We start from the raw sequence: 115,343 nt of genomic DNA, 5'->3' as shown, positions 1-115,343 counted from the left end.
TTTGTGGAGATAGGCGCTGTTCTTTTTCTGGGTGCTCTTTCCTTATATGCACTATTCGGAGTTCCTATTTTGTACAGCGTATTCGGACTGGCGGTACTGACCGGAGTGTATACCATTCTGGGCGGGTTGCGAGCTGTGATCTGGACTGAAATGGTACAGTTGGTTGTGCTGGTAGCCGGAGGGATTATATTGACCTTCGCAACAGTTAAAGAAGCAGGAGGGATGCAGGCGGTATGGGATTCGAGCCGGGACTGGAAAATGTTCTATCCGGCTAATGATCCGGATTTTCCATGGACCATGTATCTGGGCGGGCTCTTATGTATCAGTGTTTTCTACTGTGCTACGAACCAGTTTATTGTACAGCGCGTATTGGCGGCCAAAAATGAATGGCATGGCCGTATGGGCGTAATTTTTGGTAATTACCTCAAATTTCTGGTTCCCTTAATTATCACTGTACCGGCTTTAGTAGCACCCGTTTTTCTGCCTCATCTCGACAAGCCGGATCTGTTATTTGCCACACTGGTAGAAAAACTACTCCCTACAGGTTTGATCGGGTTAGTGATGGCAGGACTTATTTCTGCTATTATGTCGCATATTTCAGGAGCCATAAATTCTTGTACAACCATTATGACGGTAGATATTTATCTGGAATACTTTAATAAAAATGCTACGGACAAGCAGGCTGTTACTTTTGGCCGGAGATCCGGAGTAGTCATTATTCTCGTCGGTATATTGAGTTCGATCTTATTAATAAGCTATTCGGATAAGCCTGTATTTCTTTACCTGATGAATTTGTATGGTTTGTTTACCCCGGGTATTGCTACCATGTTTTTAATGGGGATTTTCTGGAAAAGAACGACTTCTGCAGGAGCTTTGACAGCAGGATTACTCACTATTCCGCTTTCCCTGATTCTGGAGTTTTTATTGCCGGCTATGCCGTTTTTCAACAGAACGGGAATAGTATTCTGGACCTGCATGATTGCTTGTGTGGTGGTGAGTCTGCTGACCAAACCTCTGCCGGAAGAAGCTCTAAAAGGGTTAATTTGGAATAAAGACAGTCTTCAACTGCCTGAATCGGAAAGACTCCGAAATAAGGGGATTCGAAATCCTTTTTATTGGTGGTTGCTGATTACTGCAATTGTCCTCTATTTTTATATCCGATATCATTAACAAAATTCTTACATCAAGTATAAGACTATCCCGGACCTATGTATTCTTCCTCAGTGTCCGGGTTTTTTATAATATTTCAATTCATATAGACTGTTTTTTGTCCTATTCTCATTATATTGGATAAAAGAAGGGCAAAGTTTCGTTCGAAGCATGAATGGATTTTGATGCTGGATATTAAAAAAGAACAGGAAATGAATAAGTTTTTACGTTTTATCAATTTGCATAACGGAGAAGAGGCTAAGGAAAAGGTATTGGAAAATGTAACCTCCAATATTTCTTTCAGAGGGTCTAATCTTTGGATATTAGCCTGTGCTATTGTTATTGCCTCTGTCGGATTGAATGTGAATTCTACTGCAGTTATCATTGGAGCGATGTTGATCTCTCCTCTGATGGGGCCAATTGTAGGTGCCGGATTTGCATTGGGAACGTACGATTTTGCGTTGCTGAAAAAATCACTTAAAAACTTACTGATAGCAACATTGGTAAGTCTTTCTGTATCCTTTATTTATTTTTTGCTGAGTCCGTTTAAAGATGCACAATCCGAATTACTGGCTCGTACTTCACCAAATATTTATGATGTGCTCATCGCTTTCTTTGGCGGTCTGGTGGGAGTCATTGCCATTACAAGAGTGGAAAAGGGGAATCCTATTCCGGGTGTGGCAATCGCTACGGCATTGATGCCTCCGCTTTGTACAGCTGGATATGGTCTGGCAATAGGTAATCTTTCTTATTTTGCCGGAGCATTATACCTCTATTCTATAAATTGTTTTTTTATCTGTATCTCGACATTTTTTATTGTTAAGTATCTGAAATATCCTAAAGTGAAATTTGTAGATAAGGACAGGGAGAAAAGGATTACACGAACGATCACTTTATTGATAATGGTAATGATAATACCTAGTTTCTATCTGGCTTATGTACTTTTACAGCAGAAAAAGTACACACAATTAGTTGATCATTTTATCAATACCGAGTTAGTTCAAAAAGGATATACTGTAGTGTATGAAAAGACATCTTTTAACAGCAATCCAAAAAAAATAGAACTGGCTTTTCTGTCCCGGAAATTCACCCCTGAAGAAATAAAGAAACTGAATCTGAGTTTATCAGGCTATGGCATCTTCAATACACAATTAATTATTCGTCAGGATAGTACTGATCTCAAAAAGGATATTTTAGAAGAGATCAACAAGCGCTCTGAAAATCTGTCACAAAAAGATATTGCTATTCGTAACCTTACAAATGAACTGGCACTGTATAAATTTGATGATCAGAAACTGATCAACGAAATTGATATTTTGTTTCCTGAAATAAAAGTTTATTCAGTAGGTAAGCAACTTCATATGATTCGTCAGGATAGTGCAGTTGTCAATACAGTTGTGTTGTATGATGCAGAATTACCTCTGTCTGATGAAAATAAAACCAAACTGCAGACCTGGTTGGGTAACAGGATTAATGATCCAAATATTGAGATCTTAAAACGTTAAAAATAAATGGCCTTCATTATCAAAAATGAAGGCTATTTGTATATTATATTTAAGTAAAAGTCATTAATTCACTGCATTCTTCCTGCTCGCTGAAGAAAGTACAAGATACCCTAATAATCCGGATATTAGTGAACCGATAAGAACGGCAAATTTAGCCTCATCAATTAAGAGCTGATCATCAAAGGAAAGAATAGAAATAAAAATGGACATGGTAAATCCAATACCAGCTAATAGTCCTGTTCCGGTGATATGCATCCAGTTTGCATTTTCCGGCAGGCTGCTTATTTTTAGTTTGGTTGAAATGTAGCAGGTTGTCAGGATACCTACAGTCTTACCGACAATCAATCCTGCAATAATACCTACACCTAATGCAGAGGTGAGACCTGCAATCATTTCCTGATGAATGGTAATATTCGTATTGGCTAATGCAAACAGCGGGATAATAATAAAGTTGACAGGATTTGTAAGGGCATGCTCCAGTTTTTCAAGAGGGGATGCCTGTGCATCCGGTGTGGTAGGTAAAGTCATCGCTACCAAAACTCCTGCAATAGTCGCGTGAATACCTGAATGGTGAATGAAATACCATATAAAGATACCCGGAATAAGGTAAGCCCAGATGTTTTTTACCCCGAATCTGTTGAATCCCAATAATACAATAAATATACCTAAAGCATATAACAGATAGGTGAAATGAAGATCTCCGGAATAAAAAACAGCAATAACAAGAATCGCCAACAGGTCATCTACAATAGCCAGAGCAGCCAGAAAAATCTTTAAACTTGCAGGTACTTTTTTACCGAGCATGGTCACTACGGCCAAGGCAAATGCAATATCTGTCGCCATTGGGATACCCCATCCATGTTGTGTGACCTCACCAAGATTGATTACTGTATATATGGCTGCGGGAAGTAATGCGCCTCCAATGGCAGCAAGAATAGGCAGCATTGCTTTTTTCGGAGAAGATAACTCGCCTTCCACCAATTCTCTTTTAATCTCCAGACCAACCAGTAAAAAGAAAATGGCCATCAGTCCGTCATTGATCCACAGCAGTATAGAGTAATTGAGTTGTACCGTTTCACTCTCATAACCGATATGATAGTTGAGAATATCCGATAGCGTATCAGCTAAAGGTGAATTGGCTATAATCAGAGAGATTATAACACAGGCAAAAAGTATAATTCCTCCAGCTGTACTGGACTTCAAAAATTGCTTGAAAATATTCAGATTAATAAGTTTCATACTCCAAATCTACAATTTTCAAATGTAAAACAGGGCGAAAAACGGCTAATAATACCGTTTTCGCAAGTGTGTTTAGCCAGATGTGGACTCCCGGATAATCAATTGTGTATCTAATTCAATACGCTCGATATTGATAGCATAGTTCTTTCTTTTCTTATCCAGCATTTCGATGATTTTGCGTGCTCCGAGTCTACCCATTTCTGCTGCAGGTTGATAGATACAGGACAAAGAGGGGTAAAATGAACTGGAATAGGTGGAATTGGAAAAGCCTATCAAAGCTACATCTTCAGGTATCCTGAGCCCCATATCTTTTAAGATACCACTCATCTTATTGGTCAGAAGATCGGTAGCGGTGAATACAGCATTGGGTTTTGTTTTAGTAGCAAACAAAGCTGATAATTTGGTTTTGATCTCTTCTTCCAGTTTGCTTCTGTCCTGCAGATCAAAATCCAGTATATAACCGGATCTGACAGGAATCTTGTTCTTACGCAGACAGTCTTTGAAGCCATTCAACCTTTCGCGGATAACTCCTGCATTTCTGCCGGTGACATGCACGATCCTTTTATGTCCCAGATCCACCAAATGTTGCGTAGCATCATATGAACCTTCAAAATTCTTAACGCCGATTTTGCATGATTTAAGTCTGTTGTTGATGCGGTCTACCACTACAATCGGAAAACTGCTATCATGAAGTCTCTGTAAATGGTCGATATTAGGTGTGTTTGCAATAGGAGATATAATAATACCATCTACTCCTCTTGAATTGAGAATATCTATACACTTGCGTTCCCGCTGTACATTTTCTTTGCTCTGCATAATCACTAAGGTGAAATCTGTCTCTACGATTACTTCATCAATTCCTTCCAGTAATTGGGAGAAAAAAGAATTTCCTATAGTAGAAACGATAACACCAATGATATTACTTCTTCCGGTTCTCAGACTTCGCGCTGATGAATTGGATTGGAAGTTGTTTTTTTCTGCGTACTCGCGGATCATTCGTTTTGTGTCTTTATTGACCTCATGACTGTCCGATAATGCTTTAGAAACAGTGGAAATAGATTTATTGACGGCCAGAGCAATATCCTGGATAGTGATTTTTTTCATCTGTATGTGAATTGTTTTTAAACAGAACTGAAACTGTCATATTTTTTACCTGAATTCTATGGTTTTTGTGTTTAACAATAAAAACTCATGTTTCCAATGGATGAAAAGGTTTTAAAAATATGATGGTTTCAGTAGAAATAAAACAAACTGACCTTAAATCTATGCATTTTGTGACGAATTTTCAAGATAATCACATTTTATTCTGTTATATAAAAGACTTATTTCTATATATGGAGCAGGGTGAAAATATCCTGTGCAGGAAAATTTTGAAATGTATTGTTTGAATTGTGTAAATTAGGCAATGAATAAGAGTGAGAGCATATCCGAATTTTATGCCCGTGTTCCGCAGGTCAGCAGGGAGCTGCTGCCGGAAGAACAGTCCGCCGGTGTCGGACATTTTAATGTTTTTGCCCGTGATGCATGTTCATTTCTGGCGCCTTACAGCAGACGCGATTTTTTTAAGGTCTCTTACATTATAGGCAAAGGGAGACTCTATTTTGCGGACCAATGGATCTACATAGATAAACCTGCATTACTTCTTTCTAATCCTAAAGTACCTTATGCATGGGAAGCCGAATCCAAGGATCAGAAGGGCTGGTTTTGTCTTTTTACAGATAGCTTTCTGAATCATGATGAAAAGTTTAAGTTCTTTCAGCAGACACCTTTATTTCAGACGCATATACATCCTGTTTTTTTTCCGGACGAAGCTCAGCAACAGGAAATTTCAGCGATTTTCAAGCGCATGTTAGCAGAGATAAATTCCGATTATCTTCATAAATACGATGTTTTGAGAAGTTATCTGCATGTGCTGGTTCATGAAGCTTTAAAGATTCAACCCCCTGAAACATTTGTAAAACACAAAGATGCATCTGCCCGTATTACTCAACTATTTCTGGAACTATTGGAAAGGCAGTTCCCTATAGATACTCCTGAATTCAGATTGCAACTCCATACACCAAAAGAATTTGCTACCTGTCTTTCCGTTCATATCAATCACCTGAATCGCTCGGTCAAAAAGGAAACGGGAAAGACAACCGGTGAACTTATTGCAGCTCGTATTCTGGGAGAAGGAAAAGCATTGTTACAGCATTCCAACTGGTCTGTTTCAGAAATAGCGTATAGTCTTGGTTTCGAATCTCCGGCATACTTTACCAATTTCTTTAAAAAAAATCAACAACAATCGCCTTTGGAGTATAGAAAGAATTTTGTTTGATTTCTATAAGACGCTTGTTTTTCAATTCAAGACTGTTTTATGTATGAATCAACTGAGAATTAGTATAAAGAATTATATCAGAGATTTTTATGTAGTTTTATTAGAGGTGAACAGTATTATTTTCTGGTTATTAGGGAATGTATATTACAGATTAAAAGATGAAAAATTTATTCAAGGCTATAAGAAATAAAAACATAGACGAAGTCTTCGGAATAATAGATAAGAATCCGACTTTATTAAATGTTGTCGCAAAAGGAGTGTCCCAAAAGGACGATGGAGAAATTCCGCTGCAGACCGCAATAAAGACAGATAATTATGAAATTGCGCGATTACTTATTGAGCGTGGGGCAAACATAAAATTTGGGGAAACAGAAAATGAAGATAATGAATGGAGAAAACCGGTCTTACATTTTGCAATTTCAGCTGTTGTCAACAATTCCAGGTTCGCCATTTATATTCCTAAATACAGCACTCAGAATACATCAGGATTTTTAGGTTTATTTAAAAAGAATCAATGGAAAATTCACTCTGAACCAACTCAAAACTACCGGAAAGCAATTGAACTTTTGAAATTGATGATCACGCAAGGGGTCAATATTAACGTAACTGATAGCAATGGTATTAGCACTGTTGAAGTATTGTGTAGTGAAATTGAGAATGTTCAGGTAGATCGTTCAAAACCATTGAGCCGGGAAAGTATCGATGACTTGTATCCGGTTTTTGAATTAATAAAAGCAACAGAAATCAGTGATTTTATGGGAGCAAGTAAAAGAGGGAATACTATTTATGATAATTATAAGAGTACTATTGATCAGATTATACTGAACAAAGATTAGATTCTTTAAAAAAGACTTCAAATTATTATTTTACTATCTTTTCTTAAAATTTATCAATAGCCAAATGAAAATCTTTGAATTGGTTTTACTGTTGTTATTATGTAATAGTCAGGTTTTTGGGCAAAAAACTCAGGAAACATTACTAATAGAATCTTTTCTTGACACCGGTGATGATGCTAAAGAGGGTTTTACAGATCAGCTTAGGTCTACACTCGAAAACTACGATATTAAAACATTCAATAATTTTAGACGAGTTTTGGATAGTTTAAATTCATATTTTACAATAAAGAATTCTGAAAAAGGTGATTATGAGTTGTTTACGCTGACAAATGAAGAGGGTCACTGGAGCTATGTTCTTAGAGATAAGGTAATTATAAATCGATCCGAAAAGACTTTTAATTATTTTTATGACATTCACAATCTGCCCAATAAGGAATATCTGCTCATAAAAAGAAGTGATGAAATGTCTTTTTCCTGTTCTGAGGCCTTTATTTATAATGGAAATATAAAATATGACTATTCTGATATCTTTACTAATGGATCGGATGGAAAGAAAGTATTGTCAGTTTACAGCTGGACAAATGTTGATGAGAGCTATCCGGGTAAAATTGATACAGAAACAGGGCGTGAAATTGTCGAAGGCGGATTAAAAAGCTATAAACCCATAGAAATTGAATTTGATCCGGAAAAACAGCTTATTTTTTACTCTTTTCACCGAATGAAAGACGGACGAAAAATAACAAGAAAGGCAAAATACAGGAATTCTGATTTTAAAATCAAAAGTTACGATGCGAGATCATTCGAAGAATAAACGGGTTTTAAAACAGATGTTTGCAGATTTCTCTTTATACTCCAGTGATGAAATTGGAAAATACTCAATATGAAAGACAATAAAAAATACATATTTACATCTGAGCGGCTTGGATTTAGAAACTGGGATCAGGAGGATATAGATAAATTGTACCTCATAAATACGGATAAAAAAGTAATGGAATTTTTTCCTGATGTTTCTACAAAACAACAGACGACAGAATTTGTTCATAGAATGAAAAGTCAGTTTGAGGACAAAGGATTTTGTTATTTCGCAGTTGACAGGCTGGATAACCGGGAATTTATCGGCTTCATAGGACTTTCTGAACAAACATATGTAGCAGACTTTACGCCTTGTATCGACATTGGCTGGAGAATCAATAGTGGAGAATGGAATAAGGGTTATGCGACAGAAGGAGCAAAGAGATGTCTGGATTATGCCCGGAATATCTTAATGCTAAAAGATATTTATGCAGTGGCACCAAAAATAAACCTGAAATCTGAGCATATTATGAAAAAGATAGGACTCGAAAAGCAATATGAATTTGAACATACTTTGCTGGTAAATAATGACCGTCTCCGAACTTGTGTATTATATAAAATAAAAGGGCATCGGTAACAATGAAACTGGAAATCAATCCGTATGACGGACAACACTGCGAGACGACTGCAACGGGAACTTTGTTGAAACAGCTTGGTATTGATCTGTCAGAACCACTTCTTTTTGGTTTAGGTGAGGGGTTGGGATTTATATTCTGGAATATGAAATCCATGACTTTCCCCTTTATTGGAGGGCGTATTAAAACCGATCTTATAACTCAACATATTGCAAAAAATCTGGATATTGAATTAACGGTCAGGGAAACAACTTCAGTTCAAAAGGCCTGGAAGGATGTCAAAGAATGTTTGGACAGCGGAAAGGTTGTTGGCTTAAAATTGGACTGCTTTCATTTACAGTATTTCTCACGCCCCTTTCATTTTGCAGGGCACTATGCCGCTATTTACGGTTATGATGATAAAAATGCTTATCTGATTGATACGCGGCAGCAAGGCGGGCGCGTAAAAACGAGCTTAAAAAGTCTGGAATTAGCAAGGGCTGAGAAAGGTCCCATGTCTTCCAAAAATCTGTATTATACGCTACAGAAGACAAGTAACCAATTTGACCTGAAAAATGCAATTACAACTGCCATCAGGAATAATGCTGCTGATTATCTGAATCCGCCTATTACAAATATCGGGTATAAAGGAATTTTAAAGACAAGCACGGAAATCGTCAAATGGTTTAAAGCCAGCAGAGACATTCAAAATGAATTTAAGACATCTGCTATGATGATGGAGAAAGCAGGGACAGGAGGGGCTTTATTCAGAAATTTGTACCGGGATTTTTTAAAGGAAAGTTACGACCTGCTAAAGATTGAAAAACTAAATACAGGATACGAAGCTTTTATTGAGATTGCAGAACTATGGACTTCGATTTCACAATTGTTTGATAAAGTGAGCGTGACAGAAGACTTAAGCTATATACTGCAGGCATCAGAAATTTTGAAAACAATAGCAGATAAAGAAAAGAGGACTATGGAACTATTGCTGACCATATAACCGCTTAATAGTTTGGAACGGTATTAAAAGGCAAAAACTTTAGAATTCTAACAGGTTTTTATATGGTAGAATGAAAGAATGCTAGAAGTTTCCGGATGAAGTGGTGGAAATATCTGAGCTTTTAACGGGGAAATTTATCAGAATCTAATCAATTAAACAATTCATATTATGAGCTTAAAAACATTAATAACACACAGCGTTGATTATAACGTCTGGGTAACAGAACAATTAGTAAACTGGTTACAAAGTTGTAATGAAGAATCACTGTATAAAGAATGTCCTTCCAGTTTTAGCAGTATAGCAAAAACACTTAAACATATCAGTGATACACAATTGTATTGGTCTGCAATGATACGGGGAACGGCAATTCCAAGTTTTGAGTATATGGCTACTGATGTGGATATTGCAACGGAAATGGAAAATCTGGTAAATGAAGCTAAACTCCTGGCTGCTTATGTAAAGGAAAATGATGAAGGAATGCGTGAGAACTATTTAATAGAATCAGAATGGTTTTCTTCAAATTTTCCAAAATATGAATACTTACAACATCTGATCATTCATACCACCTACCATCGCGGGCAAATTGTCACTATCGGACATCATGTCGGAGGTGCCAAAGCTCCGATGATGGACTATAACTTCTGGAATGTAATGCGTCAACAAACATCATAAGAAAGGTACATTGCTTCGGATTATTACATTTCTGGAATTTAGGTTGTTTGATTAATGTAAGTGATGGTTTGATCTTTGTAATTTCTTTACCCGTGGTATACCTAACTTTGAATATCAAAATATAAGAGGTTATGAAGTATAGAAAATTAGGAAAATCAAACGAAGACATTTCTGCCATAGGCTTAGGCTGTATGGGGATGAGTTTTGCTTACGGTGCTTCTGACGATCAGCAAAGTATAGCGACTTTGCATAAAGCGTTGGATCTGGGGATTAATTTTTGGGATACAGCCGATATGTATGGTAATGGTACCAATGAGGAGTTGCTCTCAAAAGTACTTGTGCCTAACCGGGATAAAGTCTTTATTGCTACTAAATTCGGATTTAGATTCCGGGATGGGGTTGCACGGGCGAGCAATGCGAATGAAACTTATTTTGACGGCTCTCCGGAATGGATCAAGGTCGCAGTAGAAAATAGTTTGAAGCGACTAAAAGTAGATGTCATCGATCTTTATTATGCTCATCGTGTAGATCCGAATGTCCCCGTCGAAGAGACTGTAGGTGCTATGTCTGAGTTAGTGAAACAAGGCAAAGTCCGTTATCTGGGACTTAGTGAGGCTTCTCCTGAATCACTTAAAAAAGCGAATGCTGTACATCCGATTATGGCTCTGCAGAGTGAATATTCCCTGCTTACACGAGATGTAGAGGCTGAAATATTACCACTTTTAAAGGAACTGGATATTGCGCTGGTACCTTACTCACCATTGGCAAGAGGATTGGTTACCAATACACTCGATGTAAATCAGCTGGAAGATCAGGACTTCCGAAAATTTCTACCACGCTATCAGGGTGAGAATCTGGAGAATAATACGAATCTGGCTGCGGCATTTGCTTCCTTTGCTAAAGATAAAGGCGTTTCACCTGCACAACTTGCGCTGGCATGGGTACTTGCTCAGGGAGAGCAGATTATTCCGATACCGGGAACACGCCGGACAGAGCGGTTGATCGAAAATGCGGGAGCTGTTGATGTCTCTCTTTCGCCTTCCGAGTTACAGGAAATTGAAAAAATACTAGCTCAATATCCGAATGTCGGAGCACGCTACAACGAGGGATCTATGAAACTGGTCAATCGCTGATCCGATAGATAAACAGATTATTTTTGAAATATAAAGGCTCAGGTTTCTGTCTTCACCAGACAAGATACCTGAGCCTTTTAGTTATATAAGCATTCTTAAAACATATAAATTCAAATAAATATAAGAAAATATTTAAGTTTCTTTTTTAATTTAAATATCTGTTATTCAGTTGTTTAATTTATTTTTCAGCTTTGCTGATACTCTTATTTATACGTGTAGAAGAAAAATAATCAGAAATTTTAAATCCAGATCTCATCCGTTATCGTAGATGAAAGAAACTACTGATTATAATTATAAACGTTAAATAGGATAACTATGAAAAATCTAACCACAAAAAATCCTACGTCGTCAATACAGGAAGAAATATTGACTGACGAAAGGTTGAGAAGAAGAGACTTCTTAAAATTTGCAGGAGCCAGTGCCGCAGGTTTGGCCATATTGGGGATGAGTAGTTGTAAGGACGATGATGATATGGTAGATATGGGCGGTAAAGAATATTACTTCGGTAGCGGAGATATTGCTATTCTTAACTATGCTTATGCACTTGAACAATTGGAGGCAGCATTTTACATTCAGGTAGCTGCATCTCCGTATTCGAATATTTCAGACTGGGAAAAAACCTTGTTTACCGATATTCGTGACCATGAAGTAGCACACAGAGAGTTTTTTAAAGCTGCTTTAGGTAAAAATGCAATTGCAAATCTGGAATTCAACTTTTCAGCGGTTAATTTTTCCAGCCGGGACAGTGTACTTGCAACAGCAAAAGCTTTTGAGGACCTGGGCGTATCGGCCTACAATGGTGCAGGTTGGTTGATAAAAGATGTCAATTATCTGCTTCTTGCCGGTAAGATTGTATCAGTTGAAGCCAGACACGCTGCTCTTGTACGTGACCTGATTGACAACGGTAGCTTTGCCAATTCGGAAGTAATAGACAGTAATGGACTGGATGTAGCCAAGAGCCCGACCGTAGTGTTGCAGACCGCTGCTCCATTTATTAAGTCCAAGATTAGTGTTCAAGATTTACCAACCTATTAATCCTCAGTATTATGAATTTATTTAATCTTTTTGATACGATTACGCAAGTTGATCCGGAGTTCAACGAACGCGTGAGTCCTCGTCGTGAGGCTATAAAAAATATGACATCTTTCGGCAAGAAAGTGACGCTTGCCGCTATGCCATTTGTTTTGAGTGAATTATTGAAAAAAGCGTACGGGCAGGTTCCGACAGATGTAAATGGTGTACTGAACTATGCCTTGACACTGGAATATCTGGAGGCCGAATTCTATACAAAAGGAGCTGCAGCAGCCAATCTGGTACCTGCCGGCAAACCTATGGGAGCGATTACGACCATCAGAGATCATGAAGTGGCGCATGTCAATTTCCTCAAGACTGTACTTGGCAATAACGCTGTCGCAAAGCCTACATTTGATTTTACGGCTGGTGGCACTTTTGGCAACGTATTTACAAATTATGATACGTTCTTAGCACTGGCACAGGCATTCGAAGATACCGGAGTACGTGCTTATAAAGGACAGGCTGGCATTCTGAAAGGCAACAGAGTCGTATTGACGGCTGCTTTACAGATTCATTCGGTAGAAGCAAGACATGCTTCACATATCCGTCAGATGAGAAGAGCAAGAGGCGGAGCTGCAGCAGATCAGAAACCGTGGATCACAGGAGCCAACGACAGTGGTATAGGTGCGGTAGTAGATCCGATATATGCAGGAGAAGATAATAAAGTACAAGGAGGTGTGGATATCACAACATTGAATGCTGTAAATGGTAAAGTATCTGCAAATGCAGCAACTCAATCTTTTGATGAACCGCTAACTGCTGAAGCTGTGTTGAATATTGCAAGCCTTTTTATCGTTAAATAATTAGTGAGTACCACCCATATTTTGATACCTTCTGCTTAGCATATATGGAAGGTTAGAAATGTATACGTGCACAACTATGAGCAGTCGCAGACTAATATGTTTGCGGCTGTTTTTTGTTTAAGTCGCATTTCAGATTTTATCTTAAGTAGTTGATGCTGAGTCTTCTCAAAAAAATATGGAATAAAAAATAGAAAGTTGAAGTAATAATTTATAGCAATACAGGCTTTTTAGGAATAGAGCCTAAATATTTCCCATAACATACATCTGGGACATAGTAGGGGTAGGGCTTCCACCTTGTTTTTCCAATGTAATTGCAAAAGCCTGAGCGCTTTGGATTGTGCTCATCATATTGACATCTAAAGTCTTATCTTGCGGGAAGACTCCGGCATCTACAGGTTTACCATCTACTATAGCCCACAGCTGATATTGCATACCTTCGGGTGCAGCAGGCATATTTTCCATGCTCAGATATACATTCTTGCTGTTTGAATCCCAGAATACCAGCGCTTTCAGACCAGGGTGATTTTCTACTCCGGCCAGTGTAATTGTCTTCATCTGCGGATCATGGATCATTTTCCATTTGTCCTGCAGATTAGCCAGTGCTTGTTGGTTTACATTATTTTCTGCTGCTACTTTTGCAAGCTGTGATTCGTTCTCTTTGGATTTATTGTGCAGATAAAGATTACCCAGTAAGCTACAAACAGAAATCAGTGAAGCTGCAACTGCAATTCGGCTCATTGTACGTGAGGGCTGTACATTATCCAGATTTTTAATCTTAGGATCATCTTCGCTTTTCTGCTCAACAGATAGCTTATTTTCTTCTGCCTGCGAAATAAAAGGGACTATATTTTCATTATCCGGATCTGTACTTTCCTGAGCGGATATTTTGTCCCAGATTGCTGTTTTCAGACCGGAAGGAGGAGGCATAGCATGGACCGTAGCGAAATCTTCCAGCGTTTGTTGCGCCTCCAGAATTGCTTGCTCCACTTCCGCATTATTTTTGCGTACGCATTCCAGGATACTTACTTCTTCTTCAGAAGCAAGCCCCATTACGTAAGCTTCGATAATGCCAGACGATATGTACTCTTTAATGTCCAATTTATTGATAATCTTTAAGTAATCTCCTTAGTTCGATGAGCGCACCTCTGGTCCTCGTTTTGACAGTACCTAAGGGGATATCGAGCTTTACTGCTATTTCATTTTGCGTATATCCTTCAAAATACGCCATTTCTATTAATTCCCGCCAATCGGCCTTCAGTTCATTTAATACATTTTTGAAACCGATATGGTCCACATTCTCTGCCACCGCAAAATTATTAATTTCTTTATCATCTACGATATTTGGAAGAGATTGGTTTTTTTGTTCGTTCTGAACACTTTTGGATTTGATGTAATCAATAGCTGTGTTTCTTGCAATATTGATCATCCAGGTATACAACCTGCCTTTGCCGGAATCAAATGAATGGATATTATTCCATATTTTCACAAATATATCCTGAATCACTTCGTCAGCATATTCTTTGGTGTTGACAATCCGGATTACAACTCCATACAACGCTCCTGCATAATTATCATACAGATAATTAAACGCCTTCTCGTCCTTGCTTTGCAAAGATGCGATAAGTTGTTCTTCAGAGGTATTATTTGCGTTATTCAATCAAACAGGCTTTGTACTCAAAGATATAAATATTTTGACGTTGTCCAAATAAAAAGAAATCTATAAATCAATAAGTTATTTATTACTGGTTTCAACCTTTACTTCAGGCAGTCGAAAGAAAAGAAAAGCAACTACTAACAATAATATAATACAGGCACCAATACTGTAATAATAGGCTGTCAGCATACTGTTTGTGGTAAGAGATATTCTACTGAAATGAAAGAAAACAGTTGTGAGCAGACCAACTCCAATTCCGACAGCCAGTTGCTGTAAGGTGAGGTACATGCCGGATGCTATTCCGACTTTTTTCTCCGGAATAGTTTTGAGTGCCATAGTCATCATAGAAGGCAGAACAGTTCCACATCCCAATCCGTACCAGAAAAGAGTCAATAGGATAATCGTATGCGAAACGTCAGACATACTAAATATCAGGAGATGCATACACAAGCCTATGGCCATGATGGATATCCCGCTGAGTAAAACCCTTTTGCCGTGAAGTACATTATATCGGATGGAGACAAGTGAGGCTATTACATAGCCGATACCCTGTGCAACAAAATAAAGACCAGTCTGTGTAGAACTGACGTCCAGTCCTCTTTGCAAATAAAGAGAGGTCAGTATGAAATAAGAATCCTGTACCATGTAGTAAAACAGAGCCGACCATAGTCCCAGCCTGAAATAGGTATTGCGAAATAAGCTGAAGTCTATTAAAGTCTCTAATCCCTTAATGTGATCTTTCTTTTGCAGATAAATAAAGCAAAGGGAACAGATGAAAGAACAGATCAGCAGGACGGTATACCACACAGACCAGGGATGTTCTGCAGCCTGTATGATAGGATAGATAAGTGTTATGATAGAGAGGGCAAGCAGAATAACTCCGCTGATATTAAACAGTCCTTCAACAGGCTGATGATGATTCGGGAGGTAACGGATTGCTAATAAGAGTGAAACCAATCCTATAGGAATATTAATCAGAAAAATAAGTCTCCATCCTTCAATAATCCATTGTATATCCGGTAAAATACCGCCCAGAAACTGCCCCAGTACAGAGGCCGCTCCGGCGATGCTGCCATAAATTCCCAGAGCTTTGATACGATCTTTTTCGTTATCAAAGATATCCGGAATAAACGCTATCCCCTGCGGGACCATAAAGGCAGAGCTAACTCCCTGTATAAGTCTGCCGACTAATAGTATTTCTGCATTTGCCGCTATACCACATAGTGCGGATGAAAGAATAAAGAAAAACATACTGACATTATATACCTTTTTCTTACCCCAATATGTGCCCGCTTTACTTCCGGTAACCAGTAAACTCGCATATCCGATAACATAGAGAATGACAATCCATTGTGCCTGGCTGTCTTTAGCATGTAAGCCAGTCTGAATAGAAGGCAGGGAGACGTTGATTATAAAAAGATCGATTACAAAAAGGAAAATTCCGGTAGACACCAGAAGCAGCTGCACATATCTATTCATTGCTTTTTCATATATTTACAGTTCAAAATTGGAGTATAATTATAGTATAATCAAGTAGTTGTAAAAAGAGGTGTAGGTATGGAAAATAATACTAATACTGAGAATGAGAGTATTGCGGAGTTAAAAAATAAGTTACTAAAGCAAAATAGTTGTGACCTGTCTGCTGTTTTCAAAATTATAGGAGGGAAGTGGAAGATCATGCTCATAAAATCTATTTTGCAGGGATGTCCCAAACGCTTTGGTGAATTAAGAAGGGAACTGGAGGATCTCGCACAGACTACTTTGACCACACAGCTGCGGGAGCTTGAACGAGACGGTATTATAAGCCGGAAAATTTATGCAGAAACACCTCCACGAGTAGAATATAAACTGACACCGTTAGGCCTGACCCTTATTCCGGTAGTTCAGTCCTTAGAAGACTGGTGGCATCAGTATAATGAACAGAGAGCAGATGTATAAATCTGCTCTCTGTACTATAAGACTATGGCTATGGTCTGTTAATTAAATTTGTATTACAACATCATTCCGCCGGATACTTCTATTCGTTGTGCATTTATCCAACGAGCTTCCTCCGTACAAAGGAAAGCCACTACACCGCCAATATCTTCAGGTAAACCTGCGCGGCCAAGAGCCGTCACAGAGGCAATAGTCTGATTCATATTTTCGTTGTCGCGTACAGCTCCGCCACCAAAGTCCGTTTCAATAGCACCTGGTGCAACAACATTGACCCGGATTCTTCTTTCTCCCAGTTCTTTTGCCAGATATTTGGTAAGTGTCTCTATAGCTCCTTTCATTGAAGCATAAGCCGCGTATCCCGGAAATGAAAAACGTGCAAGGCCGGTAGAGATATTGATTACAGAACCATCGTCATTCATAAGTGGAAGAGCCTTCTGTGTCAGAAAAAATACCCCTTTAAACTGAATATTAAGCAAGGTGTCAAAATCCTCTTCCGTTGTTTCTACAAAAGGCTTGTAAATACCTATGCCTGCATTATTAATAAGGTAATCGAAACGATCTGTTTCGAAAGTATCTTTTAAAACATGCTTTACCTTACCGAAAAAATCTTCAAAGCTTTCTGTATCCGCTACATTGAGCTGTATCGCAACGGCACGCTGTCCCAGCAAGTTTACCTGTTCCACTACTTCCTGTGCTTCATCATGCTTACTGTTGTAGGTCAGTATACAGTCTATACCTTTTTGAGCCAGGCGAAGTACCATTTCTTTTCCCAGTCCGCGGCTTCCGCCTGTTACTAATGCAATATTGTGTTGTTTCATCTTATTTCTTATTTTACAGATGCAAAGTTATAGAGGACATTTCTGAAAAAATGGTGAGTAGTTCAGTATTTTGTATGGGTATGGAATCAGGCTACGCTGCTCATGTTATTCGCCGTTTGTTCTTCCAAAATCTGATTCCGGTACTGTTTCGGCGTCAATTGTGTGAATCGCTTGAAAAATTTAGTGAAGTTGGAAGGATCATAGGTCAGCAGCACCGCTATTTCCTGAATACTTTTATTCGGTTGAGCAAGCAGAATTTTAGCTTGTTCAATGATTTTTTCCTCAAAGAAGGAGCAGGCAGATCGTCCTGTAGTGCGTTTGATCGTATTGCTGAGGTGACGCGGATGAATGTGCATCTGATCCGCAATATCTCTGATTTCATACATGTCCGATATCCTGCCATGTAACAAATCATCCAGATGCTTGTCCAGTTCATCCATAAAAATTGCAGTTAACTCCTGATGTCTGTGTGCTGTTTTTGTTGACGTATCCATACTTCTGGCTGCTAATACTTCCGAATATAGTTAAGATTTTAGAAAAAGCGGAATTTAATGTTATGAGTATTCATCTGGATTTTATGTTATTTAATTATGTTTCAAATATTTCACTCTTTGGTTTTCCATTTTGTAATTTGTTATTTATTTTTTTTATAATTCACTGGAATATTTTATCTTGGAATAATTTTTTGTGACCACTGTACATCATTATTTAGTGACTGGTCATGCTACCTTTCAGAGAGCATCTGAATTGAAAAACATACTTATGGAAGAAACTAATCTTATCCGATTGTTAATCGTCGGTATTGTGGTCAGCAAACTGATTGTTGCTGTTTTGTTTATCTTATTCTATCGGAAAAATAAACAACTCTCAAAAGAGCGGCAATCTCTCGTAGATGCCAATGCTGAAATTAACCGTCATGCAGGCCGGATTGAAGAGCAGAACAGAGCACTTATTGAGGCAGAACAATTTAAAGCTAAGATATTCTCTGTTGTCTCGCATGATCTTCGGGTACCCGTAAGTACATTTCAAACACTTCTATCTTTTTCCAGAGTGATAGAGATTCCTCCTGAAGAAATTCGGAAAACGCTTATTAAAATCGGCTCAGAGCTGGATGATTCATCCAAAATGCTGGATGAAGTACTGATCTGGGCTGCTGAACAAATGACAAATGAAAAAATAATCTTTACTCCATTATCAGCTTATGAACGTGTAGAAGAAGCATATAATTTGTTTTATGAACGCATCAACTTCAAACAACTGATATTTATTAATAAGATTCCTAAGGACTTTGTTCTTATGGGTAACAAAAAAATAGTAGATCTTATTATTCGTAATCTGATAAGTAATGCCGTGAAGTTCAGTCTCAGCGGACAGGAGATTGTAGTCGGTCTCTCATCTTCACCGGCTAATCATATATTGTATGTTCAGGATAATGGTGTTGGTATGAGTGAAGAGCAGGTGGCAGCTTTGCAAACTGCAACCATTAAATCCAGTTCGGAAGGAACTTTCAAAGAAAAGGGAGCTGGTATCGGCCTTGTTTTATGTTATGATTTTGCACATCGTCTGGGCTGGAATATAGATGTCAGCAGTAAAGAGGGAAGTGGAAGTGTTTTTCAAATCCAAATCCCCGTTAGTGCTTCTTAGCTGAATAGTCTGTGTTACTTATTTACTGATCTTTTGGCTTGGCATCAATTAAAATAGCCAGCTGAATACATGGAGTGTCTGATCTGTTGCTCCAGGCATGGTTAGTACCACATTGAATAACGATATCTCCCGGATGTAACAGCGTTTCTTCACTGTCGGTGATCAGATATATCTCCCCGGAAAGAATTACAATGTAATCCAGACTGGGCGTTTTGTGCATCAGCGGATGTGGCTGTCCGGCAGGAGCACTGATCCCCAATTCCTGATCCGGTGGAATCTGTACATATCTGAAATAAGTGCCATTTCTGATAGGATTCGGAATAGCAGTATTGAGTATAGGTGTTTCGGCAGATAAACTCGCCGGCATTTCGCTCGTCTGCCAGATGTCTGAGATAATGAGACCCGGGTAGTGTTCCGAAACATTTGTGACAGTCTCATCACTTTCAATATAGGATCGTCCATTCGCTTCAGCTGTAATAATTCTTCTGGGTATAGTGTTCATATGATCAGATTTGATTTTGCATAATTAGTTTTGATCCCGAGGTGCCATTATTTTGTAGTACATGTTGTGCATACTCTGCATTTTCAGCAGACAGTCCTCCGATTACCGTTATAGCGGGGGGTGTTACCTGAGTTTCATCGATATAACGGCGGATCTGTTCCAGCGACTGCCTGAAATAGGTATATCTTTTCTCTCTGGCATACACAAAGTTTGAAATGTGATGGATAGTCGCTCCGATATCAAAAAGCAGGGCTCTGCCTTCAGACGAGATTCTATTGGTGATGTCTGCATACACTGCATTTGCCTTCATGACCTCTGCCGATGTTTCAGATAGATATTCGCCTACGCAATCTACTACAATATCAAATTTGATTCCTCCGTTCCGTCTTATTAATTCACTACTTAAATCTGGACTATGATAGTCCACTATCTGCTCCTCCTGTACACCGATTTTTCTCAGTTGTTCTGTTCTGTCTTTATTTCCGGCTGTGACAGTCAGATACTTTATACCTTTCGCTAACAGTAACTTGATAAAGAAATTTCCGACACCTGAAGAAGCTCCTGTGACGAGGATACGTGTATCAGGTCTTATCGAAATGCGGTTGAGGACCTGTAATGCTGTTATGCCAACGACAGGTAAAGCTGCTGCCTGTTCAAAGGATATGGAACGAGGTTTGCGTACAGCGATTTCCTGAGGTACAAGGATATGTGTTGCATAACTTCCGTTAGACCCCATACTGCCGCAGGCACAGAATACTTCATCTCCGATACGGAAATCCGTAACAGCTGGGCCTGTTTTTTCTACTATACCCGAAAGTTCACGCCCGAGTATTGGTGAGAAAAGATATTTTCTTTCCTGCTCGCTTTCGCGCATCTGATAATCGATAGGATTGAAGGCTGAAGCCATGATGCGAATGAGAATTTCATTTTCAGAGATAGAACGGATTTGGACCTCCTGGTCTGTCAGTTCGTTCTTATCATTTAATACGATTGCTTTCATCTTTACCGTTTTGTTACAAAGTTACAGGGCAAATGGTATAACTTTAGTACCAGTTAACTATTGGTTACCGGTAACACTAATGAAATCAGGATATGAGCAATACTGCGAATAACGTAAAGGTGCGTGAGACGACCTGCAGTGAAGAACTGATGGCTATACGGGATAGTCTGGATATATTGGGGGGGAAATGGAAATTGATGATCCTGCGTTATCTCAGCAACCGTCAGGGACAGGATATACATTTTAAAAAAATGCAAAGAGAAATATCCGGAATTTCTGCGAAGATGCTAAGTAAAGAACTAAAAGACCTCGAACGCAATCTGCTGATTACACGTTCGGTACAGGATCAGCATTTGATAATGGTTTATTATGCCATTACGGAATACGGAATGAGCGTATTACCACTGACAGAAAATCTTGTTGAATGGGGACTTTATCATCGGCAGAAGATAAAAGCAGAAATGAAATAAGTTTGCTAACGGGATTGTAATTGGAGAGAATATCGTAGTAGGAGAAGGAGGCTGTGCGTACAGCCCCGCCTGACCATACGGTCTGACGAGGCTGTACCTTTTACGGAATTAAAAGCTATGCTTTTTACATTTTTTCTTGTTTTTGTTTTTCCTGCTTTTGCTCATAATAAGAAATCATTTGGACGAGTTCATTTAAATCAAGATCAGATTCGATGTCCAGAAAAACCAATTCTTCATCATCTGCGATTCCAAGCATTAGTCTTTTGATACGATCACCTTTCATTTTGCCATTGATAGATACTATCGAACCTTCACTATGAATACTGGCCATTTCTTCAAATTTATTCTTTGCCAGATATTTGTTGAAATCCTTCATAAGAAGACCTTTTTTATCATTTGATATCGTCATCACTTTAAGACTTTTGAGTTTCTTGAGCAGCATCGCGATCATCGGATCTTCTTCTTCCAGTTCTTTTATCGAACTTTTTAAGAACGGATTAAGTAATAAGCCAGGTACTTTTACGGATACAATTTCTGCACCTTTTGAGATACTGTTGTGCTGCACAAAATCCATATTCGGACGGCTCTTCACCATACAGCTTTGCAACAGAAAGCAACTGATCAGGATAAGGGTAGAGGTAATTAGAGTTTTCATAATTAGTTTACACTGTTGATTAGTTTACTGATATCATCGTATTTTACTCTACCATCCAATATCATAAAGATGGTCGAATCATCTGTAATAATACTGAGTAATAAGTTATTGATGTTTTCGGATTGTGTGTTTTCTGCCAGAAACTTAATTTTGTTTTCTTCCGAATTGATCACCATCAGTTCTTCATAGTTTAACTTACTGATCGCTTTAGATACATCAGACTGCAATTCAGGAGTATCTCCTTCTACAATCAGCATTTTAATTGAATTGATATTTGTCAGAAGCGGCCGGATACTTTCAAGATCGTTATCTGATAATTTCATTTTATTGAGCATCGAAAACATAGGTTTTCCGATCTTAATAGAAGTGACACCTTTGCCTTCTTTGTACTGATCAAAAATCTGATCGAGTTTTGACAGTTGTGCCTGAGAGATGCTAAAGCATAGCAGGCTCACGATAATTAATAAATGTTTCATTTTTTTTGGTTTTAAAGTTCTATAGTTAAATATTTAATATTCTGAGTTGCTTCCAATCCCTTTCTAATGTTATTCGATGCCAAAGTGAGTACTTCTTCTGTAATTTTTAATGCTTCTTCATTATATACCTTTACTCCGTTTACCTCTACATAAAGTTCGTTTTCAGGAGCAGAGACAGAAGTTCTTTCTGCTATTTCTCTTTTGGTAGTCTTCTTTTTTTGCGGGTGCCTGATCGCTGCTATTCTGACCGGAGTTTCTACTGCTGGTTGTATAGTATTTACTTCCGGGAGCTTTTGTGTTTCTTTCTTTACCGGTGAAGTGAGATCTGGTTTTGTATCAGTCGTTTTTACCAGATTGTTATTATCTTTTGGAGTTACATTGAAATACCATATTGCCCCTGAGATAAAAAGCAATGATGCAGCAACAGACAGGGTACGGTATATGCTTCGGATTTTACGCTTCTCATTCTGCTGATGTTCCGGCTCAACTGTATTCATGAAATCATCAAACTGCAGATTCATTTCTTCTTCAGTAGCTTTAAGTACAGAAAAGTAAGGATCTGCCTCTTCTGCCTCGCGGATCATGCGATCTTCTTCCAATGAAGATTCTCCCGCCCAGTATTTAGCTTTTAATCGCTCTAATTCTTCTTTCTTCATAATCAAAAATCATTGTTAATCCATTTTTTACGGTATTCCGTGCACGGGACAGATTCACTCTGGCCGCATTCTCATCTATTCCTGTTAACTCACATATGGTCTCAAATTCATACTCCTCTATGTCTCGTAGATACATCACCAATCTTTGCTTCTCAGGTAGCTTGTCAATCAGCTGGAGAATCAGGTCGCGGGTCAGCGCCGGATATTTCTCTTTCTGAACCTCCGGCATTTCATAACTTTCTGCCTTGTATTTTACAGCTTCCCGGTTTATCTTATTTAAAGCCAGGTTTTTTGTCATACGCATAGCATAAGCTTCAAGATTTGATACTTTGTCAAGCTCCATGCGAGATTCCCAAAGTTTAATAAGTACTTCCTGTACAATATCAAAAGCATCTTGCGGATCTATCAGGAAGCGATTAGCAAACCGGAATAATTTATCCTTATGGATAAAAACGACCGATTTAAATGTTTCCTGTGTCATATTTTAGTTGCTTTATATGGAGAAGACAATTGGGGAGGGGGAAATATTACATCTCATATTGAATTTATTTTCAGAAATCAATGTTTTTGATGTTATATGTTTGTAAATAAGATTATTATGTTTTTTTTATTTTGTTAATAATTAGGTTAAATTGGTCAGGTAGGGGGCGTATTTCCGAATTTTTTATCGAGAACCTGACGTCTGTATCGGAATATTTCATCTAATCTTGGTTTGACCATCCAATTGTGGGTTAACTCCCCGAACCATCCAAACGGCAATTCATAATCTACGGTATCTTTCATCAGTACACCTTTATCATTGGAAATAAATTCATGGTGATGATTCCATAACTTATATGGCCCTTTAGCCTGAAAATCTGTAAAACTCTTCTGATAGTCTACCTGCGTGATTTTAGTTTCCCAGTTCATGCTGATTCCGAATAGTGGTGAAACCCGATAGCGAATGAGCATTCCTTCATAAATTTCATCATTGGCAAAAGATGTCAATACGGTGAATTTCATTTCGGGAGGAGTAATTTTGGAAAGATTACCTGCTGCGGAAAAAAATGTCCATGCGGTCTGCAAATCGCAGTTGAGCTGTTGTTCCTGGTATAATCGGTGTATCATTGTTTTAATTAGAGGTAGAGAATTGAGTAAATAATATAGATTAAAGATAGTGATTCCTGAGGTTGCAAAGGGAGTAGGAAAGAGAAGTTTGTTCAAATTTCTTTATTTAATCTATAAATTATTTTAACTGTATTAACAGGGACTCTGAATATTCTCTTACCTTTACGGTTCAACAGATTTTGAAAAAGATGAAAGAAGGCTTTGAAATATTTTTAAAGAAATTTGAGAACAGAATACATGAGCTGTTCCACCACGAATCAGATATAAACGAATTAAGTATAAACCGTGGACTTCCTCAGGATGTCTGGGACAAAATAATGGAACTAAAGCCTCTTTCTGTCGCCATCCCAGAAAATTTTGGAGGAAGAGGAGCAAAGGTCAGTGAATGTCTGTCCATCCTTGCTGCAGCTTCTTATGAATCTTTACCCTTATCCCTGACTTTTGGCATTAATATCGCACTTTTTCTGGAGCCATTAGCAAAATATGGTCATCCAGAAATACAGCAACCGATATTTGATCGTTTCCTCCAGCATAAGGCGATGGGGGGTCTGATGATTACAGAACCCGACTTCGGGAGTGATGCACTAAATATGCGCACCCAATATGAAGAGTCGGAAACCGGCTATAAGCTTAAGGGACAGAAACACTGGCAGGGACTGACCGGAATGGCAGATTTTTGGATCATTGCTGCCCGTAAAGATGCGGGAAAAGGAGATCTGGCCAGAGATGTTGAATTTTTTGTAACGGATAACAGTCGTTCTGAGCAACAGATACAGGTAGAACATTATTTTAATAATCTTGGGCTTTATATGATTCCGTATGGTATGAATACCATCGATCTGGAAGTGCCGGCCAATCAGAAATTATTACAGAAAAGTACCGGTATCAAGATGATGCTTGATATTCTTCACCGCAGTCGCTTGCAGTTTCCGGGTATGGGAATGGGCTTTATCAAACGCATGCTGGATGAAGCACTGTCACATTGTACCAACCGCAAGGTAGGAGGGCAGCAGTTACTGGCTTTAGATTCTGTACAATATCAGATATCCCGTATTCAATCTTCGTACAGTCTTTGTTCAGGTATGTGCGCACGTAGTTCTTCTATGAGCGGGATCGATCAGGACCTGGCTACTGCCGGACTGGAAGCAAACAGTATGAAAGCGTTGGTAACTGATCTGATGCAGGAAGCTGCGCAGATCTGTGTGCAACTGTCGGGTTCGAGCGGTTATAAAATTGATCACGTAGCCGGACGCGGTATTGTAGACAGCAGACCGTTCCAGATTTTTGAAGGATCTAACGAAATGCTTTATACACAGATTGCAGAGATGGTTATCAAGCAGATGAAGAAATCCAAGGAAAGCAATTTTGGCCAGTATTTGCAAGGATTTGACCGTTGTGACCGTGTTGCAGTCCTGTTTAAGCGTGTGTTGGATTTTCAGATCTCTGAAAGCCTGGTACAGAGACAAATGGTTGTTCTTGGTAAAATTATCGCCCGCTTAGTATGTTTACAGTATGTCGGTGATATGACAGATAAAGGTTTCAGAACGGATCTGTATGACAACTGTGTCAAACATATGAAGATGGATGTCAAAAAATTATTGTCTGACTTCCTGAATTACAATGATGCAAAACCAATCGTTGAATATCAGGAACAGTCTAACTGGATAGATTTTATTTAATCATACATATACTGACTGATCAAAAAAGGGATTTTTACGAGCATAAAGATCCCTTTTTTTGCTATTGTGTGCATTGAGATATAAAAGAAGACCTTTTTAAGATACGGTATATGATATATCCTGACGGATGTAATATTTGTTTTTCATCTGTATTTTGCTTATATTTGTACACACGCCTTACACTTACTCCTCTCCCTTCGCTTTTTTCGAGAAAAGCCATTTGATCAGGAACACCAAGTTTTTCGCGCTTTACACCTCTTTTATTAATTAACACATTTTTAATGGCACAAACACAGCAAAAAAAAGAAAATCAAAAGAAAAAATTAGAAAAAAGAAAATCAAAAGAACAAAAAAAAGAGTATAAAAAAACTCACAACTCCAAGGGTAAATCATTGGAAGAAATGTTTGTCTACGTTGACGAATTTGGAAATCTATCTAATACTCCTCCTACCCAAAAGTACGAATTCAAACCTTCAGATCTGGAACGTCCTGTTGTCGAAGAAGAATTTTCATTCGGAAAAGTTTCTTTCTTCAATGAGCAGGGTCAGTATGGATTTATCCGTAACAATGAGACACGCGAAAGTGTATACTTTAATACCAATCTTGTTGGTTTCGTATTGTATATGGATCAAAAGGTTAAATTTAAATACCAATCTACCAAACAGGGGCTACAGGTTACATCCGTAGAAGTTATCAAATAAAAGATAGCGGAGCTGTAACTCCATCACTATATCCTTGCTTACCGGCAGAACTATTGAGAGGTTGTTTTTTCAAACAACACTTCCCTGACTCCGGTAGCAGATACTTTACAGCCTACGATTCTGGAATGCTGATCCCTGACAAATTCCACTTTGCGGAAATATCCTTCTTCTGTATTGAAGGTGTCAGGTATTGGCATCGGATTCATAGGAATGTTCCCATTCAGCAGATGCAAAGCCATAAGTTTTCCATTCATAACACTGAATTCATACTCAGTTTCCAATTCAGGACTGTAAAAACGGCCAGTATATAAGGCCAGATCTGTATCCTGATTTTTCAGGACTTTGCTATTAATCTTTTTTCCTTTATAACTGAAGTCGGACAGATGCCATCTGAAATCCGGTGTACCATTTTCATCTGTACTAAATACAAATCGACTATGTGGAAGAGCAGGAAACATGAACTCTTTGTCTGAAAGAGCGGGTAAAGGTAGTTTCTGCGCTGATCCGTTGATCTGCAGATAGAATTTATTGTTTTCAGCAGAAAACGTAAACAACAGACCTCTCATCACTTCATATTGACCAGCCCATTTGGTCAGCGTTGCTGTATCCTGAGCAATATAGGGTTCCACCGGATTGTCCGGTGTCTTATCAAAATAATAATCGATAATAGTATAGGCAATATCCAGTGGATTGAAGGTCTGAAAATTACCTGTCATAGCCATAGCGAAATTGTGTTCCGGAATACGAACCAGATAAGACCTGTACCCTGCATCTCCGCCTCCGTGAAAAATCAGATTTAGCCCTTTATATTGTTTTACTTCCTGGCCAAGAGCATAAGAGAGCCGTTCGCCGTTATTTAAAGTACTTTGTTGTTCCATTTTATGGAACAGGCTTGTGTCACCAATTGTGGCTGAATGAAAGTTTTCTGTCCACAGATTGAGATCACGTACAGTCGTATTCAGTCCTGTGGATCCTACCAGAGAAAAATGAAGGGGAACCTGTTGATACTGCCCGGCTCTGTAACTGTAGGAATAAGCTTTATTCCTGATGATTCTCTCCTCATTATCGAGGAATAAGGAATTTTTCATTTTTAACGGACGGAAGATTTCATTTTCCGTAAAATCTGAAAAAGACTTACCGGATACCTTTTCTACGATCTTTGCCAGTAATATAAACCCAGAATTGCAGTATTCGTATGCAGTGCCGGGATGGAAATTAAGATGCTTCTGCTGAGTCAACAGCCGGTAGGCCTGATCCATAGTCATATGACCACCTTCCCGTTGTCCTATCAGACTGCTGAGATCAAATATCTCCCGCAGTCCGCTGGTATGATTAGCCAGATTTTTTATGCTGATCTTGTTTCCGTAATCAGGCATTTCCGGTAAATATTGCCGTATATCATCTTCAAGAGATAATTTTTTCTGTTTTTCCAGCAGGAGAATAGAAAATACGGCAAACTGTTTAGATACGGATGCTATATGAAATATGGTAGAATCCGAGATCGGGATCTTGTTTTCCAAATTGGCTATCCCTGTATATTTTTCATAAATGGTCCTACCATCCTTTTGAATTGCAAGCGCTATACCAGGACTTGATTTACTTTGATAACGGGTGAGGAGTTCATCTGTTTTTTCATTCGGAAGAGTTGCTTTTTGTTTTATTCTCAGCGTTTGGATATCATATTTTCCGGATATAACCTGTTGCCCGGGAGCTGATATTTCAATTTTATATTTACCCTTATGATTGGCATGTATGGTGAAGTATTCCGGTCCGAATTTACCATTGGGACTATCATATTCATTCAGCTTATGATTCTTTTCATCATAAACGCTGACAACAATATCTATACCTCGCTGCATAACAGAAAAAGCTGCAAAATCATTCTTTTGGAGTCGCACTTCGTATATATGCTTGTCCCCTGTAGAAAACTCCGCACTGAAAGCCGAGGAGGGGTGAAGTTGGTTCTTCATAACCTGAGCCTCTGAAAAGGATAAGCTATTAAAAAACAAAACAAAAAAAATAATGTGTTTTATACGATCAGGCATAGGTAGCAATTGAAAGTAGAGACTTGTTATCAATAAGATCGGGTGCAAGATATTCAAAATATTTGATCTGCCATTCCTTTGTTTTTATAGCCTGTTTATTTTCAGGAATATCCCAGGGTGCATATATCCTGAAACCTCTTTTGCCCATAATGTTATCATGTGTGAGAATTTTCATTTCTCTCAGAATCGCTGTTGAGAATATAAATAGTCCATACTGATCCTGATTCTTTATGAATATGGTAACAAGGTCTACCTGATCTTTCGTCGTGTAAGGTTCCGTTTCACCGGACGTAATATTTCTTTTCCACAAGGTTACAAATTGTCCGATTTTCTTAGGTGTAATATTCGCCTTGCGAAACAGAATAACCTGCTCTTCTGTTACAAAAGAAGCCGCATGATAGCTGCTGCTTTCTTTATCAAATTGGAGTTGCTCCAGTTGTGACATTGGAGAATACAACTTTTCAATTAATGGGGTGATAATGTTTGTATGTATAGCAGCAGACATAGACAGGTGATGTTTCTTTATTTTACTAAAGTACATTTTTTGGAGCTTTTCCTGTAAATCACACCATTACAAAAAAGGCTATCCGGCCTGTTTATTAAACAAGCTTTATAAAAAAGAACAAAAAGTGATTTGTGGTGTTTTTAATAAAAGTATGTTTTGTGTACATTTTGGTTAAAATTTAATAATTTTATGAAACATTTCTGTTCATTACGTGTTTTTTATTCATATATTAATCCTTATGCTATGAAAATCATTATTCTTTTCCCCATATTCCTGCTTCTTATATTATCCGGCTGTCAGACATCATCCAAAAAGGAGATTGCGGATATAATCTATTTCGGCGGTCCTATTCTGACTATGGAAGATGATAATCCGGAAGTCGAAGCTCTTGCTGTAAAAGACGGAAAGATTCTGTTCACCGGAACAAAGGCTGCTGCTGAGCAATACACAGGAGAAAACACAACCTTACATGACCTTAATGGCAAAACGTTACTTCCCGGATTTATAGATGCTCACGGGCATCTGGCCTCCAGAGCAGGGATGATGCAAGCCATAGATTTGTCTCCAACTCCTTACGGAACGGTTAATTCTATTCCGGATCTTCAGAAAACCCTAAAAGAATATATAGAAAAAAACAACCTGACAGCGAGTCAGCCTATCATGGGCAATGGATATGACGATGCTATTATGTCTGAGCACAGACACCCAACCCGTGAAGAACTGGACGCAATAAGTATGACGAATCCTATTATAGTAATTCATACTTCAGGACATGCGAGTGTCGCCAATTCGGCTATGTTAAATCTGGTTGGTATTGAGGAAAATGCAAAAGATCCGGAAGGAGGACATTATGGTAGAGATCCCAAAACAAAGAAACTGAATGGAAAACTGGAAGAAAATGCCAGCTTTACAGCTCTGATTAAATTGACGACACTGTTGTCTAAAAATGCTAAATCAGGAGTTGATAAAACTCAACAGGAATTAGATAATCTTGTTAAGGCGCAGGATGAATGGTTGAGCTATGGACAGACAACCATATGTGAGGGCAGAACAATGGGCGAGAGTGTAGGACTACTGAAAGAAGCTGCTGCTAAGGGTTTATTTAAAGCTGATGTTATTTATTTTCCGGATTATGAATTTTTTAAAGCGCAACTGGATTCTTTCAAACCTGAATATATGGTTTATACAAATCACCTGAAGCTGGGAGGTTTTAAATTTTCGGATGACGGATCGCCACAAGGTAAAACAGCATGGCTGACACAGCCTTATCTGATCCCTCCGGAGGGACAGGGAGCAGATTACAAAGGATTTCCGATTTTTACGGATAGTGTACTTTATCAGGATCTGAAGACTCTTTTTGAAAATAACATTACCGCACAGCTGCATGTCAATGGGGATGCGGCTATAGATCAGGCCATGCGCGTAATAAAGAAACTGAAGGATGAAGGGATTTATAAGCCAGAGTTGAGAGCTACGCTCATACATGTACAAAACAGCCGTCCTGATCATATTGCCAGTATCAAGGAAATTGGAGTGATTCCTTCTTATTTTTCTACACATGCCTACTTATGGGGAGACTGGCATTATTCCAGTGTATTTGGTCCTGAGCGGGCAGCCTTTATCAGTCCTGCACATTCCGCCCTGAAAGCGGGAATTCTTTTCACTATTCATCATGATGCTCCCGTGACTCCTCCGGATCTGATTACAGCTGTGTATGCTGCAGTGAACAGAAAGACAAGATCAGGGAGAATACTGGGGCCAGACGAACGGATAAAGCCTGTAGAAGCACTGAAAGCGATAACCATCAATGCTGCATATCAATACCACGAAGAGGAATATAAAGGATCTCTTAAAGCAGGTAAACTGGCTGATCTGGTAATTCTGAATCAGAATCCGCTTACTATTGATCCGTTAAACATCAGGGATATATTAGTGACGGAAACCATTAAAGAAGGCAAGACAGTCTACAAAAAATAATGTCTGGAAAGAAATATTACTATGAGTGATGAAAAAGCCATTATTACTACTACTTATTATACTCTTCGGAGGTATTGCTCAGGGACAAGGTCATTATACAGGATCTTCCTTTAATCCCGGAGACTATTTTGCTCCCCATTCAGGCTGGATTATTCCGGTATGGTATGGGTATGCAAACATGAACTATTATAATGCAGCAGGTAATCGATCAGATCAATTGATCAATCCGGCTCCGGAAAATCCTACAGATTTGAAAATCAAGCAGAATGTAAAGACCAATTCTTTTATCCTGATGGCAATTTATGGAGGTAAAGGCAAAATTTTAGGAGCGAACTGGGGTATGATGGTAATTCCTACATTAAACAGTCCTACAGCAAATATAGCTTTAGACTATTATTCAAGTCAAACCGGTTCGGGTAATTATGTATTTACCAATAAAAGCCTGGGCTTCGGAGATATGTATCTTCAGCCTGTCTGGCTTTCCTGGACAAAGGGAAAGTACAGTTATGCCCTTAATTATGGGGTCTGGGCACCTACCGGTAGGTACAAACCTCATGATCTGGATAATGGAGGTCATGGCTATTGGTCGCATAATGTACGTGTGGCGGGAAGAATGAAACCAATTCCTCGGGTAAGTCTGAGCGTGGCAACAACTCTGGAAATGAATCAATGGCAGAAGGACACAGATTTTAAAGAAGGTAGTCACTTGACAGTAGACATGGGAGGCTCATATGTATTGGATAGCAGAGGGAATGAAATCGGATTATTTGGACACTATACCAGCCAGATCAGTGATGATAAAGGTACTAACGGAGGATTTGTATCTGACCGTATTGCTGGTATCGGAGGGTTTGGGTCTTATTGGATTAAACCCATGAAAGTCGGATTGATGGGAAGGATTACGCAAAATTTCAATGTTAAGAATAGATTTGGAGGTACAGCTGTACAGGTGGGTGTGAATTATCTGATCCCTGCAGCTCATTAACAGCGGACATTTTCATTTTCTTTGTGTATTTTGCAGATAGTAAATTTTTCCTTAAGATGAATATATTTATTAAGTTGCAATTTCTCCTTTTCTTTTTTTGTGGTTTTATTTCAATCGCCATAGCTCAGGATCTCCGGAAAACAGACAAGGGATATCCCGTTATTGTATATGCTGATACGCTCTTTCATGTTAAAAATAAATTAGGTGCGCTTTCTGCGTCCGAGCGTGCACAACGCACAACCGACAAGATCAAAGCACTGGATGATGATCTTTTTTTTATTGCAGACTCGTTGTTGACGGTACCAGATTCTATGGTATTTGATATTGTGTATAAAGGAAATATACTCTTAAGTATTTCCAAACCTGACGCCGATTCCATGCAGGTCGCCCCGGATGTGTTGGCAGCCACGTATCAACAGCTGATATTGCAGCATGTCAAAAAATATAAAAGCGAAACAGATTTTTCAGAGCTCTTAAAGCGCGGAGCAATGGGAAGCTTAATTTTGCTGATCCTTGTTTTATGTATTTACTACATCAATAAATATTTCAACAGGTTTACAGCCTGGATTCTGATCAAATTTAAGAAAAGAGCAGGAAGGATCAAGATCAAAGACTATGATCTGATTAATAAGGATACAGAAGTGATGCTGATCAAAAAAGCTTTGGGCATCTTTAAGTATTTTTTATTTTTTTTATTGATTTATCTCACGCTTCCAATAATTTTCAGATTATTTCCATGGACAAAACCCTGGGGCGATAATCTGATTAATTTTGTAGTCAATCCGCTGAAAAATATAATCAGTTCTGTAGTCGATTTTATTCCAAATCTGATTACGATAATAGTTATTTATATTGTATTTCACTATGTCAAGAAATTCATTCGTTTTCTTGCGAATGAAATAGAGGCTGACAAGCTGAAGATAAATGGTTTTTATGCGGATTGGGCAAAGCCTACGTATAATATTGTGCGCCTGGTACTGAATGCCTTTATGATCGTAGTGATCTGGCCGTTTATTCCGGGATCTAATTCAGATATTTTCAAAGGGGTATCTGTATTTCTGGGATTGATTATTTCATTCGGATCTTCTTCTGCGATCAGCAATGGGGTCGCCGGAATGGTGATTACTTACATGAGACCTTTTAAGATCGGCGATGTAGTCAAGATCGGTGAAATTCAAGGTACAGTTTTAGAAAAATCCTTGCTCGTCACACGGTTACAGACCACAAAAAATGAAATTATTACCATTCCGAATAGTGCCATTCTCAATGGAAATACCATCAATTACACCAGTCTTTGCCGGGATGACGGATTAATTATACATACTACTATTTCTATAGGTTATGATATTGGCTGGCAGAAGATTCACGAATTGTTGATTGCTGCTGCGCTAAAGACAGATGGGATATCCCCGGAAAGGACGCCATTTGTATTGCAGACCAGCCTTGACGACTGGTACGTTTCTTATCAGATCAATGCATATACCAACAGTCCTGAAAGAATGGCGCCGATTTATTCCGAACTTCATAAGAATATACATGAAGCCTTTGATGGGGCGGGCATAGAAATGATGTCCCCACATTATCAGGCCATACGTGACGGAAATGCAAGTACCATCAGAAATGAAAAATAGTAAGGTATTCAAGTAAAATTCGCAGAATAAACGCACAGTAGTTGCAATCCGGTTATCTTTGTAACCTACATAATAATAAAAGCAGACGTGGCATCTACAAAATATCTGAAGAAAATAAGGGACCTGGCGGAACGTAATCTGAAAGAGGGTATAGCCTTCTTAGAAGAAAATGCAAAACGGGATAATGTAATTGTAAAACCTTCCGGATTACAATACGAAATCTTAAAAGAGGGAAACGGAGAAATACCTACTTTAAAAGCAAAGGTATTGTGTCATTATAAAGGTACATTACTGGATGGTACCGTTTTTGACAGTTCTTACAAACGAAAGAAACCGGAAGCATTTTTTGTACGTGAGCTGATCAAGGGATGGCAGGAAGTATTGGTATTGATGCCCATAGGAAGTCATTGGAAAATATATATACCATGTCATCTGGCTTATGGATTTGAATCCCTGACGGAGAATAGCGGAGGCAACTGTACACTTATTTTTGAAATGGAACTAAAAGCTATTCTATAGCTCATCCAAGTGTCATTTTATTAAACTTAACATACGTTCAGCTTGTGTCTTTTTCAATTGAAAATGAGTGTTTTTGATTGGATTGGCAGGGGTACAGCCTGTGACTGTAGCGCATTTACGGAGAATTAAATCTATTCAAATAAGCTATATTCGCAGTATTACAATCTGTTTTTTTGATAAATATTAGTAAAACGATATGGAAAATCTACACAATAAAAAAGCTATTATCACAGGAGGGGGCAGGGGATTAGGAAAAGCAACAGCTCTTGCTTTGGCTGCTGAAGGGGTATCTGTTGGCATTACCGGCCGTAATGAAGAAAATCTAAAGCAAACTGTAAAGGAACTGGAAGCTTTTGGGATACAAGCGGTATATGCAGTGTTTGATGTGGCAGATGCAGGGCAGGTTAAATCTGAAGTTTCTAAACTGATCGAAACATTAGGCGGAGTTGATATACTGATTAATAATGCTGGTATTGCAGAGTTTGGTTCATTTTTGGATATGGACGCTCTTCGCTGGCAGGAAATCCTGATGACCAATGTCATGGGGATCTATCATGTTACAAAGGAGGTATTACCACATCTGGTCGCAAAAAATCAGGGAGATATTGTAAATGTAAGCTCTACTGCAGGATTGACGGGCAATGCTAATACTTCCGCATATTCGGCCTCCAAGTTTGCTGTGATCGGTATGTCTGAATCTTTAATGAAGGAAGTCCGCAAACATAATATACGGGTCTGTACACTTACTCCAAGTACCATTGCTTCGGATATGTCTGTTGATCTGGGACTTACTGATGGTAATCCGGACAGCGTGTTGCAGCCATCTGATTTTGCTGAGCTGATTATCGCTAATCTGAAATTACCGAGAAGAGCGCTGTTAAAATCTGCCTCTTTGTGGTCTACGAATCCTTAATAAAAATAATACTGTGTACTTCTGTTTTCCTTTCTGATAACGGTATCATTCCTGCTATTTTTTACCTACAGAGCTGCCTTCAATGGCGGCTCTGAATGGTTAATGTAGAAGTCTTCGCCGAAGAAGGGATATCGATAAATCCAAGATCTTCAAGTACTCTGCGGGTAATGTCTTTTCTGCTGCTGCCAAATCCCGAATTTTTAAGATTTCGATCCTGAAATAGTCTGGTGGCAAATAAATAAGTATTGTTTTGTTTTTCTATATAGCCTACCCACCATCCGATATTTAATCCGTCTATTCGTGTCCAGCCCGTTTTGGCATGGATAGCATAATCAGGATACTCTTCTGAGAGCATAACTCTTTTTACGGTTTGCATATGCCTTTTATCAAAAGAGAGTTGCTCCAGATATAATTTTCTTAAAAATTCTAGCTGGTTGTAGGGTGATATACCGAAATTACCAAAATTCCAAAAGTCAGGATCTGTTTCGTTCAGATCAGCGTTGCCATATCCGGCAAGAGAGAGATAATGCTGATAATTTTTCTTGCCTATTTTTTTAGCTAACTCTACGAAAACCCACCCTGCTGATTTTTCAAAAGCTTCTTTTACTGTCATGTCCCGGTATATATCTGGTCTGTATCCATATTTAACGGTATCTGTGTGACCTGTCCACTTGACGACCTGGTTTTCATCAGATATGACTTTTGTTTCCAGCGCAATCAGCAGATTGATGATTTTAAATGTTGATGCCGGCAACGACGGTACAAAAACAGACTTTGCATCGGAAGCAAACCATTTATTATTTTGTAAATCCAATACCATAATATCTCCTTTTGCATGTTTGTTTTCGAAGTATCTGTTAAATTCTTCCTGAACGCTAATAGAGTCACTGACGAATGAAGCCTTTACTTTTTTGGTTTGTTGTGCAGAAACATGAGGTTGGTTAGAAAGGATAAAAAGGATGTAGTAAGCAAGTAAGATAAAGCTATTTTTCATGCTTATAAATTTACAGTTATAATATTGATTATAAGAGATTTTATAACCGGTAGAATAGATTTTTCTACAGTATATAATAGTAGTTAAGACGCGAACAGTCTTCATTGTAATAAAAGTAGCATCTTAAACTGCTGAAGACTGATTCGCATATATTCGGGGAATTATCCCCATGGGTGGATGTGGTTGTAACAGAATATCTTATTCCTCATAAAGCCGTTGCGCTTCTATACCCGCAATGCCAAGTTCTTTAATGATGATATGATGATCAAGACATTGGCCTTCTATGACAAGTACCTTGTAAACAGATTCCAGATCGAGTTTCCATTTTTTGATTCCGTCGATCTGTTTAATTGCTCCATGTATATTGTGGAAGAGGCTGGAGCAGTGTACATTTGTTTCGAACATTAATTTTTCCATAGCATTTTAATTTTAGTAAAAATCTCTTGAAAGAAACTTTTAGAGTTTAACAATGTGGATTAAGATCAGTTGAGTAAGATCTCTCCATTAGAAAATAGCTATCGCAGTTTTGCAATAATACTGTATACCAAATTTAAATAAAAAAGAAACTTCATTGATAATCAGGTTGATAAAAATGTAATAAGTCACGAATAATTTGCAATTAAATTATGCTAAGAGCGCTGGGACTTTTTACAAACCATTTCAGACTCATATTGTTATTAAGAAGGAGATATGAATTACAAGGGTTTATATCGAATAACTATTGCTACAACAGTTACACTAATTTTATTTGCTGATGAAATCACATTTTGAACTAAAATATCCGTTGGGATTAGGGGGAGTTGCTATTGGAACGGGCTTTGATCCGTTATCTGATGAAGAATCTTATCATATTCTTGAAACAGCCTGGAATCAGGGTATCCGTTATTACGATACATCACCCTGGTACGGACTTACGAAAAGTGAACGAAGGTTTGGAGATTTTTTGCGTCAGAAATCCAGAAACGAATTTGTGTTTTCTACAAAGATCGGTCGGTTGTTTGAAGCCGTAGAAGAAGCTGCAGTTCCCCCTACGATGTGGAAAGCTCCATTAGCGTATGATTTCAGACATGACTACACTGCAGATGCGACAGCAAGATCTATTGAAGAAAGTCTTTCACGTACAGGATTAGATCATCTGGATATCGTTTTTGTACACGATCTGTCTGAAGATCAGGTAGGCGATCGTTATGATTATTATCTGCGGCAGGCAGAAAAGGGTGCATTCAGAATACTATCTGATTACCGGGATCAGGGAATTATCAAAGCATGGGGGATGGGAGTAAATAAGATTGAGCCTATTCTGGATTGCATAAAAGTAGCTGATCCGGATATCTGTCTTTCCGCGACACAATATTCAATTCTGGAGCATGAGGATGCTGTAGACCGTTTATTGCCCGTAGTCCGTGAACATGGTGTTAAATTGGTGTCCGGAGCCGGATTTAATTCCGGATATATAGGAGGCAGAGAGCGCTATAATTACAAAGATGTTATTCCTAAAGGGATGGCTGAAAAGCGGGCGCGTATAGCAGCTATTGCTCAGCAACACGGTACTGATCTGATCGCTGCAGCAATCCAGTTCGTATTAGCGGCTGACGAATTTGTATCTATAATCCCCGGAGCAAGCAGACCCGGACAGGTACTGGATAATTGCAGAGCTGTTCAATCTCCTGTTTCACCTGATTTCTGGAAGGAGCTGAAGCAGGAAGGGCTTATCTATTCAAAAGCTCAGATTCCCGGAGGATAATCCTGATTATTGAACCTGCAGGTAGGAATCCCACCATTCATTGGGTTTGGTATGCATGAGGTTGCAGGGATCTTGCATCCAATAGGTATTATCTACATAAATTTTGTATGCATATTTTCCGGGAGGGATATGAAGTGTGCAGATCCATTCTCCATCCTTTCTGATAAATGGATTGGCTTTTGGATCATAATTATTAAAGGTACCTGTCAAAGCAATGGATTCGGCTCCCTGCATACCTTTGATTCTGAACGTAATGATATTATGCTGCGGCCCGAATAGATTCAGATAGTAGTTTGAAGGATTTATTTTTCGGATCTGATTATACAATTTGTTTGCTTTTTCTGTTTTTCCGGATAGAAGATAAGCATTTGCAAGTGCTACCCGTGCATTTTCAGAATCCGGATAATAGCTGAGGTTGGTTTCAAACAGCTTTTCGGCATCTGCAATCCGGTTACTATCTATAAGCCTATATCCAAGTATTTCCAGATCTTTTTCAGTAAACTGATAAGATGTGTTTTTCGATTTTCTTTGCTGCTTGTACATGGAGATAGTGGCTGCTATTCCTTGTTGGTTATACGTTTGTTCTATTTTTTCGGATAATGTTTTAGGAAATAAATCTTTTATTTCAATATTCTGATATCCCTTTTTGAGAAGTTGAAGGACATCTATCTTGTGAACAACCGTATAATCGTGACGTTGGTAGAGATAAATAGTTTTGTTTTTGAGGTCGCACACCTGTGAATAAACTGTACTGTTATCTGTCTCCCGCTGTGCCGTTGCATCCAGTATGTGTCTGAAATTTTCTAATGTCAGCGGTTTTGTTTGGAGTAAATTGTAAGCCGTTTTTCTGCGCCAGCACTTGAAATCTGTATATTGGGGATCCTGGAGATTATAATTTGTAAGTACATAATTTTTACTGTCCGGGCGGATGATATAATTTGCATGGACAATAGCGTAATCACCTGTACGGTCAGCTATCATGATTTGGGCTTTTTGCTGCCATGTTAGATTGTACCGGGCAAAGAGTTTTAATGCTTCTTCTACTGTACCGCATTCCTGTAAAATTTTTTCCAGAATATAACCTTCGAAATCGGGCTTTGCGGGATCTTTAACGATTTCTACTTCCTTAGGGAGGGCTGCTGCATCATAGAAGAGCCCCTGTTCATTTATACCCCCTTCCGGAAATTTTTCTTCAAATCCCCAGAAAATGTAACCTTTCTTTTTTTGTTTTGAAGGCCTCACCCATATATAGGTCTTCTTCAAAGGTGAGTAGTCTTCATTATTTCCGACCAAAACCTGTTTTCCGTCTCTGGCTATAAAAATAGTGCAGGATAAAACAGGTATATGCTGTGAAAATAGTATCCCGATCAAAATAACGACAGCTCTTTTCATTTTTCTGGTTATAGGTTCATAGCTAAATATGCGTCATAAAGATAAAATATTCCTTTCAAAATAATATCTTATATGTTGATTTTTAGTATGTTGTGTGGATTGTTTATTGATGAGTGAATTAGTTTTTGTTAGTGATCAACTCAGCATCACGTATCTGAATCTCGGTATGTCCGTCTTTATCTGCGTTGAGATATACAATACCTGTAATACGGACCGGCAATTCACTAAATGTAACCTTATGTTTGTTTTTCATCATAATTTCTGCCATTGGTGGTATTCCGTTTTGCCCGCAAAACATGCATTGGGCTACCGGTAAGACAGACAATAGAAACCAATTATGTTTTCGCCCTGTATTGATAGGGACCATATACCCCTGCAAGGTGACACTTTTGTTATTCAGTTGCTGCAAAGCAGGTGGAAAATGTGGAATGTAAACAGTCTTATCTGCTTTTTTCTCCACCTTATACATAAGCTGATCAAATACCTCCCAGGTTTTGTTCATCAACGGTTTGTGATCAATAATATGTTGTTGCTGTACGTTTGTCTGTGCTCCGGAGGGATGTACGGATAAAATAATGAAAGCAATAATCAAAAGAGGAATAAAGAAGTGAAGAGACATGAGCATATATTTTTTAGTTTCTAAAGTAAAAATATCAGAAATATTTATTTAATGCAACTATGTTGCATTTATTAATTTTGGTTATTATCTTTGTTCGACAGAAACATGAATGGAAAGGATTATGGTACCTCAGGATTACGAAAGCTGGAAAGATTGTATTGAGAATAAATGCGGAATTACGCTTACGAGGGATTTTGTAGAGAAGCGCCTGGCTATCTATACTGACGTGTCTCATGAGGAGACACAACGGTTTGTGGGATTGTATGGAGAGCAGCACCGTCAACGAATAATAGAATGGTTGAAGTTATCAGTATCCTGGCAGTATCTATAGGCAAAGAATACGTAAATCTATTATAAAATGAAGAATAAAAAATTGCCTGTAACCGTGCTTAGCGGATTTTTGGGAGCAGGAAAGACTACATTACTCAACCACGTTCTTCACAATAAGGAGAATCTGAAGGTTGCAGTGATTGTCAATGATATGAGCGAGATCAATATCGACGCTTCATTGGTCAAAAAAGAAAACACGCTTTCTCGGACAGAGGAAAAGCTGGTGGAGATGAGTAACGGTTGTATCTGCTGTACCCTGCGTGAGGATCTGATGGTGGAAGTGGAGCGCCTGGCCAGAGAGAATAGGTTTGATTATTTACTTATCGAGAGTACAGGTATATCAGAGCCGCTTCCTGTTGCGCAGACGTTCAGTTTTGTAGATGAACAAAACGGGATTAATCTTCCTGATCTGAGTTATATAGACACGATGGTAACTGTAGTCGATTGTTTTAACTTTTTTAAAGATTTCGGATCGGCAGAAACATTGACAGATCGCAGATTGACGGATGATGATTATGATAGTCGCACTATTGTCAATCTGTTGACGGATCAGGTCGAATTTGCTAATGTAATTATTCTGAATAAGGTAGATCTTGTTGCAGAAGAAACAATTGGTGTATTAAAAGCTGCGATCAGAAAATTAAACCCCGGCGCACGAATTATCCAAAGTTCTTTCGGACAGATCGTGGTATCGGATATTATTGGTACAGGTCTTTACAATCAGTCTATTGCGGAGTCTTCTGATGCCTGGCAGAATGAGTTGGCACAGGAGCAGGTGCCGGAAACGGAGGAATATGGTATTTCTTCCTTTGTATTTACGAGTCAGCGACCTTTTCATCCGCAACGCTGGTATCAATATCTGAATGTTACATATCCGTATAATCTGATTCGTGCCAAAGGTCTGTTCTGGATGGCCTCCCGTCCTAATGAAGCTATCAGCTTCAGTCAGGCAGGAGGAAGTCTCCGGCTGGAAGGAGCAGGCGTCTGGTGGTGTTCCATTCCCGAAGGAGAGCGTCAGCGCTATCCTGATTTTAAAGAGTATGAAGCAGAAATGAGAAAAAGATGGCATCCTGAATGGGAAGACAGAAAAACAGAACTGGTATTTATCGGCCAGGATCTGGATAAAGAGGTTTGCATAAAACAGCTGGAAAAATGTCTGCTGACGGATGAAGAGGCTGAAAGCTGGAAGTACAATGACTGGGTAGACAACTTCCCTAAGCATATATAGTAAATTGTTTGTTTTGGCCGCTGTCTGTTGCTTTTTTAAGTGATGGCAGCGGTTTTTTATGAATAATCAGCCACCTTCATCATGCTGAAGATGGCTGCTATCCTGAATTGATCTTACACGCGCGGAAGTTTGTATCCGTTGTGATATTCTTTTTCCAGATATAGTTTATTGATCTTGTTGTCTGTAAAACTATTGCTATTCTTATCCCAAACGAGTTTCTGCCCGCTGCGGTAAGATATATTTCCCATCTGGGCTATCGTGGCTACGTGTGATCCGGCCTGTATAGAACATTTCAAATCTTCCATTTTCCGGCTTTTAATAACATCTATAAAATTTTGCATATGGTTTTGGAGACCTTTGTCGGATACAGCGATGAAAGGCTTCACCACTTTATTCTGACTTTTTTTCTCTTCTATCACTTCCCAGCCGGCACGGTTGAGGATCAATGTACCGTTATTGCCGATATAAGCTATCCCATGATCTCTGTTGTAGGGACCGTTTTCTACTCCCATTGCGGAATCCCAAACCACATTGAACTTGTCAAATTCGTACAGTGTAGTCAACGTGTCAGGCGTTTCTTCGTATAAATCAGGATAGGCAAAACGGCCTCCTAGTCCTACTATTGATTTAGGAAAGTCTGTTTTCATACCCAGTAAGGCATAATCCAGAAGATGTACCCCCCAGTCTGTCATCAGACCGCCTGCATAATCCCAGAACCACCGAAAATTGTAATGGAATCTACTGGCGTTAAAGGGAACGACAGGAGCGGGGCCCAACCATTGTTCATAATCCACACCGGCAGGTGCAGGACTGTTTGGCACTACAGCGCCTGGTTTTTTGCCTCCCTGATAGCACCAGGTCTTTACGGTCCGGATATTTCCTAATTGTCCGCTATGTATAAAGTCTACAGCATCTTTGAAATGCTTTTGACTACGTTGCCATTGTCCGGCCTGTACAACTTTATTATATCGTATCTGAGCGTCAACCATTCTATTGCATTCGACAATAGAATTTCCTACCGGTTTTTCTACATAGACATCTTTTCCTGCTTCACAGGCATGTATCATTTGCAGAGCATGCCAGTGATCAGGAGTTCCTATGATGACAGCATCAATATCTTTATTGTCCAGTAGCGCACGATAATCGCCATATCTTTTAATCTTATTTGTATCTACGCTCTGTTTACTCAGGTCTGCTAACCGGCTGTCAATTACATTTTTGTCTACATCGCATATACCAATGAGGTTGATACTCGGTATTTTCATAGCTGCGTTTACATTAGACCAGCCCATACCTTTCGCACCGATAACGGCAATATTCAGCTGCTCATTTGGCATAATGCCACTGTTGAAAATCGCATATGCCGAATTTGGCAGGTAAGAGGCTAATAATCCACTTCCAGCCATCAGGGAAGTCTTTTTGAGAAATTGTCTTCGGGTATCCATCTTTTAGGGTTACTTAATAATGCTGTTGGTTCTTTTCAGGATCGTAGTTTTACTTGCTGCTGCTATAAAGACGCTGCACAGTATGCTGATGTTGTTTTTTTTAAAATTAAAATATAAAACCAGTATACCTTATCAGGCGCTATATGATTTTTTCTTATACACGCGGAAGTTTATATCCGTTGTGATATTCTTTTTCAAGATATAGTTTATTGATCTTATTGTCTGTAAAACTATTACTATTCTTGTCCCAAACGAGTTTCTGTCCGCTGCGGTAGGATATATTTCCCATCTGGGCTACCGTGGCTACGTGTGATCCTGCCTGTATAGAACATTTCAAATCCTCCATTTTCCGGCTTTTAATAATATCTATAAAATTTTGCATATGGTTTTGGAGACCATTGTCGGATGCCGCGGTAAATGGTTTCACCACTTTATTCTGACTTTTTTTCTCTTCTATCACTTCCCAGCCACCACGGTTAAGGATCAATGTACCGTTATTGCCGATGTAGGCTATGCCATGATCCCTGTTGTATGAGCCATTGTCAATACCCATTGCAGAATCCCAAACCATATTAAACTTATCAAACTCGTACAGTGTAGTCAATGTATCCGGAGTTTCTTCGTATAGATCCGGATAAGCAAAACGACCTCCTAATCCCACTATGGATTTAGGTAATTCTGCTTTCATACCCAGTAAAGCATAATCCAGAAGATGTACCCCCCAGTCTGTCATCAGACCGCCTGCATAATCCCAAAACCAACGAAAATTAAAATGGAACCGACTGGAATTAAAGGGGACAAGAGGAGCAGGGCCTAACCATTGTTTGTAATCTACTCCTGTTGGTACGGCACTGTTAGGCACTACTGGCCCTGGTTTCATCCATCCCTGATAGCACCATACTTTTACGGTACGTATATTCCCGAGCTGTCCGGTACCGATGAAATCTACAGCATCTTTGAAATGCTTTTGGCTGCGTTGCCATTGCCCGGCCTGTACAACTTTATTGTATCGTGCCTGAGCAGCAACCATACGGTTACATTCGACAATAGAGTTTCCTACTGGTTTTTCTACATAGACATCTTTTCCTGCTTCACAGGCATGGATCATTTGTAAGGCATGCCAGTGGTCAGGAGTGCCTATAATGACAGCATCGACATCTTTGTTGTCCAGCAATGCACGATAATCGCCATATATTTTTATTTTATTTGTATCTATATTCTGTTTGCTAAGGTCTGCTAACCGGCTGTCAATTACATTTTTATCTACATCACATATACCAATGAGATTGACGCCCGGTATTTTCATAGCTGCGCTTACATTGGACCAGCCCATACCTTTGGCGCCGATCACAGCAATATTCACCTGGTCATTTGGCATAATGTCGCTATTGAACATCGCAAATACAGAATTTGGGACGGTAGAGGCGAGCAATCCAGTTCCTGCCAGTAAGGATGTTTTTTTAAGAAATTGTCTTCGGGTATTCATATTTTATGGTTTTTTATGTTGATTTTATTAAAAGTCAGTCCATTTCAGATCAGACTGTGCGGAGGCTATTACTGTTTCTATAAATCTCATTCCACGAACACCGTCGTCTGTAGTTGGAAAATCCAGTTCCGTCTCTGAAGCTTTTGTTCCGTTTAATGAAGCCAAAAGCGTTAATGCAAAGTTGTTGTAAATATTAGCGAATGCTTCAACATATCCTTCAGGATGGCCTGCTGGCAGTCGGGTATTGTGTTTTGTGACAGGATGCAGGTAGGATTGTCCTGTACGGAATATCTGCGCCGGAGCATCGAGCCATTTGAGCAGAAGTGTATTGGGTTCCTGCTGATTCCATTCCAGACCAGCCATTTCACCGTATACCCTGATTTTTAGCGCATTTTCTTCTCCTGCAGCGACCTGAGATGCAGACAGCACACCCGTAGCTCCATTATCAAAGCGTAACAATATGTTACCATCATCTTCCAGTCTTCTGCCTTCCACGAATGTGTGCAGATCAGCACATATTTTCTCTATTTTCAGTCCTGAGATGTATTCTGCCAAATGTGCTGCATGTGTACCTATATCTCCCATACAGCCACTTTTTCCACTTTTTTCGGGATCGGTACGCCATGCCGCAAGTGCTACATCCGTTTCGATCATTGTACTGAGCCAACCCTGAGGATATTCCACCATTATTTTTCGGATCTTTCCCAGTTTATTTTCTTTCACAAGTTGCCGTGCCTGTTTGACCATCGGATAAGCCGAATAGGTATGGGTAAGGCAGAGCAGAAGTCCTGTTGCGGTTATCTTTCGCTGAAGCTGTAAAGCCTGTTCCAGCGTGAGTGTCATAGGTTTTTCAAGAACAACATGAAAGCCATGATCGAGCGCCATCATAGCCGGTTCAAAATGGGCAAAGTTGGGCGTGACAATACTTACGAAATGCATCCGCTTATCTGCAGGCAGTTGACTTTCCCGCTCTATCATTTCCTGATAGCTTGTATAGATTCTTTCTTCGGGAAGGGATAAGAGTTCTCCGGATTCTCTTGCGGTAGAGGGATCTGCACTTAATGCACCGCAACAGAATTCGATATGACCATCCAGACTGGCGGCCATACGGTGGACAGCTCCGATAAAAGCATTTTTGCCACCGCCTATCATGCCCATTCTTATTTTTGTAAAGCTCATAGCACTCAATTTTTTGGAGGGTTATATCATTTACAGACCTAATAGTTTTTTATTAAGGTCGTTATTGGTTTCTACTGCTGCAAAATTATCAAATGCTTTGTCAGTGACCCTTATAATATAGTCTTTTATAAAAAGAGCTCCTTCTCTTGCTCCGTCTTCCGGGTTTTTAAAGGCGCATTCCCATTCCAGTACAGCCCATCCCTGAAAATTGTATTGTGTCAGTTTTGTAAAAACGGATTTAAAATCAACCTGTCCATCACCTACAGATCTGAATCGTCCGGCTCTTGATTGCCAGTTTTGATATCCTCCATATACACCCTGACGACCGGATGGTGTAAACTCAGCATCTTTTACATGAAACATTTTAATACGATCGTGGTAGAGGTCGATAAATTGCAGATAGTCCAGACACTGCAAAATAAAATGAGAAGGATCATATAGAATATTGGCTCGGTTGTGATAGTTTACTTTTTCAAGGAACATATCGAATGTAATACCATCATGCAGATCCTCACCCGGATGTAGTTCGTAGCAGATATGGACATCATAACGTTCGGCTTCATCGAGTATGGGTAACCATAAGGTGGCGAGTTCTGCAAATCCGGTCTCGATCAGATTTTCAGGACGCTGCGGCCAGGGATATACAAATGGCCATAACAAGGCTCCGCTGAAAGTTGCTAATGCCTTGAGTCCGAGATTATGAGAAGCTTTGATAGCATATTTAAGCTGTTGTATAGCCCATTGTTGTCTCGCCTTGGGATTGCCGTGCAATTCTTTTGGTGCAAAAGCATCAAAAAGATCATCAAAAGCGGGATTGACAGCAACCAGCTGACCCTGAAGATGCGTCGATAGCTCTGTAATTTCTAATCCGTATGATTTTATTTTAGCCTTCAGTTCCAGTGCATAATTTTTATCATTTGCTGCCTTTTCGAGATCAATGAAACGTGCATCTAAAGTAGGGAGCTGTATACCTTTGTATCCCAGATCTGACGCCCATTGGCAGATGCCTTCTAATGTATTAAATGGTGCTTCATCACCGATAAATTGCGCAAGAAAAATTGCAGGACCTTTAATTGTTATCATAGTATTTCATTTAGACAGATACGTTATGTTGTTCCTGACGAATAGTTGCGTATCCGGATAGGAAACAAAAGTTAAATCTGTTTTTTAATAATTTTATAATATGGTTATTCTTGTACGAGCTTGTGTTATACAATTTTACAAAAAAAAACAACCGGTTGCAATTAAATCAAAAAAAAATCATACACTTGTCTTATAAAACACAAACAGCATAAATAATAAGGCACTTGAAATATATTTTCCGGAATAGTCAAATTTTGGTTAACAATATAAAGATAAACGTATAGCTGCATATATTGATGGTTTAAAAAATCAAATTTAAATAGCGGTTTAACAACCAGGATACGCAAAATTATAGCCTAAAAAACTGACTAGAACGGTATTTTCTGAAGTGTACACTACTAATAACCAAATAAACTAATTAAGAGAGAAATGGCAAATAATGTTTATGATGCAATTGTCATCGGGTCCGGGATCACGGGTGGCTGGGCGGCAAAAGAACTCACAGAAAAGGGACTGAAGACCATTATGTTAGAGCGTGGACGCAATATCGAGCATGTGAAAGATTATCCGTCACCCAATAAAGATCCCTGGGATTTTCCGCACAGAGGTAAGGTGCCGCTGGATATTGCTAAAAAATATTTGCCTTTTGGAATTATGAATCAGTGGATAAGTGAAAGTAATGTTGATTTCTGGACCAATGAAGCAGAGAGTCCATATAAGGAAGTTAAACCCTTTAACTGGTTCAGAGGGTATCATGTCGGTGGGCGTTCTCTAATGTGGGGAAGGCAAAGCTATCGTCTGTCGGATCTGGATTTTGAAGCGAATGCTAAAGACGGACATGGCATAGACTGGCCTGTTCGTTATAAAGATATAGCACCATGGTACAGCTATGTTGAAAAGTTTGCAGGTATTTCCGGTAACAGAGATGGTATCTCGGTATTACCTGATGGAGATTTTATGCCTCCTATGGCTATGAATTTTGTCGAAAAAGAGATGGCCGAAAGGATTAAGCGTAAATATACAGGCAAAAGACATTTTATAATAGGAAGAGTGGCTAATATAACGGTTCCTCATCATGGCCGGGTCAATTGCCAGTATCAGAATAAATGTGGTCTGGGATGTAACTTCGGAGGATATTTCAGTACACAATCCTCAACACTTCCGGCAGCTTTGAAGACTGGAAATCTGACACTCAGACCCTTTTCTATTGTCAAGAATATTATTTATGATAAGGATACAAAAAAAGCTAAAGGTGTAGAAATACTGGATGCAGAGACCAATAAGACCTATGAGTATTTTGCAAAGATTGTTTTTGTGTGTGCTTCAGCACTCAATTCTACCTGGGTATTGATGAATTCGGCTACCGATATCTGGGAAGGAGGACTAGGGAGCAGTAGTGGTGAACTGGGACATAATCTGATGGATCATATGTTAAATAGCGGAGCAGGAGGTAGAGTAGAGGGGTATGAAGATAAGTATGTGTTCGGCAGACGTGCAAACGGCCTTTATGTTCCCCGGTTTGCAAATGTAGAAGGAGATACTAAAAAGAGGAACTACCTGCGTGGATTTGGTTATCAGGGAGGAGCGTCGCGTGGCCGCTGGTCCGGTGATGTAGATGATATGAGTGTAGGCGGGGCATGGAAAGATGCGATATCAGAAGCGGGATCATGGTATATGGGATTCGGGGCATTCGGGGAAATATTGCCTTATCATGAAAATAAAATTACACTGGATAAGTCGCAAAAAGATAAGTGGGGGCTTCCAGTATTGGCGATGGATGCTGAAATCAAAGAAAATGAGAAAAAAATACGGAAGGATGCCAGTGAAGAAATGAAGGAAATGCTGGAATCTATTGGTGTAAAAGATGTATCAACATTTGACGGAGGATTTAGCATGGGACAGGGTATACATGAAATGGGTACAGCGAGGATGGGGCATGATCCGCGTACATCGGTACTCAATAAACATAATCAGGTATGGGATGCAACGAATGTATTCGTGACAGACGGAGCTTTTATGACTTCGGCATCCTGTGTCAATCCATCACTTACTTATATGGCTTTTACAGCTCGGGCGGTAGATTTTGCAGTCAGTGAGTTAAAAAAAGGAAATCTTTAACATATTTATTTCATAACAATGAATAGAAGAGACGCAATACAACGGGTGGCCTTACTGATGGGGGGAACTATAGTCGGCGCAAATCTTTTTCTGGAAGGTTGCAAAAGACCGGCATCGCAGGATATTAAAAAGCTTTTTGAGGCTGAATCTATTGATTTTATAGGGGATCTGGCAGAAGCTATTTTGCCGAAGACAAAAACTCCCGGCGCAAAAGAAGCCGGTGTAGGGGAGGTGATCCCGGTGATAGTAAGAGATTGCTATACAGCTGATGAACAAAAGATTTTTATGGAAGGCCTTGCTGCGATAGATACAAGAGCTAAGAAAGAGTTTGGAAGCGAATTTCAGAAGTTAGAGAAAAAAGACCAGACGTTATTTGTCAATAAGCTGGATAAGGAATCCAAGGAGTATAATGGTAAAAGAAAAGAGCAGGATCCGCCTCATTTTTTCACTTTGTTTAAACAGCTGACTTTGCTCACTTTTTTTAGTTCAAAGTTAGGTGCTACAGAAGTACTTCGCTATGTAAAAATCCCGGGTAAATATGATGGTGATTATCCTTACCGGAAAGGTGACCGGGCATGGGCAACTTAACCTGAATAGTTTTTATAAGAGACTAAATGCACCCTAGAAGTGGTGCATTTTTATTTCTAATTAAATCTACATTTTCTTTATCTCTCTAAAATAGTTGTGTATTGAAGATAATAATTAAGCTGATCTGTTTTTTAGCTAGATTTTCAACGTATTTTTTTGGTGGCACAACTTGTATTATTAAATAATAAATGGTTATTTTAAGCCTTTAAAATTCAGATCGTCACTTCGCATCAAAAAATCGGTCTTTAAAACTATGAACAAGCACATGATTCTAATTGTTGATGACAAATCAGAAAATATTTATTCTTTAAAACGATTATTAGAATCCAAGGATTTTTTAGTAGACACAGCATTGTCCGGAGAAGAAGCACTAAAAAAGGTATTAAGAAATAATTACGCCCTTATCATTCTGGACGTTCAAATGCCGGGTATTGATGGCTTTGAAGTTGCAGAGACCCTTTCAGGCTTCAGCAAAACAAAGGAAATTCCCATTATTTTTCTTTCTGCGGTCAATACCGATAAGAAATTTATCACAAAAGGCTATGAATCAGGAGGGATAGATTATGTAACTAAACCTGTAGATCCCGATATTCTGCTGTTAAAGGTAAAGACATTCTATCGGTTGTACGAACAGACACTAGCTCTAAATGAAACGCAGCAAGCTCTTATTTCCGAAATCGAAACCAGAAAGAATGCAGAAGCAAAATTAAAAGAGAGGGTTTATCATTTGCATTCTACCTTAGAGTCTCTGCCTCAGATCGCATTCACCGCAAATGCAGAAGGTCATATTGAATTTGTTAATGAAAAGTGGTTTAAGTATTCACTTTCATCTGAAACATTTCCGAAAACACATCCGGAAGATAAAAATATCTGGGATGAGTGGTTGTTGGCTATGGCCAGTAGCAATTCGCTGGAACTTGAAGTCAGGATTAAAGAGATCGATTCGGATATATTCAGATTTCATTTATTGCGTATTATACCTATAAGAGAGCAGGAGGTCATTGTTAAATGGGTGGGGACTTTCACAGACATTGATGATCAGAAACAAATAGAGAAAAAGAAAGATGAATTTCTGAGTATCGCCAGCCATGAATTGAAAACTCCGCTCACCAGTATCAAGGCATACATACAACTGTTAGAACGAACCCTGAGTGCCGAAGAAAATACAGCTACAAGCAAATACCTGAATACTGTACAGCATCAAGTCTCTAAACTGAATAGTCTGATTGCAGATTTACTGGATATATCTAAAATAGATAACGGTAAACTAAAGATGAATAAAAGACTCTTCAACTTTGAAAATTTGCTGAGTAACGTTGTGGATACCATATACCACACACATGAAAACAGTAATATAAAGATTGAACGAGAGGGCGATCTTATTGATCAGCCTGTACTTGGTGATGAAATAAGGATCGAACAGGTATTAATAAATTACCTGACAAATGCTATTAAGTATTCGCCTGATTCAAAAAGAGTGATTATTAAAACAGAACAGGAAAATGCCCAAATCAAAGTAGATGTTACTGATTTCGGAATTGGAATTCCTGAGCATAAGCAAAAAAATATTTTCAATAAATTCTATCGTGTTGAAGAGTCCTCTCTCAAATTTCAGGGTCTGGGAATAGGCCTTTACATCTGTTCAGAAATCATCCGCCAACATAACGGAACATTTGGTATACAGAGTCAGACCGGACAAGGATCAACATTTTATTTCACTATACCTTTAAACTAGACAGCGCATGCCTGGCAAATTTATACGCAGCCTTCAGATAGGCTTTGGAGTTTCATTACTGATATTGTTGGCGAGTTCTACCGCTTCCTATCTCAGTATAAAGGAACAAATCAATAACCGAAAGAAGGTGGATCATACCCGTCAGGTGATCAGTGGCGTCAACAAGATTCTTGTCGATCTGCAAAATGCGGAAACAGGACAGCGTGGTTTTCAGCTTACAGGTAAAGAAAGTTTTCTGGAGCCTTATATCAATAGTACGCAATCTTTACCGGAGTCACTAAAAACTGTACGGGAGTTGACGATAGACAATCCGAACCAAACCCGTCGCTCAGACAGCCTTGAATCATTAGTCAATTCCAGAATAAATATTCTTCAGAATCTGGTGAAAATCAGAAAACAAGGTGGTGATATTACAGTAGAACAGTTAGAGGAAGGCAAACGTTATATGGATAGCTGCCGGAATATTATTGCTGGTTTTACAAATGAAGAGGAAATGCTTCTAAACAAGAGAACAATAGCCCTCGATGCTTCATCAAAATACACTTCTTTTTTTATTGTAATAGCGGCTATAGCTTCTTTGATTATTACTTCTGTATTCTACAAAAAAATAAGAGAAGATTATTATAAGAGAGAGCAGCTGCAGTCTTCTTTAAAGAAAAAGGATGAGGAGATAAGCCGCCGCTTGAATGTTATTCAAAAAATCGCGAATAATATTGCTCATGGAGACTACACTATACGAATCAATGATACAGAAGAAGATGATCTGGGAAGTCTGGCAGGATCTCTGAATGATATGACAGACGCTTTAAAATCTTCTTTTGATAAACTGAATAATAACGATTGGCGTCAGACAGGATTAGCGAAGCTGAATGAAATACTTGTAGGTAATAAAAGCCAGGAAGTATTGGCGGAAGATTCTCTGTCGCACCTGACGAATTACGGAGATTGTATAAACGGTGCATTTTATCTGCTGGAGAATGATCTGATCAGACTGCAAAGTGCCTATGCGCTGGAAGAAAGAATGACCAAAACACTTGAAATCGGTGAAGGAATGGTTGGTCAGGTTCTGAAAGATGGCAAGGAAAAACTGATTGAGGGGATTCAGGCTGAAGACTATATTGTTAGCTTTTCAAACGGTAAATTGGCAGTAGGTCATATTTTACTGTTACCCGTTATTCTTAACGGTATCTGTATAGGTGTTATCGAACTGGGATCGGCACATAAATTTGATAAGTTAAAGATTGGCTTTTTCAAGGAAGCTTCTGCCACTATAGCGCTGGCTCTTGCTGCAGCCAAAAGCAGAAAACAGGTACAAACCCTTTTGGAAGAAACCCAGGCACAGTCAGAAGAACTGCAGGCGCAGCATTCTGAACTGGAAAATCTGAACACAGAACTGGAGGCACAAACCCAAAAACTGCAGGCTTCGGAAGAAGAACTGCGCGTTCAGCAGGAAGAACTTTTACAATCTAATCAGGAACTGGAAGAGCGTTCCAAACTATTGGAAGAAAAGAATCATCTTATTGCGGAACGTAATCTGGAGATTCAGGAAAAAGCAGAAGAACTTGCCTTAAGTACAAAATATAAGTCAGAATTTCTGGCGAATATGTCTCATGAGTTAAGGACTCCTTTAAATTCGATTTTGCTTCTTTCAAGACTCATGTCAGAAAATACAGAAGAGAATCTGAATGAAGATCAAATCGAATCAGCGAAGGTTATACAAAGTTCGGGTACGAGCTTGTTGAGTCTTATTGATGAGATATTGGATCTTTCGAAGATCGAAGCCGGTAAGATGGAACTGGAGTACCAGGATGTTAAACTATCAGACGTAACACAGGAATTAAGCAGCCTGTTTGCACCTATAGTGAAGGAAAAATCACTGGATCTGAATATTGTTATCCAGCCGGACTTGCCTTCGACACTGGAGACAGATAGATTACGACTGGATCAGGTGCTGCGGAATCTGCTGTCAAATGCGATTAAGTTTACATCCAAAGGAAGTATTACACTGACCATAACAGAGGAAGAAAGTAACGGGAATAATATTGTATTTGCTGTAAAAGATACCGGAATTGGTATTGCTGAAGAGAAGCAGAAAATAGTATTTGAAGCTTTCCAGCAGGCCGATGGGTCTACCAGAAGAAAATTTGGCGGTACAGGGCTTGGGCTGTCTATAAGCCGCGAAATAGCCCGTCTTTTGGGAGGAGAAATCAGACTGGAGAGCAAAGAAAATGAGGGAAGTATATTCAGTCTTGTTATTCCAAAATCGAAACAGGTATCTGTCATCAGTCCGAAAGCGGATGAATTGGTTGCTATTATATCTTCTGATGTGGAAGAGGTGAATGCTTTGGTCGCTGAAGAAATCAGTCCGTACGTTATTCTGGATATACCTGCAGAGATCGAGGATGATAGAAATAATATTAAGGAGCATGACAAGGTTATCCTGATCGTGGAGGACGACACCAACTTTGCTAAGGCACTGCTGAAATATACACGACAGCAAAATTATAAAGGAATAGTAGCCGTAAGAGGAGATATTGCTGCAGAATTTGCTGAAAAATACAAACCTTTGGCCATTTTGCTGGATATACAGCTTCCTATAAAAGACGGATGGCAAGTTATGGATGAATTAAAAAGTAATCCGGCCACACGACCAATTCCTGTACATATGATGTCCTCTCTGAAAATGAAAAAGGAGAGTTTACTCAAAGGGGCGATAGATTTTATCAACAAACCTATTGCAATGGAACAGATCGGAGGCATGTTTAAGAAGATTGAAGATGCTTTGGCCCGTTATCCTAAAAAAGTACTGATTGTAGAAGAGAACCCTAAGCATGCAACTGCCTTATCGTATTTTCTGAGCAACTTTAATATTGCCTCTGAGATCAGAAGCAATGTGAAAGACAGTGTAGAAGCATTGACTTCAGATGCTGTTAATTGTGTCATTCTGGACATGGGTATTCCGGATAAGACAGGCTATGAGACACTGGAAGCAATCAAGAAAAATGAGGGTCTGGAGAATTTACCTATCATCATTTTCACAGGTAAAAATCTGTCCAAAGCCGAAGAAACGAAGATTAAGCAATATGCTGATTCTATTGTAATCAAAACGGCACATTCTTATCAGCGAATCTTAGATGAGGTCGGATTATTCCTGCATTTGGTAGAAGAAAAGAATGCTGACCAGGTGCAGAAGAAGGCTAATAAACTGGGTTCATTAAATGAAGTGCTGAGTAATAAGAAAGTATTGATTGCGGATGATGATGTGCGTAATATCTTTTCGCTGACTAAAGCGTTAGAAAAATATCAGATGAAGGTAATTTCCGCTATAGATGGAAAAGAAGCTATTCAGCAATTAAAAGATAATCCTGATATTTCAATTGTGCTTATGGATATGATGATGCCTGAAATGGACGGATATGAAACCATCCGGTTGATAAGACAGTCACCACAGTATGCAAAACTGCCTATAATGGCAGTAACAGCAAAAGCAATGACCGGTGACCGCGAAAAATGTATTATCGCAGGTGCATCAGACTATATATCAAAGCCGGTGGATGCAGATCAGTTGCTCTCTTTACTCAGAGTATGGTTATATGAAAATTAATATGGTCAAGATAAGATTATGGAAAAGGACAAGTTAATATTGATCATTGATGATGACAGCAGAAATATCTTTGCCTTGACCCTGACTTTAAAGTCGAAGGGATACCGTTCGGTATCCAGTCAGTCGGCAGCTGAAGGAATTGCACTGCTGGAAGAAAACAAAAATATAGGAGTGGTGCTGCTGGATATGATGATGCCTGAAATGGATGGATATGAAGCGATGAAAATCATCCGTGGTTTAGAACAATATAAGCATATCCCTGTTATTGCAGTCACCGCACAGGCGATGGACGGAGACAGGGAAAAGTGTATAGAAGCAGGAGCCTGGGATTATATCTCCAAACCTATAGATGTAGATAAGTTGTTGGCGGTTATAGGAAAAGTGAAATAAATGCTGGAGCCGAATATTATAAAAAATGATGAGCTCGAAATGCTACTTGCAGATGTATCTGCCCTATATGGTTATGATTTTACAGAATACAGCCGTGCATCTCTCAAACGAAGAATAAACCGGATTTGTCTGATTGATAAGTTTACCAGTTTTGCAGAACTACGGTATAAAGTGCTGAATCATCCGGAATATTTACAACGGTTTATCGAAGAGATAACGGTAAATGTTACAGAGATGTTTCGCGATCCGTCTTTTTATAAATCTCTACGAGAAAATGTATTTCCTCAGCTGGGAACTTATCCGTTTGTCCGCATCTGGCTGGCAGGATGTTCTACCGGAGAGGAAGTGTATTCGATGGCTATTATGCTGAAGGAAGCAAATTTATATCACAGATCGCTGTTGTATGCTACGGATATTAATCCGGGTGTACTGGAAAAGGCCAGAAAGGGAATTTTTCCGATAAGCCAGATGAAACAGTATTCCGAAAATTATATCTTATCCGGAGGGAAATCAGATTTTTCAACCTATTATACGGCCAATTATGACATGGTTAAATTCAATGAAGATCTGAAAGAAAAAATGATATTCTCAACACACAATCTGGTTTCGGACAGTTCTTTTAATGAATTTCAGCTGATTATGTGCCGGAATGTGCTGATTTATTTTGATAAAGAATTGCAAAATAAGGTATTCCGTCTGTTTGATGACAGCCTGGATAGTCTTGGTTTTCTTGCCCTGGGATCAAAGGAAACATTACGGTTTTCCGCTTTGGAAAGCCGGTACAAACAGCTGGATGCTGAAAAAATCTGGCGAAAAAGTAAGTAGAAGATGTTGAAAAAAGCAGAGATATTTCTTATTGGCGGATCTGCAGGAAGTCTGAAAGTAATATTGGAAACCCTGCCCGGACTACGGAAAGGTCTGTCCTTTCCAATTGTTATTATTCTTCATCGGAAACCGTATCCTGATTCTATACTTAATGCATTGCTTTCAAGTTATACGGATTTAGAAGTATTTGAAGTCGAAGATAAGATGTCTCTTGAAAACGGATGTATTTATGTGGTACCTCCGGACTATCATCTTCTTTTTGAAAATAAAAACCTGGTTTCTTTAGATTCTTCAGAAAAAATGAACTATTCCCGTCCTTCAATAGATGTCACATTCCAGTCTGCAGCTGAAGTGTTTGAAGAAAATACAGTAGCTTTACTGCTTTCGGGAGCAAATGCTGACGGAGTTGACGGATTATGCAGGATAAAGCATAATAATGGCATAATACTTGTGCAGGATCCTCAAACAGCAGAGGTGGATTATATGCCCAGACAGGCAGTATCGCGTGTTCAGGTTGATTATTTGCTGAAACCTGAAGAATTAGCCGTATTTATAAACCAATTAAGCGTTTAGTATCCAATACATCTACTGTACAAATTAACATATACCTCACAACATTACATACTTATGAACGACAAAACCGTATTGCTTTTTGATGATGATATCAATATATTGGAAGTGTGTTCCATTATACTTGCAGAAGCAGGTTATAAGGTGGAAATTTCTCAGACTTCACATGATATTATAGAGAAAGCTGCCGAAGTAAACCCTGATGTTATTTTGATGGACAACTGGATTCCGGATATCGGAGGTATTAAGGCAACACAACTCCTGAAGGCACATCCCGACTTTAATCATATTCCGGTTATTTATGTTTCCGCGAATAATGATATTCATGTTCTTGCAGAGACGGCTGGTGCAGATGCCTATCTGGCAAAACCATTCGATCTTTCTGATCTGGAAAATATTGTGGAACAAGTGCTGACTGAAGCAGGTAGTAAATCCTAACAACTTAAGCAACACTTTCTGATTATTCTAATTCTTAAAGTGAGTATAATAACTACAAAAGGCAGATTTTTCTGCCTTTTGTAGTTATTATGAGCTGTATTTTGCACCAAGTTTGTTACTAAAGCAGATCTTTCTCCGATTAGGTTTGTATTCCAATTTATAAAAATTACATTAGCGACTGATAAATCCGTTACCGGATAATAAGCTATGAAACCTAATCTAATTTTCTTATTACTCTTTACAGTTTGCCTTTATTTCCATGCTCAGGCGCAGACTGAAGATATCTATCAGACTATATTACAACGAGTTCATGATGAACAGGTCAGCGCTGTTAAAGATATCAGCGAGCTGGACAGGAAAGTGAAAAATAGCCTTTCTACGCTCAATCACGACAATGGCAAATGGGAAGAATTTGATTATACAGATCATAAACGGATTAACCCTGGTTGGATGCCTGTACTGGAGCGGATCCGAACTATGACTTTGGCATATTCACATCCACAGAGTAGCTATTACAGAAATAAGGATTTATGGTATGCTGTCCATAAAAGCTTAACATATTTTACCAATCATAAGCCGTTGCCGTATTGTGACAACTGGTATCAGCAAGGGATTACACGCCCTCAATCTTTGTCCCTGAGCCTTATCAATATGAAATTCGGTGCCAAACCTTTGGAGAAGTCTGTTGAAAAAAGTACGCTTGCGGCCATATGTAAAGATACATCCGTCACAAGCAATGGCCGTAATAACCCAATGCATAAATTTAATTTCGGCGCAAATAAAGCACAGATCGCCATGGGGTGGATATACATGGGCGCATTGTTGCGGAATAAGATTGTTCTGGAGACGGGGGTAAGGGAAACGTATGCGCCGATTGAATATACGGAAGGAGAAGGGATGCAATATGATCTTTCCTATGATATGCATTACGGATATTTGTATAACGGTGCTTACGGGACAGAATTTATGCATAGTGTTATTAAAGCAGCCAGTTACACAGCAGATACTGAATATGCATTGAAAGGAGAAAAATTAACATTATTCCGCGAATTTATTCTGGAATCTATATTTGGCGTCATCCGGGGCAAATGGATCGACTGGAATGTTCTGGGAAGAGGAATATCCCGGATTGGCGCTACTCAAAGGGATTATTCGTCTGACCTGTTCCGATTGGAAAAAATTGATCCTCAGGGAAAAGAACAGTATGAGATCATACGTAAAAGAATGACTGGTGAAGAAGATGTTTCATTTGGTATAAAACCACAACATAAACACTATTGGAATACAGATTATACAGTGCATAGCCGACCTTCTTATTTCCTCTCTATACATGCGGTATCTAACAGAAATTATGCACAGGAGATCGGAAATCAGGAAAATATAAAAGGATTCTGGGGAGCCTCGGGAACATTAAATCTACAGTTGGACGGACCTGAATATTATAATATATTTCCACTCTGGAAATGGACGAAATTACCGGGAACAACCTTACCGGATACTTTGCCTATTCCTGTCAACAAGGCTCCGGGAGAGGGAGACCGGAGAGGTACTCATGCTTTTTCCGGTGGAGTTTCTGACGGGTTATACGGAGCTACTGCATATGTCGTGGACGAAGATCTGCATACATCTGCAAAAAAAGCATGGTTTATGTTTGATGAGGAGATTGTCTGTCTGGGAGCGGGTATTCGTTCCTCACTATCTTATCCTGTCCATACAATTCTTAATCAAACCTTCCACAATGAAGAGGGATTTTATATATGCGCAGATCATGAGGTACATCCGTTTAGCATGAATAGTAATTTCAATGCGGGAAATCATATCAATTGGGTCTTGCATAATCGGGTAGGCTATATATTTCCAAATGCAGGTAATGTAAATTTATCGGTTGAAAACAGGAAGAGCGATTGGAGTGAAATAAGACATACGGGAGAGAAAAATAATAAGAAGGTTGAAGACAAGAATGTATTTCAGTTGACTCTGGAGCATAGTGTCCGTCCGAAAAACGCAACTTATGCTTACATTATGGTACCGGGAATAAGGGAACCTGCAGATATGAAAAATTATCTGCTAAAGGATAATATTTCCATTCTGGCTAACGATGATGAAAAGCAGGCCGTCTTTCACAAAGGATTACATATCTGGCAAATTGTATTTTATAAAACCACGGAACCTTTCTCAAATGATCAGCTGAAATTGGGGTCAGATATTCCCGCTGTAATAATGCTTAGAAAACTGGATAACAGTCAATATGAGATTTCTGTATCAGATCCGACACAGCAGCATAAAAAGCTCAATGTCAGTGTAAAGTTGCCTGAGAAGTCTGCTCCAATCCGGATAGAATTTGAACTTCCTCAAAAACCTTTTGCGGGTCAGACAGTTTCTAAGATAATAGATTAATACCTGCATAGGAGGTTCGTAATGCAAAATTAATACGTAAGCCTTTCTGCATTTGCAAAATTAATGTAAATTAGGACAAGGATAAGGAATAACATATCCCTTGTTTTTAACACTGACTTACCTCATTATTACTATGATTGACAATACATTTTCACTTACCAACAGGCAATTGTTAGATATTCTGATTTTATCAAAGGATGCTACCGCTATATATACAAGTGAAAATCTGATTATCGAGTTTGCAAATGACAGTATGTTGACGTTTTGGGGAAAGGATAGAAGCATAATCGGCATGGAACTGGGAGAGGTTGTTATCGGTTTGAAAGAACAGGGTTTTATTGATCTTCTGAAAAATGTCTGGAACAGCGGAAATACATATGAAGCTAAAGATGTGCCTGCCAAATTGTTTATAGACGGACAGTTTCAAACCTATTACTTTGACTTTATCTATCGCGCCTTAACAGATGAGACCGGTCGTACCTATGCTATTCTGCACACAGCTACTGAAGTGAGTGACCGGATGGCTGCCTGGAAACTTGTAGAAAGTCAGGAAAAGCTACAGCAGGAGATTAATAAAGAACTGAAAAATGTCAACAGTGAATTTAAGCAGGCAAATAAAGAACTTAAACAGGCCAACAAAGAGCTGACGACCTTATCCAGAGAACACCGTGCGGTTAATTTAGAACTTAGTCAGTCGAATGAGTATTCCAGAGATGTAAATGAAAAACTTATTGAGATTAACAGTGAACTTCTGTTATCGCAACGTCAGTTTGAACATTCGGAAATGATGTTACGGCTGGCTATAGAAGCGGCAAATTTTGGCACCTGGAGTGTCAATGTAGAAACAAGAGAACTGGTGGCTTCTATACGCCTGAAAGAACTATTTGGATTTTATCCAGAGCAGCAGGTGTCATTGAGTGATTGTCTCGGGCAAATCACAGATGAATACCGGGATTGGGTAACCAGTTCTATAGAGACGGCTATAGCCGAAGGAAATGGGTATGATCTGTCGTATACTGTAAAAGGTTTTCATGATCAGAAAATTCGTTGGCTCAGGGCTGTTGGAAGATTGATAGGAGATGTCAGCAGTGAAGGATTATTCTTCACCGGGGTAGTAATGGATATCAGTAAGCAGAAAAGTGAGGAACAATTGAAAAATGACTTTATTTCAATTGTGAGTCATGAACTCAAAACACCGCTTACCTCACTCATGGGATATGTACAGATTTTACAGATGATATTGAAAAATCATGAAGATGACCGTCTTACAGGCATTTTGGACCGATCAAAAAGTCAGGTTTCCAAAATGAACAGTATGATCAGCGGATTTTTAAATGTTTCCAGGTTTGAGGATGGCAATCTGTATCTGGAAAAACAATCTTTTGATGTTAACGAGTTGATCAGTGAGATCATATCGGATGTTTTGCTGACGCATAATACACATCATATTCAGTTTGTACCTACAGGTTCTATTTTGCTTTATGCGGATCGGGATAAGGTTGGTCAGGTTGTCAGTAATTTGCTGAGTAATGCGATTAAATATGCGCCTCAAAGTAAGGAAATTACATTGAAGAGTGTGTTGAATTCCGGTCAGCTTCTTGTAAGTGTAGAAGACAAGGGGATGGGTATTCAGCAGGAAGAACTGGATCGCCTGTTTAACAGATTTTATCGTATCGAGAATAAAGAAACAAAAACAATATCCGGATTTGGTATCGGTTTGTATCTGTGTGCAGAAATAATCAAACGTCACAATGGCCGTATCTGGGCAGAGAGTGAGATAGGATCAGGTTCTATCTTTCAATTTACAATTCCTGTAGTACTTCCTGAGTAATATAATATTAATCAAATGATAATCTTAATTTTACTTTTGGCGTAGTTATTGAATTGTTTTTAAATCATGAGAAAAGTGAAACGAATTTTATTGGCAGATGACGATGCAGGAATAGTAGATTCCACTACGATGTTGTTGGAAATGATGGGATACAATGTAGATTCCACACTGGATGGATCTATAGTGCCCCAGGTGGTGACTTCTACCTCCAGTCCGGATTTGGTTATTATGGATATCTGGATGGCCGGAATAGATGGCCGTGATATCTGCAGAATCATAAAAAATGACCCCCAAACATCCAAAATACCGGTTTTAATGATTTCTGCAAGTAAGGATATTAAAGCATCCGCAATAGAAAGCGGAGCAGACGCTTTTCTCGAAAAACCATTTGAACTGCAGGAACTGATCGAAACGATCGAGAAACTGGCTAATTAAATTCCGCGCTAAAGTTAAAGGGTAATGTTTCGCATCCCTTATATTGTTCGTATGTTTGCATTATGAAGAAAATGTACAATGATGTGGTCGAATTATTACCGGAAATGATTCATTGCTTCAATAACCATTCGATGTTTGATACGCTGGAGGAAGGTGATATTATTTCCTTTGTTCCTTTTAAAGATGAGGCCGTAGCCAAAGACTTTGTCGCACAAACCAATCAGATGCTGGCCGATTATTTTGAAATTGATGATGAAATGTGCTATTCGGAAGAAAGTTATAAGGATAATCATGATAATCCGATCTTCTTTTGGAAAGACTATCTGAATTGCTTTTTTAATCTGGAACTGGTGGGTGATGATATCGCTAATGAAGGATTTGAAGGAACAGCTTACGGATTGTACAAAATCGCTAAAATAGCATATATAGACGAAGTGAATAAACGTCTCAAACAAAGACGCATTAACGGACTTCGACTGGAGTATAAAGTGAAATCGACACCAATGGATAGAAATAAGCATTGGAACCGAACCTATGATAAGGACTTTTAAAGAGGTCGTATTTTCTATATTTCTGAAATAGTAATCCAAATTTTGTCAATGCAAAAGACAGTTTCTTTATGTTTTGACAGTCTCCCAAAATTTAGCTTATCCTTTGTATTAAGAGGTCCAGACTATCTTCTTTTGCCAGATTTAGTTTTTGTTTTATGCGGTAACGAGCCATAAAAATGCTTTTTGGATCTACGCCCAGACGATTGGCAATTTCTTTATTGGAGAAGCCCATTAAAATATATGAACAGTGCTTCAGATCTAGTCGGGTAAGCTTATTATCAGCCAGTTGCTGCAGACGGTTGAAAAATTCAGGCGGTATATTTGTCAGACTGGCTTTAGTATGTTCGAAATCTTCATTCAACCGCTGATCCTCTTTTAATATACGCTCCATCTGATTTTTGAGCATATCATTTTCAGAGGGGGCCGCTAATTTATCCCGCATGGCCTGTAAAAGTTCATTCTTTTGCTCGACCTGTAAATTGCCGGCCAGCAGTTCTTTTTGCAATCTGTCTTCCCTTTCCTGCAATAACTCTTGTTCGGCCTTAAGGCGTGCAGTCTCCTCAGCCCGTAGCTTTTGCTGCTGAATCGAAGATTTTAAACGGAAATGATAAGAACGAAAAAGAAAGATAAGCGCAAGTATACCGGCTAAGATCAATCCGGCTGAAATAAAGTTGAGTTTTTGGTTAAAAGTAGCACGTTCTTTTAATGTTTCCAGTTCTTTTTCTCTTTTTTCAGCTTCATACTGTACTTCCAGCCGCTGTGCTTCAACCAATCTCCCGGCATCGTATGCTTCCCGTTCGTAGGTCATATATTGTTTATAGTAGCCCAATGCTTTTACAGAATTTCCACTTTTTTCCGCTACATTGGCCAGTCCTTTCATCATGGAAGCCATTACTTGCTTTCTGCTACCCGGATCTTGTGCTACTTCAGCAAAACCCATATGAAACAATCGCTCTGCTTCCGCATAATTGCCTTCAGCTATGGCATATTCGCTTAATATACCGTAACAATTTGCAATAACTTCCTCATGTTTTGTCTTTCGCGCAATTGTCAAAGCCAGATTAATATACCTTTCGGCACTGTCTTTATAGTGCTTTGGATAAAATTCCCAGTAAATATTGGCCATGTTTAAGGCTGCAGCAGCAGTATTAATATGATTGATAATGCGCTTTGGTTGCGATTGAGAGAGTGACAAGAGCTGTCGGTTGTAGAAAATGGCTGAATCGAGCAATATCTTTTGTGTTGGTTCCTTTCTGAAGTCTTGTAAAAATGATGAGCCTGTGGCCAGATAAGCGTTACAAATAATATCAGGGTCTGCTGAATGATAAGCTGAATTGAGACTAAGATGGGTATATTTTTTTAAATTTTTCACATCTTTCAGGTCAGCATAAATACTTGCCAGATAATGATAAGCTAAACTCTCGTAGGCATATGCGTGCTGTCCTTCCAGCAATTGAAGTGCACGAAATAAGCTAGCAGTTGCTTTGGTGGTATTATTTACAATATATTCCAGCCAGCCTTTTCTTAGCCATACATAACCATTAATAACATTGTTTGAAGATTTTGCGGTATATGTTAATGCACTGTCAATATTTTTTTGAGCCAATACAAGGCTGTCCCGCTGTACGTTCAGATAAGTCAGTGTAGCGAGTGCAAAAGCACTGTACTGACCATCAGTAAGCTTATTACCAAGTTGCAGCGCTTCGTTCGTAATACTTAAAGCAAATGGCATATCTGTTTCGTAACTAATCCGGCCGAGATGAGAAAGTGCCATTGTCTTTTTTTCTGGGCTGAGTTGCGGATTGCGAAGCAATGTTTTTAATGAATCTTCAATAACAGATTGCGACCATACCGTTTTTATGCCTGCAAAGAGCACGAATACTATAATTACCAGTCTCATATAATGCTTCATAGGGCCTACAATGTATTAAGTGTGAATTCCTGACCTGACCATAACAAAAATACAATTTGAAGTTAGAATTATGACCATTTTGGCTCTTTTCAACTATATGGCTTAACGGGAAAAATAGGTTTGTAGATGTTTTATGGGCACTTTTTGTTTTTCTGTAGAGACTTTGTAGATGTCTTATTTTTCATAAATACAGCTATTGGACAGCATCTTTGTAAGAAGTAATTCAATTCCACTAATTCTAAAATTTTATTTTATGAACAACAAGACTTTAGCAATTGTATCTTACATTACCATCATTGGTTGGTTGATCGCTTATTTCTCCTATAAAAAGCAAACGGATAAAAGTACGTATGTGACTTATCATCTGGAGCAGAGTTTGGGCGTGTTTGTTTTTAGTATTATCATTTCCATTATAGCAGGTATCTTAACTTCTTTACTACCAACCTTGTCAATTGTCTTTTCTTTATTTACGCTTATTCCACTTATTTTATTGGTATTGGGGATGATCAATGCATCAAACGAGGTTACAAAACCAGTACCTGTAATTGGTGGCTTTTTTGAGAAAAAATTCGGCTTTTTAGCCTAAATGAAGTGTTTTATAATTTTTTACACCTACTAAATGAATAGGATATGAAGTATGTAATAATAGTAATGTTGTGCTTTACAACAATCTGTGAAGTTTCTGGCCAGAGTACAGAAAAGGCTTGTATAGAAGTAAGAGGTATGGCTAAAGTTGAAAAAACAATTAAGACATATATACTGGATATACTGATAACTGAAGAGTTGTCTTACTCGGAGGAAAAAAGAAGTCTGGAAGATATAAAGAAAGTATTTTTTGACAGAGCTAAAGCAGCAGGTTTTGATTCTTCCCGGTTTACAGAAGATAAACTCACTTATGCACTGACACAATATGGTGCAGGTGGCAGCTTTTATAGTTTTCAGACATCCGATCCGGGAGAAGTGGTGAAATTTAATAACTTAATCATTGATAAAACAGGTACGGTATCTATTATGGCCCGCCGTGTGACGTATCTGCCGGCAAAAGATTTTTCTAAAATAATAGCGGCAGCTGTTGCAGATGGAAAAGGGCGTGCTGAAAAACTAGCTACAGCATTGGGTAAAAAACTAGGTGCCCTACAGACGATTATTGATTATTCAACATCCAACGATGAAGGGGAAGAAACCGTTTATTACCAGCCAAAGGAAGACCGTTATTACTACCTCTCATTAAAATACCTTGTGGAGTAAGTGTCAAATACGCTATCTAAAAAATAAACAGATGAAAACAAATAAATCATGGACAACAGTAATACTGTTAACTATTGCCTTGGTATGCGTTGCAGGTTGCAAAAAAAGCAGCCCGGCTGATGAAGAAAGTAAAGCTATTCAGGAGATAAAACAAAAAATTATTGGCCGTTGGAATCTGGTAGATTTTATTGAAGAAACAAAAAAGGGTGATGAACCACCCAAAATCATAGATAATGATCCTAAAAATGTCTACTTCGAATTTTTTGCCAATGACAAGGGAAAAACAAATGCGGAAGGAGAAGAAGAATTTGTATACGAAATTAAGGCCAATAATATTCTCATCTTATGGGGATATCCTACAAGTATTATCGAGTTGACAGGCAACAAGCTGACGTTTAGAAACACTGCGACCGCAGATGGTACAACCTATACACAAACGTATTATTTGACACGTTAGGTATAGATTAATTCTTGTTGTATTTGATTTTTTTGACATCATAAAACAGTAAAGCCCGCGTCTCCACGCAGGCTTTAGGTTGAAACAAAAATACCCAAGTTTTTAGGGGTATGTGGTTACCACTTTACTCACTTTCCAGACATTCTGGCTGCGGGTAAGGGTTATGTAGTCTACACGAGTGAAGTTCTTAAAAGCCATTGTTGCTTTTGCTACGCAGATATCACTGTTTTCATCCAGTACCTGATATGAAGTGATACAGTCGTATTGCAATCCTTTGGTGTTTTTCAGAAACTCGGTGTATTGGTTTTTGTTAAATTTTTCATTGGGCTTACTTGCCGTATAGTATTCAAAGTCTTTAGTGAATAGCTGATTGCTGAAATTAAGGTTGCCTAATGTGGTTGCTTCCAGAAATGATTTGACAGTACTTACCGAATTATCTTTAACCGGGTTTGTGTTTTCAGCTGCGAAAGCACTTAGAGAAGTAACCAGGATCAGAGCAGTTGCGATGGATTTGATTGCGTTTTTCATGTTATTTAGTTTCTTTAGTTTTTGTTGTTATGTGTTATTGTTTGAATCAAAAGTAGGGTAGAATATGCTGGTGGGGAATAGAGATTAGATCAATACAGCTAAAAACTCGGCAAAAACGGGGCTTCTGTCGGTGAAAATTACAGGTAGCTAAACCTGAATCATAAAACCGGTATTCTATATAAAAGGAATCGCTATATATTTGTATGAATATTCATACCCGGATTAAAGGAAATAAAGAAGGATGTAAAATACGATAATAAAAAGCGATGACTACCGGCAGCACATTACGTTTATGTACAAAAGGGCATACGTTTTATAAAAGCAGCACATGTCCTGTATGCCCTCTCTGTGAAAAAGAGAAAGAGCCCGTAACGGGTTTTCTGGCGTATCTGAGTAATCCGGTGAGAAATTCGCTTTTACACCACGGTATAGATACCCTGGAAAAACTCAGCGGAAACTCTAAAAAAGAAATTCTGAATCTGCACGGAATCGGAAAAGCATCTATTCCGATATTAGAAAAATTGCTGAAAGAAGAGGGGATGTCCTTTAAACCCGAACAGCCTGTACAAAAAGGTTAATTTATCGGAATAGCAATATTCCAGGATTTTGTGCCATTTTCAAAACCACCTTTCCCGTCCATCGTAGCAAAAAACATGCAAACAGGTTTGCCTTTTTCAAAAAGTACAAATGGTCTTTCGAGTTGTCCCATTGTAATTTCTTTTCCATCTTCAAATTGCAATAACCGGGAATAGGCTTTAGGATGTTTATCTATAGTCCATTTCAGTCCGTCTTTGGAGTGAAACAGCACTCCGGCATGATGTTCACCTGTCATCTTGCTGGTCATATCTTTCATCAGGAGATGCAGACCTTCCGTATCCTCCCAAAGAAAAGGATCTTCAAATTCACTATAGGCAGCATCAGCAAACAGCGGTAAATCATTATTTAGGACTGTAAAGGTGTCTTGTATGGATTTGGCATAGGCTATGCCAATCTTTTGTGAGGACTGATAGGGATATTTCTTGCCATAGGCTCTTCCTTTAAATACCATCAGTACGGATCCGTCTTTTCTGATCAGCGGAGCCGGATTGGAAGTCAGGAAACTGTAGAAAGTATTCGGTTTGCTATCCAGAATTGGCTTATCCAATCGTTTCCAGGGACCTGTTACAGCATCTGCAATCGCTACTCCTATACGTTTATTAGAGCGTCCTACTGTCGCATATACCGAATTGAGGGAAAGTTGCGAAGCATCCTTCGGATCGTCAAAAGGATGGGTAGATCCCATATAAAATAAGACATACTTGTTTCCGTATTTGCTGATACTGGGATTGTGTGTAGAACGTCCGTCCCAATACTGGGCACCTCTGGCCGGAAGTACCACTTCTTTGAATGTATATGGCCCTTCAGGTGTGGGCGATTCTGCCCTTACAATTTCGGAGGCTACCATCCAGGTCGGATGGAAAGGAAATTTTTTTGGCCAGCGGGATGCGAACATATGATATGTACCCTTTTCATCTTTGATAACTGAACCACACCAGACCCAGTAATCGTCCATAGAAAATCCGGAATTGTATTTTACTTTACCAATGTGTCCGAAAAACGGATTGGTTTGTTGGGCAGATACTGTGCCGATATGCATATAGAGTACAAAGCTCAGGCTGATGGCAACAACAATACGCAACATTCCTTTGGGGGAGTTGTACATAAGGTTAAGGTGTTTTTGGTTAGGTTATAGTAAATACCGTATAAGCATAAAGCATATACGGTATAGCTTTATTCTATATAAAGTGATACAAAAATACCACATTACCGACATATGCAGGTTTAGCCTGATCTTTGATATTTAAAGTGGCTTCAATAGTTACTTTGGTTACGCCCCGCAGATTAACGGCTGATATTAACTTTGCTTTTAACTGTACAGCACTTTCAACAGTAACAGCCTGTCCGAATCTAAGCTGCTCTATGCCATAATTTACTTCCATCTTAATATTGCGGACGTCTGCAATCTGCTTCCACAGGTAAGGAATTAATGATAATGTCAGATAGCCATGTGCAATCGTTGTTTTAAAAGGACTGTCAGTTTCGGCTTTTTTGGAATCTATATGTATCCATTGATGATCCAGTGTTGCATCTGCAAATCTGTTGATTTGTTCCTGATCAATAATGTGCCAATCCGAAACGCCAAGCTCTTTCCCTTCGTGTGATTTGTATTCTTCGAAATTGTTAATTATCAGCATAGTTATAAATCAATATTTTAAGTGTTAATCAAGATCCTTATTTCCGGTATGCCGGTTAAAATTGCTTATTATCTGGATAACCTGTAATCCGCATATTTGTTAAATATGAAGCCGTAATTATCCTTTGTCGCAAAGTCTTTCTAAATGTACTAAATTTCTTGTTATAATAGTCAATCTGTAGTTTATTATCATTCGACCGCAAAAATAGTCAGCACAGCTGCATGATCGGATGCCCAAACATCATCAATATCAGGACTGGTCCTGACAATTTTAGAGGAAATAGCTTTTATCCCCCCTTTGTAGTAGATAAAATCTATCCGGGCATTCTGCAACTGTCCGTATATAGGAGCAAAAGTACCTCCCTGATGTGTCATTTCATCGGGATTTAACTCTCTGAAAGAATCTTTAAAACCTTGTGCATACATAAATTTTGATGCTGGAAAGGCAACCGGACCATAGCCATAGTGCAAAGATCTGGCTCGTTCTGTCCAGTCCAGATGACTAAATGAATTAAAATCTCCTGCAATAATAACAGGCATATCCGGAGATTCCAGATACGGATTGACATCTTTTTCTATCAGATTGCGAATGTCTGTAAGAGCAAGTTCAGCGTCTTCGGCTACCCAGGTTTGTGTATTCATTCCCGTGTTTTGATAAGTACAGGTATACTCGGGCCTGTAGGCATATCTCAACCAGCAATCATTGATAAGTATAGGTTTGCCGTTTGGCAAATCTATTCTGGCAGGATTCGATTTGAACGGTTCGCTGGATTTTATACTTTGAACAGGATATCTGCTCAGTAAAGCAAGATTATCTTTAGAAGATTTAGTTTGCAGATAAAAACCTAATACCTGAGCGATACTGTCCTGCGCCGAATATCCTTCCTGCATCGTAATGATATCCGCTTTGGAACGGCGAATAAGATCTGTTATTCTGGCTCTTCCGGCTTCTTTCCCCAGATGCACACCACCATGCCAGATATTCCATTGTAATACGCTGAGCAGATTATTATTCATTTTGGGTGTAACATGCTGCCATACTTCACTAGTCTCTTCCTCTGGTATGTATGTCTTTCCTGAAAGTTTAAACTCGGGTACTGTTGCCCGTAGTTTATTCCCAACATGTGCATCTTCATGAATGTCGAAGGTGATAAGGAAATAGTTAACACCCGGTCGTAAATGAAATTTTTTACTGTTTCTATTATTGCGGAATACCATTTCCTTTGCAGGTTTTACCGGCTGTTCAAAAAGAGGTTCCCTGACAGAGGAACGGGGATACTGTCCCGTATAGTAAATCCGGATATTGCAGATGTCTGTTGTACTAGTCTGTTCGTTTAGCCGGAGCCTGATCTCATCCAGTGTCAGTGCTTCTTTATCTCCCTGAGCAATTACTCTGATTTTCAGTGCCTGTCCTTCCTTTGTACCTTGCTCAAGATCCCATTCATTTTGGATAACGACGGCATTGAAAAGCTGTTGTTTCCCCTCAAAGTTCTGAAATGAAGAATTGGTGTTTTCTACAGCATAAGCCATGGGCAGATGACCATAGTAGTCACTTCTGCCATTTCGGAGATGATAAGCTATAGCACCTTTACCGACCCAGTTGACAGACATAACATCCTTAAAATCATCAAAGTTGTAATACCCTGTTAAAGATGAAAAATAAGGGTGCGCAGAGGTAACAGGTTTATTTTTCCATTTGTTTATATCGGATACAGGAATAGCCTTTGACCATATTCTCACCTCATCTATTAATCCGCCGAAGCAGTGTTCTTTTTCATTGAGCCCTATGGCTCCGGGAAGGATAGCTGTTGCGGTATCTTTTCTGCCCACTTCTTTGCCATCCAGATATAATACAGTTGTCCGGCCATTACAGGAAGCAGCCACATGATGCCAGTTATCATCCATCTTGACAGAAGCACGCAGCTGAGCACCTTTAGTATAGAGATAGCCATCTTTTATTATCAAAGGCATGTTATCACAGATATTGAGCTCGCTGTATTCTCCACCGCCTAGAATAGCCTCATACGGTTTCCAGTTAGTATCATTTCCTTTTATCCAGGCCTCTAATGTCCATTCGCCGGATATAATTCCTATCCCTGTCCTTACATCATTGTCCTTACCATCCATATGTAGAGCCAGATTAGACTTTTGTGCCACACTATGAAGGGTATAACATAGAACTATAAGAATCAGCAGATTGAATTTCAGAACCATAGAAGATCAATGATATTTAGTAAACGGTTATTTCATAACATGTATATCTCATAAAACATGCTAAGGTCAGTAAAGCTGTATTTCAAATATAGCGTATTGACGACGATTATCTATGTATACTTCCTCTGGCAGAAAGAGGAGTAAGGATAGGATAATGTCAGTCCTATATCCAATCAACCGATTGACTCTATATTTTTTTTGAATTTTTGAGGTACATCATGTCGTAAGGAAGTATTTAAAATGTTACAGATTAGCGTGGCCAAAAGAAAATTTCAGCGGAGGTTAATATAATTTTTAAAAATTATTTGGAAAAAAAACATAAAGTTTTAATTTTACATAACCAGTTATGTAGTTAGCTACTTTGTTGACGATGTGATTTGGAAATTTGATGATTCAATTGACGTTCAAAGATTTTACTATGGAATTTTTTAATAAAACAGGAAAGATGGCTTTAGGAAGCAGACTTCGATTGCTGACCGCTAAAGTAACGGAAGATGCAGCTAAGGTGTATGAACTTTATGATATGGAATTTTCGCCAAAGTGGTTTCCTGTATTTTTTATGCTCGCGGAAGAGGGGGAAAAGACTATTTCTGAAATTGCTTCTGAAATCGGGCATTCTCAACCTTCAGTTACCAAAATTATTCGTGAAATGGGAACTGCAGGACTAATTGCGGACAATCTGGATTCGGACGATAAACGCCGTAATGTGGTGGGACTGACCGAAAAGGGAAAAGAACTTTCTGAAAAGATCCGTGTGCAATGTCAGGATGTGGAAGCTGCCGTAGAAAGTGTAATGAATGAAGCCAGACATGATCTTTGGGCTGCTATTGAAGAGTGGGAAGTATTATTAGAGCAGAAATCTTTATTGAGACGGGTCCAGGAACAGCGCAAAATACGGGAGAGTAAAGCGGTACAGATTGTAAGGTATGAGCCGAAGTACCAGTCTGTCTTTAGGTCTCTCAATGAGGACTGGATTTCCACTTATTTTGAAATGGAAGAAGCCGATTATAAAGCGTTGGACAATCCACAGGAATACATTCTGGACAAAGGAGGAGCTATATTTGTTGCGCTTTACAACGGGGAGCCTCTTGGTGTATGCGCATTGATCAAGATGAATGATGCGGAGTATGATTATGAAATGGCAAAAATGGCTGTTTCACCGGCTGCACAGGGTAAAAATATTGGTTTATTGCTGGGACAGGAAATTGTTAAAACAGCCAGAAGTCTGGGGGCTGCCAAAATTTATCTGGAAAGCAATACCATACTTACCCCGGCAATAAACCTCTATTACAAATTAGGATTTGAAAAGATCATCGGGCATGCTACTCCTTATAAGCGATGTAATATACAGATGGCGTTGGTTTTGGATAAGGATGCCTGATTTTTATAGAGAGACGTAAAAATGTGTTCCGGAAGACAGTAAATCCGGGACACATTTTTTATCTGACATTATTTCTATTCTCTTATGAGGCTACAACACAGTATTTCATTTCTGTTGTTGGTGAGCCAGAATTCTTCATTAAAATGTTCAATCACTTTAAAATCTTTTGATCCACGGGGAAGCTCAATATCCAGCAGATTGTTGTCTTTTATTGAAAATAATTTCTGTTTTCCCTTCCATTCGTCACTTTTGAATACCGGAGTCAGAATGAGGTATTGCTGTGAAGAACTGAATACGCCTCTTACGCCGTGCTTCTTCGTATCCCTTTTAAATCCTTTTTGTTCTAGAAGCCGGTTTATCAGCTTTCCGGAAGAATCTATTTCTCCATAGGTGTAGAAATCCATTCCATATCTGTTAAGACTCATCGTATCTGATCCCTCTGCGAAAGCCAGCAATTTATTATCCATTGAAATAACATGCCCTATTATGGGAGGTTCCTTTGGGATTTCCTCAGCCTCAAATCCACCAAATCTATCCATAGGGTAATCATCAGCATTCAGACTTATTACCTGTTGCCACTGAGCTGTTTGCTTATTCAAATCAATATGCAGAAATGCCAGATATCTGTTGTTTTGTGAGGTAATAGGTTCAGAGAAGATAATAGCATAGGTATTGTTAATCTGCCGGATAGCAGACACTCCACTTATTCTGGGGGTAAGGCCAAACATGCTATACGCACCGAAGAGTTCCTTACCCGTAATACTTATTTCAGCAGAAATATCCAGATCAGTATTAAATAGTTTCAAATTGGAAAGATCTTCCACCAGGCCAATCTGTGCTTTAAAAGCAAACAGCATCATATTATGATGATTTTCGAAAGCTTCACTTGAATCGGCTACTATTTTTCTCATATGTCCGTTAGCCAATGTCACGAGAGTAACTCCTTCCAGCTCTTCCACAAGTGTTACAAAGGTGCCATTATCGAGGACGATACTTCGTCTGTCCAGTATGTAACTGTTTTCAGGAAGTGTAAACCTGTCTTTTATTGCAAGTTTGATCATGATCTGACTGTGCTTTATATGTTTTTATAATCTGAATTTTTGTTTTTACAATTCTTCTTTTTGAAATAATGCATACTGCGTTTGAATATATTTCATGACGTTTTGTTGCTGGATGCTATCTATGGGAAACGCTAATCTTTCCGCTACTTCCATCGAAAACTCTGCAAAAAGCTCTGTTATTGTAAATAGTGCTTTCCAGTTTTCTTCTATATTATGATTCGCATAGGTGTTTAAAATGCGTTGATAATGCTTTTCCGAAAGATACTGTTGCATGTATTTTCCAGATTTGCCGAATGTAACTTCAAAATTATGTTCCATACCGATTTTCCATGCAAGGACATTCATAAACATGGGTCTGATATGCAGGTCAAATGCTTCTTTAGCATATGTTATTTCCTCCCGGTAAAGACCTTTTACTACATAAGTACTGACCCACCAGAATTCGTTACAGGTTTCCGCAAATTCCTGTTCTGCAGGTTTGCTAATGTAATAGTCCCTTTCGCTGCTTTCATCAATATACGCAAACAGACCATCTTTATCTAACCAAACGGTCGTCAGGCTGTCCTGTTTATGAGAATCCAACTTATTGACGGGGAATAAGGTAAGATCAATGCGGTTGAAATCTGTAAACAGCATCAGGTAAGCAAAAGATTCCGAATCCTGCCCGGGATCATCTGTAAGGTAAGTCATCGCATCAGGAAGCTGCATAATAATCCGCTCTCCGAAAATATCAATCCATGTAGGATCTTTCGTAAAACTGTCTATTTCGTTCACTACAAAGACGATATCATAGTCCTGAAATTTGTCCGGTTTAACAGCAGGATTTGCTCTTGATCCGTTCAAAAGGATAGCGCGGATACGCGAATCCGTTTCCCCGAAAGCTACGATCATGTTTTGTATTTCTGAGGCTGTTCTCATTGCTGCTGATAACAATCTGATCCTGATTTTAGTTTTTAAATTTCTGATTCGTATTCACCCGTTGCAGTAATGCTTTATAATAATAGCACATTTATTTGTAGTTTTGTCCGACTTGAAAAGATTTCTTCCCATATTACTGATGGCAATTATGCTGATACAGTCCTTCAACAGGGTCTGGATCGTGAGCTCATTCTATATTAATCAGGAATATATAGCAGTCAATCTCTGTGTCAACCGGTTTGATAAGGTAGCCACCTGTAAAGGCTCCTGTGTATTAAAAGAACGGTTGAAAAAAGAGAAGGAAAGTGAACAGCAGGCAGCCAAGCAAAAGATTTCTGATGTGTATGCTTTCTTTCAGCTCAGATCTGCTGAGCAGCAAAAAAAAGCTGTAAATCCTGACTATGAACGCAAATTCCCTCCGTTTACATCTGACCTTTTGCCATCAGGAAATCCTTCATCCATATTCCATCCTCCGGTATCCCTTGTCTGATTTATAATCGTACGTATTTTTTTAATTATTTAGTATTAATTCATCTTATATGGATAAGCAGATGGACAACATTCCTGTTTATGATATTAGTATGTTTAATGCAGACTGTACTTTGTTTTGGATGGAAACGCTGGAAAGATGTTCCGTTCGTAATCTTTGGTTACGCAGGCCTCACAAACAACGTTTTTGTATGCTCCTTTATCTGACAAAAGCATCTGGTGTGGTGCAGATAGACGATACTACCATTCAATCGGATCATAATGAGACAGTCATATGCAGTACTCCTAATAGCGTAAACAGTATAAAACTGGAACCGGATTCAACGGGTTTCATTATAGCATTTACAGAGGATTTTTTCTCGTTACGATTTAATAGCAACATACTTTATCAGTTTTCTTTTTTTAAGGAAAATGGCAATTGCTTCTTTGGCCTTTCCAGGCAGGAGGAGTCTAAGTGGAGCAGTCTGTCGGATCTGATGCTGCAGGAATTTGCAGTTGGCAAAGGAGATATAAAGGTATTGCGATCTTATCTCAATATCCTGTTACATGAAATAGACGGACATAGCAATGTGCATATTCCATCTTTAGCTGACGGACACGCTCACGACAAAGTAATGAAATTTCAGAAACTGCTGGAACATAATTTTATTCAGCATAAAAGCCCTTCGTATTATGCCGATGAATTGAATATTACGCTGCATTATCTAAACAAGTTGTGCAAGATGTGCAGGGGCATGACCAGCGGGCAAATAATCAAAGAACGGATTCTTACGGAATCCAAAAGATTATTAAAACATACAACACTTTCGATTGCAGAAATCGGGTATGAACTGGGATTTGAAAGCCCTTCCTATTTCATTACATTTTTTAAAAAAAATATAGGATATACACCCGAATCGTACAGACGAAGTGTTCATTAGAGTGGTGACTATCATCATCTTTGTTTCAAAATATTAAATAACAGATACGTATAGTGAAATGCCGGAAAAATGCAGCTACGTATCTTTGCAGAAAGAGGTAACCTTGACAAAACAGTTATTTATATATGTCTTATTGCTCTCATTTGTTATGCAGATGTTTGTAAGGGTTGCTATTGTCGTCGATTACAGTACAAATAAATCGCTGTATCTGCAGTATTGTGAAAACAAATCCCGACCGGAATTACATTGTAACGGCCAATGTATTCTGATGAAAAAACTCAAAAAACAGGAAGAAAAGGAAAGTAAACAAGTTTCGCAGAAACTGGAATCTGCAGCCTTTTTTCATGAGGTAGAAAAAATTGAATTTCATAAACCTCGCTTCCATCTTATTCCTGACATAAACCTATCCGGACTTATCTGTAACTACAGTTTTCAGTTTGTCGTTTTCATTTTCAGACCCCCGCTCATCAGCATCTGATTTTCCGGAGATCACATCATCAGGAAACAGCCTGTTGAGTGCATCCGTTTTTATTCCGCTGAAGAATAAGTAATGCTATTTACATGAGTATGCTATGCGCTATATCCTGCAGACGGGGAAAATAATGTGTGCTTTATCTCCCGGTTATAACAATTAATAATATACTGATTACATCTGTCTGATAATGTTCAGAGATGCGGTATATCCTAAATCCGAAGAGAACAGATAAGCTTTAAGTGAGCTGTTTATCTGGCTCTCCTGGAATTCAAACGACTTATTAAAGATGATTAAAAACAATTTGAAAGCAGGTTTCTTAGGGATGATCTGTCTAATATTTATATACAGTTGTGGAGACGCCACAAAAAGCAGTAACCTGAAAAGTGAATATGAAAAGGATACTGTAAATCAGATAATCGACTTTTCCAAATTGATAAGCAGAGGTGATACGTTATTGGGAAACCGGCATGTATCGTTATGGAGCATGGATAGTCTGTATACCGGATATGAGACTTTATATCTGAAAGTAGCAGATACAAACGGAAATGCTGTACCGGATATGGGTATCGATTACAGACCTGTTATGCATATGGGTATGATGTCGCATGCCGGGCCGTTTCAAAAACTGATTTCCAAAGGATCCGGAATTTATCAGGCTGATGTTGTGTTTATTATGGCCAATATGGAGGGTATGGGTAAAGGCTGGCAGTTCCATACATTCCTGACAGAGCATGGAAAGACAGATACGTTGAGCTTTGATCTGCCTGTAAAGGAAGCAAAATATGCCCGTACTCTGCCTACAGGTACCAAAGATGACGGACGTGTATTTGTTTCCTGCCTTTTGCCCGCTGAAATAAAGAAAGGTAGCAATCCGATCCGATTTGTAATTCATAAAACTGATAAAGATCGTTTTCCGGAACTGGATGGTTACAGCATTACTTTAGAGCCTTTTATGCCAGCTATGGGACATGGTTCTTCCGGGAATAAGAATGCAGAAGGGACGGGAGGTGGACGTTACGAAGGAACTGTTCAACTCTCTATGCCGGGAGAATGGCTTATCAAAGCCACCTTGTTAAAGGATGGGAATGTTGTCTCTCAGGATAGTCTCGTTTTCCCTGTGGAGGTAAAGTAAATCAAATAATGTAAATACATATGAAAACTAAAAATATAAACCTGAAAGTTTCTTTCATCTTCTTTTTTATGGGTAGTCTTTTTCTTTTTTCCTGTGGAAAAGAGACGGAGTATATCAATGTGCCCGGCGAATCTGCCTCAACAGGAAAGGCTAAACTAATTTTCGATGCGCGGTACGGAGATGAAGATTTTAAACTTAATACAGCATATGATTACAAAGTTTCCGGTGCCAATGGTACTATCGATCTGAAATATGAATTTAATCAGCTGCGATACTGGATCAGTAATGTCAGTCTGATTACAACTACAGGAGAAGAAGTCAACATACCGGATGCGTATTACTTAGTGGAAGAGAATATCGAAATTCCGGTGCAGGGAGGTTCTCACAATAAACAGTATCCGGCGAATAAACGGGAGGAAATTGCTATTGAACATATTCCCTCAGGAGAATACAAAGCGATTCGTTTTGGGGTAGGAGTAGACTCCAGATACAATGACAATCTGAGCCTGCGGGCCGGAGAATTGTCTTCTCTGAATGGGATGGCCTTTGAAGAATGGATGTGGTTTACCAGTTATAAGTTTTTTGTTCTCAACGGAAAAATGACCTGGGTCAAACCTGCTCCGCAGGCTGCGGTAAGCCAGGCTTTCTTCTGGGATTATGCTTCCAATGATCTGTACAGCAAAAAGGAGATCCAATTTGAAAAAAACATTGTCATCGATGCCCAACAAATTCCTTCAGTAGCTATGGAAGTGGATGTAAAGAAGCTGGTCAATGTAGATGATCCATGGAACAACAGCGTGATCAGCCAGACAAAAAAGGCATTGATGATCAGGCTGAAAGATAATTTCATCAATAGTGCTATAACGCTTAAAAATACGAGTTCAGTTCCTGTTAAAAATTAAATGAACAGAATTAACATGTCGTTCGTAAGGCACATAATTTTTGCTGTCACTCTGGTTATGGTATTCTCCTGTCAGAAGGAGATTACTTTGCCGGATGGAACGGAAGAGTCATTTCCGACGATTTATCGTCTGGACGCTCCTGCATATTTTGGTGCCCCTGTTGACATGCCTGACAATCCGCTTACTGTACAAGGAATAGCATTGGGACGAAGATTATTTTATGATCCTCAGCTCTCTGCCAATATGCAGGTAAGTTGTGCCAGCTGTCATCATCAGGATAGAGCATTTGCGGATGATGCAATTCTTTCACATGCAGGAGTATCGGGCAAGCCATTAGCGCGACATTCTCCGGTACTCCTGAATCTGGCCTGGGCAGATCAGGGATTCTTCTGGGATGGTGGAGCCAAAAATCTGGAATCGCAGGTTTTTGGACCGCTGACACATGTTGATGAAATGGGTATGTCATTAGCAGATATCACGGCCAGACTGCAGGCAGATGCCGGCTACGGAAAACTGTTTTATGGGGCATTCGGTGAAGCGCCATCCGCTGAAGGTGTTGCGAAAGCATTAGCTCAGTTTCAACGTACACTGATATCCGATGATTCGCGTTATGACCTTTACTTGCGTTCGGGATCACTAAAGGAACTCACTGCATCCGAACATCGGGGACAGGTTCTGGTAAAGCAAAAGTGTGGAAATTGCCATTCAGGAGAGCTTTTTACGGATTACCGGTTTCATAATAATGGACTAGATGCCGATTTCAGCGATCTGTCTGATGAATGGCTATATCTTGGCCGGTACCGCATCAGTTTAGAGCGAAAAGATATGGGAGCTTACAAGACACCGACACTTCGCAATGTAGCTGTCAGTGCGCCATATATGCATGACGGACGTTTTGCCACATTAGATCAGGTCCTGGATCATTATCGCTTTGGTGTAAAGGCCAGTGCTTTTACAGACCGGATGCTGTATGACTCGTCCGGTAATACCGGTATTTCTATGACCGATCAGGAAGAGGCTGATATTAAGGCTTTCCTGCTTGCCCTTACTGACGAACAGTTTTTAAACAATACTCGTTTTTCAAACCCTAATAAAAAATAAAAGAATGAACATATCAACTTTAAAACAATGTTTAACGGCAGCAGGTCTGTTGCTGGCTTTATTGCTGATTACCTCTTGCAGTAAAAATAATGCTCCGGAACCGGATGCAGATAAAATGGGACAATTTTCTATTGAATTTGACAATATTGTCGGTGAAGAGACACTTGGTTTTGAACCCCGGAGTTATACAAATGCAAAGGGAGAGAAGTTTAGAATTAAGCAGTTACAGTATTTTATCAGTAATATCAAACTGTATAAGAATGATGGGTCCACTTATACTGTCCCTCAGGAAGAAAGTTATTTTCTGGTCAATGCTTCGGACCGTACTACCCGGTTTACCAGAGTACGTGTGCCGGAAGGTGACTATTCAAAAGTACAGTTTGTATTAGGAGTAGACAGCCTGCGAAGCACAATGCCGGTAGAAAAGAGAACAGGGGTATTATCTTTCAATCCCGAGTCCGGACATGAAGGAGGAGGGATGTACTGGGGCTGGAATAGTGGCTATATTTTCCTGAAGCTGGAAGGGTACTGTGATCTTATATCCGATAATCAGCAGGGGGATCCGACCGGCAATAAACAATTCAAATACCATATTGGCGGTTTCGGCGGATACAATGCACCTACACTCAATAATATCAAGACGATAACCGTAGATCTTCAGTCTGCCGGCATTGCTCAGGTCAGAGAAGGTATGCGTAGCAATGCGCATCTCTTTGTGGATATTATGAAGATTTTTAACGGACCGAATGCATTCAGTATAGTTGCTCACCCTAATGTGATGTTCAGCGAATACAGTGTCCATATTGCGAACAATTTTCCGGCTATGTTTTCCCATGATCATACTGAGAATTTTGTGAAAAGTGAAGACGAGTTATAGCTATGAAGAAGATTAGTGTACTGTTGATATTGTCCCTTTTGATCTGGGCCTGTAAAAAAGGAGAGGATGCATTACCGGATCTGTTTCCCGGATTTAAGAAATCAGCTCATTTTCCTGATCCTGTTTATGATTTTTCACGTAATGAAATCAGCAGAGAAGGTTTTGAGTTAGGGAAGCGTCTGTTTTATGAACCCCGTCTTTCGCGCAACAATACCATCGCCTGTGGAAGTTGCCATATACAATCAGCGGCATTTACACATCACGGACACGATGTGAGTCATGGTATTGATGATCGTCTGGGTACCCGTAATCCGATGCCCATTATGAATATGGCCTGGCAGAAAGAATTCTTTTGGGATGGAGGTGTATTTGATCTGGATCTGGCTGCGGTAAATGCGATTACCAATCCGGTAGAAATGGATGAAACGGTTCCCAATGTGTTACGCAAATTGCGGGAACATCCCGAATATCCGGCTTTGTTCAAAAAAGCTTTTGGTTCGGAGGAAATTACGGATGCACGTTTTTTTAAGGCATTGTCTCAGTTTATGCTGATGGCCGTCAGTGATCAGTCCACATATGATAAAGTAAGACGAAACGAAGACGGTGCTTCATTTACAGCGTCTGAACAAAAGGGATACCTTTTCTTTCAGAAAAATTGTTCTACCTGCCACAGTGAACCCCTGTTTACAGATCGCACCTACCGTAACAACGGATTGGCTCCAAACAGATCGAATGACATCGGAAGAGACTCTGTAACCTTGAATCCCGCTGATAAATATAAATTCAAAGTGCCGAGCCTGCGTAATCTGGCCTATACCGCCCCCTATATGCATGACGGACGTTTCCTGACACTTAACAGAGTTATCGAGCACTATCGTAACGGCATGGTCGATTCTCCGACATTAGATCCGGTTTTCAGGCAGAAGGACGGCCGATTGGGAATACCGATGACAGAAGAAGAGAAGGAAGATCTGCTGGCTTTTCTGAATACGCTTAATGACCGGGCTTTTGTTACCAATCCACTACTGGCCGAACCGGAAATCGGAGGCTTTGTTGTCAAATAATTAGAATTACAATCATGAAAAAAATAAAATATATATGTTTAGCAATCCTGTTTTCTTTGTCGCTTCTGCCACATGCACATGCGTGTGATATATGTGGCTGTGGAGTCGGTAGTTATTATCTAGGAATATTACCTGACTTTAACAAACGTTTTATAGGACTGCGCTATCAGCACAAGTCGTTGCTCACACATTTAGGGCCGACGGGGAACAGGACACCTATTACGGCAGACGAAACTTATCAAAGTATGGAGTTGTGGGGAGCCTGGAATATCGGAACCAAATGGCGTATCATGGCTATACTGCCCTATAATTTTAATACCAGATATATTAAGGGTTCCGGAGAAAAAGGTAAGAAAGACGGATTAGGCGATGTCGTGGTTATGGGGTATTATAAATTATTTGAAAAGAGTACCAGTACATCCGCAGATCAGCTGCTGGCACATTCACTGTGGATAGGAGGGGGTCTTAAAGCTCCTACAGGAAAGTACGATAATGCCGAACGTAGCGGTGTTTCTCAGGATTCGCCTAATAACTTTCAGCTGGGAACCGCCAGTACTGACTTTATGATCAACCTGGCTTATGATATCCGTCTCATGGATCTGGGGCTCAATGTCAATAGTACTTATAAACTAAATACAGCAAATAAATACGATTACCGGTATGCCAATAAGTTTACTGCAAATGGTCTTTTGTATTACAAATTCAATATAAGGAATCAGGTTCGTATTGCTCCGAATGCGGGTGTTATTTATGAGACTCAGCCTAAGGATGTCGTGTATGGTCAATATGATGTAGCTCAATCCGGTGGTTATTCGACCACTGCGGTAGCAGGAATAGAGGTGAATATCGGTAAAGTCTCTCTGGGCGGGAATTATCAGACTCCGATGGGGCAACAGCTGGCTGATGGACGTGCCAAAGCCGGGGATCGGTTTATGACTCATATTTCCTATAGTTTTTAACAAATATTTTAGGAATTCATAGCCATGAAAGCAACAAGTACGTTATATTTGATACTTTATTTAATGGTCTCTTGTATAGCCTCCTGTACTTCTGAAAATTCAAAATCAGGCATACAGAAAAATCAGGAAGAGACAGCGGATAAAAAGGAAGTACAGGCTCCAGTCCATGATTATCTGAGAGAAGGAAATAAGGGGGTAGGTGGTGTTAATCATTTTGATAGAAAACCATTTGATGCTCAATTGGCAGATCAGGGCAATAAGCTCTTTATAGTCAAATGTACTATCTGTCATGAAGTAAAGGAAGATAAAATCGGACCGGCACTCTATGGTGTTACGAAGAAAAGAACACCTGAATGGATACTCAATATGATGTTGACACCCGATCAGATGCTGGCACAAGATCCGGATGCTATATCACTGAGTCAGTCATACGACGGTATGATGACGAATATGGGACTTAACGAACAAGAAGCAAAATCTATTTTAGAATATCTGAGACAAGAGGATGCAAAATAAATAAGCTGTTAAAAACACATAATATGGAAAACAAGAACAGAAGAACCTTTATTAAAAATAGTCTTGGTTTGACAACAGGACTACTGATGACACAGGTATTGACCGGATCGGCAGTTCCGTCAATATTAGGAGGCGCAGATAAATTCCGCTTTGCTAAGGCAGCGTTGCCTTATGCCTATGCTGATCTGGAGCCGGCTATTGATGCACAGACTATGCAGATACATTACGAAAGACACTATAACAATTATGTGGTAGCTGCCAATGAAGCTATAGAAGCAGAAAAAGTGGATGTAAAGCAGGCACAGGATCTTTTGAAAAATATATCAAAGTATTCCGGCAAACTTCGTAATAATGCAGGAGGAGCCTATAATCATGAATTGTTCTGGTCGGTATTGAGACCTGTACGTACAGATAACAAACCGGCGGGCAGTCTGGCAAAAGCCATTGACACAGCATTCGGGTCATTTGATAAGTTTAAAGAAGAATTCACAAAAGCGGCCTTATCACAGTTTGGATCGGGTTGGGCCTGGTTGGTAGCTGATCAGGGTAAACTCAAAATCGGCGGAACACCTAATCAGGATAATCCGTTGATGGATATTTCTGCATTTAAAGGAGTACCTCTTCTTGGCCTGGATGTCTGGGAGCATGCTTATTATCTGCATTATCAGAATAAACGTGTAGAATATGTAAATAGCTGGTGGTCAGTAGTCAATTGGGATAAGGTTCAGCAGTATTTTGATAAATCCGCTAAAGGATAAAGAATAATACAGACGGGCACAATCGCTATCAGTATTTTTTCTAAACAGGTATAAAGTCGAGCTTTATACCTGTTTTTTTGTTAATTTCAGAAATCACTTTTCCTTGAGGAGTCGTTTTTTATATTCCTGAGGCGATTCTCCCATAAATTCTTTGAATACAGAACTAAAGGCAGAAAGACTATTGTATCCTACAGCATGCGTGATTTCGACGATCTCCATATTGCTGCTTTCTATGAGTTCAAGAGCTTTCTGCACTCTGACGGATTTGACAAATTGAAATATGGTGCTGCCTGTTTCTTTTTTTAACCATCTTGATAAAGTCCGTTCAGAAAGATGGAATTTTTGTGTAAGATGCTGAACATCAAGCGGGCCGTTGAAGTACTGCTGAATGTATGCAATTATTTCCCGTAAAACCTCCGACTCGGGGACAGGTACAAATAGTTTTAAAGGAGTAGAAAGAGTTACCGGAAGTATATGCTTAAGGGTTGAAATACAGGAATCTTGGAGTCCTGTATGTTTTGTTTCTTTCCAGTGTCGGAATCCAAATTGGAGGAACTCTTCTATGAAAGTATTCGGAGGGTATACGGCTAAAGTGTAAAAAAAATCAGAATGGATTTCATTTTTTTCGGACTCCAAGAATAAGGTTGTCAGTTTGATTTGTTTGGATTTCGAAATTAACTTATACACTGTACCTGCAGGAATCCACGCATAATACTTATCCGGGATATACAGTACATTACTTTCCGTATGCAGGTAAAGTACATCATTCTCAGGGGATATCAACTGATTCAGCTGATGGTGATGAAATGTGGTATTCAAGAAACTAAATAGTCGGATATCTAATGTACCATCCGAAAAATTAGACAAACTGCCCGCAGTTTGCATAGATAATCTGGACATAGTAAGCTGAATTAAAGTCTATTTTGGGAAATAGCTGTGTATAGTTGTGTGATCAATTGCTTACATAAATATAATTAATTTACGGAGAAAGGAGAATTTGATAATAAGTTTCAGGGCTTGCTGATCAAATGGTCTAAACCTAATCCGTAAGTAATTTCAATCATCTTAAAAGTTGATTTTACAGGATTGCAATTCGAATAATACAGGCATTTTCCTGCATAGGAGAAGCGCTTGTTTTTCGATAACTAAGCTTATCTTTATGTTCTCTAAATGGAATGTAGGCTATATGGAACATCAAATTTCGATTCTTAATCTGGAAGATCTTGTAGAGCATGTGAATGCTAATGTAAGGATAAAGGATTATATTGTTTTTGATACTGACCGGGATAATCTGATGATTAAAGTCAATATGTGGTACAAAGCCAATTATTCAGGAATAGTGCTTATTAATGAAGGGAAAGGAAGTTTTACTGTAGATGATAAGTCATTTGAAGTCAAAGCCGGTGATATTATTTATACGGTACTTCGTGAATCTTTTATCATTGATTATATTTCCGCGGATTATAAAGCTAAAGAGATATTTTTCTCTAATGAATTTATTAATGATGCCGGTTTCAATTATAAGTCCAATGATATGCTGAGGAGGTTGACGGATCACCCCTCCGGTGTTATTGAACAACAGAAGGCTTTGTTCAGAAGACTCATGTTTCATATGGAAGAACTGGCTGAGCTAAACCAACCAGATAGCGATAATTATTATTTCAATGAAATGATCTGGCATCATTTTTCTCTACTGATGTATGAAATCGATAATTACTTTAAGAAAAATGAAATTAGCCAGTTTCTTACTTCCCGGGAGGAAGAGATAACTACCGGATTTTTCGCACTTGCACGTCAGCATTTTGTACAACATCATGATATTCAGTTTTATGCAGATCAATTATGTATCAGCAGAAAATACCTGAGTCGTGTCATCCGGAAGACAATGTCCAAAACTCCCAGAGATATTATCAATCAGATTCTGACTATAGAAGCTAAATTATTATTGCGAAATACAAATTCGAACGTGAGCCAGGTTGCTGAGCAACTTAACTTTTCAGATCAGGCTGTTTTCAGTAAATTTTTTAAAAAGCATACCGCACAAAATCCTTCAGATTACAAACGGGATGACTTGTTCTGATTAGTCTGTTTTACCTCTTTACAGACTGTTGTCTTTTTGTCATATTTGATAATTAATAAGTTAAGATTTCTTGTTATTTTGGGTTGTTTTACAGTTTTAATTTGATTTGTTAGCCTTTTGTCACGTTTGAAAACGTAGGCGACTTTTAGACAAATTTTGGCGACTTCATTTTTTTCTGCAGATTTTTTTAATCTTCATTTTTGGCGTTGATAAAAAAATCTCTATATACATGAATCAGCTTTCCGTTCTCAAGTCCTCCGGACTTATCTTATCTCTTTTACTGATTATTGGTTGCAAACAGAAGAATCAGGATCAGTCTTATCTTTCACAAGTAGCCGAGCTTCCCGTAGGTATTATACAAGCTGGAAATACAGATATGTATTCCGAATTTACTGCTGCTATAGAAGGTGTATCCAATATTGAAATACGGCCCCAGGTATCGGGATATTTAAATAAAATCCTTGTTGACGAAGGAGATTATGTCCGTGCTGGACAGCTGTTATTCCGGATTGATGATCGTCCGTTTCTGGAACAGTTAAAAAATGCACAAGCTTCATTAGCAGCATCAAAGGCAAATCTTGCAAATACTTTGCTCGATCTGGACCGTAAAAAAGAATTGCTAAAGAGCAAAATGGTTTCAGATCTTCAGGTGCGTGAGGCTGAATCTGTATATGCAGCCTCACGGGCAAATGTACAGCAGGCTCAGGCTGCAGTAGAATCCGCCAGGATCAATGTTAACTTTTGTAACGTTACAGCTCCTGTAAGCGGATATATCAGCCGTTTTAATTATCGCTTAGGTAGTCTGGTTGCACCGACTAATGCTGATGCACTCACATTGCTTTCGGATATCCGGGAGGTATATGCTTATTTCAGTATGGGAGAGAATGACTTTCTTAACTTTCAGGAGCAGTATGCGGGTAAAAGTATAAAAGAAAAATTAAGTCATACCCCCGCTGTATCCCTGTTGGTATCCAACGGTACAATCTATGACAATACAGGTAAGATAGATGCTGTTGAAGGGCAGTTCAATAAAAGTACAGGATCTATTACATTACGTGCAAAATTTGATAACCCGAATACGATTTTAAGAACAGGTAATACCGGAAAGATCCGTATACCGCAGCAGTGGAATAATGTTGTATTAGTTCCTATTGCTTCCACAATATCCATTCAGGATAAAAAATATGTTTTCTCAATTGATAAGGAAAGCAAAGCAGTACAGATTCCCATTGATATTTCAGGAAAATCCGGAGATAATTATATGGTTTCAAAAGGGTTGTCTGCCGGGGATCAATACATTATAACAGGGTTTGACCGCTTACAGCCTGGTATGCCTGTAAAGGCAAAGAAGACGAATAATTAATACAGCCACATCAATTTTCAGTTCAGTAAAATGCTAAAACAAATTATAAAAAGACCCGTATTGGCCACAGTTATATCCGTGCTGCTGGTCATATTAGGAGTGGTGGGTATGTTGACGTTACCGATTACTAAATTTCCGGATATCGCTCCGCCTACCGTCAATGTCATGGCGACATACCCGGGCGCTAATGCCGAAACTATTGCACGCTCTGTAGCTCCTCCTCTGGAAAATGCTATAAACGGAGTGGAAAATATGGATTACATTACATCTACAGCAAGTAACGATGGTACGCTGTCGATAACTGTAATCTTTAAACTGGGTACAGATCCTGATCAGGCCGCCATCAATGTACAGAATCGTGTAGCACAAGTGACCAATCAGTTACCTGCTGAAGTGGTACAAAGTGGTATTACCACGTTAAAAAAGCAAAACAGTATGATCGCCATGGTGACGCTGACCAGTACGGACGGTTCACTGGAAGATCTGTTTTTAGAAAACTATGCAAAAATCAACGTGGTACCTGAACTGAAGCGGGTCAAAGGCGTAGGAAATGCGATGGTATATGGTAATAAAGATTATTCAATGCGGATATGGTTAGATCCACAGAAACTTTCTGCCTACAATCTTACACCTGCAGAGGTCAGTCTCGCTATACAGAAACAAAACCTGGAAGCTGCTCCGGGCAAATTCGGAGAGCGTACTACCGAAGTGATTGAATATGCATTGCGCTATCAGGGCAAATTTACAGATCCGGAGCAGTATGAGAATATTATTATTCGGGCCTTTAATGATGGTACTGTATTGCGTTTGAAAGATATTGCAAAGGTGGAGTTCGGAGCTTACAGTTATCTCGTCAGTTCGAGAGCCGATAAAAAACCTGCAGTTACCATGGCCCTCTATCAGATGGCCGGTTCAAATGCAAATGAGGTACAAAAAGCAATGATGGACAAACTGGAGCAGCTGGCCAAGACATTTCCGGATAAAATGGAATACAATATTCCATACAGTACCAAAGAGTCACTCGATCAGTCCATCAGTCAGGTCGTTACCACTCTTATAGAAGCCTTTATTCTGGTGTTTTTTGTGGTATTTATTTTCCTGCAGGATTTTCGATCCACTTTGATTCCTGCTATTGCAGTACCTGTATCTATTGTAGGAACATTTTTCTTTATGAATCTTTTTGGGTTTTCGATCAATATTCTGACCCTCTTTGCTCTTGTTCTGGCAATTGGTATAGTGGTGGATGATGCAATTGTTGTCGTAGAGGCAGTACATGCTAAAATGGAAAAACGCAAGCTGAATGCACGTGCTGCTACGGTTTCTGCAATGAGTGAAATTTCAGGAGCTATTATCTCTATTACACTGGTGATGTCTGCTGTATTTGTACCCGTAGGTTTTATGAAAGGATCTACAGGACTTTTTTATCAGCAATTTGCACTTACACTCGCTATTGCGATTGTCATTTCGGCTGTTAATGCTTTGACATTAAGCCCGGCATTATGTGCATTATTACTGAAACAGCATCATGCACATGATACTGGCAGCAAACCGGTGGGATTTAAACAGCGCTTTTTTATTGGGTTTAATGCTGCTTTTGATAAAATGACTTTCCGGTATGGGAAGGCAATTCTACTGCTGATCAAGAGAAAGTGGATAGCATTTTCAGGAATGGGAATTATTGCAGCCCTCTTTATATGGATGTTTATGACGACACCTACTGGCTTTATACCGGATGAAGATCAGAGCTTTATTGTGGTGACAGTTAACCTTTCACCCGGAGCTTCTCAGGACAGGACAAATGCTGTCGTACAACATGTCGAAAAAGTATTAGGTGATCATCCGGCAGTGGACCGTGTCATGGCAGTGACGGGTTTGAATATGATGAGTTCTTCTATGTCTTCTTCGGCCGGAGCACTGTTTGTCCGACTTAAGCTTCCTAAAGAGCGTGGAGAAGTGAAGCAGATTGAACAGGTGATCGGCGGGATTCAGGGTATGCTGTCTGAAGATAAGCGAGCGTCGTTTCTGGTGCTGAATATGCCTACTGTAGACGGATTTGGAAATACCAGTGGTATGGAGCTCGTCCTGCAGGATAAGGGTTCCGGCGATCTCAATATGTTCGGGCAGACAGCCTATGCTTTTATGGGAGCTTTAATGCAGCGGCCGGAAATTGCGGTTGCATTTACAACATTCAATACCGGATTTCCGCAGTACGAAGTCGTAGTTGATGAAGCGAAAGCATATCAGCTGGGGGTCAGTCTCGCAGATGTATTAAGTAGTATGCAGGGGTATTATGGAAGTATGCAGGCTTCAGATTTCAACAGATTCGGAAAATACTACAGGGTACTGGTGCAGGCTTCTCCGGAATTTAGAAAAGATCCGTCGTCGCTGCAGGGAATTTTTGTTAAGAATAATAAAAATCAGATGGTACCTGTAAGTACGCTGGTCACGTTGAAATCTACTGTAGGGCCGGAGGTAGTGGATCGTTTTAATCTGTTTAATGCCGTAAATATGACGGTAATGCCTAAGCCGGGGTTCAGTACCGGACAGGTTATGAAAGCGATCGATGAAGTGAGTACACAGGTGTTGCCTTCTACGTATACTTACGATTATAAAGGGATGAGTCGTGAAGAACGTGGTTCCGGAGCTCAATCTATATTAATATTTGGATTATGTATTGTATTCGTGTATTTCCTGTTGTCAGCTCAATACGAGAGTTATGTTCTTCCATGGTCTGTACTGATCGCCATTCCTTTAGGTTTACTGGGAGTCTTTGTCGGAATATCATTTGCTGAAATATCCAATAATATCTATGTGCAGGTGGCATTAGTCATGTTGATCGGTTTGCTGGCTAAGAATGGTATTTTGATTGTTGAATACGCTATTCAGCGCAGACGGGCCGGTAAAACTCTGGTCGCTTCAGCAGTTGAAGGAGCAAAAGCCCGGTTGCGTCCTATATTGATGACATCTCTTGCTTTTATCACAGGTCTGGTTCCATTGCTGTTTGTGACAGGTCCTTCTGCTATGGGGAATCATTCTATAGGTTTTGCTGCTGTGTTTGGCATGTTGTTCGGTACCGTCATTGGTATTTTTATCACGCCTGTTTTATTTGTGGTATTTCAGTATATACAGGAAAGAATCAGTGGCAAAAAAATAGCAGAAGAAGACTGGGAATATTAATTATTAATGAAGAAAAACATGTTTACATCAATATTAAGAGTGAAAAGAATAATTATTCCGGCTTGTATACTGCTGTATATCACGGCCTGTTCGGTACAGAAATATGAAAGAGCAGAGACTCATCTTCCGGTGCAGTACAGGGGAACGGATAGTACTGCTGTAGCAATGGATAGCACGGATAACATTGCCCGGATCAATTATAAAGACTTTTTTAAAGACCCTGTGTTGATCCGTCTGATTGATAGTGGATTGGTTCGCAATTATGATCTGTTGATCGCTGTAAAGCAAATTGAATTTGCATCTCTCGGATACCGGCAGTCGAAATTAGCAAACCTGCCAAGGGTAGACGCAACGATAGGGAGTGCTACCATTAACCGGCCTTCTGACAATAGTATGAATGGCATGATGGCGGGGCAGTTTCTGGGCGATCGCTATACACAGGACTATAACAGTGCTTTGTCGATTTCATGGGAAGCCGATATCTGGGGTAAAATCCGGGGGGCCAGACAAGAGGCATTGATGAGTCTCTTAAGTACAGAGGAAGGGGCTAAAGCTGTACGAATCCGATTAATCTCGGAGATTGCACAGGGGTATTACAACCTGTTAATGCTGGATAAGCAATTGAATATTACACGGTCCAATTTATCCTTCGCTGACAGTGCTCTGACCTTGCTTAGTAAGCAGTACGAATTAGGATTGATTCAATCACTGCCGGTCGAACAACAAGTCGTATCGAGGACTCAGATCTTAAAGCGTATTCCTGTTATTGAAAATGCCATAGTCTTACAGGAGAATGCTTTGAGTGTGTTGACAGGCAGATATCCTGATATAATTGAACGGTCTTCGGGGCTGGATAACAGTGATCTCTCTTCTGAGATCGAAGCCGGAATTCCTTCCAATTTGCTAAGTTATCGTCCGGATGTGAGAGGAAGCGAACTGGAGGTAAGGAGGAGTCTTACTGCTGTACATGTGGCCAAAGTGAGTATGTATCCGGCCATTAATATTACAGCACAAGGCGGACTGAATTCTTTCCGCTCCAGTAATTGGTTTAATATTCCGGGATCTTTATTTGGAATGATAGGAGGAAGCCTCAGTCAGCCGGTTTTCAGAGGTAAGCAGCTGAAGACACAATATCAGCAGTCTCAGGTCAGTTTTCAGCAGGCTGAACTTCGGTTTAAGCAAACGGTTCTGAATGCAGTGGGCGAGGTTTCTGATGCGCTTTCTCAACTTCAAAAGCTGGAAGAGGAACAGCAGATTACTGAGCAACTGGTTGTCAAAGCCGGAGATGTGGTCAATCAGTCATTGACTTTGTTTAAATACGACAGAGCTACTTATCTGGAGATTATTCTTGCGCAGACGAACAAACTGCAGGCGGAGCTGGATCTTGCTACAGTCCGGACAAACCGTATGCAGGCGTATACCTGGTTATATCGCTCATTAGGAGGAGGAAGTCTTTAAAAGGGTGTATTGATTTTCCTATACAACATATCATCTGATCCGGTCTGCGAAAGAGGACAGGTCAGATTTAAAACTTTGAATAATACTGTTTAAATTGTTATAAAATGATTGTCTTAATTTTTGCTACAAATATTCAACGAATCAATAAGGAGTTAAAGATTAAATTTAATGAGATTCTGGACCTTGTTTCCTGGACGGTAGATCTGGAGGATGTCGATAAAGTATTGCGGATAGAAGCAGAACGTGATATCAGTCGGGAGATTGCAGATTTGTTATATAAGACAGGTTATCGTTGCCGGAGATTATATTATTAAACGGTAGAAATACTTCCGGTCCTTCCCCAAAACAAAAACAGGTATGAAAATTTTTCATACCTGTTTTTTGCTATATAAGAACAGAATCCGCAGTACCTGATAGATGTACTGGTTTAGAAAATCAGGACTAGTATAAACTGGGTTAGGGTAGGTGTAGAACCATTCACCTGTATCAATTCCCGGTTTTGAATGGTTTCAAAATAAAAAAGAATATAGTAACGACTTTCATTAAACGGGGTTGGTTTGAAATTTAAGGATAAGAAAAAGGGCCCTGAAAGGGCCCTCTTCAAATTATAGGTTAACTTTTAGGTATATCATATCGGTACACCTTGACTCCTCCGTCAATGATTGTGGAGAGGTAAGGAATTCCATCAGCTGAAATTTTCATTTCCAGTTTATCTCCGTTTTTAGAGGTAAGCTGAGTAGGAGCATTCCAGTTATTGGTGTCTTCATTAAATGTGCGCACGACCAGGCCATTGTTATTGTCCGAGTAGGCAAAAAATACAGTACCGTTCGGATGGACGGCTACAGCGATATTATCTCTGGTAGCAGTACTGCTGGTTGTCTGTGCTATTCCATCTCCGAACTGTTTCCAGCTGGTTCCGTTCCAGTGCATGACATAAGAGGCATAGCTTGGTGAATTCACCTGATAAGCGACATAGATCTCTCCGTTTTTATCAATATCCATATCAATATTAATACCTCCCGAATTAGCTCCGGCCGGGCCTATATACGGCGTACCAACCACAGTCCAGTTACCGTTTCTGAATTTATAAACAGTAGGTTTACGGGTAGCCGTACCGCCTGTGAGATCCATAGTAACATAGTAAAGATGATTGTCTTTTCCTCTTACCATTTTGGCATAGAATCCGGTTGCGGAAGGGGAAAGGGTCTGACCGGACCATGTACCATTTGCATATTTACTGATATAGGTTGCACGGTTTGCCAGTGGTGCAGCTGCAGCTCCCAGTGTATAACCCAGGAATGGTGTATTTACAGAATCCAGTGCGACAAAGAAATAAGAAGAAACACGGTGTCCTGTAAACTGTTTATTTCCTACAAAACTCCATTGTCCATTCTCATATTTCTTTACAGATCCCAATTGTGCATTTGTACCGTCATAATCTTTATACGCTACATAGACAACCCCGTTGCGGTCAATGTCTATAGATGCGCCGTCTATACGATTGTCAGATATACCGGTCGCAGGACCAACATTGACCCATTTGGTACTGTCATAAGTCGCTACTACAGCTTTTCTGTTTTCAGGTGTATTGCTGTCCGTGAGCGTGTATACAAGATAAGGAAGGTTGTTAAACTGACTCACCATCAGTTTCACTTCTGAAGCACGTGCAGCGCCGATGACATCTCCAAGGCTCATTTCACTCCATACCGGAGCTGTCAATCGTCCTACTTTTACCGTAAACTGGTCCGGAGCTTCTGACTGCTCATCTTTCAGTTCGAACACGACGTCCTGTTCGTAGTTTTGCTCATTCTTACCGGAAGTCTGTGCAAGTCCTCCAACCGTTACTGTAGCTCCCTGAGAAGTGGTATAGCGGGCTTTCAGTTTGGAAATATCAGCATCTACAGGCAGGTCTACAGTGATCTGTAATCCCTTGATAGTCGCTTTATAATCTTTGAACAGAAAATCCGGATTATCTTCTTTGTAAAATCCGAATGATAAAAAGGAAGCATTTTTTAAGGCGTATACAGTGTAAAAGGACATCCCTCCCGGAGAAGAAAAGCGATACGTTGCTGTATCAGCCAGATTAATCTGACTGATACCGCTTTCCTGAACAGTGTTGCCTACAAATGCTACAAATTTCTCGCTGTTTACTGTAAAACTCGGAATGGCCTGATTGATGTCAATACTGTTTGGAACACGGATAAACACATCATTGCCCTGAATAGTTCCTTCTACACGGTTGCTTAATCCCGGATTGGAAGCAGGTTCAAATGTATAAGATAACAACTGGACATTTCCTACGGTGTCCTCCTTTTTGCAGCTGCTGAAGATCCCGGTCAGGATCAGCAGCAAACATATTGTTATAGGATATTTTTTCATTTTCTTTGGTTATTTATTGGTTTCAGGCAATAGGATTGCTTTCACCCGTGAAGCACCTATTACTTTAGATTTTATTCTGTTACTGATATCCGACCCCGTAATATTATCCAACAGCTCATCATATTTTGTGAAATAATCCCAGTTGGTGAAATTATAATACAGGTGGTTTCTTAGCTCTGCACTCCAGAAAGTTTCTTTCTCATACTGCTTTTTATAATCCTGTTTCAGCTGAACTTTGATGTTCGCCAGTTCCTCTTTGAAGTAGGATGGATCTTTCGCAATTTTATCCAGTTCAACACCGACTTGTTCAATAAGAAAATCTGTACGGGCAGGTTCACATGTAAAAGTAACACGTGTACGCATCAATGGAGTGGGGAAGGATGTAGCACTGGTGCTGACCCCCACGCCGTATACTCCGGATTGTTCTTCTCTCAGGTTTTTTCTTAGTTTCACCTTGAGAACTTCTTCCATCAATGTGTTTTCCATGATCTCTCTGATGCTGTAATTCAGGTCTGTTGTCTGATAGAACAGATTGACAGTGGCTTTCTCTGCCTCGCCGGCATACATCAGGATATCGCTGTCATCTTTAAGGCTGTAATTAGGAATACGTTGTGTATGATCAATCGCTTTTCCCGGCAATCCACCCAAATAAGTTTCCACATCGCTTCTGATACTATCCGGATTAAAGTCACCGATAATGACAAACTCAAAATCGCGGGCTGAACCGAAACGCTTATGATAGACATCCAGAATCTGGTCAAATTGTAGCTCTTTTTGCAGACGGTCTGCATCAATCTCACTAGCTTCTGTGTCGTCAGAACCAATCTTACGGCTTATTTGCTTATTGTATTCTGCTGTAGGTGTATATTTCCGGTTTTGAGTCGCTTCTACAGAACGCTTTTTGATATTGTCAAATACAGCCCGATCTGCTCTCGGTTGTGTCCATTTCAGATAGAGCAATTCAAACATTGTTTTGATGTCTTTCATATTTGCACTCGCTGCAACACCTTCACGGTTTTGAGAGAGTACAAATGTAGCCGATGCTGAATTGTCAAGCAGATATTTGGTAAGTGCCTGTCTGGTAAAATCTCCTGCTCCGCTTGCACCAATTATATTTTTAGCGTAGACTGCATTTACATAATCTGTTGTATCTAATGCTATGATTCCCCCTTTTCTGAATCCGGTAAGCTGTATATGATCTTTGCGGCCACTGGATGGTCTCAGGTATACGGTGATTCCATTGGACAATACCCATTTGCGCAGACCGACTTCTTTAATGAAGGTGGAATCTATTATTTTTCCGGCTACAGGTGTGCTTTTTAACAGGTGATCCGGGACAGATATCTGGTCTTTCCAGACTGGTATCTGAGCTGACCGGATCGTATTGAACATTTCCTGAAGCTGTGCTTTTGAAGGCAGCTGATCTTTCAGGCGATCCGGTCCGGATAACATTATAACTGTATTGCCTGTAATCAGTGATTGTTTCAGATACTGAACCAAATCGGCTGAATCAATAGAAGCCTGTATCTTAAGAGCTGTCTCCTGACGATATTTGCGATCCATCAGCGTAGCATCAGTAAAGAAATTGTTTTTCATATCAGCCAGTAACCCTGTCGCATTGATCGTTTCATCACGGCTTTCCAGGCCTCTTTTTATTTGTGCCACAAATTGTTTTCTGAAATCTTCAATTTCTGAATTTGTAAAGCCGTAGCGTCTTATACGTTCATTCTCCAGCATATACTTGTATATGCCGTCCTTTATATTGTCTTCATAAAGAGTGGTACCTCCTGATGATATACCGCTATGTAATAACAGGTCGGACAAAGACATAGAGCCTTCCTTAAAGTCGTTCTGTAGCTGGGAAAGACGTTCAAATCTCTTTTTTACAAGATTATTGACAAAGGAACGTCTCAACGAAGATTCGAACTCTTCCATTGTGCGCACACCTTTGTCTGCAGGGATTTTTGTGACGTATGAAAAGTCTATCGTTGTCGCCTCTTTATCTGTCAGTATAGAATACAGCGTATCTGCATGCGCCGGAAGATAATAGGCTTCCCGTTTAGGGGCATGTTTAGGATTTTTTGCTTTTCCGAATACTTCTTTTATCAGTTTTTCCGTTTTCTTCAAATCCTGATTAGTCACTATTCCGATTCCCATCAGTTGAGGACGGTACCAGGTTGTATAGAAATTGACGATAGTCGGACGTTTGAAATGATGCAATACATCCAGTGTACCAATAGGTTTTCTTTCTGCGTATCTGGAATTGTTAAAGATCAGGGGAAGATACTGATCACTCATACGGGATGACGCTCCTTGTTTGGTTCGCCATTCTTCGATCACGATACCTCTTTCTTTTTCGATTTCGAGGGAATCAAAACTGAGATGAAAAGCCCAGTCCGCTACAATGCTAATGGCTTTGTTGAGGTTCTGTTCATCTTTGGTATCGATGGTGATTTTGTAGATCGTTTCATCGTATGAGGTATGCGCATTCAGATCCGCTCCAAATTTGACACCCAGAGATTCCAGAAATGTGATGACTTCATTTTTCGGAAAGTTTTTGCTGCCGTTAAAGGCCATATGTTCCACAAAATGCGCCAGACCTCTCTGATCTTCATTTTCCTGCAGAGATCCTGCATTTACAAACAACTGCAGAGCGGTTTGTTGAGTTTTGGAATCACTCGGATACAGGTAATACTTAAATCCGTTTTTTAATTCTCCTTTTACGAGTTTGGGATCTTGCTGCAGTTTTTGTGCAGACAGAAGTGATGAACACGCTATGCACAGAACTGTGGTGATGATATTTTTTAAAGGATACTGCATTTTATAATGTTTTGGTAATCGTTAACTGTGACTGTCTTTTATCTGGTCCGGGATATCCGATCAGTATATTTTTGTCGTTTTCTGTCAGTTTAATTTTGAGTGTGTTGTCTTTCGTAGGATCAATAGCATGGTTGATCCACCGGATACGGATTGTCATTTCAAAAAATCCGGGTTTGAAAATCAATTGTCTGTTTGCATCCAGCAATTCAAAATCAACCCCTTCTTTCAGACCATCGCCTACCAGCACCTGGTAGGTGAGTGTGATCGGATCATATTGCATTTTTGAACTTAGATTAACTTTATATTCCACGGTTTCATTACGGGTGGACTGTACATTGACAGCATCCAGATTATTAACATGGATATAGAAGAATGGCTGGTCAAACGGTTCCATTTTATTTTCATCACAAGAGATGTAAAATAAAGACAGGAGTAAGAAAGCGGTAGTATATATTATTTTTTTCATTACTGTCATTTTTATTGATTAACGGTTGGGTTTGGCTGCATCAGAGGATTTATATCCAGTTCTGATCTTGGTATTGGCATGACGAACCTGTCATTCGGATAGGTCAGCTGACACAGATTTGAAGTACAGCCCGTTCCTCTGTTAAGAGATTCTTTATATCTCATGATATCATAGATACGTTGATTTTCAAAACCCAGTTCTTTTCTGCGTTCCAGTTTGATGATTGCGAATAATTCCTCCGGAGTGGCATATGTTATCGTGATCAGATCTATAGAGACATTACGTGCACGGGCTTGCAGGAGCTTGATATCTGATACGGCTTCCGTATAGTTTCCTAACCGGAAGTTAGCTTCTGCTCTGTTGAGATAAAGTTCTGCCGAACGTACGACTTTCACATTCAAAGGCCAGTTATCATTGATGACACCGTCCTCTTTACCATATTTGATACTTCTGTAATAATTAGTAGCAGGATCGATCTGAAGCATTGTTTTTCGGATATCCTGATCAGAGAATAAGGAAACATAATCCGGAGCCGCATAATACTGATACTCTACAGGTTCTGAAAACAGATGCTGAACTGTACCTTTTGCATATTTCTCCAGATTGAACTGCCATATCACTTCAGATGCAATGGAAGAATAATCTGTACGCTGAGCAGTTGCTGTAAACATTTTTTTATAATCTGCTGAGCTCACCAAAGGGTATTTATTCGGCGTGATCAATTCTGATGTTTGGTTCACTACGTTCTGATATTGCCCCATGTATAAGTAAATACGTGCTCTCAACGCTTTAGCAGCATCTACAGATGCATATATTTTAGTTGGGACATTAGGATTTTGGGAAAGTAACTGAATACATTGTTCAATATCAGCCAATATCTGCTCATAAACAGCACTAACCGATTCTCTGGCTACATGTGTTCCCGCAGGTGGTGTTTTGAGGAGGATCGGAATTCCCAGGTGTGAAGCATCCGGACTGTAGTTGTACTGCTGTGCATATATATTAGTCATGTCAAAGTTGCACAGTGCACGTAGCAACAATGCCTGTCCCAGTATAGATGTCGCCTGTGCCTTGTCTATACTTGATTCCAAAAAAGGTTCTGCACCGTTTATGATGTTATTGATATTGTTTAGTGCAGCATACCCATTTCCCCACATTAATCGTGTAGCTCCGGCTTCGTCCTGATCATTGGCTACATAATTAAATTCTGTTTGCATCACCGGACTTGATATCCCTGTCCTGAAAGCGACATCATCTCCCCTCAAATCTCCATAGACTCCATATTCATTCATATGATATCTGGCCATCAGATTATAAGATCCGTCAAGCGCATTTTTTAATCCGACTATATCCCTGAAAACCTGTTCTTTTCCCAGTTTTCCGATTGGGTCGACCTCAAGGAATGATTTTCCGCAGGACGATAATATAAGTGTTGCAGCAATGCTGCTATATAATAGTAATTTCATAATTGTATTCTTTAAAATGCAACATTTAAACCGAGTGATATAACAGTTTCCTGTGGCATTCCTTCAAAGGAATTTTTATAGGTATTTCTGTCACTGTTTCCGTTAGGTACCCACATAAAAAGATTATCTCCCTGTATATATGCTGATGTTGTTTTCAAACCAATTGCTTTTGTCCAGTTACTGGTCAGATCATACGCTAAACTCACATTCTGAAGTCTTATATTGCTGGTACCCATCAGATAGCGTGTAGAATTTAAGGTAGAACTGGTCGTCAGATTAGATAATCTTGGCGTCAGGGCCAGATATCCCGGATACTGCCAGTGATCCAAGATATTGACAGACTGGTTTCCGCTCAGGATATTTAGTCCGTCTGATTCGTTATTACGTGCCAGCCTGTTGAAGGAAAGTCCGCCTTTGCGATAAAGAACAAGGAAGGATAGATCAAATTTTTTGTATTTGATTCTATTGGTAATACCTCCGTAAAAATCAGGATTCGGAGAGCCGATAATTACCCTGTCATTTGCACTATACGTTTTGGTGACATTGCCGTTGATGTCATACCACATAGGATCACCTGTTGCGGGATCTACGCCAGCCCATCTTACCAGATAATGTGAACGGGAATCGTAACCTTCTGTCATAATAGTCGTGCCGGATGAGCGTTCGAAACCGTCATAAAGTTCTAGAACCTTGTTTACGTTATGGGAAAGATTGAAGGACGTACTCCAGTTGAAATTTTCCTTTTCAATGTTGATTGAGTTTATGGAAACCTCCACACCTTCATTTTTTAATTTTCCTACATTGCGATATACGGCACGTTGACCTACGGTCATAGAAACAAGCGCATTGTTGATCAGATCTTTGGTGATGTTGTTATAATATTCTACGGCTACATTGATTTTTTTATAAATACGGGCATCAATACCGGTATTGAACATGTAGGTTTTTTCCCAGCGCAAATCCTCATTGATACCTGTGGTCATGATGGCACCGGTATTTCCTCCATATCCGTAATCTGCTGAATAGGTGTATATTCCTTTACTCAGATCCGATCCGAATCTGGAGTTACCTGTTGTTCCGTAAGAAGCTTTTAATTTAAGGAAATCTACAATCTTACTTTTCCAGAACTCTTCCTTACTCACTGTCCAGGCAGCACCATATGAACCAAAGGTTCCCCATTTAACATTTTTACCGAAGTTGGAATCACCGTTTTTTCGTAACGTTCCGCTGAACGCATATTTGTCGTTCCAGACATAGTTAAGATAGCCGAAGTAGGATAGAGAGGTCTTGTCATCTCTGGAAGTTGTCCCTCTTCTGTTGGTCTCTGCTACGAAAGATACTTCACGGATATTATCATTCGGGAAATTGCTTCCTGTAGCACTTACGCTGTGGCGTTGCGTCCGGGTCGCTTCCATACCCAGTTTAGCGCTCAGACTACCTTGCCATAACTGATTGTCATAGTTCATGGTATTGGTCGTTACCCAATTGGTGACCTGCGTCTGCTGACGTTGTGCACTTCCGTTTTCAGACTGACCGGACAGGTTGTACATGGATTTGTACTGGTCTTCGTTGGAGCTTGTGTAGTTCAGACCACTGTTGTTCCGAAACATTAGTCCTTTGAAGAGTTGTATATCTACACCTCCGGAGGTAAAAGCGTCCAGAGTCTTCTGTGTCCAGTCGTTCTGTGCAGCTTCTGCAAGACTGTTCATCAGTCTGTTTCCTCTTTCGTCTCTCAATGCAAAATCCCCGTTTGGAAGGTAAGGATTTACAATAGGTACCCCCAGATAATACTCATCGCCTACAAGAAACAGGTTGTTGACATTGTATGCACCACCCACTATAACCCGTGCCGTGATTCTCTTACCGATTTTGCTTTCTACATTACTCTTCAGACTGTATCTTTTGGTGTCATTGGCTATGGTTGTACCTTTCTGGTCATATATCCCTGCTGAAAGGTAATAACTGTTATTTTCACTACTACCTGATACCGAAAGGTTGTGCAGTTTGGTCACTCCGGTTCTGAAATACTCATCATACCAGTTTGTATTCACGGTAGGATCGAACATTGCAATATCCTTAGACATACCCATATCTTCTATAATCTGACGATATTGGTCACCGTTCAGTACTTTGAATTTGGTGTCATTGATTTTTTGTAATCCTCCGCGGAAATTGTATCCGATACGTGTCGGTCCTTTCCCTTTTTTTGTAGTGACCAGGATTACTCCGTTAGATCCGTTGGCTCCATAGATGGATGTGGCTGTCGCATCTTTCAATACGGTGATAGATTCAATATCATCCGGATTCAGATAGGTGAGGGGGCTTATACTCACATTCAGACCGGGCGTCATATTGGTGGTTCCGCCAGTATAAAGCGGTACTCCGTCAAGCACCCATAACGGTTCGTTAGACGCATTCCCGTTTGGAGCTGAAGATTCACCCCTGATACGTGTGCTGAAGCGGCTTCTCGGTGAGCTGTTGTTTTGATCCTGAGCCTGAAATTGAACACCGGGTACTACACCTTCTAACAATGCATCTATTCTTAATGCCGGTCTTTTTTCCAGATCTTTTGATGTCAGCGTAAAGGCACTACCTACCTGATTGGCTTTGGTTTCTTTAGTCCCGTATCCCGTCACAATTACCTCATCCAGGTAGTCATTACTCTGTTCCAGCACAATATTAAGAGGAACGCTCGTATTTGTTACCGTAACTTCTTTTTTCTGAAAACCGATGTAGGAGATTATCAACGTGCTGTTTTTCTCTGCTTTAATGTTAAATTCACCGGCATTATTGGTTTTGACAGCATTGGCTGTGCCTTTTACCTGCACAGTTACACCTACCAGACTGTATGGGGTGGGATTATCCGTATCTTTCAGTAAGATCTTTCCGTTTACATAGCTGTCCTGTTTTACTTTAGTTGTAGCATGGAATAAGGTTATGGTCTTATTTACTATTTTGTATGCCAGATTTTCTTCTTTGGCAATTTTTTCCAAAGCCTGATTGATGGTCGCATCCTCCAGTTGGATTGTTAATCTTTTGTTGTCTACGACATTGTTTTCATAGAGAAAGAAGTATCCCGATTCTTTCTCCAGTGTTTGTAATACATTGCGTAAAGACTGGTTTTCTGCTTTTAGTGTAATGCGCTGCGCAAAGGTATTTGCTGATGCCATGGTAACCATTCCTAAGGTGAGAAAGGTTGCCATATTTACAGGCAGCAGCAGAGCCCTGACGATAGCTAAACTTTTTTGTAGAGGTTTAGATTTCATATAAATGATTTAGTGATTATTTTGAGTTTTTAAATTCGATGCTAACGGTGCGGTCTTTGATTTTGAAACTGCCCCCTGATACTGCACTTAACATATCCAGTACATCAGACAGAGAAGAATTTCGCTGTATTTTTCCGGTATATAATTTTTCCGGTACAGGGCTTTGGTAATCAAGCTGTACATTATAAAACCGGGAGAGATTGGTAAGTATGTCTGTCATATTCTGATTGGAAAAAGAAAAGATAGATGAAGTCCATTCTTTGCTAATGCTTTGATCTTCCTGTTTGGATTCCAGTCTGCCAAGCTCGTTGATGACCGCTTGTCCGGGAAGAACAATTTCAGATTGTACAGGAGTATTTAAGGCAATCTTACCTTCATACAGATGAGTTACATTGGCTTCGTCATGATAGGCTTTGACGTTAAATTTAGTGCCCAGAACACGTATTGTCTGATTGTCTGAAATTACTTCAAAAGGAACTTTTTCATTTTTGGCAACTTCAAAATAGGCTTCTCCAACCAGTTTGACCGTTCGGGTTTGTTCATTGAATGCCGGCATAATAGTTAGTTTAGATCCAGCATTCAGCCATATTTTTGTTCCGTCATTCAGTACGAATTTATAGAGTTGTCCCTTTGCTGTGGATAGTGTCAGCAGCTGTTCACTTCGGTTTTTCTGATAAGCAGTCAGGTTATCGAAAGCATTGGAGTCTAAAAAGGCTTCCATCGTTGAATTAATCTGTTGCTGTTCTCCATCGGTGTAATTGAGATGTACTCCGGCCTGAATACTCAGATCTGCAGGCTGGTCAGGGTAGAGACGAAATGCAAGGTATCCCATAACAAGAAGGGCACTTGCTGCGGCGGTTATTCTGAAATACACAATCCGGCGTAATGGCTTCTTGTCCTTACGTCTGGTTATCTCTTTCAGAATCCGGTTTTTTATTTCTTCTTCGTCTGTCGCAGCATCTACTACAGCACTTGAATCGTCAAAACTAGTATACCAGTCGGTGATAATAGTACGATCTGCAGGTGTGGAAATTCCCGAATTAACTTTTTGTATAGCGTCTTGTACTTCTTTAGGAATGTGCATAGATGTTTAAGTTGTTCAGTGATATAGTACACGAACTCTTCAACTACGCACGATTTAAATTGAAAAAAATGCAAAAAAAATAATTGTTTTTACAACTTTTCGTAATATTTTGAGCACTTTGCTGATTTGATTTTCAACAGTACGGGGGGAGATATCTAATTTGTCAGCGATTTCTTTACTGTTCAGATGATCCTGTCTGCTGTATCTGAAGATAAGCTGCGTTTTTAATGGTAATTTTTCTACTTCCTGAAAAATTAATTCTTTTACCCACTTGTAATGTAAAACTTCATCCAGATTATAATCTTCTAACTGATCGAATAATCCATATTCGTTTGTGTAAAGATGCTTCTGACTTTTGTTGATATGCTTTATGATGGAAAATTTGGTTGCCTGGAATAAATAGGCCTCAAGGTTGCGTATATTCTGGGGTTGTGTATGCGTCCAGAGGGATAAAAAAATATCCTGAACCAAATCTTCTGCAATGGCAGGTTCTTTAATACGGTTTAGACATATTGCATAAACAACCTTCCAGTGCCTTGTGTATAATTCGGTAAATGCAGTATGGTCTTTTTCTGCGAGATATAGTAATAATTCGGAATCTGGAATAGATTCGTAAGCCTTCATTCTTCTGACACCACTTTTACGACGCTAATATACGAAGATTAAACAGTTATCTGAAAAGGGGTAATGACAACTGTTCTATTTATTAAGAGCTGTTCCTGCTAATTTTGTTTCCTTATACGTATATACATTGAATGGATAGCACCATTTGGCAAGGTACTTAGCTGTAAAGCTTGTGACCGCCATTGGAATGAAGAGTAAATAGCCTCCGGGGACAATGCTGCAGATTAAAAACAGAGCTGTCAGCGGAGCATGAATAGCCGCTGATAAAGTAGCTGCTGCTCCGAAAAGTGCAAAATTCAACACAATAAGTTCGGTTCCCAGATAGGTATTGCACAATTGCGCAACGAGGACACCTAAAAAAGCTCCTGCGACTATGCTTGGCGCAAATACTCCACCGTCCCCACCTGCACCTAATGTGAGAGAGGCGGCAAGAGGTTTTAGAATAACTAAAAGCAGCACTGTGATTCCGAACGGAATTGTGAATGATTGCTGTGTACCCATTTTAATAATCTCATGAAGACCATGGTAGCTGTCTCCATATAAATAAGGAAGAAAGAAAATCAGAATGCCGACTGTGACAGCACCCAGATTTACCCTTAAAAAATTGTTACGGATACCTCCGAACAGCTTCTTTGCATGTATGACAATCTTTGTAAAATAGAGTGCGAGTATTGCGCCTAAGATTCCGACTCCGATAATATAAGGCAGAGCTGCCCAATTCCAGGTCTCTACGGTATAGGGGAGCAGTCGTTTATTGTCAATCAGATAGATAAACAGACTTGCGATCAACACTGAACTTGTGCAACTGATTAAAATGGATCTGCTAACTTTGCGTGCGATTACTTCCATTGCAAACAGCCAGCCGGCAACCGGACTGCCGAATAAGGTGGCTACTCCAGCGGCTACTCCTGCACAGATCAGTTCATTTTTATAGGCAAATGCTACTTTACTTTTTTTATGAATTGCATTTCCAACTGTGGCTGTCGCCACCACTGTAGATACTTCGATTCCGGTAGAACCGCCGAATATAACCGTAAGGAAGCCATTAAAGTAATGAGAAGGGATCTTGAACAGAGGAAGATGATCTTTGCGTGTCTCTAATGTTGTGTAGATTTCTTTTATACCCTTATTCTGCCTTTTTTTGAACGCATATTTTCGCAGAAAATAGATAATTGTTATGCCGATTGAGGGTAGTATAATATACAGGAAAGGAGAGATCTGTCCCGTTTTTTGAAATATTTTATGCTGGTAAGTTTCCGTCAGATGTTTTAAGGAATCAGCCAAAAGAGCGCTGGCAAGACCAACAAACAGAGATGCAACAATAAGTTTGAGGGAGTTATACAATACAATTTTTGTTCTCATTTTTTTTATTTTATCCTCAGAAAGCGGGGGAGAGACTACAAATTTATCAGATAAATTATCCGAATCCAAATGTTGTTTTATGGATCACCCTTTATTCTTCAATTTTTCTATGTAAGTAGTGCTGTAGTATACAGGCAGGTTTTTTTGAATGTATTTCTATGGAATTCCCCGTTTTTTATCATCCTGTTAGTAACAACATATATCCGTTCTGAAAATGATCATAACGAATGCTAACCTATTAAGACAGACATGCCGATAATATGAACCGCTATAATATGAAGAAAACAACCGTCCTTACTCTATCTTTTGGTATGCTTTTCGCCTTACTGACAGTAGCCTGTCAATCTGATATTCCAAAAGAAGAATACAGGAACTATACTGCTACGCATAAGAATGTTAAAGCATATATGAATTTAAGACTCGGAGAAAAAACATTCCATGGCAAATACCGTATAGTTTTTCCTGGCAATGCAATTGACTCCGGTGAAGTAAAAGGCAAAGTCCTTAATGATACCTTAATGGGAGATTATCGTTATAAACAGTACGGCTGGAAAGAAATGAAGATAAGACCTTTTATTCTGCTTCACAAAGGAGATTCTCTTATTCAGGGTACGGGCATGGAATTGCTGTATCTGGGTGTTTTCTATTTTGCCCCCGAATCTATCAGTTTTGAAAATCCCCGTTTTGTCTTTTATCCCGACCATTAAGCGTTGAGGAACAGGAAGACCGGACAGGTGATTGTAGGTCCGGTCTGTCCCGTTTATCAGAATTTCAATTTCTCTTCCAGTAATTCCAGATGCTGGTCTGTGAAATCCAGATGTGTGACAAATCTGACCAGATATTTACCGAACGATACACAGTGTACATCGAGATCTTTTAGTTTCGCAACAAAATCCACCGATTCCATTACTTCAGATAATTCAGCCAGCACAATATTTGTTTCTACAGGATATACATTCTTAACGTATGAATTCTGAGAGAGGATACGGCCAATTTCTTTCGCTCTGCGGTGATCTTCTTTAAGCAGAGCAATGTGATGATCTAACGCATAACTTCCTGCTGCAGCGAGTCCTCCGGCCTGTCTCCATCCGCCACCCATTACTTTTCGGAAACGTTTGGCTCTTGCAATCACAGTAGAGGTACCTATTAACAATGAGCCTACAGGGCAACCAAGACCTTTGGATAAACAGATGGATATACTGTCAAACACTTGTCCGTAATCTTCAGGTTGTTGATCTGTTTCCACCAATGCATTAAACAACCGGGCTCCGTCCAGATGTAAGATAAGTCCCTTGCGGACACAGACTTCTTTTATTCTTTTTATTTCCTCAAAATCGTAAATACTTCCTCCACCTTTATTAACGGTGTTTTCTAAGGATACCAGACTCGTTATCGGCTGATGGACATCGTTTGGGTTATTGACTGCATCTTCAACCATCTCTGCCGTGATCCTGCCACGGTCACCATCTAATGGTCTGACCGAAGCAAAGGCATTCAGTGCTATACCTCCACCCTCATACAGATAGATGTGTGATAACTTATCACAGATGACTTCATCTCCGGGTTGTGTATGTACCCGTATGGCAAGTTGGTTCGTCATAGTACCTGTCGGACAGAATAGTGCGGCTTCCATTCCAAACATTGCTGCAACTTTTTTCTCCAGTTGGTTCACACTGGGATCTTCACCGTACACATCGTCTCCGAGTGCAGCATTTTCCATTGCTTCCCTCATACCTGCGGTAGGCAAAGTAACGGTATCACTTCTTAAATCTATTCTCATAATGTTGTATTTGATTTGTTCTTGAGCACCATAGCGCGTTGCATAAAACTTTGCTCTGCTATTCGTTGCTCGGTTTCCTGTATAGCCTGAAGCAAATTATTTTGATTATTGGTTATTTCTGTCAGCACGGTAGTCATGAGGTCCCATACTGGTTTCATTTCTGCAATTAATGTAGAACCTTTAGCTGTGAGTTGCAATAGACGCTTGCGTTCATCGATTTTGTCTTTTTTAGATCGAATCAGTTTTTGAGCCTCCAGCTCTTTCAGCAGATTAATAGTAGAAGGGTGGGTGTAACCGATTTCACTGGCGATCTCTACCACACTTAAGGTACCTTTGTGAAATAAGGTATACATGACCGGGAACCATTTCGGTTCAAAATCAATATCAAATTCTTTATATAATAATGTTCCTTCTTTGCGTAATTGTTCACTCAGACGTTGTAAACGAGTTGATAAAGCCAGTATTCCCAGACTATCTATTATGTTCATTGTATCTTTTTTAATGTCAGTGTATTAATGCAAAATTTATTAATATACAAAACTACGTAGTTGAATACATATATTTAAATTTTTTTTGAGATTTTAGTGATTTAATACTCTTGACTTTTTCTAAGTATTCTTAGATACTTAATAGTTAAGAAGAGACTACAACGGAATAGCTGTTACCTGATGACTATCTCTGAATTGCTGATATTTTTCAAAAGCGTATTTAGGACAAGCTCCTTCATGTGAGGTAATAAATGCACCTAATGATACGGCCTGATGCATGATTTCATGGGGAGAAGCTCCATATTCCAGTCTTTTGGATAAGAAACCTGCTAAAAATGAATCTCCGCTACCTACGGTGTCTTGGACTTCCACTGCTACTGTCGGGTACAAATAAAAATCACCTTTAGAAGCATATAATGCCCCTTTACTGCCTTTAGAGACAATAATTTCATTCATACCGAATATATCCTGAAGATAATTGATGCTATCTTTCTCATCTTCGTAAGTTTTGCCCAGAAAATCCAGCATCATACGGAGTTCTGCTTTGTTGAATTTGGCTAACTGTGTTTTATGTAATAATTCTTTAATGAGTCTTACATCGTAATAGGGAGGTCTCAGATTGATGTCAAATACATTATATTTACTTGCTTCCAGTAATTCGAATAACGTATTTCTGGATTGTTGTTCGCGGGCAGCAAGAGTACCAAAAACGAATGCATCTGTCTGAGCAAGTAATTCTTTGTCTGTGGCTCTGCTGCTGATAAAATCCCATGCAACGCCCTGTACAATCTCATAATGCGCCTCATTATTTTCATCTAATGAAGCAATTACTGTACTCGTAGGATGGATATCGCTGACCTGAATACCATCTGTATGCATATTCCAATCGTTGAGTTGCTGTATAATTTCTTTACCCAGATTATCTTCTCCGATACTGCTGATCATCGTTACGTCAACCCCCATTTTATAGAGATGATAAGCCACATTAAAAGGTGCTCCTCCGATTCTTCGCTGACCTCCAGGGAAAATATCCCATAAAACCTCTCCAAAGCAGGCTATTTTTATTTTATTATCCATCATTGTTATTTGTAGTATTTAGTATCGTATACCGTGAATAAGTATGACCATACTTTTGCGTCCGCTATACCGATGATACATCATCAGTATTTAAGATGTCTGTTTATTGTTTCCCTAATTTACATAATTTACGATATGGTCACCTTAATTAAGTGCTGCATATTCTCAGAAAGAATAAACCTGCACTGAAAATTGTAATAAGGCACGGTTATCTACCGGATTCCACATTCCCCACAAACCCAGAGGAAACTGATAGTTTCCGATCTTAAAAGGTTTGGAAAGCATAAGGCTCAATTCATTAAAACCAGCTTCTTTAGAGAAGAAATTGTTTTTTTCTCCGGCAGTATGCAATGCAAAGCTATAACCTACTCTGGCACGCAATTCCAGATCATCTTTTTTGAAAAGAGGATATTCTCCGGATACAAAACTGGAATACTTGTTCGCAGTATTGCTGCTGTTTCGGTCACGGCCAAAGACTACAGTATTCCAACTCAATACCAAAGGAAGATGATCACTTATCGTATAATAGGACCGAAAATCCCAAAACCTTCCGGTTTCATCAGCCGTATAATTAAAAAACTCCTTGTTGTTGTAAGTGGCAGCCGGAGAGAAATTATAAATGTCCCATAACTCTACTGTGATATGCTTGCTTTTATAGCCGATATAATTATTAAATTCTTTGTAAGATCCGTCTGCGTCACCTCCTGCCCAGAATCCGCCATAAAAATTTTTATAATCTACATGGATATCTCCGGTATAGACCAGACCTGTAGCCACCTCTATTCCCCGCCAGAGATGACTGTTTCGCAATTGTAAAGCAGAATGTATTTCCTGTCCGTACAGGTATATGTTTCCAACGATCATTGAAAACAATATCAATAATTTATATCTGACCATTTTGAATGGATTATTAAGAATGTATTGCGCTTTAGCGTGAGCTGAGGTTTATAAATATTAATTTATTATATCTTTTGGTCTGATTCGTGAACCGAATAAGGCATACGAAAGCATAAGGAGTTCGCAAATAACCGTGATAGACCATGTCCATCTCCAGGACCCGAGCATATCAGCCAGTCCTCCCTGAATAAGAGTAAAGACAGCTCCGCCAAATACGGCTGAGATAAATACACCGGAAGCTTTGGAAGTATATTTGTTAAGTCCTTTTATGGACAATGAAAAAATACAGCTCCACATAGTAGAATGCAGCAGTCCGATAGCAACCAAAAACCACAGATTTTGTGTGATCATAGCAATAATGGCAAGTAGGGTAGCTAATATTGTCGTGACTGTTAATTGTGTTTTTGCTGATATATTGGTAAAAAAACTGGAAATTGCTCTTCCGACCAGAAATCCGCCCCAGTATAATGTGGAGAGCAACGCATGTATTCCCAGATCAACCCCTCCGATAATAATATCTGTCTTACCAAAAAAACTCATCGGCTGTCCGGATTCCATAAGTTCAAATGCATGTAAATTGATATTTGCTCCAATGGCGACTTCTGTCCCCACATAAAAAAAGATAGCCATGACACCTAAGGCAAAGTGCCGGAAGGACCAGATACTTCTCTCCAGTTTTTCACCGGATGCTGCTCGTGTATTCTCAATATCCGGAAGGTGCAGTTTACGGGTGACAAGTGTAACAACTATCACACAGCCTATCAAAGCCAGTATGGGCATCAGCAATTGTTTTATCTCGATGTTGGCGATTGATATTCCGCTAAACATGACTACAGTTACAAAAAATGGAGCTGAGGTCGTTCCGATCGAATTGATTGCTGTTGTAATATTCAATCGTTGCACAGCCTGTGTCCCCGGCAGTTCATAAGAAGCGACATAAGGATTCACAACGACCTGAATAACTGCGGCAGAAGTTCCCATCAGATAGGAGCCTATAATAAATATTATAAAACCATAAGGCAATGCTGCGTCAGCAAAATGCAAGGCAAGATGAGGATACTGATAACCGAACCAGGAAGAGCATAAATACATCAGCAGCCCTGAAATCATAAATACCAGTCCGCGCAGTAATGTGTTTTTGTAACCTGTGGCATTTACCCATTTACTGGCCAGGGTACCGTTGAGCAGATATCCTAAAAAGAAGAAGAATGAAATTAAAGTTGTGAAGGTGTTTTTCAGACTACCTGCTTCCGCCAGAAAGGTAAATTTCAAGGGAGCTTGTAATTGCTCATTTACCGTAGTCAGAAAACCGACTATAAAATATATAAAGGTTACAATTGCAAAAGGCAGTATGCTATTACGAAGTTTTGTTTCCATAATTTTTTAATGTTTATATCTGGTTAGAATATTAGTCCAAAATTGATTGTAATACGGCTTTCACACCTTTTTTCAGGATACTATCAGTAAATCCGGAATAGAGATTCACAAAAGAAGATACTGTAGTCAGATCCGTGCTGCGAAAAGCAGATATCCGGAGAAAATCAACCGGATCAGCACTGTCTGTTCGCTCGCGATCTTCAGCAGTAAGCCAAGGCTCAGCTATTTCAAATGGCTGTTGGTTGTCATCCGTCTGATATTTGAGGTAATGCCTGTAAGAGGCGATTAAAAAGGCAACACGACTCAGTTTCTGCTCACCTTTGATCATTTTAATAAGATTAGGCATGATGTATACCGGAAATTTGGAGATGCCATCAAAACATAGTCTGCTGATCTGATCACTCACTGCCGGATTAGCAAATCTTTCCAGCAGTGTTTGTTTATATTCTTTCAGATCAATTCCAATCGGTGCCGGTACATGAGGTGTGATATCTGTATCCATAAAATCACGGACAAATTTCACAATTTCTTTATCCTGCATGGCTTCATCCACTTTGCGGTATCCGATCAGAAAAGAAGGGTAGGAGAGCAAGGTGTGAGAAGCATTCAGTAAGCTGAGTTTCATGTTTTCATAGGTGCTTACATCATCCGTAAACTCTACGCCGACACGCTCCCAGGCTGGTCTTCCGGCAATGAAATTATCTTCAATTACCCATTGGATAAAATCTTCGCAGTAAACAGGTGCTTTATCATCAATACCGCTTTTGCTATTCAGGCGCTCTATATCCTCTTGTGTTGTCGCCGGTGTGATACGGTCTACCATACTATTGGGGAAAGTGACATTTGTTTCCATCCATTCTGCGAGTTCGGGATCCTGAGCTGCAATGAAAGTACTAAATGCACGCCTGGCTGTATTGCCATTGTGCTGCAGATTATCACAGGAAAGAATCGTTACACCTCCGTTACCTTTTACTTTACGTTGACGGAGACCTTCTGCTATAAAACCAAAAACGGTGGACGGATTGGTCGGATGATTCAGATCATATTTTATTCTTTCATCGTCCAGCATAAATTCATTTGTGACTTTATCCAGGTTATAACCACCTTCCGTAATCGTAAGCGTGATGATCCGGATGGCACTATCCGCAATTTTTTGCAGAAGCTCCTGCTGATCTTCTCCTGCCCAAAATAATTCAGAAAGAGAACCTATCCTGTAGATTTCATGTTCGCTGTCTCTCCCGCAAACTGTAAGGGTGTAATCCAACTGTTGTGACCGCAGGTTTCTGACGAGTTTCTCATCTGCCGGAAGCAGACAAGCTCCGCAGATTCCCCATTGACGTTGATCTTCGTCACCAAGTAGCTGATCGGTATAGAATGCCTGATGAGCCCGGTGAAAGTTGCCCACTCCAATATGCAGAATTCCTGACTGTATCGTATTACGGTCATAATTATATGTATGTACCTTCATATTACATTATTTTTGGTTTAAATAAAATGCGAATTGGTTAATCAAATTTATAGGAATAGGACTCTTGAAATAGTATGTGTGTCAGTAAATTATCTATGGGATCGTTCCCAAAGTTGTGGGAACGATCCCAGAAATGCTTGTTTTTCTTAACTTTGAAAAAATACATGCTGTTATGAAGCGTATCACCATTAAAGATCTTTCCAAATACTTGTCTTTGTCCACCTCTACTATATCCAGAGCATTGGTGAATGATAAAAATATCCATCCCGAAACCAAACAAAAGGTATTGGAGATGGCTGAAAAGATGGGCTATAAACCGAATCCTACTGCGCTGAATCTGAAGTATGGGCAATCCAAGAGTATTGGTTTTCTTGTTCCGGAGATGACTACGCCTTTTTCAGCAAAGGTGTTACAGGGTATTCAAAGTGTTCTGTATCCTCTGGGATATAGAATTATTATCATGCAGTCTGATGAAAACCCGGAGATAGAACTCAAAAATCTGTTGATGCTGGAAGAATTCAATGTGGATGGTATCATTATCAATCTTTGCCATGAAACGTATAATATGGATCTTTATCAGCAGATTATAAATAGAGGAACAGCTCTTGTCTTTTTTGACAGAATACCTGCCAAATCATTGAAGGCCTCCAGAGTAATGGTCAACGATCATATCAAGGCTTCCCTTATGGTCGAACATCTTATTGATACCGGACGTAAAAGAATCGTACATATCAAAGGACCTTCTTCCATTCGGAATGCCACAGAAAGAGCATTGGGTTATGAACGCATATTAACCAAACATGGTATTTTTGATCCCGAATTATTAGTCAAGACAGATGGAGCAACATTTGAACACGGCAGGAACGTGGCAAAGCAACTTCTGATTAAAAACATTAAATTTGATGGTATTTTCGCTTTTACAGATACACTGGCTATCGGGGCAATGAATTACCTCCTGGAGCAGGGTATAAGTATTCCCGGGCAGGTTGCTATTGCCAGCTTTTCAGGAACAGAACTGGCGACCATTGTACATCCGCAATTGAGTAGTGTGGAACAGCCGCTGACAAAAATGGGAGAGGCAGCAGCCCGTTTGCTGTTGGATAAGATCAAAGATAATTCAAGTGAATGCCAAACTATGGTGATGGATGCGGAATTGATCTACAGGGCATCTACATTGGGATAGCCAGCTGTGTATAATAAGAATGATCTGATAAATAATCTTTTAAACCGGAGTGGATGCAAACAGAAAAAGTTTATGAGTTGATGGGCTGTAAAATACCTGTGCATTTTACAAATCAGCTGATCAGTATCAAAGGGCCTGCTGATCTTAAAAAATACCTGTCTGAGGATATAGATAACAGATCTGCACTTCTGGTCAGGCATATCAAAAAGGATTATTTTGATTTAATAAATAAGGAGCTCCTTATTACAGATGATTCTATGATTATCGAGATATGGGGACATGTATTTGCAAGTCATATTGCCGGTGCAATCAAAAATCTGGTCCAACTCAGACTCATAGAAGATGTTGCAGATTTTGTTATTAAGAGGGGAGATGTCATAGATTGTGGCGAAAGTGAAGTTGACAGTAACCGGAAGATATGGGATGTATTGTCTGGTTTCAAAGGAATTATCCTGAGTTTTATGTAGATATGATTCTTAGGCAGCTGGTTATATGTTGACAGCAATCTTATTTTTTCTTTTTTTAATTTGCTAATATTTTTAGTATTTTTGTTATTCATCCATCTGTCATTTATTTTGGCCGGGGGTTGATAATAATCGACTAAATTATGGCAACACATCACTCCGTAATAACTGATATTAAAGCAATTATATCTCATGCAAAAGATAGTGCAATACGTGCTGTTGATCATCAGCGTACGCTGATGTACTGGAATATCGGACAACGTATTTTTGAAGAAGAACAGGAAGGTAAAGAGCGGGCGGACTACGGCAAATATCTTACTGAGTATATAGCACAGGAACTTGAACCAGAATTCGGGAGTGGATTTTCGAAAAGACAGATTGAGTTGTTCCGGCAATTTTACAGAGTTTTTCCAATTGCGAATACACTGTATTCGCAATTAAGCTGGAGTCAGTATAAGTTAGTTATCCGATTGGATAATGCGGATCAACGGGAGTTTTATATTGCCGAAACTATAAAAAATAACTGGACTGTCCGTCAGTTAGAGCGGCAGATATACAGTAATCTATATGAGCGACTGTTGATGAGCAATGACAAGGAGAGTGTGCTGGCAGTCGCTAAAAAAGAAAAACTCCCTTCTGACGCAAGTCAGATTATAAAAGACCCTATGATTCTGGAATTTCTGGGTCTGAAGAGAGAGAATGCCTATTATGAAAGAGATCTTGAAACAGCCATTCTCACGCATTTACAGGAGTTTTTACTGGAGCTGGGAAATGGTTTTTCATTTGTGGCGAGGCAAAAGCGTATACACATCGAAGGGGATGAATTTTTCCTGGACCTTGTCTTTTACAACAGGCTTTTGCAGTGTTTTGTAATTGTCGAGATTAAAACAACCAAACTTACTCATCAGGATATAGGTCAGTTACAGATGTATGTAAATTACTATGATCGAATTGAAAAACTTGACCACGAAAACCCTACAATAGGTATACTCTTATGTGCCAATAAAAATGACGCCGTTGTCAAATTTACTTTACCTGATGGACAAAAGCAGATTATAGCCAGTCAGTATAATCTTTATTTGCCTACCGCTAAGCAATTGCTGGACGAAATGAACAAAGAATTGGAGAGTTTTAAAGAGAAAGCGGAAGGTGATTAAGGAATGTCGTTAGGTATAAGATAGCTGTGGTTCTTTTGGACGATTACTAGCTGAAACCAGTGATTTTGAACAGATAATAGCCTGATCAGGTAACATTACGTATCATAAGTTGTATTTTTAGATAAATGAGATCGTAATAAAAGAAAATATACTACAGATTTCAGACGTTTATAAATAAAATAACAGACATGACGAATGAAGAACTGACAGCCCTTGAAAAGGCGTCTTATAACGGTGATGATAAGTTGATCAGCGATCTGATCAATCTACTGGACGGAAAGAAAAATTTTGATGATTATAAACTCAAATCTTCTGTCAGACAGTTCATTCAAAAGGGAAATTATCAGATTCTGAATGCACTGATTGATAAAGGACTGATTGAAACGGATCTTTATGAGTACGATCGTTTCAATGGCAGCGCTATAGAAGTACTTATTCATCCCGGCATTACAGATCAGCAAGCTTTATCTGCCTATCTGGACTGGTTGCCGCAGTTATTGAATAAAATAGATGATGTAGATGAAGAAGTCAGCGGAGTAACATTGCTTCAGTATGCATTGGGTATCGGAGCTCCTCTTGGATCCCTGCAAAAACTTGTAGCATGTGGAGCAGATATTCATCAGAAAGATAAATACGACCAGTCTCTGTTATATCATGCCTGCAGCGTATCGCCTATGAATGTTAAAAATGCACCTGAAATCGTTGCCTGGCTGCTTCAAAATGGAGTAGAAGTGGATGTTGTAAACGTAGAAAACAGAACGCCTTTGTGCC

General features: G+C 39.4%; 108 protein-coding genes (2 of these 108 running past the window's edge). 62 read left to right on the top strand and 46 right to left on the bottom strand.

The features are described from left to right. Both I6J02_RS21150 and I6J02_RS21145 read left to right on the top strand, forming a co-directional pair. Nucleotides 1-1,170 carry the 3' portion of an SLC5 family protein gene (locus I6J02_RS21150; protein ID WP_201679736.1) on the top strand. It extends 396 nt beyond the left edge of the window, so only the last 1,170 of its 1,566 coding nucleotides appear in the window; its start codon lies off the left edge, out of view; it ends in the stop codon at nt 1,168-1,170. A 191-nt stretch (nt 1,171-1,361) separates the two neighbouring features. Next, on the top strand, nt 1,362-2,654 hold the full coding sequence (locus I6J02_RS21145) for a DUF389 domain-containing protein (protein WP_201679735.1): 1,293 nt from the start codon (nt 1,362-1,364) through the stop codon (nt 2,652-2,654). Between the two features lie 63 nt (nt 2,655-2,717). Here I6J02_RS21145 and nhaA read toward each other — a convergent pair whose 3' ends face one another. Next, nucleotides 2,718-3,893: a Na+/H+ antiporter NhaA gene (gene nhaA, locus I6J02_RS21140; protein WP_201679734.1), complete on the bottom strand. Its 1,176-nt coding sequence runs from the start codon at nt 3,891-3,893 to the stop codon at nt 2,718-2,720. 72 nt (nt 3,894-3,965) lie between these two features. Then, nucleotides 3,966-4,997 (bottom strand): LacI family DNA-binding transcriptional regulator, encoded by a 1,032-nt coding sequence (locus tag I6J02_RS21135; RefSeq protein ID WP_201679733.1) that lies wholly within the window; start codon nt 4,995-4,997, stop codon nt 3,966-3,968. A gap of 301 nt (nt 4,998-5,298) precedes the next feature. Here I6J02_RS21135 and I6J02_RS21130 point away from each other — a divergent pair, with 301 nt between their 5' ends. The 9 genes from I6J02_RS21130 to I6J02_RS21090 all read left to right on the top strand — a co-directional run bounded on the left by I6J02_RS21130 (nt 5,299) and on the right by I6J02_RS21090 (nt 13,137). Further along, nucleotides 5,299-6,210, top strand: a complete 912-nt coding sequence (locus I6J02_RS21130) for a helix-turn-helix domain-containing protein (RefSeq protein ID WP_201679732.1) — start codon at nt 5,299-5,301, stop codon at nt 6,208-6,210. 158 nt (nt 6,211-6,368) lie between these two features. Then, on the top strand, nt 6,369-7,046 hold the full coding sequence (locus I6J02_RS21125; protein ID WP_201679731.1) for an ankyrin repeat domain-containing protein: 678 nt from the start codon (nt 6,369-6,371) through the stop codon (nt 7,044-7,046). 64 nt (nt 7,047-7,110) lie between these two features. After that, complete coding sequence (locus I6J02_RS21120; RefSeq protein ID WP_201679730.1) at nt 7,111-7,857, top strand: hypothetical protein; 747 nt, start codon at nt 7,111-7,113, stop codon at nt 7,855-7,857. Between the two features lie 69 nt (nt 7,858-7,926). Then, the gene (locus I6J02_RS21115; protein ID WP_201679729.1) at nt 7,927-8,475 is read left to right on the top strand and encodes a GNAT family N-acetyltransferase; all 549 of its coding nucleotides are present in this window, start codon (nt 7,927-7,929) and stop codon (nt 8,473-8,475) included. Nucleotides 8,476-8,477: 2 nt separating this feature from the next. Continuing rightward, a complete protein-coding gene (locus I6J02_RS21110) occupies nt 8,478-9,455 on the top strand; it encodes a BtrH N-terminal domain-containing protein (RefSeq protein ID WP_201679728.1) in 978 nt (325 codons plus the stop codon). 168 nt (nt 9,456-9,623) lie between these two features. Then, nucleotides 9,624-10,127, top strand: coding sequence for a DinB family protein (locus tag I6J02_RS21105; protein ID WP_201679727.1), 504 nt, complete (start codon nt 9,624-9,626; stop codon nt 10,125-10,127). A 131-nt stretch (nt 10,128-10,258) separates the two neighbouring features. Next, nucleotides 10,259-11,260, top strand: a complete 1,002-nt coding sequence (locus I6J02_RS21100; RefSeq protein WP_201679726.1) for an aldo/keto reductase — start codon at nt 10,259-10,261, stop codon at nt 11,258-11,260. A 315-nt stretch (nt 11,261-11,575) separates the two neighbouring features. Then, entirely contained in the window at nt 11,576-12,295 is a 720-nt protein-coding gene (locus I6J02_RS21095; RefSeq protein WP_002994395.1) for a ferritin-like domain-containing protein, read from the top strand. 11 nt (nt 12,296-12,306) lie between these two features. Then, nucleotides 12,307-13,137, top strand: coding sequence for a ferritin-like domain-containing protein (locus I6J02_RS21090; protein WP_201679725.1), 831 nt, complete (start codon nt 12,307-12,309; stop codon nt 13,135-13,137). Nucleotides 13,138-13,377: 240 nt separating this feature from the next. On the opposite strand, the gene I6J02_RS21085 is transcribed toward I6J02_RS21090, so the two are convergent. The 3 genes from I6J02_RS21085 to I6J02_RS21075 form a co-directional block, all read right to left on the bottom strand. Beyond that, the gene (locus I6J02_RS21085) at nt 13,378-14,235 is read right to left on the bottom strand and encodes an anti-sigma factor domain-containing protein (protein WP_236582220.1); all 858 of its coding nucleotides are present in this window, start codon (nt 14,233-14,235) and stop codon (nt 13,378-13,380) included. A 1-nt stretch (nt 14,236) separates the two neighbouring features. Beyond that, the gene (locus I6J02_RS21080; RefSeq protein ID WP_201679724.1) at nt 14,237-14,794 is read right to left on the bottom strand and encodes an RNA polymerase sigma factor; all 558 of its coding nucleotides are present in this window, start codon (nt 14,792-14,794) and stop codon (nt 14,237-14,239) included. A gap of 75 nt (nt 14,795-14,869) precedes the next feature. Further along, complete coding sequence (locus I6J02_RS21075) at nt 14,870-16,270, bottom strand: MFS transporter (protein ID WP_201679723.1); 1,401 nt, start codon at nt 16,268-16,270, stop codon at nt 14,870-14,872. A gap of 78 nt (nt 16,271-16,348) precedes the next feature. Here I6J02_RS21075 and I6J02_RS21070 point away from each other — a divergent pair, with 78 nt between their 5' ends. Continuing rightward, the gene (locus tag I6J02_RS21070) at nt 16,349-16,729 is read left to right on the top strand and encodes a winged helix-turn-helix transcriptional regulator (RefSeq protein ID WP_201679722.1); all 381 of its coding nucleotides are present in this window, start codon (nt 16,349-16,351) and stop codon (nt 16,727-16,729) included. A 53-nt stretch (nt 16,730-16,782) separates the two neighbouring features. Here the strand turns inward: I6J02_RS21070 and I6J02_RS21065 are convergent, their stop codons facing one another. Then, the gene (locus tag I6J02_RS21065; protein ID WP_201679721.1) at nt 16,783-17,544 is read right to left on the bottom strand and encodes an SDR family NAD(P)-dependent oxidoreductase; all 762 of its coding nucleotides are present in this window, start codon (nt 17,542-17,544) and stop codon (nt 16,783-16,785) included. 86 nt (nt 17,545-17,630) lie between these two features. After that, nucleotides 17,631-18,038, bottom strand: coding sequence for a helix-turn-helix domain-containing protein (locus I6J02_RS21060; RefSeq protein ID WP_201679720.1), 408 nt, complete (start codon nt 18,036-18,038; stop codon nt 17,631-17,633). A gap of 268 nt (nt 18,039-18,306) precedes the next feature. Here I6J02_RS21060 and I6J02_RS21055 point away from each other — a divergent pair, with 268 nt between their 5' ends. Continuing rightward, nucleotides 18,307-19,188: a sensor histidine kinase gene (locus I6J02_RS21055; protein ID WP_201679719.1), complete on the top strand. Its 882-nt coding sequence runs from the start codon at nt 18,307-18,309 to the stop codon at nt 19,186-19,188. Nucleotides 19,189-19,210: 22 nt separating this feature from the next. Here the strand turns inward: I6J02_RS21055 and I6J02_RS21050 are convergent, their stop codons facing one another. Beyond that, on the bottom strand, nt 19,211-19,690 hold the full coding sequence (locus I6J02_RS21050) for a cupin domain-containing protein (protein WP_201679718.1): 480 nt from the start codon (nt 19,688-19,690) through the stop codon (nt 19,211-19,213). Nucleotides 19,691-19,694: 4 nt separating this feature from the next. After that, entirely contained in the window at nt 19,695-20,690 is a 996-nt protein-coding gene (locus I6J02_RS21045; RefSeq protein ID WP_201679717.1) for a zinc-binding alcohol dehydrogenase family protein, read from the bottom strand. A gap of 92 nt (nt 20,691-20,782) precedes the next feature. Between I6J02_RS21045 and I6J02_RS21040 the strand changes: the two genes are divergently transcribed. Beyond that, nucleotides 20,783-21,160 (top strand): winged helix-turn-helix transcriptional regulator, encoded by a 378-nt coding sequence (locus tag I6J02_RS21040; RefSeq protein ID WP_201679716.1) that lies wholly within the window; start codon nt 20,783-20,785, stop codon nt 21,158-21,160. Between the two features lie 124 nt (nt 21,161-21,284). Here the strand turns inward: I6J02_RS21040 and I6J02_RS21035 are convergent, their stop codons facing one another. The 5 genes from I6J02_RS21035 to I6J02_RS21015 all read right to left on the bottom strand — a co-directional run bounded on the left by I6J02_RS21035 (nt 21,285) and on the right by I6J02_RS21015 (nt 24,054). Beyond that, nucleotides 21,285-21,815, bottom strand: coding sequence for a DUF4252 domain-containing protein (locus I6J02_RS21035; protein ID WP_201679715.1), 531 nt, complete (start codon nt 21,813-21,815; stop codon nt 21,285-21,287). Between the two features lie 2 nt (nt 21,816-21,817). Further along, on the bottom strand, nt 21,818-22,291 hold the full coding sequence (locus I6J02_RS21030; RefSeq protein WP_201679714.1) for a DUF4252 domain-containing protein: 474 nt from the start codon (nt 22,289-22,291) through the stop codon (nt 21,818-21,820). Nucleotides 22,292-22,302: 11 nt separating this feature from the next. After that, on the bottom strand, nt 22,303-22,947 hold the full coding sequence (locus I6J02_RS21025; RefSeq protein ID WP_201679713.1) for a hypothetical protein: 645 nt from the start codon (nt 22,945-22,947) through the stop codon (nt 22,303-22,305). After that, nucleotides 22,913-23,428 carry an RNA polymerase sigma factor gene (locus tag I6J02_RS21020; RefSeq protein ID WP_201679712.1) on the bottom strand — a complete coding sequence of 172 codons (516 nt, stop codon included), beginning with the start codon at nt 23,426-23,428 and terminating at the stop codon, nt 22,913-22,915. Before I6J02_RS21020 ends, I6J02_RS21025 begins: the two co-directional genes overlap by 35 nt. Nucleotides 23,429-23,583: 155 nt before the next feature. Then, entirely contained in the window at nt 23,584-24,054 is a 471-nt protein-coding gene (locus I6J02_RS21015) for an SRPBCC family protein (RefSeq protein ID WP_201679711.1), read from the bottom strand. Nucleotides 24,055-24,242: 188 nt separating this feature from the next. Between I6J02_RS21015 and I6J02_RS21010 the strand changes: the two genes are divergently transcribed. Both I6J02_RS21010 and I6J02_RS21005 read left to right on the top strand, forming a co-directional pair. Then, nucleotides 24,243-25,733 carry an acyl-CoA dehydrogenase family protein gene (locus I6J02_RS21010; protein ID WP_201679710.1) on the top strand — a complete coding sequence of 497 codons (1,491 nt, stop codon included), beginning with the start codon at nt 24,243-24,245 and terminating at the stop codon, nt 25,731-25,733. A 281-nt stretch (nt 25,734-26,014) separates the two neighbouring features. Next, nucleotides 26,015-26,434: a cold-shock protein gene (locus tag I6J02_RS21005; protein ID WP_201679709.1), complete on the top strand. Its 420-nt coding sequence runs from the start codon at nt 26,015-26,017 to the stop codon at nt 26,432-26,434. 50 nt (nt 26,435-26,484) lie between these two features. On the opposite strand, the gene I6J02_RS21000 is transcribed toward I6J02_RS21005, so the two are convergent. Continuing rightward, nucleotides 26,485-28,404 carry a serine hydrolase domain-containing protein gene (locus I6J02_RS21000; protein ID WP_201679708.1) on the bottom strand — a complete coding sequence of 640 codons (1,920 nt, stop codon included), beginning with the start codon at nt 28,402-28,404 and terminating at the stop codon, nt 26,485-26,487. A 67-nt stretch (nt 28,405-28,471) separates the two neighbouring features. Continuing rightward, nucleotides 28,472-29,020 (bottom strand): MepB family protein, encoded by a 549-nt coding sequence (locus I6J02_RS20995; RefSeq protein WP_201679707.1) that lies wholly within the window; start codon nt 29,018-29,020, stop codon nt 28,472-28,474. A gap of 207 nt (nt 29,021-29,227) precedes the next feature. On the opposite strand from I6J02_RS20995, the gene I6J02_RS20990 reads away from it, so the two are divergent. The 5 genes from I6J02_RS20990 (at nt 29,228) to I6J02_RS20970 (ending at nt 35,009) form a co-directional block, all read left to right on the top strand. After that, nucleotides 29,228-30,961: an amidohydrolase gene (locus I6J02_RS20990; protein WP_201679706.1), complete on the top strand. Its 1,734-nt coding sequence runs from the start codon at nt 29,228-29,230 to the stop codon at nt 30,959-30,961. Nucleotides 30,962-30,989: 28 nt separating this feature from the next. Beyond that, a complete protein-coding gene (locus I6J02_RS20985; protein ID WP_201679705.1) occupies nt 30,990-31,946 on the top strand; it encodes a transporter in 957 nt (318 codons plus the stop codon). 56 nt (nt 31,947-32,002) lie between these two features. Next, nucleotides 32,003-33,577 (top strand): mechanosensitive ion channel family protein, encoded by a 1,575-nt coding sequence (locus tag I6J02_RS20980; protein WP_236582218.1) that lies wholly within the window; start codon nt 32,003-32,005, stop codon nt 33,575-33,577. A gap of 87 nt (nt 33,578-33,664) precedes the next feature. Then, nucleotides 33,665-34,096: an FKBP-type peptidyl-prolyl cis-trans isomerase gene (locus tag I6J02_RS20975; protein WP_201679703.1), complete on the top strand. Its 432-nt coding sequence runs from the start codon at nt 33,665-33,667 to the stop codon at nt 34,094-34,096. A gap of 196 nt (nt 34,097-34,292) precedes the next feature. Then, nucleotides 34,293-35,009, top strand: a complete 717-nt coding sequence (locus tag I6J02_RS20970) for a 3-ketoacyl-ACP reductase (RefSeq protein WP_201679702.1) — start codon at nt 34,293-34,295, stop codon at nt 35,007-35,009. Between the two features lie 79 nt (nt 35,010-35,088). On the opposite strand, the gene I6J02_RS20965 is transcribed toward I6J02_RS20970, so the two are convergent. Continuing rightward, complete coding sequence (locus I6J02_RS20965) at nt 35,089-36,003, bottom strand: penicillin-binding transpeptidase domain-containing protein (protein ID WP_236582216.1); 915 nt, start codon at nt 36,001-36,003, stop codon at nt 35,089-35,091. A 198-nt stretch (nt 36,004-36,201) separates the two neighbouring features. After that, nucleotides 36,202-36,420 carry a hypothetical protein gene (locus I6J02_RS20960; RefSeq protein ID WP_201679700.1) on the bottom strand — a complete coding sequence of 73 codons (219 nt, stop codon included), beginning with the start codon at nt 36,418-36,420 and terminating at the stop codon, nt 36,202-36,204. A 337-nt stretch (nt 36,421-36,757) separates the two neighbouring features. On the opposite strand from I6J02_RS20960, the gene I6J02_RS20955 reads away from it, so the two are divergent. After that, a complete protein-coding gene (locus I6J02_RS20955; protein WP_201679699.1) occupies nt 36,758-37,747 on the top strand; it encodes an aldo/keto reductase in 990 nt (329 codons plus the stop codon). 6 nt (nt 37,748-37,753) lie between these two features. Here the strand turns inward: I6J02_RS20955 and I6J02_RS20950 are convergent, their stop codons facing one another. Further along, nucleotides 37,754-39,139 carry a tetratricopeptide repeat protein gene (locus I6J02_RS20950; RefSeq protein ID WP_201679698.1) on the bottom strand — a complete coding sequence of 462 codons (1,386 nt, stop codon included), beginning with the start codon at nt 39,137-39,139 and terminating at the stop codon, nt 37,754-37,756. Between the two features lie 118 nt (nt 39,140-39,257). After that, nucleotides 39,258-39,758 carry a hypothetical protein gene (locus tag I6J02_RS20945; RefSeq protein ID WP_201679697.1) on the bottom strand — a complete coding sequence of 167 codons (501 nt, stop codon included), beginning with the start codon at nt 39,756-39,758 and terminating at the stop codon, nt 39,258-39,260. Nucleotides 39,759-39,867: 109 nt separating this feature from the next. Here I6J02_RS20945 and I6J02_RS20940 point away from each other — a divergent pair, with 109 nt between their 5' ends. Next, nucleotides 39,868-40,089: a hypothetical protein gene (locus I6J02_RS20940; protein WP_236582215.1), complete on the top strand. Its 222-nt coding sequence runs from the start codon at nt 39,868-39,870 to the stop codon at nt 40,087-40,089. Between the two features lie 27 nt (nt 40,090-40,116). Further along, nucleotides 40,117-41,316: a GTP-binding protein gene (locus tag I6J02_RS20935; protein ID WP_201679696.1), complete on the top strand. Its 1,200-nt coding sequence runs from the start codon at nt 40,117-40,119 to the stop codon at nt 41,314-41,316. Nucleotides 41,317-41,429: 113 nt separating this feature from the next. Here the strand turns inward: I6J02_RS20935 and I6J02_RS20930 are convergent, their stop codons facing one another. The 4 genes from I6J02_RS20930 to I6J02_RS20915 form a co-directional block, all read right to left on the bottom strand. After that, entirely contained in the window at nt 41,430-42,761 is a 1,332-nt protein-coding gene (locus I6J02_RS20930) for a Gfo/Idh/MocA family oxidoreductase (RefSeq protein WP_201679695.1), read from the bottom strand. Nucleotides 42,762-42,915: 154 nt separating this feature from the next. Then, nucleotides 42,916-44,247 (bottom strand): Gfo/Idh/MocA family oxidoreductase, encoded by a 1,332-nt coding sequence (locus tag I6J02_RS20925; protein WP_201679694.1) that lies wholly within the window; start codon nt 44,245-44,247, stop codon nt 42,916-42,918. A gap of 27 nt (nt 44,248-44,274) precedes the next feature. Beyond that, on the bottom strand, nt 44,275-45,426 hold the full coding sequence (locus I6J02_RS20920; protein WP_201679693.1) for a Gfo/Idh/MocA family protein: 1,152 nt from the start codon (nt 45,424-45,426) through the stop codon (nt 44,275-44,277). 30 nt (nt 45,427-45,456) lie between these two features. Further along, nucleotides 45,457-46,509 (bottom strand): sugar phosphate isomerase/epimerase family protein, encoded by a 1,053-nt coding sequence (locus I6J02_RS20915; protein ID WP_201679692.1) that lies wholly within the window; start codon nt 46,507-46,509, stop codon nt 45,457-45,459. 429 nt (nt 46,510-46,938) lie between these two features. On the opposite strand from I6J02_RS20915, the gene I6J02_RS20910 reads away from it, so the two are divergent. The 12 genes from I6J02_RS20910 (at nt 46,939) to I6J02_RS20855 (ending at nt 61,991) form a co-directional block, all read left to right on the top strand. Next, nucleotides 46,939-48,627, top strand: a complete 1,689-nt coding sequence (locus tag I6J02_RS20910) for a GMC oxidoreductase (RefSeq protein ID WP_201679691.1) — start codon at nt 46,939-46,941, stop codon at nt 48,625-48,627. A gap of 18 nt (nt 48,628-48,645) precedes the next feature. Further along, a complete protein-coding gene (locus I6J02_RS20905; RefSeq protein ID WP_201679690.1) occupies nt 48,646-49,215 on the top strand; it encodes a gluconate 2-dehydrogenase subunit 3 family protein in 570 nt (189 codons plus the stop codon). Nucleotides 49,216-49,468: 253 nt separating this feature from the next. Continuing rightward, entirely contained in the window at nt 49,469-50,950 is a 1,482-nt protein-coding gene (locus I6J02_RS20900) for an ATP-binding protein (protein WP_236582214.1), read from the top strand. 7 nt (nt 50,951-50,957) lie between these two features. Then, nucleotides 50,958-54,554 carry a response regulator gene (locus I6J02_RS20895; protein WP_201679689.1) on the top strand — a complete coding sequence of 1,199 codons (3,597 nt, stop codon included), beginning with the start codon at nt 50,958-50,960 and terminating at the stop codon, nt 54,552-54,554. A gap of 18 nt (nt 54,555-54,572) precedes the next feature. After that, complete coding sequence (locus tag I6J02_RS20890) at nt 54,573-54,944, top strand: response regulator (RefSeq protein ID WP_201679688.1); 372 nt, start codon at nt 54,573-54,575, stop codon at nt 54,942-54,944. Beyond that, nucleotides 54,945-55,769: a CheR family methyltransferase gene (locus I6J02_RS20885; protein WP_201679687.1), complete on the top strand. Its 825-nt coding sequence runs from the start codon at nt 54,945-54,947 to the stop codon at nt 55,767-55,769. A gap of 3 nt (nt 55,770-55,772) precedes the next feature. After that, complete coding sequence (locus tag I6J02_RS20880; protein ID WP_201679686.1) at nt 55,773-56,342, top strand: chemotaxis protein CheB; 570 nt, start codon at nt 55,773-55,775, stop codon at nt 56,340-56,342. 54 nt (nt 56,343-56,396) lie between these two features. Next, a complete protein-coding gene (locus I6J02_RS20875; RefSeq protein WP_201679685.1) occupies nt 56,397-56,777 on the top strand; it encodes a response regulator in 381 nt (126 codons plus the stop codon). Nucleotides 56,778-56,984: 207 nt separating this feature from the next. Further along, a complete protein-coding gene (locus I6J02_RS20870; RefSeq protein WP_201679684.1) occupies nt 56,985-59,174 on the top strand; it encodes a polysaccharide lyase family 8 super-sandwich domain-containing protein in 2,190 nt (729 codons plus the stop codon). A 133-nt stretch (nt 59,175-59,307) separates the two neighbouring features. Beyond that, nucleotides 59,308-61,005 carry an ATP-binding protein gene (locus I6J02_RS20865; protein ID WP_201679683.1) on the top strand — a complete coding sequence of 566 codons (1,698 nt, stop codon included), beginning with the start codon at nt 59,308-59,310 and terminating at the stop codon, nt 61,003-61,005. A gap of 66 nt (nt 61,006-61,071) precedes the next feature. Further along, nucleotides 61,072-61,440 carry a PleD family two-component system response regulator gene (locus I6J02_RS20860; RefSeq protein ID WP_201679682.1) on the top strand — a complete coding sequence of 123 codons (369 nt, stop codon included), beginning with the start codon at nt 61,072-61,074 and terminating at the stop codon, nt 61,438-61,440. Between the two features lie 62 nt (nt 61,441-61,502). Further along, nucleotides 61,503-61,991: a hypothetical protein gene (locus I6J02_RS20855; RefSeq protein ID WP_201679681.1), complete on the top strand. Its 489-nt coding sequence runs from the start codon at nt 61,503-61,505 to the stop codon at nt 61,989-61,991. Nucleotides 61,992-62,082: 91 nt separating this feature from the next. Here I6J02_RS20855 and I6J02_RS20850 read toward each other — a convergent pair whose 3' ends face one another. After that, the gene (locus I6J02_RS20850; RefSeq protein ID WP_201679680.1) at nt 62,083-63,891 is read right to left on the bottom strand and encodes a helix-turn-helix transcriptional regulator; all 1,809 of its coding nucleotides are present in this window, start codon (nt 63,889-63,891) and stop codon (nt 62,083-62,085) included. A gap of 265 nt (nt 63,892-64,156) precedes the next feature. Between I6J02_RS20850 and I6J02_RS20845 the strand changes: the two genes are divergently transcribed. The 3 genes from I6J02_RS20845 to I6J02_RS20835 are packed head-to-tail and all read left to right on the top strand — an operon-like array spanning nt 64,157 to nt 65,608. Beyond that, the gene (locus I6J02_RS20845; protein WP_201679679.1) at nt 64,157-64,489 is read left to right on the top strand and encodes a DUF4870 domain-containing protein; all 333 of its coding nucleotides are present in this window, start codon (nt 64,157-64,159) and stop codon (nt 64,487-64,489) included. A 44-nt stretch (nt 64,490-64,533) separates the two neighbouring features. Further along, nucleotides 64,534-65,151 (top strand): hypothetical protein, encoded by a 618-nt coding sequence (locus I6J02_RS20840; protein ID WP_201679678.1) that lies wholly within the window; start codon nt 64,534-64,536, stop codon nt 65,149-65,151. A gap of 31 nt (nt 65,152-65,182) precedes the next feature. Continuing rightward, nucleotides 65,183-65,608 (top strand): lipocalin family protein, encoded by a 426-nt coding sequence (locus I6J02_RS20835; RefSeq protein WP_201679677.1) that lies wholly within the window; start codon nt 65,183-65,185, stop codon nt 65,606-65,608. A 102-nt stretch (nt 65,609-65,710) separates the two neighbouring features. Here the strand turns inward: I6J02_RS20835 and I6J02_RS20830 are convergent, their stop codons facing one another. Further along, the gene (locus tag I6J02_RS20830; RefSeq protein WP_201679676.1) at nt 65,711-66,136 is read right to left on the bottom strand and encodes a hypothetical protein; all 426 of its coding nucleotides are present in this window, start codon (nt 66,134-66,136) and stop codon (nt 65,711-65,713) included. 266 nt (nt 66,137-66,402) lie between these two features. Between I6J02_RS20830 and I6J02_RS20825 the strand changes: the two genes are divergently transcribed. Then, complete coding sequence (locus tag I6J02_RS20825) at nt 66,403-66,714, top strand: RNA polymerase alpha subunit C-terminal domain-containing protein (RefSeq protein WP_201679675.1); 312 nt, start codon at nt 66,403-66,405, stop codon at nt 66,712-66,714. Here the strand turns inward: I6J02_RS20825 and I6J02_RS20820 are convergent. From I6J02_RS20820 to I6J02_RS20810, 3 genes are all read right to left on the bottom strand, one after another. Then, a complete protein-coding gene (locus tag I6J02_RS20820; protein ID WP_236582209.1) occupies nt 66,711-67,838 on the bottom strand; it encodes a glycoside hydrolase family protein in 1,128 nt (375 codons plus the stop codon). The two genes, I6J02_RS20825 and I6J02_RS20820, sit on opposite strands and share 4 nt — an antisense overlap. Before the next feature lie 73 nt (nt 67,839-67,911). Continuing rightward, nucleotides 67,912-68,370, bottom strand: a complete 459-nt coding sequence (locus I6J02_RS20815; RefSeq protein ID WP_201679674.1) for a MaoC family dehydratase — start codon at nt 68,368-68,370, stop codon at nt 67,912-67,914. 188 nt (nt 68,371-68,558) lie between these two features. After that, nucleotides 68,559-70,583, bottom strand: a complete 2,025-nt coding sequence (locus I6J02_RS20810; RefSeq protein ID WP_201679673.1) for an endonuclease/exonuclease/phosphatase family protein — start codon at nt 70,581-70,583, stop codon at nt 68,559-68,561. A gap of 418 nt (nt 70,584-71,001) precedes the next feature. Between I6J02_RS20810 and I6J02_RS20805 the strand changes: the two genes are divergently transcribed. Continuing rightward, nucleotides 71,002-71,964: a helix-turn-helix domain-containing GNAT family N-acetyltransferase gene (locus I6J02_RS20805; protein ID WP_201679672.1), complete on the top strand. Its 963-nt coding sequence runs from the start codon at nt 71,002-71,004 to the stop codon at nt 71,962-71,964. A 74-nt stretch (nt 71,965-72,038) separates the two neighbouring features. Here the strand turns inward: I6J02_RS20805 and I6J02_RS20800 are convergent, their stop codons facing one another. Both I6J02_RS20800 and I6J02_RS20795 read right to left on the bottom strand, forming a co-directional pair. Continuing rightward, nucleotides 72,039-73,025: a hypothetical protein gene (locus I6J02_RS20800; protein WP_201679671.1), complete on the bottom strand. Its 987-nt coding sequence runs from the start codon at nt 73,023-73,025 to the stop codon at nt 72,039-72,041. Between the two features lie 45 nt (nt 73,026-73,070). Then, entirely contained in the window at nt 73,071-73,943 is an 873-nt protein-coding gene (locus I6J02_RS20795) for an aminoglycoside 6-adenylyltransferase (RefSeq protein ID WP_201679670.1), read from the bottom strand. Nucleotides 73,944-74,055: 112 nt separating this feature from the next. Here I6J02_RS20795 and I6J02_RS20790 point away from each other — a divergent pair, with 112 nt between their 5' ends. The 11 genes from I6J02_RS20790 to I6J02_RS20740 all read left to right on the top strand — a co-directional run bounded on the left by I6J02_RS20790 (nt 74,056) and on the right by I6J02_RS20740 (nt 83,136). Further along, the gene (locus I6J02_RS20790; protein WP_236582208.1) at nt 74,056-74,433 is read left to right on the top strand and encodes a hypothetical protein; all 378 of its coding nucleotides are present in this window, start codon (nt 74,056-74,058) and stop codon (nt 74,431-74,433) included. A 49-nt stretch (nt 74,434-74,482) separates the two neighbouring features. After that, the gene (locus I6J02_RS20785; protein ID WP_201679669.1) at nt 74,483-75,352 is read left to right on the top strand and encodes an AraC family transcriptional regulator; all 870 of its coding nucleotides are present in this window, start codon (nt 74,483-74,485) and stop codon (nt 75,350-75,352) included. Between the two features lie 154 nt (nt 75,353-75,506). Then, on the top strand, nt 75,507-75,830 hold the full coding sequence (locus I6J02_RS20780) for a hypothetical protein (protein WP_236582207.1): 324 nt from the start codon (nt 75,507-75,509) through the stop codon (nt 75,828-75,830). 283 nt (nt 75,831-76,113) lie between these two features. Further along, the gene (locus I6J02_RS21875; RefSeq protein WP_236582206.1) at nt 76,114-76,959 is read left to right on the top strand and encodes a FixH family protein; all 846 of its coding nucleotides are present in this window, start codon (nt 76,114-76,116) and stop codon (nt 76,957-76,959) included. 20 nt (nt 76,960-76,979) lie between these two features. Beyond that, the gene (locus I6J02_RS20770; RefSeq protein WP_201679667.1) at nt 76,980-77,861 is read left to right on the top strand and encodes an MbnP family protein; all 882 of its coding nucleotides are present in this window, start codon (nt 76,980-76,982) and stop codon (nt 77,859-77,861) included. Further along, nucleotides 77,862-78,962, top strand: a complete 1,101-nt coding sequence (locus I6J02_RS20765; protein ID WP_236582205.1) for a cytochrome-c peroxidase — start codon at nt 77,862-77,864, stop codon at nt 78,960-78,962. Between the two features lie 4 nt (nt 78,963-78,966). Next, nucleotides 78,967-79,839, top strand: coding sequence for an MbnP family protein (locus I6J02_RS20760; protein WP_201679666.1), 873 nt, complete (start codon nt 78,967-78,969; stop codon nt 79,837-79,839). Nucleotides 79,840-79,841: 2 nt separating this feature from the next. Then, nucleotides 79,842-80,903 (top strand): cytochrome-c peroxidase, encoded by a 1,062-nt coding sequence (locus I6J02_RS20755; RefSeq protein ID WP_201679665.1) that lies wholly within the window; start codon nt 79,842-79,844, stop codon nt 80,901-80,903. Between the two features lie 14 nt (nt 80,904-80,917). Beyond that, the gene (locus I6J02_RS20750) at nt 80,918-81,862 is read left to right on the top strand and encodes a transporter (RefSeq protein ID WP_201679664.1); all 945 of its coding nucleotides are present in this window, start codon (nt 80,918-80,920) and stop codon (nt 81,860-81,862) included. Nucleotides 81,863-81,886: 24 nt separating this feature from the next. After that, nucleotides 81,887-82,378 (top strand): c-type cytochrome, encoded by a 492-nt coding sequence (locus I6J02_RS20745; protein ID WP_236582204.1) that lies wholly within the window; start codon nt 81,887-81,889, stop codon nt 82,376-82,378. A 23-nt stretch (nt 82,379-82,401) separates the two neighbouring features. Then, nucleotides 82,402-83,136 carry a superoxide dismutase gene (locus I6J02_RS20740; protein ID WP_201679663.1) on the top strand — a complete coding sequence of 245 codons (735 nt, stop codon included), beginning with the start codon at nt 82,402-82,404 and terminating at the stop codon, nt 83,134-83,136. 93 nt (nt 83,137-83,229) lie between these two features. Here the strand turns inward: I6J02_RS20740 and I6J02_RS20735 are convergent, their stop codons facing one another. Further along, nucleotides 83,230-84,036 (bottom strand): helix-turn-helix domain-containing protein, encoded by an 807-nt coding sequence (locus I6J02_RS20735; protein ID WP_236582203.1) that lies wholly within the window; start codon nt 84,034-84,036, stop codon nt 83,230-83,232. Between the two features lie 286 nt (nt 84,037-84,322). Here I6J02_RS20735 and I6J02_RS20730 point away from each other — a divergent pair, with 286 nt between their 5' ends. The 5 genes from I6J02_RS20730 (at nt 84,323) to I6J02_RS20710 (ending at nt 91,528) form a co-directional block, all read left to right on the top strand. Continuing rightward, complete coding sequence (locus I6J02_RS20730) at nt 84,323-85,216, top strand: AraC family transcriptional regulator (protein ID WP_201679662.1); 894 nt, start codon at nt 84,323-84,325, stop codon at nt 85,214-85,216. A gap of 229 nt (nt 85,217-85,445) precedes the next feature. Continuing rightward, a complete protein-coding gene (locus tag I6J02_RS20725; protein ID WP_201679661.1) occupies nt 85,446-86,579 on the top strand; it encodes an efflux RND transporter periplasmic adaptor subunit in 1,134 nt (377 codons plus the stop codon). Nucleotides 86,580-86,609: 30 nt separating this feature from the next. Beyond that, nucleotides 86,610-89,756 (top strand): efflux RND transporter permease subunit, encoded by a 3,147-nt coding sequence (locus I6J02_RS20720; RefSeq protein ID WP_201679660.1) that lies wholly within the window; start codon nt 86,610-86,612, stop codon nt 89,754-89,756. Between the two features lie 39 nt (nt 89,757-89,795). Continuing rightward, on the top strand, nt 89,796-91,214 hold the full coding sequence (locus I6J02_RS20715; RefSeq protein WP_201679659.1) for an efflux transporter outer membrane subunit: 1,419 nt from the start codon (nt 89,796-89,798) through the stop codon (nt 91,212-91,214). A gap of 104 nt (nt 91,215-91,318) precedes the next feature. Next, nucleotides 91,319-91,528: a hypothetical protein gene (locus I6J02_RS20710; protein WP_201679658.1), complete on the top strand. Its 210-nt coding sequence runs from the start codon at nt 91,319-91,321 to the stop codon at nt 91,526-91,528. A 298-nt stretch (nt 91,529-91,826) separates the two neighbouring features. Here I6J02_RS20710 and I6J02_RS20705 read toward each other — a convergent pair whose 3' ends face one another. The 8 genes from I6J02_RS20705 to I6J02_RS20670 all read right to left on the bottom strand — a co-directional run bounded on the left by I6J02_RS20705 (nt 91,827) and on the right by I6J02_RS20670 (nt 104,681). Further along, on the bottom strand, nt 91,827-93,593 hold the full coding sequence (locus tag I6J02_RS20705) for a hypothetical protein (protein ID WP_201679657.1): 1,767 nt from the start codon (nt 93,591-93,593) through the stop codon (nt 91,827-91,829). 9 nt (nt 93,594-93,602) lie between these two features. After that, nucleotides 93,603-96,413 carry a M16 family metallopeptidase gene (locus I6J02_RS20700; RefSeq protein ID WP_201679656.1) on the bottom strand — a complete coding sequence of 937 codons (2,811 nt, stop codon included), beginning with the start codon at nt 96,411-96,413 and terminating at the stop codon, nt 93,603-93,605. Nucleotide 96,414: 1 nt separating this feature from the next. Further along, on the bottom strand, nt 96,415-96,879 hold the full coding sequence (locus tag I6J02_RS20695; RefSeq protein WP_236582202.1) for a hypothetical protein: 465 nt from the start codon (nt 96,877-96,879) through the stop codon (nt 96,415-96,417). Between the two features lie 11 nt (nt 96,880-96,890). After that, nucleotides 96,891-98,345, bottom strand: a complete 1,455-nt coding sequence (locus I6J02_RS20690; RefSeq protein WP_201679654.1) for a RagB/SusD family nutrient uptake outer membrane protein — start codon at nt 98,343-98,345, stop codon at nt 96,891-96,893. A gap of 11 nt (nt 98,346-98,356) precedes the next feature. Next, complete coding sequence (locus tag I6J02_RS20685) at nt 98,357-101,611, bottom strand: SusC/RagA family TonB-linked outer membrane protein (protein ID WP_201679653.1); 3,255 nt, start codon at nt 101,609-101,611, stop codon at nt 98,357-98,359. A gap of 16 nt (nt 101,612-101,627) precedes the next feature. Continuing rightward, entirely contained in the window at nt 101,628-102,695 is a 1,068-nt protein-coding gene (locus I6J02_RS20680; protein WP_201679652.1) for a FecR family protein, read from the bottom strand. Nucleotides 102,696-102,749: 54 nt separating this feature from the next. Continuing rightward, nucleotides 102,750-103,319 (bottom strand): RNA polymerase sigma factor, encoded by a 570-nt coding sequence (locus I6J02_RS20675; RefSeq protein ID WP_201679651.1) that lies wholly within the window; start codon nt 103,317-103,319, stop codon nt 102,750-102,752. Nucleotides 103,320-103,394: 75 nt separating this feature from the next. Continuing rightward, nucleotides 103,395-104,681 (bottom strand): chloride channel protein, encoded by a 1,287-nt coding sequence (locus I6J02_RS20670; protein WP_201679650.1) that lies wholly within the window; start codon nt 104,679-104,681, stop codon nt 103,395-103,397. Nucleotides 104,682-104,956: 275 nt separating this feature from the next. Here I6J02_RS20670 and I6J02_RS20665 point away from each other — a divergent pair, with 275 nt between their 5' ends. Continuing rightward, complete coding sequence (locus I6J02_RS20665) at nt 104,957-105,388, top strand: hypothetical protein (protein WP_201679649.1); 432 nt, start codon at nt 104,957-104,959, stop codon at nt 105,386-105,388. Between the two features lie 56 nt (nt 105,389-105,444). Here I6J02_RS20665 and I6J02_RS20660 read toward each other — a convergent pair whose 3' ends face one another. The 6 genes from I6J02_RS20660 to I6J02_RS20635 form a co-directional block, all read right to left on the bottom strand. Next, entirely contained in the window at nt 105,445-106,461 is a 1,017-nt protein-coding gene (locus I6J02_RS20660) for a threonine aldolase family protein (protein WP_201679648.1), read from the bottom strand. Further along, nucleotides 106,458-106,949 (bottom strand): MarR family winged helix-turn-helix transcriptional regulator, encoded by a 492-nt coding sequence (locus I6J02_RS20655; RefSeq protein WP_201679647.1) that lies wholly within the window; start codon nt 106,947-106,949, stop codon nt 106,458-106,460. Before I6J02_RS20655 ends, I6J02_RS20660 begins: the two co-directional genes overlap by 4 nt. A gap of 156 nt (nt 106,950-107,105) precedes the next feature. Beyond that, a complete protein-coding gene (locus tag I6J02_RS20650; RefSeq protein WP_201679646.1) occupies nt 107,106-108,029 on the bottom strand; it encodes a carbohydrate kinase family protein in 924 nt (307 codons plus the stop codon). A 162-nt stretch (nt 108,030-108,191) separates the two neighbouring features. Next, nucleotides 108,192-108,923 carry a hypothetical protein gene (locus tag I6J02_RS20645; protein ID WP_201679645.1) on the bottom strand — a complete coding sequence of 244 codons (732 nt, stop codon included), beginning with the start codon at nt 108,921-108,923 and terminating at the stop codon, nt 108,192-108,194. 57 nt (nt 108,924-108,980) lie between these two features. Then, a complete protein-coding gene (locus I6J02_RS20640; RefSeq protein WP_201679644.1) occupies nt 108,981-110,300 on the bottom strand; it encodes an MFS transporter in 1,320 nt (439 codons plus the stop codon). A gap of 31 nt (nt 110,301-110,331) precedes the next feature. Further along, nucleotides 110,332-111,768, bottom strand: a complete 1,437-nt coding sequence (locus I6J02_RS20635; RefSeq protein WP_201679643.1) for a mannitol dehydrogenase family protein — start codon at nt 111,766-111,768, stop codon at nt 110,332-110,334. A 172-nt stretch (nt 111,769-111,940) separates the two neighbouring features. On the opposite strand from I6J02_RS20635, the gene I6J02_RS20630 reads away from it, so the two are divergent. The 4 genes from I6J02_RS20630 to I6J02_RS20615 form a co-directional block, all read left to right on the top strand. Next, nucleotides 111,941-112,951: a LacI family DNA-binding transcriptional regulator gene (locus I6J02_RS20630; protein ID WP_236582201.1), complete on the top strand. Its 1,011-nt coding sequence runs from the start codon at nt 111,941-111,943 to the stop codon at nt 112,949-112,951. Between the two features lie 53 nt (nt 112,952-113,004). Continuing rightward, nucleotides 113,005-113,418: a hypothetical protein gene (locus I6J02_RS20625; protein ID WP_201679642.1), complete on the top strand. Its 414-nt coding sequence runs from the start codon at nt 113,005-113,007 to the stop codon at nt 113,416-113,418. 140 nt (nt 113,419-113,558) lie between these two features. Beyond that, on the top strand, nt 113,559-114,572 hold the full coding sequence (locus tag I6J02_RS20620; protein ID WP_201679641.1) for a YhcG family protein: 1,014 nt from the start codon (nt 113,559-113,561) through the stop codon (nt 114,570-114,572). A 188-nt stretch (nt 114,573-114,760) separates the two neighbouring features. Beyond that, nucleotides 114,761-115,343, top strand: partial view of an ankyrin repeat domain-containing protein gene (locus tag I6J02_RS20615; protein ID WP_201679640.1) — the 5' end (the start) only. The gene runs 614 nt beyond the window's last position; the window shows 583 of its 1,197 coding nt (coding positions 1-583); it begins with the start codon at nt 114,761-114,763; the stop codon falls past the right edge of the window.

Origin of the sequence: Sphingobacterium spiritivorum (genome assembly GCF_016725325.1) — a bacterium.
Taxonomy (GTDB): Bacteria; Bacteroidota; Bacteroidia; order Sphingobacteriales; family Sphingobacteriaceae; genus Sphingobacterium.
The sequence above is the reverse complement of the archived record's forward strand: the minus strand, read 5'-3'. Positions and strand labels throughout refer to the sequence as shown.

Bases quoted from the DNA above. Each gene is read 5' to 3' on its own strand.
- I6J02_RS21145 (WP_201679735.1), top strand. From the start codon at position 1,362: ATGAATAAGTTTTTACGTTTTATCAATTTGCATAACGGAGAAGAGGCT.
- nhaA (WP_201679734.1), bottom strand. From the start codon at position 3,893: ATGAAACTTATTAATCTGAATATTTTCAAGCAATTTTTGAAGTCCAGT.
- I6J02_RS21135 (WP_201679733.1), bottom strand. From the start codon at position 4,997: ATGAAAAAAATCACTATCCAGGATATTGCTCTGGCCGTCAATAAATCT.
- I6J02_RS21130 (WP_201679732.1), top strand. From the start codon at position 5,299: ATGAATAAGAGTGAGAGCATATCCGAATTTTATGCCCGTGTTCCGCAG.
- I6J02_RS21125 (WP_201679731.1), top strand. From the start codon at position 6,369: ATGAAAAATTTATTCAAGGCTATAAGAAATAAAAACATAGACGAAGTC.
- I6J02_RS21120 (WP_201679730.1), top strand. From the start codon at position 7,111: ATGAAAATCTTTGAATTGGTTTTACTGTTGTTATTATGTAATAGTCAG.
- I6J02_RS21115 (WP_201679729.1), top strand. From the start codon at position 7,927: ATGAAAGACAATAAAAAATACATATTTACATCTGAGCGGCTTGGATTT.
- I6J02_RS21110 (WP_201679728.1), top strand. From the start codon at position 8,478: ATGAAACTGGAAATCAATCCGTATGACGGACAACACTGCGAGACGACT.
- I6J02_RS21105 (WP_201679727.1), top strand. From the start codon at position 9,624: ATGAGCTTAAAAACATTAATAACACACAGCGTTGATTATAACGTCTGG.
- I6J02_RS21100 (WP_201679726.1), top strand. From the start codon at position 10,259: ATGAAGTATAGAAAATTAGGAAAATCAAACGAAGACATTTCTGCCATA.
- I6J02_RS21095 (WP_002994395.1), top strand. From the start codon at position 11,576: ATGAAAAATCTAACCACAAAAAATCCTACGTCGTCAATACAGGAAGAA.
- I6J02_RS21090 (WP_201679725.1), top strand. From the start codon at position 12,307: ATGAATTTATTTAATCTTTTTGATACGATTACGCAAGTTGATCCGGAG.
- I6J02_RS21075 (WP_201679723.1), bottom strand. From the start codon at position 16,270: ATGAATAGATATGTGCAGCTGCTTCTGGTGTCTACCGGAATTTTCCTT.
- I6J02_RS21070 (WP_201679722.1), top strand. From the start codon at position 16,349: ATGGAAAATAATACTAATACTGAGAATGAGAGTATTGCGGAGTTAAAA.
- I6J02_RS21065 (WP_201679721.1), bottom strand. From the start codon at position 17,544: ATGAAACAACACAATATTGCATTAGTAACAGGCGGAAGCCGCGGACTG.
- I6J02_RS21060 (WP_201679720.1), bottom strand. From the start codon at position 18,038: ATGGATACGTCAACAAAAACAGCACACAGACATCAGGAGTTAACTGCA.
- I6J02_RS21055 (WP_201679719.1), top strand. From the start codon at position 18,307: ATGGAAGAAACTAATCTTATCCGATTGTTAATCGTCGGTATTGTGGTC.
- I6J02_RS21050 (WP_201679718.1), bottom strand. From the start codon at position 19,690: ATGAACACTATACCCAGAAGAATTATTACAGCTGAAGCGAATGGACGA.
- I6J02_RS21045 (WP_201679717.1), bottom strand. From the start codon at position 20,690: ATGAAAGCAATCGTATTAAATGATAAGAACGAACTGACAGACCAGGAG.
- I6J02_RS21040 (WP_201679716.1), top strand. From the start codon at position 20,783: ATGAGCAATACTGCGAATAACGTAAAGGTGCGTGAGACGACCTGCAGT.
- I6J02_RS21035 (WP_201679715.1), bottom strand. From the start codon at position 21,815: ATGAAAACTCTAATTACCTCTACCCTTATCCTGATCAGTTGCTTTCTG.
- I6J02_RS21030 (WP_201679714.1), bottom strand. From the start codon at position 22,291: ATGAAACATTTATTAATTATCGTGAGCCTGCTATGCTTTAGCATCTCT.
- I6J02_RS21025 (WP_201679713.1), bottom strand. From the start codon at position 22,947: ATGAAGAAAGAAGAATTAGAGCGATTAAAAGCTAAATACTGGGCGGGA.
- I6J02_RS21020 (WP_201679712.1), bottom strand. From the start codon at position 23,428: ATGACACAGGAAACATTTAAATCGGTCGTTTTTATCCATAAGGATAAA.
- I6J02_RS21015 (WP_201679711.1), bottom strand. From the start codon at position 24,054: ATGATACACCGATTATACCAGGAACAACAGCTCAACTGCGATTTGCAG.
- I6J02_RS21010 (WP_201679710.1), top strand. From the start codon at position 24,243: ATGAAAGAAGGCTTTGAAATATTTTTAAAGAAATTTGAGAACAGAATA.
- I6J02_RS21005 (WP_201679709.1), top strand. From the start codon at position 26,015: ATGGCACAAACACAGCAAAAAAAAGAAAATCAAAAGAAAAAATTAGAA.
- I6J02_RS21000 (WP_201679708.1), bottom strand. From the start codon at position 28,404: ATGAAGAACCAACTTCACCCCTCCTCGGCTTTCAGTGCGGAGTTTTCT.
- I6J02_RS20995 (WP_201679707.1), bottom strand. From the start codon at position 29,020: ATGTACTTTAGTAAAATAAAGAAACATCACCTGTCTATGTCTGCTGCT.
- I6J02_RS20990 (WP_201679706.1), top strand. From the start codon at position 29,228: ATGAAAATCATTATTCTTTTCCCCATATTCCTGCTTCTTATATTATCC.
- I6J02_RS20985 (WP_201679705.1), top strand. From the start codon at position 30,990: ATGAAAAAGCCATTATTACTACTACTTATTATACTCTTCGGAGGTATT.
- I6J02_RS20980 (WP_236582218.1), top strand. From the start codon at position 32,003: ATGAATATATTTATTAAGTTGCAATTTCTCCTTTTCTTTTTTTGTGGT.
- I6J02_RS20970 (WP_201679702.1), top strand. From the start codon at position 34,293: ATGGAAAATCTACACAATAAAAAAGCTATTATCACAGGAGGGGGCAGG.
- I6J02_RS20965 (WP_236582216.1), bottom strand. From the start codon at position 36,003: ATGAAAAATAGCTTTATCTTACTTGCTTACTACATCCTTTTTATCCTT.
- I6J02_RS20960 (WP_201679700.1), bottom strand. From the start codon at position 36,420: ATGGAAAAATTAATGTTCGAAACAAATGTACACTGCTCCAGCCTCTTC.
- I6J02_RS20955 (WP_201679699.1), top strand. From the start codon at position 36,758: ATGAAATCACATTTTGAACTAAAATATCCGTTGGGATTAGGGGGAGTT.
- I6J02_RS20950 (WP_201679698.1), bottom strand. From the start codon at position 39,139: ATGAAAAGAGCTGTCGTTATTTTGATCGGGATACTATTTTCACAGCAT.
- I6J02_RS20945 (WP_201679697.1), bottom strand. From the start codon at position 39,758: ATGTCTCTTCACTTCTTTATTCCTCTTTTGATTATTGCTTTCATTATT.
- I6J02_RS20940 (WP_236582215.1), top strand. From the start codon at position 39,868: ATGGAAAGGATTATGGTACCTCAGGATTACGAAAGCTGGAAAGATTGT.
- I6J02_RS20935 (WP_201679696.1), top strand. From the start codon at position 40,117: ATGAAGAATAAAAAATTGCCTGTAACCGTGCTTAGCGGATTTTTGGGA.
- I6J02_RS20930 (WP_201679695.1), bottom strand. From the start codon at position 42,761: ATGGATACCCGAAGACAATTTCTCAAAAAGACTTCCCTGATGGCTGGA.
- I6J02_RS20925 (WP_201679694.1), bottom strand. From the start codon at position 44,247: ATGAATACCCGAAGACAATTTCTTAAAAAAACATCCTTACTGGCAGGA.
- I6J02_RS20920 (WP_201679693.1), bottom strand. From the start codon at position 45,426: ATGAGCTTTACAAAAATAAGAATGGGCATGATAGGCGGTGGCAAAAAT.
- I6J02_RS20915 (WP_201679692.1), bottom strand. From the start codon at position 46,509: ATGATAACAATTAAAGGTCCTGCAATTTTTCTTGCGCAATTTATCGGT.
- I6J02_RS20910 (WP_201679691.1), top strand. From the start codon at position 46,939: ATGGCAAATAATGTTTATGATGCAATTGTCATCGGGTCCGGGATCACG.
- I6J02_RS20905 (WP_201679690.1), top strand. From the start codon at position 48,646: ATGAATAGAAGAGACGCAATACAACGGGTGGCCTTACTGATGGGGGGA.
- I6J02_RS20900 (WP_236582214.1), top strand. From the start codon at position 49,469: ATGAACAAGCACATGATTCTAATTGTTGATGACAAATCAGAAAATATT.
- I6J02_RS20895 (WP_201679689.1), top strand. From the start codon at position 50,958: ATGCCTGGCAAATTTATACGCAGCCTTCAGATAGGCTTTGGAGTTTCA.
- I6J02_RS20890 (WP_201679688.1), top strand. From the start codon at position 54,573: ATGGAAAAGGACAAGTTAATATTGATCATTGATGATGACAGCAGAAAT.
- I6J02_RS20885 (WP_201679687.1), top strand. From the start codon at position 54,945: ATGCTGGAGCCGAATATTATAAAAAATGATGAGCTCGAAATGCTACTT.
- I6J02_RS20880 (WP_201679686.1), top strand. From the start codon at position 55,773: ATGTTGAAAAAAGCAGAGATATTTCTTATTGGCGGATCTGCAGGAAGT.
- I6J02_RS20875 (WP_201679685.1), top strand. From the start codon at position 56,397: ATGAACGACAAAACCGTATTGCTTTTTGATGATGATATCAATATATTG.
- I6J02_RS20870 (WP_201679684.1), top strand. From the start codon at position 56,985: ATGAAACCTAATCTAATTTTCTTATTACTCTTTACAGTTTGCCTTTAT.
- I6J02_RS20865 (WP_201679683.1), top strand. From the start codon at position 59,308: ATGATTGACAATACATTTTCACTTACCAACAGGCAATTGTTAGATATT.
- I6J02_RS20860 (WP_201679682.1), top strand. From the start codon at position 61,072: ATGAGAAAAGTGAAACGAATTTTATTGGCAGATGACGATGCAGGAATA.
- I6J02_RS20855 (WP_201679681.1), top strand. From the start codon at position 61,503: ATGAAGAAAATGTACAATGATGTGGTCGAATTATTACCGGAAATGATT.
- I6J02_RS20850 (WP_201679680.1), bottom strand. From the start codon at position 63,891: ATGAGACTGGTAATTATAGTATTCGTGCTCTTTGCAGGCATAAAAACG.
- I6J02_RS20845 (WP_201679679.1), top strand. From the start codon at position 64,157: ATGAACAACAAGACTTTAGCAATTGTATCTTACATTACCATCATTGGT.
- I6J02_RS20840 (WP_201679678.1), top strand. From the start codon at position 64,534: ATGAAGTATGTAATAATAGTAATGTTGTGCTTTACAACAATCTGTGAA.
- I6J02_RS20835 (WP_201679677.1), top strand. From the start codon at position 65,183: ATGAAAACAAATAAATCATGGACAACAGTAATACTGTTAACTATTGCC.
- I6J02_RS20830 (WP_201679676.1), bottom strand. From the start codon at position 66,136: ATGAAAAACGCAATCAAATCCATCGCAACTGCTCTGATCCTGGTTACT.
- I6J02_RS20825 (WP_201679675.1), top strand. From the start codon at position 66,403: ATGACTACCGGCAGCACATTACGTTTATGTACAAAAGGGCATACGTTT.
- I6J02_RS20820 (WP_236582209.1), bottom strand. From the start codon at position 67,838: ATGTACAACTCCCCCAAAGGAATGTTGCGTATTGTTGTTGCCATCAGC.
- I6J02_RS20815 (WP_201679674.1), bottom strand. From the start codon at position 68,370: ATGCTGATAATTAACAATTTCGAAGAATACAAATCACACGAAGGGAAA.
- I6J02_RS20810 (WP_201679673.1), bottom strand. From the start codon at position 70,583: ATGGTTCTGAAATTCAATCTGCTGATTCTTATAGTTCTATGTTATACC.
- I6J02_RS20805 (WP_201679672.1), top strand. From the start codon at position 71,002: ATGGAATTTTTTAATAAAACAGGAAAGATGGCTTTAGGAAGCAGACTT.
- I6J02_RS20800 (WP_201679671.1), bottom strand. From the start codon at position 73,025: ATGATCAAACTTGCAATAAAAGACAGGTTTACACTTCCTGAAAACAGT.
- I6J02_RS20795 (WP_201679670.1), bottom strand. From the start codon at position 73,943: ATGAGAACAGCCTCAGAAATACAAAACATGATCGTAGCTTTCGGGGAA.
- I6J02_RS20785 (WP_201679669.1), top strand. From the start codon at position 74,483: ATGGATAAGCAGATGGACAACATTCCTGTTTATGATATTAGTATGTTT.
- I6J02_RS20780 (WP_236582207.1), top strand. From the start codon at position 75,507: ATGTTTGTAAGGGTTGCTATTGTCGTCGATTACAGTACAAATAAATCG.
- I6J02_RS21875 (WP_236582206.1), top strand. From the start codon at position 76,114: ATGATTAAAAACAATTTGAAAGCAGGTTTCTTAGGGATGATCTGTCTA.
- I6J02_RS20770 (WP_201679667.1), top strand. From the start codon at position 76,980: ATGAAAACTAAAAATATAAACCTGAAAGTTTCTTTCATCTTCTTTTTT.
- I6J02_RS20765 (WP_236582205.1), top strand. From the start codon at position 77,862: ATGAACAGAATTAACATGTCGTTCGTAAGGCACATAATTTTTGCTGTC.
- I6J02_RS20760 (WP_201679666.1), top strand. From the start codon at position 78,967: ATGAACATATCAACTTTAAAACAATGTTTAACGGCAGCAGGTCTGTTG.
- I6J02_RS20755 (WP_201679665.1), top strand. From the start codon at position 79,842: ATGAAGAAGATTAGTGTACTGTTGATATTGTCCCTTTTGATCTGGGCC.
- I6J02_RS20750 (WP_201679664.1), top strand. From the start codon at position 80,918: ATGAAAAAAATAAAATATATATGTTTAGCAATCCTGTTTTCTTTGTCG.
- I6J02_RS20745 (WP_236582204.1), top strand. From the start codon at position 81,887: ATGAAAGCAACAAGTACGTTATATTTGATACTTTATTTAATGGTCTCT.
- I6J02_RS20740 (WP_201679663.1), top strand. From the start codon at position 82,402: ATGGAAAACAAGAACAGAAGAACCTTTATTAAAAATAGTCTTGGTTTG.
- I6J02_RS20735 (WP_236582203.1), bottom strand. From the start codon at position 84,036: ATGTCCAGATTATCTATGCAAACTGCGGGCAGTTTGTCTAATTTTTCG.
- I6J02_RS20730 (WP_201679662.1), top strand. From the start codon at position 84,323: ATGGAACATCAAATTTCGATTCTTAATCTGGAAGATCTTGTAGAGCAT.
- I6J02_RS20725 (WP_201679661.1), top strand. From the start codon at position 85,446: ATGAATCAGCTTTCCGTTCTCAAGTCCTCCGGACTTATCTTATCTCTT.
- I6J02_RS20720 (WP_201679660.1), top strand. From the start codon at position 86,610: ATGCTAAAACAAATTATAAAAAGACCCGTATTGGCCACAGTTATATCC.
- I6J02_RS20710 (WP_201679658.1), top strand. From the start codon at position 91,319: ATGATTGTCTTAATTTTTGCTACAAATATTCAACGAATCAATAAGGAG.
- I6J02_RS20705 (WP_201679657.1), bottom strand. From the start codon at position 93,593: ATGAAAAAATATCCTATAACAATATGTTTGCTGCTGATCCTGACCGGG.
- I6J02_RS20700 (WP_201679656.1), bottom strand. From the start codon at position 96,413: ATGCAGTATCCTTTAAAAAATATCATCACCACAGTTCTGTGCATAGCG.
- I6J02_RS20695 (WP_236582202.1), bottom strand. From the start codon at position 96,879: ATGAAAAAAATAATATATACTACCGCTTTCTTACTCCTGTCTTTATTT.
- I6J02_RS20690 (WP_201679654.1), bottom strand. From the start codon at position 98,345: ATGAAATTACTATTATATAGCAGCATTGCTGCAACACTTATATTATCG.
- I6J02_RS20685 (WP_201679653.1), bottom strand. From the start codon at position 101,611: ATGAAATCTAAACCTCTACAAAAAAGTTTAGCTATCGTCAGGGCTCTG.
- I6J02_RS20680 (WP_201679652.1), bottom strand. From the start codon at position 102,695: ATGCACATTCCTAAAGAAGTACAAGACGCTATACAAAAAGTTAATTCG.
- I6J02_RS20675 (WP_201679651.1), bottom strand. From the start codon at position 103,319: ATGAAGGCTTACGAATCTATTCCAGATTCCGAATTATTACTATATCTC.
- I6J02_RS20670 (WP_201679650.1), bottom strand. From the start codon at position 104,681: ATGAGAACAAAAATTGTATTGTATAACTCCCTCAAACTTATTGTTGCA.
- I6J02_RS20665 (WP_201679649.1), top strand. From the start codon at position 104,957: ATGAAGAAAACAACCGTCCTTACTCTATCTTTTGGTATGCTTTTCGCC.
- I6J02_RS20660 (WP_201679648.1), bottom strand. From the start codon at position 106,461: ATGAGAATAGATTTAAGAAGTGATACCGTTACTTTGCCTACCGCAGGT.
- I6J02_RS20655 (WP_201679647.1), bottom strand. From the start codon at position 106,949: ATGAACATAATAGATAGTCTGGGAATACTGGCTTTATCAACTCGTTTA.
- I6J02_RS20650 (WP_201679646.1), bottom strand. From the start codon at position 108,029: ATGATGGATAATAAAATAAAAATAGCCTGCTTTGGAGAGGTTTTATGG.
- I6J02_RS20645 (WP_201679645.1), bottom strand. From the start codon at position 108,923: ATGGTCAGATATAAATTATTGATATTGTTTTCAATGATCGTTGGAAAC.
- I6J02_RS20640 (WP_201679644.1), bottom strand. From the start codon at position 110,300: ATGGAAACAAAACTTCGTAATAGCATACTGCCTTTTGCAATTGTAACC.
- I6J02_RS20635 (WP_201679643.1), bottom strand. From the start codon at position 111,768: ATGAAGGTACATACATATAATTATGACCGTAATACGATACAGTCAGGA.
- I6J02_RS20630 (WP_236582201.1), top strand. From the start codon at position 111,941: ATGAAGCGTATCACCATTAAAGATCTTTCCAAATACTTGTCTTTGTCC.
- I6J02_RS20625 (WP_201679642.1), top strand. From the start codon at position 113,005: ATGCAAACAGAAAAAGTTTATGAGTTGATGGGCTGTAAAATACCTGTG.
- I6J02_RS20620 (WP_201679641.1), top strand. From the start codon at position 113,559: ATGGCAACACATCACTCCGTAATAACTGATATTAAAGCAATTATATCT.